Source organism: Pseudomonas sp. NPDC089428, assembly GCF_044749325.1.
GTDB lineage: Bacteria > Pseudomonadota > Gammaproteobacteria > Pseudomonadales > Pseudomonadaceae > Aquipseudomonas.
On sequence record NZ_JBIVHT010000016.1, the window covers coordinates 1 to 115,343 of the forward strand.

General features: G+C 63.3%; 75 protein-coding genes, 1 rRNA gene, 1 other RNA gene and 1 pseudogene (1 of these 78 running past the window's edge). 60 read left to right on the forward strand and 18 right to left on the reverse strand.

Annotation, left to right across the window (positions count from 1 at the left end; translation table 11 throughout):
* The first annotated feature begins 180 nt into the window (after positions 1-180).
* A 5S ribosomal RNA gene (gene rrf / locus ACIPZ5_RS22855) occupies positions 181-296 on the forward strand.
* An 87-nt stretch (positions 297-383) separates the two neighbouring features.
* Here the strand turns inward: rrf and ACIPZ5_RS22860 are convergent.
* A complete protein-coding gene (locus ACIPZ5_RS22860; RefSeq protein ID WP_400810786.1) occupies positions 384-1,073 on the reverse strand; it encodes a GntR family transcriptional regulator in 690 nt (229 codons plus the stop codon).
* A gap of 272 nt (positions 1,074-1,345) precedes the next feature.
* Between ACIPZ5_RS22860 and lapG the strand changes: the two genes are divergently transcribed.
* Positions 1,346-2,038 carry a cysteine protease LapG gene (gene lapG / locus ACIPZ5_RS22865; protein ID WP_400810787.1) on the forward strand — a complete coding sequence of 231 codons (693 nt, stop codon included), beginning with the start codon at positions 1,346-1,348 and terminating at the stop codon, positions 2,036-2,038.
* 10 nt (positions 2,039-2,048) lie between these two features.
* Complete coding sequence (gene lapD / locus ACIPZ5_RS22870) at positions 2,049-3,992, forward strand: cyclic di-GMP receptor LapD (protein ID WP_400810788.1); 1,944 nt, start codon at positions 2,049-2,051, stop codon at positions 3,990-3,992.
* 2 nt (positions 3,993-3,994) lie between these two features.
* On the opposite strand, the gene ACIPZ5_RS22875 is transcribed toward lapD, so the two are convergent.
* Both ACIPZ5_RS22875 and ACIPZ5_RS22880 read right to left on the reverse strand, forming a co-directional pair.
* Positions 3,995-4,336, reverse strand: coding sequence for a tryptophan synthase subunit beta (locus ACIPZ5_RS22875; RefSeq protein ID WP_400810790.1), 342 nt, complete (start codon positions 4,334-4,336; stop codon positions 3,995-3,997).
* Positions 4,337-4,417: 81 nt separating this feature from the next.
* Entirely contained in the window at positions 4,418-28,795 is a 24,378-nt protein-coding gene (locus ACIPZ5_RS22880; protein ID WP_400810791.1) for an immunoglobulin-like domain-containing protein, read from the reverse strand.
* A gap of 514 nt (positions 28,796-29,309) precedes the next feature.
* Between ACIPZ5_RS22880 and ACIPZ5_RS22885 the strand changes: the two genes are divergently transcribed.
* The 17 genes from ACIPZ5_RS22885 to ACIPZ5_RS22965 all read left to right on the forward strand — a co-directional run bounded on the left by ACIPZ5_RS22885 (position 29,310) and on the right by ACIPZ5_RS22965 (position 52,486).
* A complete protein-coding gene (locus ACIPZ5_RS22885) occupies positions 29,310-31,466 on the forward strand; it encodes a type I secretion system permease/ATPase (protein WP_400810793.1) in 2,157 nt (718 codons plus the stop codon).
* On the forward strand, positions 31,456-32,832 hold the full coding sequence (locus tag ACIPZ5_RS22890; protein WP_343599130.1) for an HlyD family type I secretion periplasmic adaptor subunit: 1,377 nt from the start codon (positions 31,456-31,458) through the stop codon (positions 32,830-32,832). Before ACIPZ5_RS22885 ends, ACIPZ5_RS22890 begins: the two co-directional genes overlap by 11 nt.
* Before the next feature lie 238 nt (positions 32,833-33,070).
* Positions 33,071-34,561, forward strand: a complete 1,491-nt coding sequence (bcsE, locus tag ACIPZ5_RS22895) for a cellulose biosynthesis protein BcsE (RefSeq protein WP_400810830.1) — start codon at positions 33,071-33,073, stop codon at positions 34,559-34,561.
* Positions 34,558-34,740: a cellulose biosynthesis protein BcsF gene (gene bcsF / locus ACIPZ5_RS22900; protein ID WP_400810795.1), complete on the forward strand. Its 183-nt coding sequence runs from the start codon at positions 34,558-34,560 to the stop codon at positions 34,738-34,740. The genes bcsE and bcsF overlap by 4 nt, the downstream gene beginning before the upstream one ends.
* On the forward strand, positions 34,737-36,365 hold the full coding sequence (gene bcsG / locus ACIPZ5_RS22905; protein WP_343599126.1) for a cellulose biosynthesis protein BcsG: 1,629 nt from the start codon (positions 34,737-34,739) through the stop codon (positions 36,363-36,365). The genes bcsF and bcsG overlap by 4 nt, the downstream gene beginning before the upstream one ends.
* Positions 36,362-36,580, forward strand: coding sequence for a cellulose biosynthesis protein BcsR (gene bcsR, locus ACIPZ5_RS22910; protein WP_343599124.1), 219 nt, complete (start codon positions 36,362-36,364; stop codon positions 36,578-36,580). The genes bcsG and bcsR overlap by 4 nt, the downstream gene beginning before the upstream one ends.
* Positions 36,577-37,293, forward strand: coding sequence for a cellulose biosynthesis protein BcsQ (gene bcsQ / locus ACIPZ5_RS22915; RefSeq protein ID WP_343599122.1), 717 nt, complete (start codon positions 36,577-36,579; stop codon positions 37,291-37,293). The genes bcsR and bcsQ overlap by 4 nt, the downstream gene beginning before the upstream one ends.
* Entirely contained in the window at positions 37,290-39,899 is a 2,610-nt protein-coding gene (gene bcsA, locus ACIPZ5_RS22920; protein WP_400810797.1) for a UDP-forming cellulose synthase catalytic subunit, read from the forward strand. Before bcsQ ends, bcsA begins: the two co-directional genes overlap by 4 nt.
* On the forward strand, positions 39,896-42,178 hold the full coding sequence (gene bcsB, locus ACIPZ5_RS22925) for a cellulose biosynthesis cyclic di-GMP-binding regulatory protein BcsB (RefSeq protein WP_343599118.1): 2,283 nt from the start codon (positions 39,896-39,898) through the stop codon (positions 42,176-42,178). The genes bcsA and bcsB overlap by 4 nt, the downstream gene beginning before the upstream one ends.
* Before the next feature lie 2 nt (positions 42,179-42,180).
* Complete coding sequence (bcsZ, locus tag ACIPZ5_RS22930; protein ID WP_343599116.1) at positions 42,181-43,293, forward strand: cellulose synthase complex periplasmic endoglucanase BcsZ; 1,113 nt, start codon at positions 42,181-42,183, stop codon at positions 43,291-43,293.
* Positions 43,281-46,802, forward strand: coding sequence for a cellulose synthase complex outer membrane protein BcsC (bcsC, locus tag ACIPZ5_RS22935; protein WP_400810799.1), 3,522 nt, complete (start codon positions 43,281-43,283; stop codon positions 46,800-46,802). The genes bcsZ and bcsC overlap by 13 nt, the downstream gene beginning before the upstream one ends.
* Positions 46,803-47,015: 213 nt before the next feature.
* Positions 47,016-47,915 carry a TauD/TfdA family dioxygenase gene (locus tag ACIPZ5_RS22940; RefSeq protein WP_261942212.1) on the forward strand — a complete coding sequence of 300 codons (900 nt, stop codon included), beginning with the start codon at positions 47,016-47,018 and terminating at the stop codon, positions 47,913-47,915.
* 17 nt (positions 47,916-47,932) lie between these two features.
* Complete coding sequence (locus ACIPZ5_RS22945; protein WP_261942213.1) at positions 47,933-48,952, forward strand: ABC transporter substrate-binding protein; 1,020 nt, start codon at positions 47,933-47,935, stop codon at positions 48,950-48,952.
* Positions 48,953-48,958: 6 nt separating this feature from the next.
* Entirely contained in the window at positions 48,959-49,822 is an 864-nt protein-coding gene (locus ACIPZ5_RS22950; protein ID WP_343599110.1) for an ABC transporter ATP-binding protein, read from the forward strand.
* A gap of 14 nt (positions 49,823-49,836) precedes the next feature.
* Positions 49,837-50,700 (forward strand): ABC transporter permease, encoded by an 864-nt coding sequence (locus tag ACIPZ5_RS22955; RefSeq protein ID WP_400810802.1) that lies wholly within the window; start codon positions 49,837-49,839, stop codon positions 50,698-50,700.
* Between the two features lie 313 nt (positions 50,701-51,013).
* Positions 51,014-51,502, forward strand: a complete 489-nt coding sequence (locus ACIPZ5_RS22960; RefSeq protein WP_400810803.1) for an Hcp family type VI secretion system effector — start codon at positions 51,014-51,016, stop codon at positions 51,500-51,502.
* Between the two features lie 9 nt (positions 51,503-51,511).
* Positions 51,512-52,486 carry a hypothetical protein gene (locus ACIPZ5_RS22965; RefSeq protein ID WP_343599107.1) on the forward strand — a complete coding sequence of 325 codons (975 nt, stop codon included), beginning with the start codon at positions 51,512-51,514 and terminating at the stop codon, positions 52,484-52,486.
* A gap of 625 nt (positions 52,487-53,111) precedes the next feature.
* Here ACIPZ5_RS22965 and ACIPZ5_RS22970 read toward each other — a convergent pair.
* A complete protein-coding gene (locus ACIPZ5_RS22970; RefSeq protein ID WP_400810805.1) occupies positions 53,112-53,669 on the reverse strand; it encodes a WYL domain-containing protein in 558 nt (185 codons plus the stop codon).
* Positions 53,670-53,875: 206 nt separating this feature from the next.
* Here ACIPZ5_RS22970 and ACIPZ5_RS22975 point away from each other — a divergent pair, with 206 nt between their 5' ends.
* The 8 genes from ACIPZ5_RS22975 to ACIPZ5_RS23010 all read left to right on the forward strand — a co-directional run bounded on the left by ACIPZ5_RS22975 (position 53,876) and on the right by ACIPZ5_RS23010 (position 62,885).
* A complete protein-coding gene (locus ACIPZ5_RS22975; RefSeq protein WP_343599103.1) occupies positions 53,876-54,670 on the forward strand; it encodes a tetratricopeptide repeat protein in 795 nt (264 codons plus the stop codon).
* Positions 54,671-54,887: 217 nt separating this feature from the next.
* Positions 54,888-55,340, forward strand: coding sequence for a MarR family winged helix-turn-helix transcriptional regulator (locus tag ACIPZ5_RS22980; protein WP_060486199.1), 453 nt, complete (start codon positions 54,888-54,890; stop codon positions 55,338-55,340).
* Positions 55,337-57,424: an FUSC family protein gene (locus ACIPZ5_RS22985; RefSeq protein ID WP_400810808.1), complete on the forward strand. Its 2,088-nt coding sequence runs from the start codon at positions 55,337-55,339 to the stop codon at positions 57,422-57,424. Before ACIPZ5_RS22980 ends, ACIPZ5_RS22985 begins: the two co-directional genes overlap by 4 nt.
* Complete coding sequence (locus ACIPZ5_RS22990) at positions 57,421-57,633, forward strand: DUF1656 domain-containing protein (protein WP_016392395.1); 213 nt, start codon at positions 57,421-57,423, stop codon at positions 57,631-57,633. Before ACIPZ5_RS22985 ends, ACIPZ5_RS22990 begins: the two co-directional genes overlap by 4 nt.
* A complete protein-coding gene (locus ACIPZ5_RS22995) occupies positions 57,630-58,505 on the forward strand; it encodes an HlyD family secretion protein (protein ID WP_054883917.1) in 876 nt (291 codons plus the stop codon). The genes ACIPZ5_RS22990 and ACIPZ5_RS22995 overlap by 4 nt, the downstream gene beginning before the upstream one ends.
* Complete coding sequence (locus ACIPZ5_RS23000; protein ID WP_400810810.1) at positions 58,502-59,920, forward strand: efflux transporter outer membrane subunit; 1,419 nt, start codon at positions 58,502-58,504, stop codon at positions 59,918-59,920. Before ACIPZ5_RS22995 ends, ACIPZ5_RS23000 begins: the two co-directional genes overlap by 4 nt.
* A gap of 501 nt (positions 59,921-60,421) precedes the next feature.
* The gene (locus ACIPZ5_RS23005) at positions 60,422-62,362 is read left to right on the forward strand and encodes an FTR1 family protein (RefSeq protein WP_343599092.1); all 1,941 of its coding nucleotides are present in this window, start codon (positions 60,422-60,424) and stop codon (positions 62,360-62,362) included.
* A gap of 73 nt (positions 62,363-62,435) precedes the next feature.
* Positions 62,436-62,885, forward strand: coding sequence for a YaiI/YqxD family protein (locus tag ACIPZ5_RS23010; protein WP_060485674.1), 450 nt, complete (start codon positions 62,436-62,438; stop codon positions 62,883-62,885).
* A 122-nt stretch (positions 62,886-63,007) separates the two neighbouring features.
* Here ACIPZ5_RS23010 and elbB read toward each other — a convergent pair whose 3' ends face one another.
* The gene (gene elbB / locus ACIPZ5_RS23015) at positions 63,008-63,676 is read right to left on the reverse strand and encodes an isoprenoid biosynthesis glyoxalase ElbB (protein WP_400810812.1); all 669 of its coding nucleotides are present in this window, start codon (positions 63,674-63,676) and stop codon (positions 63,008-63,010) included.
* 113 nt (positions 63,677-63,789) lie between these two features.
* Here elbB and ACIPZ5_RS23020 point away from each other — a divergent pair.
* Positions 63,790-64,416 (forward strand): annotated as a pseudogene (locus ACIPZ5_RS23020) (sterol desaturase family protein); the annotation flags it as partial.
* A gap of 501 nt (positions 64,417-64,917) precedes the next feature.
* On the opposite strand, the gene ACIPZ5_RS23025 reads toward ACIPZ5_RS23020, so the two are convergent.
* On the reverse strand, positions 64,918-65,562 hold the full coding sequence (locus ACIPZ5_RS23025) for a DedA family protein (protein WP_261942225.1): 645 nt from the start codon (positions 65,560-65,562) through the stop codon (positions 64,918-64,920).
* A 213-nt stretch (positions 65,563-65,775) separates the two neighbouring features.
* On the opposite strand from ACIPZ5_RS23025, the gene ppk1 reads away from it, so the two are divergent.
* Entirely contained in the window at positions 65,776-68,007 is a 2,232-nt protein-coding gene (gene ppk1, locus ACIPZ5_RS23030) for a polyphosphate kinase 1 (protein ID WP_343599087.1), read from the forward strand.
* On the opposite strand, the gene ppx is transcribed toward ppk1, so the two are convergent.
* Complete coding sequence (ppx, locus tag ACIPZ5_RS23035; protein ID WP_400810814.1) at positions 67,994-69,496, reverse strand: exopolyphosphatase; 1,503 nt, start codon at positions 69,494-69,496, stop codon at positions 67,994-67,996. The genes ppk1 and ppx overlap by 14 nt on opposite strands.
* 243 nt (positions 69,497-69,739) lie before the next feature.
* Between ppx and trxA the strand changes: the two genes are divergently transcribed.
* From trxA to ACIPZ5_RS23060, 5 genes are all read left to right on the forward strand, one after another.
* On the forward strand, positions 69,740-70,069 hold the full coding sequence (trxA, locus tag ACIPZ5_RS23040) for a thioredoxin TrxA (protein ID WP_085676410.1): 330 nt from the start codon (positions 69,740-69,742) through the stop codon (positions 70,067-70,069).
* Between the two features lie 231 nt (positions 70,070-70,300).
* Complete coding sequence (gene rho / locus ACIPZ5_RS23045; RefSeq protein WP_003253661.1) at positions 70,301-71,560, forward strand: transcription termination factor Rho; 1,260 nt, start codon at positions 70,301-70,303, stop codon at positions 71,558-71,560.
* 202 nt (positions 71,561-71,762) lie between these two features.
* Positions 71,763-73,229 (forward strand): 4-hydroxy-3-polyprenylbenzoate decarboxylase, encoded by a 1,467-nt coding sequence (gene ubiD / locus ACIPZ5_RS23050; RefSeq protein WP_060513169.1) that lies wholly within the window; start codon positions 71,763-71,765, stop codon positions 73,227-73,229.
* Positions 73,229-74,197 carry a CDP-6-deoxy-delta-3,4-glucoseen reductase gene (locus ACIPZ5_RS23055; RefSeq protein ID WP_261942228.1) on the forward strand — a complete coding sequence of 323 codons (969 nt, stop codon included), beginning with the start codon at positions 73,229-73,231 and terminating at the stop codon, positions 74,195-74,197. The genes ubiD and ACIPZ5_RS23055 overlap by 1 nt, the downstream gene beginning before the upstream one ends.
* A gap of 246 nt (positions 74,198-74,443) precedes the next feature.
* Positions 74,444-75,094 carry a gamma-glutamylcyclotransferase gene (locus ACIPZ5_RS23060; protein WP_343599081.1) on the forward strand — a complete coding sequence of 217 codons (651 nt, stop codon included), beginning with the start codon at positions 74,444-74,446 and terminating at the stop codon, positions 75,092-75,094.
* A gap of 115 nt (positions 75,095-75,209) precedes the next feature.
* On the opposite strand, the gene ACIPZ5_RS23065 is transcribed toward ACIPZ5_RS23060, so the two are convergent.
* Positions 75,210-76,187 (reverse strand): NADPH:quinone oxidoreductase family protein, encoded by a 978-nt coding sequence (locus tag ACIPZ5_RS23065; protein ID WP_400810815.1) that lies wholly within the window; start codon positions 76,185-76,187, stop codon positions 75,210-75,212.
* Between the two features lie 169 nt (positions 76,188-76,356).
* On the opposite strand from ACIPZ5_RS23065, the gene ACIPZ5_RS23070 reads away from it, so the two are divergent.
* Positions 76,357-76,761 carry a flagellar basal body-associated protein FliL gene (locus ACIPZ5_RS23070; RefSeq protein ID WP_060513239.1) on the forward strand — a complete coding sequence of 135 codons (405 nt, stop codon included), beginning with the start codon at positions 76,357-76,359 and terminating at the stop codon, positions 76,759-76,761.
* 171 nt (positions 76,762-76,932) lie between these two features.
* On the opposite strand, the gene ACIPZ5_RS23075 is transcribed toward ACIPZ5_RS23070, so the two are convergent.
* The gene (locus ACIPZ5_RS23075; protein ID WP_261942230.1) at positions 76,933-77,385 is read right to left on the reverse strand and encodes an EVE domain-containing protein; all 453 of its coding nucleotides are present in this window, start codon (positions 77,383-77,385) and stop codon (positions 76,933-76,935) included.
* Positions 77,386-77,563: 178 nt separating this feature from the next.
* On the opposite strand from ACIPZ5_RS23075, the gene ACIPZ5_RS23080 reads away from it, so the two are divergent.
* Positions 77,564-77,713: a hypothetical protein gene (locus ACIPZ5_RS23080; RefSeq protein ID WP_177408540.1), complete on the forward strand. Its 150-nt coding sequence runs from the start codon at positions 77,564-77,566 to the stop codon at positions 77,711-77,713.
* A 20-nt stretch (positions 77,714-77,733) separates the two neighbouring features.
* Here ACIPZ5_RS23080 and ACIPZ5_RS23085 read toward each other — a convergent pair whose 3' ends face one another.
* From ACIPZ5_RS23085 to ACIPZ5_RS23100, 4 genes are all read right to left on the reverse strand, one after another.
* Positions 77,734-78,342: a 5-formyltetrahydrofolate cyclo-ligase gene (locus ACIPZ5_RS23085; RefSeq protein ID WP_261942231.1), complete on the reverse strand. Its 609-nt coding sequence runs from the start codon at positions 78,340-78,342 to the stop codon at positions 77,734-77,736.
* Positions 78,343-78,398: 56 nt separating this feature from the next.
* Positions 78,399-78,578: non-coding RNA, 6S RNA (ssrS, locus tag ACIPZ5_RS23090), on the reverse strand.
* A 17-nt stretch (positions 78,579-78,595) separates the two neighbouring features.
* On the reverse strand, positions 78,596-78,916 hold the full coding sequence (locus ACIPZ5_RS23095) for a cell division protein ZapA (protein ID WP_261942232.1): 321 nt from the start codon (positions 78,914-78,916) through the stop codon (positions 78,596-78,598).
* The gene (locus ACIPZ5_RS23100; protein ID WP_029886233.1) at positions 78,913-79,095 is read right to left on the reverse strand and encodes a TIGR02449 family protein; all 183 of its coding nucleotides are present in this window, start codon (positions 79,093-79,095) and stop codon (positions 78,913-78,915) included. The genes ACIPZ5_RS23095 and ACIPZ5_RS23100 overlap by 4 nt, the downstream gene beginning before the upstream one ends.
* Before the next feature lie 182 nt (positions 79,096-79,277).
* Here ACIPZ5_RS23100 and ACIPZ5_RS23105 point away from each other — a divergent pair, with 182 nt between their 5' ends.
* The 10 genes from ACIPZ5_RS23105 to gcvP all read left to right on the forward strand — a co-directional run bounded on the left by ACIPZ5_RS23105 (position 79,278) and on the right by gcvP (position 91,698).
* Positions 79,278-79,832, forward strand: coding sequence for a YecA family protein (locus tag ACIPZ5_RS23105; RefSeq protein WP_294335667.1), 555 nt, complete (start codon positions 79,278-79,280; stop codon positions 79,830-79,832).
* A gap of 22 nt (positions 79,833-79,854) precedes the next feature.
* A complete protein-coding gene (gene pepP / locus ACIPZ5_RS23110; RefSeq protein ID WP_343599074.1) occupies positions 79,855-81,189 on the forward strand; it encodes a Xaa-Pro aminopeptidase in 1,335 nt (444 codons plus the stop codon).
* Positions 81,186-82,385, forward strand: coding sequence for a 2-octaprenyl-6-methoxyphenyl hydroxylase (ubiH, locus tag ACIPZ5_RS23115; RefSeq protein WP_261942234.1), 1,200 nt, complete (start codon positions 81,186-81,188; stop codon positions 82,383-82,385). Before pepP ends, ubiH begins: the two co-directional genes overlap by 4 nt.
* The gene (locus ACIPZ5_RS23120) at positions 82,382-82,864 is read left to right on the forward strand and encodes a DUF4442 domain-containing protein (RefSeq protein WP_261942235.1); all 483 of its coding nucleotides are present in this window, start codon (positions 82,382-82,384) and stop codon (positions 82,862-82,864) included. Before ubiH ends, ACIPZ5_RS23120 begins: the two co-directional genes overlap by 4 nt.
* A gap of 9 nt (positions 82,865-82,873) precedes the next feature.
* Positions 82,874-84,091: a 2-octaprenyl-3-methyl-6-methoxy-1,4-benzoquinol hydroxylase gene (locus ACIPZ5_RS23125; RefSeq protein WP_343599138.1), complete on the forward strand. Its 1,218-nt coding sequence runs from the start codon at positions 82,874-82,876 to the stop codon at positions 84,089-84,091.
* A 115-nt stretch (positions 84,092-84,206) separates the two neighbouring features.
* A complete protein-coding gene (locus ACIPZ5_RS23130) occupies positions 84,207-85,208 on the forward strand; it encodes an extracellular solute-binding protein (protein WP_261942236.1) in 1,002 nt (333 codons plus the stop codon).
* A gap of 158 nt (positions 85,209-85,366) precedes the next feature.
* Positions 85,367-86,989, forward strand: a complete 1,623-nt coding sequence (locus tag ACIPZ5_RS23135; RefSeq protein WP_400810819.1) for an ABC transporter permease — start codon at positions 85,367-85,369, stop codon at positions 86,987-86,989.
* A 123-nt stretch (positions 86,990-87,112) separates the two neighbouring features.
* On the forward strand, positions 87,113-88,195 hold the full coding sequence (gene gcvT, locus ACIPZ5_RS23140; protein WP_400810820.1) for a glycine cleavage system aminomethyltransferase GcvT: 1,083 nt from the start codon (positions 87,113-87,115) through the stop codon (positions 88,193-88,195).
* Between the two features lie 48 nt (positions 88,196-88,243).
* Positions 88,244-88,627, forward strand: a complete 384-nt coding sequence (gene gcvH / locus ACIPZ5_RS23145) for a glycine cleavage system protein GcvH (RefSeq protein ID WP_343599068.1) — start codon at positions 88,244-88,246, stop codon at positions 88,625-88,627.
* A gap of 197 nt (positions 88,628-88,824) precedes the next feature.
* Positions 88,825-91,698 carry an aminomethyl-transferring glycine dehydrogenase gene (gene gcvP / locus ACIPZ5_RS23150; protein WP_400810822.1) on the forward strand — a complete coding sequence of 958 codons (2,874 nt, stop codon included), beginning with the start codon at positions 88,825-88,827 and terminating at the stop codon, positions 91,696-91,698.
* A gap of 100 nt (positions 91,699-91,798) precedes the next feature.
* Here the strand turns inward: gcvP and ACIPZ5_RS23155 are convergent, their stop codons facing one another.
* From ACIPZ5_RS23155 to ACIPZ5_RS23165, 3 genes are all read right to left on the reverse strand, one after another.
* Positions 91,799-92,113, reverse strand: a complete 315-nt coding sequence (locus tag ACIPZ5_RS23155) for a DUF2388 domain-containing protein (protein WP_110632695.1) — start codon at positions 92,111-92,113, stop codon at positions 91,799-91,801.
* 89 nt (positions 92,114-92,202) lie between these two features.
* The gene (locus ACIPZ5_RS23160) at positions 92,203-93,879 is read right to left on the reverse strand and encodes a GspE/PulE family protein (RefSeq protein WP_400810823.1); all 1,677 of its coding nucleotides are present in this window, start codon (positions 93,877-93,879) and stop codon (positions 92,203-92,205) included.
* A 98-nt stretch (positions 93,880-93,977) separates the two neighbouring features.
* A complete protein-coding gene (locus ACIPZ5_RS23165; RefSeq protein WP_261942242.1) occupies positions 93,978-94,295 on the reverse strand; it encodes a hypothetical protein in 318 nt (105 codons plus the stop codon).
* A gap of 127 nt (positions 94,296-94,422) precedes the next feature.
* Here ACIPZ5_RS23165 and ACIPZ5_RS23170 point away from each other — a divergent pair, with 127 nt between their 5' ends.
* On the forward strand, positions 94,423-94,893 hold the full coding sequence (locus tag ACIPZ5_RS23170; protein ID WP_079230134.1) for an Lrp/AsnC family transcriptional regulator: 471 nt from the start codon (positions 94,423-94,425) through the stop codon (positions 94,891-94,893).
* 101 nt (positions 94,894-94,994) lie between these two features.
* Here the strand turns inward: ACIPZ5_RS23170 and ACIPZ5_RS23175 are convergent, their stop codons facing one another.
* Complete coding sequence (locus tag ACIPZ5_RS23175) at positions 94,995-96,371, reverse strand: CYTH domain-containing protein (protein ID WP_343599062.1); 1,377 nt, start codon at positions 96,369-96,371, stop codon at positions 94,995-94,997.
* A 114-nt stretch (positions 96,372-96,485) separates the two neighbouring features.
* Between ACIPZ5_RS23175 and argE the strand changes: the two genes are divergently transcribed.
* Positions 96,486-97,628, forward strand: coding sequence for an acetylornithine deacetylase (gene argE, locus ACIPZ5_RS23180; RefSeq protein WP_343599060.1), 1,143 nt, complete (start codon positions 96,486-96,488; stop codon positions 97,626-97,628).
* Positions 97,629-97,753: 125 nt separating this feature from the next.
* Positions 97,754-99,052, forward strand: coding sequence for an amino-acid N-acetyltransferase (gene argA / locus ACIPZ5_RS23185; protein ID WP_085676387.1), 1,299 nt, complete (start codon positions 97,754-97,756; stop codon positions 99,050-99,052).
* Between the two features lie 372 nt (positions 99,053-99,424).
* Here the strand turns inward: argA and ACIPZ5_RS23190 are convergent, their stop codons facing one another.
* The gene (locus ACIPZ5_RS23190) at positions 99,425-100,801 is read right to left on the reverse strand and encodes a glutamine synthetase family protein (protein WP_085676386.1); all 1,377 of its coding nucleotides are present in this window, start codon (positions 100,799-100,801) and stop codon (positions 99,425-99,427) included.
* A gap of 574 nt (positions 100,802-101,375) precedes the next feature.
* Between ACIPZ5_RS23190 and ACIPZ5_RS23195 the strand changes: the two genes are divergently transcribed.
* The 10 genes from ACIPZ5_RS23195 to ACIPZ5_RS23240 form a co-directional block, all read left to right on the forward strand.
* Positions 101,376-102,734, forward strand: a complete 1,359-nt coding sequence (locus ACIPZ5_RS23195; RefSeq protein WP_027920892.1) for a glutamine synthetase family protein — start codon at positions 101,376-101,378, stop codon at positions 102,732-102,734.
* Positions 102,735-102,780: 46 nt separating this feature from the next.
* Positions 102,781-104,142 carry an aspartate aminotransferase family protein gene (locus ACIPZ5_RS23200; protein ID WP_343599053.1) on the forward strand — a complete coding sequence of 454 codons (1,362 nt, stop codon included), beginning with the start codon at positions 102,781-102,783 and terminating at the stop codon, positions 104,140-104,142.
* A gap of 170 nt (positions 104,143-104,312) precedes the next feature.
* Positions 104,313-105,410, forward strand: a complete 1,098-nt coding sequence (locus ACIPZ5_RS23205; protein WP_261942246.1) for a polyamine ABC transporter substrate-binding protein — start codon at positions 104,313-104,315, stop codon at positions 105,408-105,410.
* A gap of 175 nt (positions 105,411-105,585) precedes the next feature.
* Positions 105,586-106,680, forward strand: coding sequence for a polyamine ABC transporter substrate-binding protein (locus ACIPZ5_RS23210; RefSeq protein ID WP_261942247.1), 1,095 nt, complete (start codon positions 105,586-105,588; stop codon positions 106,678-106,680).
* Positions 106,681-106,751: 71 nt separating this feature from the next.
* Positions 106,752-107,894 carry an ABC transporter ATP-binding protein gene (locus ACIPZ5_RS23215; RefSeq protein ID WP_261942248.1) on the forward strand — a complete coding sequence of 381 codons (1,143 nt, stop codon included), beginning with the start codon at positions 106,752-106,754 and terminating at the stop codon, positions 107,892-107,894.
* Positions 107,895-107,929: 35 nt separating this feature from the next.
* A complete protein-coding gene (locus ACIPZ5_RS23220; protein ID WP_261944251.1) occupies positions 107,930-108,811 on the forward strand; it encodes an ABC transporter permease subunit in 882 nt (293 codons plus the stop codon).
* Positions 108,808-109,701 (forward strand): ABC transporter permease subunit, encoded by an 894-nt coding sequence (locus ACIPZ5_RS23225; RefSeq protein ID WP_313202467.1) that lies wholly within the window; start codon positions 108,808-108,810, stop codon positions 109,699-109,701. The genes ACIPZ5_RS23220 and ACIPZ5_RS23225 overlap by 4 nt, the downstream gene beginning before the upstream one ends.
* A 430-nt stretch (positions 109,702-110,131) precedes the next feature.
* On the forward strand, positions 110,132-111,220 hold the full coding sequence (locus ACIPZ5_RS23230; protein WP_261942249.1) for an efflux RND transporter periplasmic adaptor subunit: 1,089 nt from the start codon (positions 110,132-110,134) through the stop codon (positions 111,218-111,220).
* Positions 111,217-112,284 (forward strand): efflux RND transporter periplasmic adaptor subunit, encoded by a 1,068-nt coding sequence (locus tag ACIPZ5_RS23235; RefSeq protein ID WP_261942250.1) that lies wholly within the window; start codon positions 111,217-111,219, stop codon positions 112,282-112,284. Before ACIPZ5_RS23230 ends, ACIPZ5_RS23235 begins: the two co-directional genes overlap by 4 nt.
* Positions 112,281-115,343: the 5' portion of an efflux RND transporter permease subunit gene (locus ACIPZ5_RS23240; protein WP_261942251.1), read on the forward strand. 3 nt of this gene lie beyond the right edge of the window; the window shows 3,063 of its 3,066 coding nt (coding positions 1-3,063); it begins with the start codon at positions 112,281-112,283; the stop codon falls past the right edge of the window. The genes ACIPZ5_RS23235 and ACIPZ5_RS23240 overlap by 4 nt, the downstream gene beginning before the upstream one ends.

Consider the following 115,343-nt stretch of genomic DNA (forward strand, 5'->3'; position numbering starts at 1 on the left):
CAGTAGTGAAACGATGCATCGCCGATGGTAGTGTGGGGTTTCCCCATGTGAGAGTAGGTCATCGTCAAGATTCATTTCGCAAAACCCCTATCTGCGCATGCAGGTAGGGGTTTTGTCTTTAAGTAGGAACTACAGAGATTTCGCGGGTTCGTCCTCAGAACGAACCGGCACACAGAATTTCTTGACGACCATAGAGCATTGGAACCACCTGATCCCATCCCGAACTCAGCAGTGAAACGATGCATCGCCGATGGTAGTGTGGGGTTTCCCCATGTGAGAGTAGGTCATCGTCAAGATTCAAACAAAAAGCCCCTGTCTGCAGCGCAGACAGGGGCTTTTTCTTTTCCGGGCTACAAGCAAGCTGCCGTAGCCTTTGTTGGGGGCTAGCGGACGAGTTGTTTGTCCAGGTAGTTCCTGATCACCCGTGCGCCATTGTTCAGGTGCTGCTCCAGCACCCGGACTGCCTCATCGACCAGTTTGTCAGCCGCAGCATCGACCAGGGCGTTATGGTCATCCTGTGTCAGCTTGCCAAGCCCCATGGAAGACAAATGGAAGCGCAGGAAGCGTTCTTCCTCGTTCAGCTCATTCTCGATCAGGCGCAGCAGTTTCTGGTTGGATGCCTTGCCATAGAGCGCCATGTGGAACAGCCTATTAAGGCGGCCGATTTCCGCATGGCTGGTTTCGTTTTCCAGTTGCTGGATGTAGCCACGGGCGCTGGCAATGTCGCTGGCATCGAGCAGCGGGATCGACTGGCGCAACGCTTCGCTCTCCAGGAGCACGCGCAGTTCGTAGGTGTCGACGGCGTCCTCGCCAATCAAGGGTGCGACCACTGCACCCTTGTGCATTTCTACCTTCAGCAGTGATTGCGCCTCCAGCTGGCGTAGTGCTTCGCGCACCGGCATACGGCTGACGCCGTACAAGTCGGCGATTTCCTGTTGGCGCACGGCGGTGCCAGGTGGCAGGCGGCCATCGAGGATGGCGCTGCGCAGGCGTTCTTCTATGACGCCACGGGCCAGGTGTGCCGGCAGCTGTTCGCTGGCCAGCACGTTACTGAGTTTGATTTTCTCGGCCAAGCGAAGTGTGCCTCGACGACAAAGAGTTGGATCCAATGACACTAGTAACAGGCAAGGGGGCTTGTCAAACCTGCGCCCGCGACGGAGCGAGCGGCCCAAGCTCCCAAATATGGTGGATGAGTTTTAGTGGCAAAGGAAGCGACACACACTAAGCGCTAACAATAAAGTTATAGCCAGCCGACCATCGGCTACATGATTTCGCAGTGCCATTGTCTTTTAAGTGGCCAAGCCGCACCATCGCTGCTCTGGACTGATCTGAACAGGGCTTCGCAGTGGCGATATCCTGGTTGCTCAAAACCACCGTGCGCCGCGTCTGCCTTGCGCTGCTGCTTGGCAGCCTGTTGCTTGGCGGCCTGCATGCGGATTGGGATTTCGCCGAGATCAGCCGCAAGTCCCAGGCCCTGTACGGCCCGCTAGGGGCGGGAAAGGCACGCATCGATGCCTGGCAGAACCTGATGGCCACCCAGAGCCAAGGTACCGAGCTGCAGCGCCTGCAGGTGGTCAACCTGTTCATCAATCAGCAGTTGCGTTATGTCGAAGACATCGACCTGTGGCATGAAGTCGACTATTGGGCCACGCCAATCCAGGCCCTGATCAAGGGCGCCGGCGATTGCGAGGACTACGCCATTGCCAAGTACTTCAGCCTGCGCCGCATGGGCATTGCCGCTGAGAAGCTGCGCATCACTTATGTCAAAGCCCTGCGCCAGAACCGTGCGCACATGGTCCTGACCTATTATTCAACTCCACAGGCACAGCCATTGGTGCTCGACAGCTTGATGGACGCAATCAAACCGGCCAGCCAACGCACCGATCTGCTCCCGGTTTACGCCTTCAATGGCGAGGGTTTGTGGCTGACCGGCGCCTCAGGCAACAAGAAGGTTGGCGACACCAAGCGCCTGTCACGCTGGCAGGACGTGTTGAAGAAAATGCAGGCCGAAGGGTTCCCGGCCGAACCGGTCTACTGAAGGAGCGCAGATGTCACTGTTCAAACAACTGCTGTTGGCCATTTGTCTGTTCCTGGTAGTCGCCTTCAGTGGCAGCTTCATGGTCAGCCTGGAAAGCTCGCGCAACCAGTACGTCAACCAGTTGCGCTCACATGCCCAGGACGCTGCCACCGCGTTGGCGTTGTCACTGACCCCTAATATCGATGACCCGGCCATGGTAGAGCTGATGGTCAGCTCGATCTTCGACAGCGGTTACTATGCCAGCATCAAGGTCATCGACCTGGGCTCCAACGCCGTGCTGGTGGAGCGCCACGCCGAGCCCGACCCAGGCGGCGTACCTGCCTGGTTCATCCACCTGATCGGCCTGGAAGCAGCTGGCGGTGATGCCATCGTCAGCCGTGGCTGGCAACAGGCCGCGCGGGTCGAGGTGATCAGCCACCCGATGTTTGCCATCGGCAAGCTCTGGCAGAGCGCACTGGGCAGCCTGGGCTGGCTGCTGTTGTGCGGTGCTGCCAGTGCGGTGCTGGGCGCATTGCTGCTGCGCCGGCAATTGCGCCCGTTGGATGCGATGGTTGAACAGTCCCAGGCCATTGCCCGGCGTGAGTTTCTCAGCCTCCCGGAGCCGCGCACGCCAGAACTGCGCCGGGTAGTGCAGGCAATGAACCAAATGGTCGCAAAGCTCAAGGCGTTGTTCAGCGAGCAGGCCGAGCGCAGTGAGCGGTTGCGAGCTGAGTCTTATCAGGACAGCCTGACCGGGCTGTCGAACCGACGTTACTTCGAGATGCAGCTAAACGCCCGCGTCAGCAATCTGGAAGAGGCCCGTGCTGGTTACCTGCTGTTGCTGCGTGTGCAGGGGCTGGCAGGGCTCAATGCGCGTCTCGGTGGCCAGCGCACTGACCAGCTGCTGCAAGCGGTGGGGGAGCAGCTGCGGCGCACCTGCGCCACCTTCCCGGAAACCAACAATCTGATCTCACGCAGCCGTGGCGGTGAGTTTGCCGTCCTGGCACCCGGTATGGTCCATGAAGACGCTGTGCGACTTGCCCAGGCCCTTGAGGCGGCACTGCAGAGCCTGCACGAAACCGGTGCCAGTGATATCTCCCCGGTCGCCTGCATTGGCCTGGCACCCTTCAACCCAGGTGATGCGCCGCAGGCGCTACTCAAACTGGCCGATGAGGCCCTGGCGCGAGCCGAGAATCAGCCGACACCGGGTTGGGTCTGCCTGGAGCAGGGCGCGGCTGCCGTTGCTGGCGACAGTCAGCACGAGTGGCATATGCGCCTGGACGATGCGTTCGTCAAAGGGCGCTTCGAGCTGTTCTTCCAGCCCGTGGTGCAGGCTCAAGCCACTCAACGGGTACTCCACTACAAGGTGATCTCGCGGCTGCTCGACGAGCAGGGCGAGGCTCTACCCGCGGGCCGCTTCCTGCCTTGGCTGGAACGCTTTGGCTGGATGTCGCGGCTGGACCAGCTGGTACTGGAAAAAGTGCTTGCGCACCTGCGCATTCACGACCAGGTGCTGGCTTTGAACTTGTCCGCCGCGACCCTGGCCGACCCCAAGGCCTTGCAACGGGTCTTTGAATTGCTGAGCCAGAACACGTCGCTAGGGGCGCGGTTGATCTTCGAGATCGGTGAGGAGCAGCTGCCAGAGCAGGCCGTGCTGGAACAGTTGACCCGGCGCCTGCGCGGGTTAGGTTTTGGTCTGGCTTTGCAGCGCTTTGGTGGCCGCTTCAGCATGATCGGCAACCTGGCGCATCTGGGCCTGGCGTATCTGAAGATCGATGGCAGTTACATACGCAACATCGACCAGGAGCAACACAAGCGCCTGTTCATCGAAGCAATCCAGCGAGCAGCGCACAGCATTGACCTGCCCTTGATCGCCGAACGCGTCGAAACCGAAGGCGAGCGGCAGGTGCTGCGGGAAATGGGCATCGAAGGGATCCAGGGCCAGTTGTCTGGTGAGCCTGCGCCCTGGCGCTGACCTCAGATCAAGCCGCCTGCTTCATCATCTTCAATCAGGTTGTTCAGGCTACCCAGCGCCTTGCGCGCCGTCGAGCGGTTGAGCAGCTTGGCCTGGGCTCCGGCAGGCAGGTCGGTGATACTGATCACACCCTTGGTGGTCAGCACCTCGATCAGGTCTTCGAGCACGCGAATCATGTCCAGATCGCTCTGCTTGAGTTGCTTGAGGCTGTTCTCGACGACATCGTCGGCGAACCATTCCTGAATCTCCGCATGGTCGGCGGGCAGGATTTCCGTGTACTCGGCGTAGGGCGCGGCTTCTACCCGCGCCAACTGCCCCTCGCCGTCGCGTTGCACATAGAACATGGCGTCCATCCTCGTCACGTTGAATCCTCAAGGGTCGGCTCTGGCGCAGCATAGGCAACTTTGCCCAGCTGCGCCTGCCCATCAGCTGTTGTTGTTGTCGATCTTGATGGTCGGGTCGGCGCCGCTGATCAACGAGTTGATCGAGGTGTGCGACCAGTCCACCCCCTCCAGCTTGATACTGACATCGGCGTTGGCCAGGCCACCGGCAGCGTTGAGCTTGCCCTCGGTACTGATCTGCAGGGTCGATTCGCCACCCACGGTGGTGATCTTCAGGTAGTTGTCGATGGTCGTGCCGCGTTCACCTTGCAGCAGGTCGGTCAGGTCGAGGCGGTCGCCTTCGCTCAGCTTGAAGTCCTTGATCACGTCTTGGCCGATGTCGCCGGCTTTCCACACGAAGGTATCGGCGCCAGCGCCACCGCTGAGAATGTCGTTGCCCTTGCCGCCGATCAGGGTGTCGTTGCCAGCCCCGCCAAACAGCAGGTCGTTGCCTTCGCCACCGAGCAAGGTGTCGTTGCCGGTGCCGCCGAGCAGGATGTCATTGCCCTTGCCACCGTCGATGTAGTCGTTGCCACCCTGGCCAAAGATGATGTCGTTGCCGCCCCCGCCCATCAGGGTGTCGGCGCCGTCGTTGGTGCGCGACAGGTCGAAGTCGGTGTAATGCTCGGAGATGTACTGGTGCATCACCTTGGCATCCACCAGGCTCGCGTCCACGCCCAGCTTGGTCGCGACGAAGGCCTGCACGGCTTCGATGCCGCTACCGGGTATCGAGTCGAAACTCACCAGGTCGCCGAAGATGATGTCGTGGCCATCGCCGCCGTTGATCGTATCGGCACCGGCAATGGTCTGGTCGGTGTGGCCGAGGATCGCATCGGTGATCTTGGTCGGGTCGACGTTGACCTGCGGTACGCCGTCGCTGTCGAACGGCTTCAGGTCGGTGCTGCTGATGCCCGTGCCGACGCCGACGGCCTCGACCGACGACAGTGCCGAGAGCAGCGCAAAGCTGGAGGTGGCGTTGGTCAGGGTGTCGCTGGTCGTGCTGCTGCCGGTGCCGGCCAGTTTCGACAGCTCGTAGCCGCCGTTGCCTTCGGCGTGGATCAGGCCGGTGGTCACGGCACTCCACTTGTAGCTCAGGCTCAGCAGGTCGAAGCTGCGGGTTTCGGCGGTGAGCTTGCCGGTGGCGTCGATCGACACCCGGTTGCTGGTGTCCAGCTGATAGTTGGTCAGGGTGTCGCCCATCTTGTAGCTGATGTTGCTTAGCAGCGTGTCGAGCTTGACCGAGCTGTTGGCCAGGGCCGGGTTGGTCTGCTCGCCGGTCTGGTAGTAGGTCGGCTGGCCATCGGTGAGGAAGTAAGTCTGGTTGGTGCCGGTGACGCCGGCGTTCTTCAGGCTCTGGAACCAGTTGGCCGTGGTCTTGAAGGCGTCCTCGTAGTTGGTGCCGCCGTCCGCGCTCATGCCGCTCAGGGCATTGAGCAGGGTCTTGAGGCCGGCATCGTTGAGGGTGACCGCCACGGTGCTCTTGACCTGAGTGCCGAAGTCCACCAGCAGCACATTCACCGTGCCGACCCCGGTGGCCTTGGCATCCGCCAGCAACGCCTGGAACGTGGTGGCCAGCGATGCCTTGGTTGCCTCGATGCCGGTGGTGCTCATGCTGCCCGAGGTGTCGACGATGAAGGCGAGGTTGTAGTTGGTGCCGGCGGCCATGTGCAGGCCGGCGGTGTCGGCGATGATGATGTCGTCGCCGTAGGTGCCGGTTGTGCTGTCGTTGGCGGTGGTCAATTGGGAGGTGGTGTAGGTGTCCGGGTACACCGTGACCTTGAGCGTGCCCTCGGTGGTGGCAAAGCTGCCGCCGACCGACTCGGTGGACGTCGAAGTGACCTTCACATCGAACTGGCCGCTGTAATAGGACGGTGTCTTGATCGTCAGGCTGCTCAGGGTCCAGCCGCTGACGTCGACTGCCGTGGTCCCCACGGTAGCGCTATGCCCGGCGCTGTCGCTGATCACCGAGCCCGCCGGGATGCCTCCCAGCTTGACGCTCAGGGCCTCGGAGCCGTCTGTGTCGGTCAGGCTGCTGCTGATGCCCACCAGCTTGACGCTGCCGTTCTCCGGCCCTTCGTTGAGCTTGTAGCCATCGTAGTAGCCCTGGCCGCTGCTGCCATGCAGGTCGGACAGCGTGACACCGGCGTTGGCCAGGGCGGTGACGTTCGGGTACATCGCGATGCTGGTGCTGTTGAAGTCGCCCACCGTACCGCTGCCAACCTTGATATTGACGTCATAGCTGCCAGGGCCCGCCTGGTTGGCGTGGTAGATCTCCAGGGTGTAGTAGCCACTGGTAGTGGGCGTGTAAGTACCTGACACTGTGCCGCCAGCGCCCCAGGTGGCGGTGACCACGTTCTTGCCGCCAATGTTCACCAGCAGGCTGTCATCGGCGCTGCCGCTGAAGGTGTAGGTCTTGCCGGCTTCCAGGAACACCAGGCCGGACGTCTTCGAACCGCTTTGGGCCGCAACGCTGGCGTCGGACTGCACATTGGTGGTGGTCTCGGACTTGGTGGCGGTGCCCGAGTTGGTGAATACCGTCTTCAGCGCATCGCCGGTTATGCCGTTGCCGTTGTTGCCCAGGCCGGTGAGGGTAGTCCAGGTTTCCTTGGTCAGGCCCAGCGAATTGACGTTGTTGCTGCCGATGCTCAGGGTCGGGGCGTCGGCGACCGGCGTGATGTCCACCTTCAGCGTGGTCTCAGTACCCGGGGTCATGCCGTCAGTGGGCTTGAACTTGATCTGCGCATAATCAGCCTGGTTGTTGCCCACGCCAGTGCCGCCATAGCCGTCAATGCCCGACTGATTGGCCAGCGGCACGAACTTGAGCTTGCCGGCAGCGATATCGGCCTGGCTCACGGTCTGGTTGACCGTCACGTTCACCCAGGCGGTGCCGTTGTTGTACTGCAGTGTGCCAAGGGTCGGCAGCTGGGTGATGGTCACGCCCAGGCTCGAGGTGGGGCTGTCGACGTCGGTGACGTTGAAGTTGCTCCAGTTCAGCACCAGTGCGGTGTCCTCGACACCGGTGACGACACCCCCGGTGGATACAGGGGCATCGTTGACCGCCACCACGTTGACCGTGGTGGTCGCGGTATTGGACACATTGACCCCGTCGGTGACCGTGACCGTGATGATCCGCGGCGTGGTGCTTGGGTCTTCGCTGGTGTTGACGAAGGTGATGTTCTTGATCGCCTGCATGTAGTCGGCCAGCGAGGCGTTGCCTGTCAGGGTCAGCACCACCTTGCCGGCGGTCACGCTGGAGGTAATGGTAATGCCGTTGACGCTGCTGCCCAGGTTCAGTGCATCGCCGGCCTGGGCGTTGGTCAGGGTGACTGTGGCGCCGGCCATCTGTGTGCTGTCGAAGTCGGTGATGGAGATATCCAGGTCACTGATCGAGTTGCCGCTGCCGTTTTCGGTGAAGGTCGTCTGGAAATCTGCACCGGTCTTGCCGCTGGAGTCGTTGGCGTCGAGGTCCAGCACCGGGGCAGGTTCGTACAGCTGGGTGGTGATGCTGCCCGCGGTGCTGCTGACCGCCAGCCCCTCGAAGTTGCCGCCGGTGGCCGAATCGATCTTGATGGTGAACTGCTCGGTGCCTTCGGTGACGTTGTCCTTGATGGTCGGGAGGGTGAAGGTTGCCTGGTTGCTGTTGGCCTTGATGGTCACCGTGGCCACGCCGGTGTAGTCGACGCCGTTGGTGGCGGTGCCGCTGTAGCTCAATTTGACCACCACATCGGTCTGCGGTGGATTGCTCAGGGTCAGGGTGTAGGTGGCGTTGTTGCCCTCGGCCACGGTGGCGGAGCCGGTGATGCCGAGGGTGGTGGTGTTCAACGTATCGGTCACGGCGGTGACCGCTGGCGCCGGGTTCACCACCAGGCTTTCGAAGTTGCCGCCGGTGGCGTTGGTGATGGTGGTGCTGACCGTGGTCGCGTCGAGGTAGACGTCATCGGCAGGTGCGGCCACGGTGACGCTGCCGGAAGACTGGTTGGCGCCGATGCTGATGGTCTGGCCGTTGCTCAAGGTCACGGTGACGGCGGTCTGTGCCGGGTTGGTAAGGGTCGCGGTGTAGACGATCTGGCCGCCCTCGGCCACGGTGGGGGTGGCGGTCAGGGTGACAGTGGTGGTGTCCTGCACATCGGTGACATTGGTGCTGAGCACGGCCTTGTTCGCCACCAGGTTCTCGTAGCTGCCACCGGAAACGCTGCTGATGCCGTTGGTGACGGCGGCATGGCCCTGATACACATCATTGGTCACGGCAGCTGTGGCGCTGCCGGAGCTCTGGCCGACCGGAATGGTGATGGTCTGGCCATTGGTCAGGGTCACGATCACCGGGGTCACGGTGACCGCAGCACTGACGGTGGCGGTGTAAACGATGGTGCCACCCTCGGCCACCGATGGCGTGGCGCTCAGGGTCACGGTGGTGGTGTCCTGCACATCGCTGACCGCGGTGCTGACGCTGGCGGTGTTAGCGACCAGGTTTTCGTAGCTGCCGCCGGACACGTTGGTGATGCTGTTGGTGACCGGAGCGTGGCCCAGATAGACGTCGTTGGTCACACTGGCGGTGGCGGTGCCGGAGCTCTGGCCAACTGGAATGGTGATGGTCTGGCCGTTGGCCAGGGTCACTGTCACAGCGCTGCCAGTAACCGGCGCGCCGACGGTTGCCGTGTAGGTGATCGTGCCGGCCTCGGCCACGGATGGCGTGGCCGTCAGGGTGACGGTTGTCGTGTCCTGCACATCGGTGACGCTGGTGCTGACCGGCGTCTGGTTGGCCACCAGGTTTTCGTAGTTGCCACCGCTGACGGCGGTGATGCTGTTGGTGACCGGCGCATGCCCCTGATAGACATCGTTGGTCACGCTGCCCGTTGCGGAGCCTGAGATCTGGCCGACCGGGATGGTGATGGTCTGGCCATTGGCCAAGGTCACCGTCACTGGGCTGCCGGTCACAGCGGCACTGACGGTTGCGGTGTAAACGATGGTGCCGCCCTCGGCCACCGACGGTGTGGCGGTCAGCGTGACGGTCGAAGTGTCGATGGTATCGCTGACATTGGTCACCGCTGGGGTGCTGTTGACCGCCAGATTCTCAAAGTTGCCCCCCGTGGCGTTGGTGATGCGGGTGCTGACCTGGCCGGCATCGAGGTAGGGGTTATCGCCGTGCGTGGCGACGCTGACGCTGCCGGAGGTCTGGTTGGCGCCGATGGTGATGGTCTGGCCGTTGCTCAGGGTGACGGTCACCGGAGACTGCGCGGCGTTGGTCAGGGTCGCGGTGTAAACGATCTGGCCACCTTCGGCCACGCTCGGCGTCGCCGACAGTGAGACCGTCGTGGTGTCCTGAAGGTCGGTGACGCTGGTGCTGACCTGGGACTTGTCGGCGACCAGGTTCTCGTAGTTGCCGCCCGACACGTTGCTGATGCTGTTGGTGACTGGCGCGTGGCCCTGGTAGACATCATTGCTGACTGCGCCGGTGGCGGTTCCTGAACTTTGGCCGACCGGGATGGTGATGGTCTGGCCATTGGTCAGGGTGACTACGACCGGGCTACCGGTGACCGGGGCTCCCAGGGTAGCGGTGTAGGTGATCGTGCCGCCCTCGGCCACGCTTGGCGTGGCGGTCAAGGTTACTGTGGTGGTGTCCTGGACATCCGTGACGCTGGTGCTGACCGTCGTTTTGTCAGCCACCAGGTTTTCGTAATTGCCACCGGACACATTGCTGATGCTGTTGGTGACCGGGGCATGGCCCTGATAGACATCATTGCTGACGGCACCGGTGGCGGTTCCTGAACTTTGGCCGACCGGGATGGTGATGGTCTGGCCATTGGTCAGCGTGACGACCACTGGGCTGCCGGTGACAGGTGCGCTGACGGTTGCGGTGTAAACGATGGTACTGCCCTCGGCGACCGAAGGTGTCGCCGTCAGCGTCACGGTCGATGTGTCGATAGTGTCGGTGACGCTGGTGCTGACCTGGGTTTTATCCGCAACCAGGTTCTCGTAGTTGCCACCACTGACGTTGCTGATGCTATTGGTGACGGCCGCATGGCCCTGATAGACATCGTTGCTCACGGTAGCCGTAGCGGTACCCGAGCTCTGGCCGACCGGAATGGTGATGCTCTGGCCGTTGGCCAGGGTGACTACGACGGCATTACCCGTGACCGGTGCGGTGACCGTGGCGGTGTAGACGATGGTTCCACCTTCAGCCACTGATGGCGTAGCGGTGAGGCTGACAGTCGAGGTGTCGACGGTATCGGTGACATTGGTCACCGCTGGCGTGCTGTTGATCGCCAGGTTTTCGAAGTTACCGCCAGAGGCATTGGTGATGCGGGCGCTGACCTGGCCGGCGTCGAGGTAGGGGTTATCGCCGTGGGTGGCGACGCTGATGCTGCCGGAGGTCTGGTTGGCAGCGATGGTGATGGTCTGGCCGTTGCTCAGGGTAACGGTCACCGGCGACTGCGCGGCGCTGGTCAGGGTGGCGGTGTAAACGATCTGGCCACCTTCAGCCACGCTCGGGGTCGCCGACAGCGAGACCGTGGTGGTGTCCTGCACGTCGGTGACGCTGGTGCTGACCGTCGTCTTGTCAGCCACCAGGTTTTCGTAATTACCACCGGACACATTGCTGATGCTGTTGGTGACCGGGGCATGGCCCTGATAGACATCGTTGCTGACGGCACCGGTGGCCGTGCCGGAGCTCTGGCCGACCGGGATAGTGATGGTCTGGCCATTGGTCAGGCTGACCACCACTGGGCTGCCGGTGACCGGTGCCCCCACGGTGGCCGTGTAGAGAATGGTGCCGCCTTCGGTCACGGATGGCGTGGCCGTCAGGGTGACCGTGGTGGTGTCGGTCACATCGGTGACGCTGGTGCTGACTTGAGACTTGTCGGCCACCAGATTCTCGTAGTTGCCGCCACTGACATTGCTGATGCTATTGGTGACGGCCGCATGGCCCTGATACACATCGTTGCTGACGGCAGCCGTAGCGGTCCCCGAGCTCTGGCCGACCGGGATGGTGATGGTCTGGCCATTGGTCAGGCTGACCACCACTGGGCTGCCGGTGACCGGCGCACCTACGGTGGCGGTGTAGAGGATTGTGCTGCCTTCGGTCACAGACGGCGTGGCCGTCAAGGTTACGGTGGTAGTGTCAGTCACATCGGTGACGCTGGTGCTGACTTGGGACTTGTCGGCCACCAGATTCTCGTAGTTGCCGCCACTGACATTGCTGATGCTATTGGTGACGGCCGCATGGCCCTGATACACATCGTTGCTGACGGCGACCGTTGCAGTCCCCGAGCTCTGCCCGACCGGAATGGTGATGGTCTGGCCGTTGGCCAAGGTGACCACGACGGCAGAACCGGTGACCGGTGCGGTGACCGTGGCGGTGTAGACAATGGTCCCGCCTTCGGCCACCGATGGCGTAGCGGTGAGGCTGACAGTCGAGGTGTCGACGGTATCGGTGACATTGGTCACTGCTGGGGTGCTGTTGACCGCCAAATTCTCAAAGTTGCCCCCCGTGGCGTTGGTGATGCGCGCGCTGACCTGACCGGCATCCAGGTACGGGTTATCGCCATGGGTAGCAACGTTGACGCTGCCAGATGTCTGGTTGGCGCCGATGGTGATGATCTGGCCGTTGCTCAGGGTAACGGTCACTGGAGACTGCGCGGCGTTGGTCAGCGTCGCGGTGTAAACGATCTGGCCACCTTCGGCCACGCTCGGGGTCGCCAACAGCGAGACCGTCGTGGTGTCCTGCACGTCAGTGACGCTGGTGCTGACCTGGGATTTGTCAGCAACCAGATTCTCGTAGTTGCCGCCAGTGACGTTGCTGATGCTGTTGGTGACGGCCGCATGGCCCTGATAGACATCGTTGCTGACGGCACCGGTGGCCGTGCCGCTGCTCTGGCCGACCGGAATGGTGATGGTCTGGCCATTGGTCAGCGTGATCACGACCGGACTGCCGGTGACCGGTGCACCCACGGTGGCCGTGTAGAGGATAGTGCCGCCTTCGGCCACGGATGGCGTAGCCGTCAGGGTGACTGTGGTGGTGTCGGTCACATCGGTGACGCTGGTGCTGACCTGGGATTTGTCGGCGACCAGGTTCTCATAATTGCCGCCTGTCACATTGGTAATGCTGTTGCTGACCGCAGGATGGCCTTGGTAGACGTCGTTGAAGACTGCTGCGGTGGCGGTGCCGGAACTCTGGCCCACCGGAATGGTGATGCTCTGGCCGTTGGCCAAGGTGACCACGACGGCAGAGCCAGTGACCGGTGCACCCACGGTGGCCGTGTAGAGAATGGTGCCGCCTTCGGCCACGGATGGTGTAGCCGTCAGGGTGACTGTGGTGGTGTCGGTCACATCGGTGACGCTGGTGCTGACTTGGGACTTGTCGGCGACCAGGTTCTCGTAGTTGCCATCACTGACGTTGCTGATGCTATTGGTGACGGCTGCATGGCCCTGATACACATCGTTGCTGACGGCAGCCGTAGCGGTCCCCGAGCTCTGGCCGACCGGGATGGTGATGCTCTGGCCGTTGGTGAGGGTGACTACTACCGGGCTGCCGGTAACCGGTGCGCCCACGGTGGCCGTGTAGAGGATGGTGCCGCCTTCGGTCACTGACGGCGTGGCCGTCAACGTTACGGTGGTGGTGTCAGTCACATCGGTGACGCTGGTGCTGACTTGTGACTTGTCGGCGACCAGGTTCTCGTAGTTGCCACCACTGACATTGCTGATGCTATTGGTGACGGCTGCATGGCCCTGATACACATCGTTGCTGACGGCAGCCGTAGCGGTCCCCGAGCTCTGCCCGACCGGAATGGTGATGCTCTGGCCGTTGGCCAGGGTTACTACCACCGCAGAGCCCGTAACCGGTGCGGTCACTGTCGCGGTGTAGACAATGGTCCCGCCTTCGGCCACCGATGGTGTGGCGGTCAGGCTCACGGTCGAGGTGTCGATGGTATCGGTGACACTGGTCACTGCTGGCGTGCTGTTGACCGCCAAATTCTCAAAGTTGCCCCCCGTGGCGTTGGTGATGCGGGTGCTGACCTGGCCGGCATCGAGGTAGGGGTTATCGCCGTGTGTGGCAACGCTGATGCTGCCGGAGGTCTGGTTGGCGGCGATGGTGATGGTCTGGCCGTTGCTCAGGGTGACGGTCACTGGCGACTGCGCGGCATTGGTCAGGGTTGCGGTGTAGACGATGCTGCCGCCCTCGGCCACGGATGGCGTGGCCGTCAGGGTGACGGTGGTGGTGTCAGTCACATCGGTGACGCTGGTGCTGACTTGTGACTTGTCGGCGACCAGGTTCTCGTAGTTGCCACCACTGACATTGCTGATGCTATTGGTGACGGCTGCATGGCCCTGATACACATCGTTGCTGACGGCAGCCGTAGCGGTCCCCGAGCTCTGCCCGACCGGAATGGTGATGCTCTGGCCGTTGGCCAGGGTTACTACCACCGCAGAGCCCGTAACCGGTGCGGTCACTGTCGCGGTGTAGACAATGGTCCCGCCTTCGGCCACCGATGGTGTGGCGGTCAGGCTCACGGTCGAGGTGTCGATGGTATCGGTGACACTGGTCACTGCTGGCGTGCTGTTGACCGCCAAATTCTCAAAGTTGCCCCCCGTGGCGTTGGTGATGCGGGCGCTGACCTGACCGGCATCCAGGTACGGGTTATCGCCATGGGTAGCAACGCTGACGCTGCCGGAAATCTGGTTAGCGGCGATGGTGATGGTCTGGCCGTTGCTCAGGGTGACGGTCACTGGAGACTGCGCGGCGTTGGTCAGAGTCGCGGTGTAAACGATCTGGCCACCTTCAGCCACGCTTGGCGTCGCCGACAGTGAGACCGTCGTGGTGTCCTGAACGTCAGTGACGCTGGTGCTGACCTGGGACTTGTCGGCGACCAGGTTCTCGTAGTTGCCGCCAGTGACGTTGCTGATGCTATTGGTGACGGCCGCATGGCCCTGATACACATCGTTGCTGACGGCGGCCGTTGCGGTCCCTGAACTCTGGCCGACCGGAATGGTGATGCTCTGGCCGTTGGCCAGGGTGACCACCACCGCAGAGCCCGTAACCGGTGCGGTCACCGTGGCCGTGTAGACAATGGTCCCGCCTTCGGCCACCGATGGCGTGGCAGTGAGGCTGACAGTCGAGGTGTCGACGGTATCGGTGATATTGGTCACCGCTGGCGTGCTGTTGACCGCCAGATTCTCAAAGTTGCCGCCCGATGCATTGGTAATACGGGCGCTGACCTGGCCGGCATCGAGGTAGGGGTTATCGCCGTGCGTAGCGACGCTGACGCTGCCGGAGGTCTGGTTAGCGGCGATGGTGATGGTCTGGCCGTTGTTCAGGGTGACGGTCACTGGCGACTGCGCGGCGTTGGTCAGGGTCGCGGTGTAAACGATCTGGCCGCCTTCGGCCACACTCGGGGTCGCCGACAGCGAGACGGTGGTGGTGTCCTGCACGTCGGTGACGCTGGTGCTGACCACTGTTTTGTCAGCCACCAGGTTCTCGTAGTTACCGCCAGACACGTAGCTGATGCTGTTGGTGACTGGCGCGTGGCCCTGGTAGACATCATTGCTGACTGCGCCGGTGGCGGTTCCTGAACTCTGGCCGACCGGGATGGTGATGGTCTGGCCATTGGTCAGGGTGACTACGACCGGGCTACCGGTGACCGGGGCTCCCAGGGTAGCCGTGTAGAGGATGGTGCCGCCTTCGGTCACGGACGGCGTGGCCGTCAACGTTACGGTGGTAGTGTCGGTCACATCCGTGACGCTGGTACTGACCTGGGATTTGTCGGCCACCAGATTCTCATAGTTGCCGCCGCTGACGTTGCTGATGCTATTGCTGACGGCCGCATGGCCCTGATAGACGTCGTTGCTCACCGCGCTAGTTGCGGTGCCTGAGCTTTGGCCGACGGCAATGGTGATGGTCTGGCCATTGGTCAGCGTGACCACCACTGGGCTGCCGGTGACCGGTGCGCCTACGCTGGCCGTGTAGGTGATAGTTCCGCCCTCGGACACGGATGGCGTGGCCGTCAGGGTGACCGTGGTGGTGTCAGTCACATCGGTGACGCTGGTGCTGACCTGGGTCTTGTCTGCGACCAGACTCTCGTAATTGCCGCCGGAAACGTTGCTGATGCTGTTGGTGACCGAGGCATGGCCCTGATAGACATCGTTGCTGACGGCGTCGGTGGCCGTACCGGAGTTTTGGCCAACCGGAATGGTGATGCTCTGGCCGTTGGCCAGCGTTACCACGACCGGGCTGCCGGTGACGGGAGCACCGACGCTGGCCGTGTAGAGGATGGTCCCGCCCTCGGCCACGGACGGCGTGGCTGTCAGCGTCACTGTGGTGGTGTCCTGAACATCGGTGACCGTAGTGCTGACCGTGGCGGTATTGGCGACCAGGTTTTCATAGTTGCCGCCGCTGACGGCGGTGATGTTGTTGGTGACCGGGGCGTGCCCCTGGTAGACATCGTTGCTCACGACTCCGGTGGCGGTGCCGGAACTCTGGCCGATCGGGATGGTGATGGTCTGCCCGTTGGCCAGGCTGACCACCACTGGGCTACCGGTGACCGGAGCACCCACGGTGGCGGTGTAGAGGATGGTCCCGCCTTCGGGCACGGAGGGCGTGGCCGTCAGGGTGACGGTGGTGCTGTCCTGGACATCGGTCACCGTGGTGCTGACTGTCGCCTTGTTCGCCACCAGGTTTTCATAGTTGCCGCCTGACACATTGCTGATGCTGTTGCTGACTGCGGGATGTCCCTGATAGACGTCGTTGGATACTGCCGTCGTTGCACTCCCCGAGCTCTGCCCAACCGGAATGGTGATGCTTTGACCGTTGGCCAGGGTGACCACGACGGCAGAACCCGTAACCGGTGCGGTCACTGTCGCGGTGTAGACGATGGTCCCGCCTTCCGCTACCGATGGCGTCGCGGTCAGGCTCACGGTCGAGGTGTCGACGGTATCGGTGACGCTGGTCACCGCTGGCGAGCTGTTCACCGCCAGGTTTTCGAAGTTGCCTCCCGATGCGTTGGTAATGTGCGCGCTGACCTGGCCTGCGTCGAGGTACGGATTATCGCCATGGGTAGCAACGCTGACGCTGCCAGAGGTCTGATTAGCGGCGATGATGATGGTCTGGCCGTTGCTTAGGGTGACGGTCACCGGAGATTGTGCGGCGTTGCTCAGAGTCGCGGTGTAAACGATCTGGCCACCTTCGGCCACGCTCGGGGTTGCCGACAGCGAGACCGTGGTGGTGTCCTGCACGTCCGTGACGCTGGTGCTGACCTGGGATTTGTCAGCGACCAGATTCTCGTAGTTGCCGCCGCTGACACTTGTAATGCTGTTGGAAACTGCCGCGTGCCCCTGATAGACATCGTTGCTCGCGGCGCCGGTGGCCGTGCCGGAGCTCTGGCCGACCGGGATGGTTATAGTCTGGCCATTGGTCAACGTGACCACCACCGGACTGCCGGTGACCGGAGCACCCACAGTGGCGGTGTAGAGGATGGTGCCGCCTTCGGCCACGGATGGCGTGGCCGTCAGGGTGACTGTGGTGGTGTCCGTCACATCCGTGACGCTGGTACTGACCTGGGACTTGTCGGCCACCAGATTCTCGTAGTTGCCGCCGGAGACGTTATTGATGCTGTTGGTGACCGCGGGTTGGCCCTGATAAACGTCGTTGGATACCACAGCCGTTGCGGTCCCTGAACTCTGGCCGACCGGAATGGTGATGCTCTGGCCGTTGGCCAGGGTTACTACCACCGCAGAGCCCGTAACCGGTGCGGTCACTGTCGCGGTGTAGACAATGGTCCCGCCTTCAGCCACCGATGGCGTAGCGGTCAGGCTGACGGTCGAGGTGTCGACGGTATCGGTGACATTGGTTACCGCTGGCGTGCTGTTGACCGCCAGGTTTTCGAAACTGCCGCCTGATGCGTTGGTGATGCTGGCGCTGACCTGGCCGGAATCCAGGTAGGGGTTATCGCCGTGCGTGGCGACGCTGACGCTTCCGGAAATCTGGTTGGCAGCGATGGTGATGATCTGGCCGTTGCTCAGGGTGACGGTCACCGGAGACTGCGCGGCGTTGGTCAGGGTGGCGGTGTAAACGATCTGGCCACCTTCGGCCACGCTCGGCGTCGCCGACAGTGAGACAGTCGTGGTGTCCTGAAGATCGGTGACGCTGGTGCTGACCTGGGACTTGTCGGCGACCAGGTTCTCGTAGTTGCCACCGCTGATATTGCTGATGCTGTTGGTGACGGCCGCATGGCCCTGATAGACATCGTTGCTCGCGGCGCCGGTGGCAGTCCCCGAGCTCTGGCCGACCGGGATGGTGATGGTCTGGCCATTGGTCAGCGTGACCACCACCGGACTGCCGGTGACCGGAGCGCCAACGGTGGCGGTGTAGAGGATGGTGCCGCCTTCTGCTACGGACGGTGTGGCGGTCAGGGTGACGGTGGTGGCGTCCTGGACATCGGTGACGGTGGTGCTGACCTGGGTCTTGTCTGCGACCAGGTTCTCGTAATTGCCGCCCGACACGTGGTTGATGCTGTTGGTGACCGGAACATGGCCCTGGTAGACGTCATTGCTGACAGCGGCCGTGGCGGTGCCAGAGCTCTGGCCGACCGGAATGGTGATGGTCTGGCCATTGGTCAGGGTTACTACGACCGGGCCGCCGGTGACCGGTGCGCCCACGGTCGCGGTGTAGATGATAGTCCCACCCTCGGCCACGGACGGCGTGGCGGTCAGGGTGACGGTAGTGGTGTCGACGGTATCGGTGACGCTGGTCATCGCTGGCGAACTGTCGACCGCCAGGTTTTCGAAGTTTCCGCCCGACGCGTTGGTAATGTGTGCGCTGACTTGGCCGGCGTCGAGGTACGGGTTATCGCCATGGGTGGCAACGCTGACGCTGCCGGAAATCTGGTTGGCAGCGATGGTGATGGTCTGGCCGTTGCTCAGGGTGACGGTCACCGGCGACTGTGCGGCGTTGGTCAGGGTGGCGGTGTACACAATCTGGCCACCTTCGGCCACGCTCGGGGTTGCCGACAGCGAGACCGTGGTAGTGTCCTGCACGTCGGTGACGCTGGTGCTGACCGTAGTGGTGTTAGCCACCAGGTTCTCGTAATTGCCACCACTGACGGCGGTGATGTTGTTGGTGACCGTGGCATGGCCCTGGTAGACATCGTTGCTCACTGTGCCAGTAGCAGTACCGGAGCTTTGGCCAACGGCAATGGTGATGGTCTGCCCGTTGGCCAGGCTGACCACCACTGGGCTGCCGGTGACCGGCGCACCCACGGTGGCCGTGTAGAGAATGGTGCCGCCTTCGGTCACAGACGGCGTGGCCGTCAGGGTGACGGTGGTGGTGTCGGTCACATCGGTGACGCTGGTGCTGACTTGGGACTTGTCGGCCACCAGATTCTCGTAGCTGCCGCCACTGACATCGCTGATGCTATTGGTGACGGCTGCATGGCCCTGATACACATCGTTGCTGACGGCAGCCGTAGCGGTCCCCGAGCTCTGCCCGACCGGAATGGTGATGGTCTGGCCGTTGGCCAAGGTGACCACGACGGCAGAACCGGTGACCGGTGCGGTGACCGTGGCGGTGTAGACAATGGTCCCGCCTTCGGCCACCGATGGTGTGGCGGTCAGGCTCACGGTCGAGGTGTCGATGGTATCGGTGACACTGGTCACTGCTGGCGTGCTGTTGACCGCCAAATTCTCAAAGTTGCCCCCCGTGGCGTTGGTGATGCGCGCGCTGACCTGACCGGCATCCAGGTACGGGTTATCGCCATGGGTAGCAACGTTGACGCTGCCAGATGTCTGGTTGGCGCCGATGGTGATGATCTGGCCGTTGCTCAGGGTGACGGTCACTGGCGACTGCGCGGCGTTGGTCAGGGTTGCGGTGTAGACGATGCTGCCGCCTTCGGCCACCGATGGCGTAGCGGTCAGGCTCACGGTCGAGGTGTCGACGGTATCGGTGACGCTGGTCACCGCTGGCGAGCTGTTCACCGCCAGGTTTTCGAAGTTGCCACCCGATGCGTTGGTAATGTGCGCGCTGACCTGGCCTGCGTCGAGGTACGGGTTATCGCCGTGGGTGGCAACGCTGACGCTGCCGGAGGTCTGGTTGGTGCCGATGGTGATGGTCTGGCCGTTGCTCAGGGTGATGGTCACCGGCGACTGCGCGGCGTTGGTCAGAGTCGCGGTGTAAACGATCTGGCCACCTTCAGCCACGCTTGGTGTCGCCGACAGTGAGACCGTCGTGGTGTCCTGAACGTCGGTGACGCTGGTGCTGACCGTCGTTTTGTCAGCCACCAGGTTTTCGTAATTACCACCGGACACATTGCTGATGCTGTTGGTGACTGGGGCATCGCCCTGATAGAAATCGTTGCTGACGGCACCGGTAGCCGTGCCGCTGCTCTGGCCGACCGGAATGGTGATGGTCTGGCCGTTGGTGAGGGTAACTACCACCGGGCTGCCGGTGACTGGCGCGTCCACGGTGGCGGTGTAGACGATGGTGCCGCCTTCGATGACCGACGGTGTGGCCGTCAGCGTGACAGAAGTGGTGTCCTGCACATCGGTCACCGTGGTGGTGACCACGGCCTGGTTGGCCACCAGATTTTCGTAGTTGCCGCCGCTGACAGCGGTGATGCTGTTGGTGACCGGCGCATGTCCCTGGTAGACGTCGTTGCTCACGGCGCTGGTGGCTGTGCCAGCGCTCTGGCCGACGGGAATTATGATGCTCTGCCCGTTGGCCAGGGCCACGACCACGGCAGAGCCGGTGACGGGAGCGTTCACCGTGGCGGTGTAGACGATGGTGCCGCCTTCGGCCACGGACGGCGTGGCGGTCAGGGTGACGGCGGTGGTGTCGACGGTATCGGTGACGCTGGTCACCGCTGGCGAACTGTCGACCGCCAGGTTTTCGAAGTTTCCTCCCGATGTGTTGGTGATGTGCGCGCTGACCTGGCCGGCGTCGAGGTACGGGTTATCGCCATGGGTGGCAATGCTGATGCTGCCAGAGGTCTGGTTGGCGCCGATGGTGATGGTCTGGCCGTTGCTCAGGGTGACGGTCACCGGCGACTGCGCGGCGTTGGTCAGAGTCGCGGTGTAAACGATCTGGCCACCTTCAGCCACGTTCGGAGTCGCCGACAGCGAGACCGTGGTGGTGTCCTGAACGTCAGTGACGGTGGTGCTGACTGTCGCGGTGTTAGCCACCAGATTCTCGTAATTGCCACCGGACACATTGCTGATGCTGTTGGTAACGGCTGCATGACCCTGATAGACATCGTTGCTGACTGCACCGGTAGCCGTGCCGGAGCTCTGGCCCACCGGGATGGTGATTGTCTGGCCGTTGGTGAGGGTGACCACCACCGGGCTGCCGGTGACCGGAGCGCCGACGGTGGCGGTGTAGAGGATGGTGCCGCCTTCTGCAACCGATGGCGTGGCGGTCAAGGTCACGGTTGTCGTGTCCTGTACGTCCGTGACAGTCGTACTGACCTGGGACATGTCGGCGACTAGGTTTTCAAAGTTGCCGCCCGTCACATTGCTGATGCTGTTGCTGACCGCCGGGTGGCCCTGGTAGACGTCGTTGGATACGGAAGCAGTTGCGGTGCCGGAGCTCTGGCCGACTGGAATGGTGATGCTTTGCCCGTTGGCCAGGTTCACCACGACTGCGGAACCCGTAACCGGGGCGGTCACTGTCGCGGTGTAGACGATAGTCCCACCCTCGGCCACCGATGGCGTAGCGGTCAGTGTGACGGTCGAAGTGTCGACGGTATCCGTGACATTAGTCACTGCAGGAGTGGAGTTGATCGCCAGGTTTTCGAAGTTGCCACCTGTGGCATTGGTAATTCGCGCACTGACCTGGCCGGCATCAAGGTACGAATCATCGGCTGGCGCAGCCATGGTGATGCTGCCGGAGGTCTGGTTGGCAGCAATGGTGATGGTTTGGCCGTTGCTCAGGGTGACGGTCACCGGAGACTGTGCGGCATTGGCCAGAGTTGCGGTGTAAACGATCTGGCCACCTTCGGCCACGCTCGGGGTCGCCGACAGCGAGACTGTGGTGGTGTCCTGCACGTCGGTGACGCTGGTGCTGACGGGGGCCTGATTGGCGACCAGGTTCTCGAAGTTGCCGCCGCTGACACTGGTGATGCTGTTCGAAACGGCCGCATGCCCCTGGTAGACGTCGTTGCTGACGGCGCCCGTGGTGGTGCCATAGCTTTGGCCGACCGGGATGGTAATGGTTTGCCCATTGGCCAGACTGACCACAACCGGGCTACCGGTAACGGCCGCGTCTACGGTGGCGGTATAGAGGATGGTCCCGCCCTCGGCCACGATTGGCGTGGCCGTGAGTATGACGGTCGTAGTGTCCTGCGTATCGGTGACCGCGGTGCTGACCGGTGTCCGGTCGGCGACCAGCTCTTCGAAGTCGCCGCCCGACACTGATGTGATGCTGTTGGTGACCGGGGCGTGGTCCTGATACACGTCATTGCTCGCGACGCCGGTCGCGGTCCCGGAACTCTGTCCAACTGGGATAGAGATGGACTGCCCGTTGGCCAGGGTGACGACCACCGCAGAACCGGTGACAGGTGCGTTCACCGTGGCGGTGTAGACAATGCTGCCGCCTTCGATGACCGACGGTGTGGCCGTCAGCGTGACAGTAGTGGTGTCCTGCACATCGGTCACCGTGGTGGTGACCACGGCCTGGTTGGCCACCAGGTTTTCGTAGTTGCCGCCGCTGACAGCGGTGATGCTGTTGGTAACTGGCGCATGTCCCTGGTAGACGTCGTTGCTCACGGCGCTGATGGCTGTGCCAGCGCTCTGGCCGACCGGAATGGTGATGGTCTGGCCGTTGGTGAGGGTGACTACCACCGGGCTGCCGGTGACTGGCGCGTTCACCGTGGCGGTGTAGACGATGGTGCCGCCTTCGGCCACGGACGGCGTGGCGGTCAGGGTCACGGTTGTCGTGTCCTGTACGTCCGTGACAGTCGTACTGACCTGGGACTTGTCGGCGACCAGGTTTTCAAAGTTGCCGCCCGTCACATTGCTGATGCTGTTGCTAACCGCCGGGTGGCCCTGGTAGACGTCGTTGGACACGCCAGCAGTGGCGGTGCCGGAGCTCTGGCCGACTGGAATGGTGATGCTTTGCCCGTTGGCCAGGTTCACCACGACTGCGGAACCGGTGACGGGGGCTGTCAGCGTGGCGGTGTAGACGATGGTCCCGCCTTCAGCTACCGATGGCGTCGCGGTGAGGCTGACAGTCGAGGTATCGACGGTGTCGGTGACTTCAGTCACCACTGGCGTGCTGTTGACTGCCAGATTCTCGAAGTTGCCGCCCGATGCATCGGTAATGTGTGCGCTGACCTGACCGGCATCCAGGTAGGGGTTATCGCCGTGCGTGGCGACGTTGATGCTGCCAGAGGTCTGGTTGCCGCCGATGGTGATGGTCTGGCCGTTGCTCAGGGTGACGGTCACCGGAGACTGTGCGGCATTGGTCAGAGTTGCGGTGTAAACGATCTGGCCACCTTCGGCCACGCTCGGGGTCGCCGACAGCGAGACTGTGGTGGTGTCCTGCACGTCGGTGACGCTGGTGCTGACGGGGGCCTGATTGGCGACCAGGTTCTCGAAGTTGCCGCCGCTGACACTGGTGATGCTGTTGGAAACGGCCGAGTGCCCCTGGTAGACGTCGTTGCTGACGGCGCCCGTGGTGGTGCCATAGCTTTGGCCGACCGGGATGGTAATGGTTTGCCCATTGGCCAGACTGACCACAACCGGGCTACCGGTAACGGGCGCGTCTACGGTGGCGGTGTAGAGGATGGTCCCACCCTCGACCACGGACGGCGTTGCCGTCAGCGTGACGGTGGTGGTGTCCTGAATATCGGTCACCGTGGTACTGACCGTGGCGGTATTGGCGACCAGGTTTTCATAGTTGCCGCCGCTGACGCCGGTAATGTTGTTGGTGACTGGCGCATGACCTTGATAGATGTCGTTGCTCACGACGCCGGTGGCAGTCCCCGAGCTCTGGCCGACGGGGATAGTGATGGTCTGGCCGTTGCTGAGGGTGACTACCACCGGGCTGCCGGCAACCGGCGCACCCACGCTGGCCGTGTAGGTGATGGTCCCGCCCTCGGCCACAGACGGCGTTGCGGTCAGGGTGACGGTGGTGGTGTCAGTCACATCGGTGACGCTGGTGCTGACCTGGCTCTGATCGGCGACAAGGCTCTCGTAATTGCCGCCGGAAACGTTGCTGATGCTGTTGGTGACGACCGCATGGCCTTGGTAGGCGTCGTTGCTGACGGTGCCCGTGGTGGTGCCGCTGCTCTGGCCGACCGGGATGGAGATTATCTGGCCATTGGTCAAGGTCACCACGACCGGGCTGCCGGTAACCGGTGCGCCCAAGGTGGCGGTGTAGAGGATGGTGCCCCCTTCGGCCACGGACGGCGTGGCCGTCAGGGTCACTGTTGTAGTGTCCTGCACATCGATGACCGAGGTGTTGACCGTCGCGGTGTTGGCAATCAGGTTCTCGTAATTGCCACCACTTACGGCTGTTATGGCGTTGGTGACAGGTGCGTGCCCCTGATACACATCGTTGCTCACGACATCGGTGGTGGTGCCGGAACTCTGGCCGATCGGTATGGTGATGGTCTGGCCATTGCTGAGGGTCACCACGACCGGGCTGCCGGTAACTGGTGCGCCTATGGTGGCGGTGTAGAGGATGGTGCCACCCTCGGCCACGGACGGCGTGGCAGTCAGGTTGACGGTGGTGGTGTCCTGAACATCGGTCACCGTGGTACTGACCGTGGCGGTATTGGCGACCAGGTTTTCGTAGCTACCACCGGCCACGCTGCCGATGCTGTTGATGACCGGCGCATGGCCCTGATAGGCGTCATTGCTGACGACAGCCGTCGCGGTGCCAGAGCTTTGGCCGACCGCGATGATGATGGCCTGACCATTGGTCAGTGTCACCACGACCGGGCTGCCGGTAACTGGCGCGTCTACGGTGGCGGTGTAGAGGATGGTCCCGCCCTCGGCCACGATTGGTGTGGCCGTGAGTATGACGGTGGCGGTGTCCTGAACATCGGTGACCGTGGTGTTGACCGTGGCGGCATCGGCGATCAGGTTTTCGTAGTTGCCACCGCTGACGGCAGTGATGTTGTTGGTGACCGGGGCGTGACCCTGGTAGACGTCGTTGCTCACGGCCTCGGTAGCGGTGCCCGAGCTCTGGCCAACAGGGATAGTGATGGTCTGACCGTTGGCCAGACTGATCACGACCGGGCTGCCAGTGACCGGGGTCCCTACACTTGCGGTGTAAGTGATGACCCCGCCTTCGGCTACCGATGGCGTGGCGGTCAGGGTCACGGTGGTGGAGTCTTGCACATCGGTGACGGTGGTGCTGACCGTCGCGGCATTGGCTACCAGGTTTTCGTAATTGCCGCCGGACACGCTGCTAATGCTGTTGATGACGGGTGCATGGCCCTGATAGGCGTCATTGCTCACAGCCGCTGTGGCGGTGCCGCTGCTCTGCCCGACGGGAATGGTGATGATCTGGCCGTTGGCGAGAGTGACCACCACGGCGGAGCCGGTCACTGGCGCATTTACCGTAGCGGTATAGACAATGGTGCCGCCCTCGGCGACGCTCGGTGTCGCCGACAGCGAGACCGTCGTAGTGTCCTGCGTATCGGTGACGGCCGTGCTGACCTGGGTCTTGTCGGCGAGCAGATTCTCGTAATTCCCGCCCGTGACGTCTGTGATGCTGTTGGTGACGGAGGCATGGCCTTGGTAAACGTCATTGCTCACGGCGCCGGTGGCGGTGCCGGAGCTCTGGCCAACCGGAATGGTGATGGTCTGGCCGTTAGCCAAGGTCACCACTACAGGGCTGCCGGTAACCGGCGCATCCACCGTCGCGGTGTAGAGGATGATGCCGCCCTCGACGACACTCGGCGTGGCGCTCAGGGTCACATGGGTGGTATCGACCGTATCGGTGACATCCGTCACCGCTGGCGCGCTGTTCACCGCCAGGTTCTCGAAGTTGCCGCCCGTGGCCTGGATAATGTGCGCACTGACCTGTCCGGCATCGACATACGGATCATTGCCAGGGGCCGCGACGCTGATACTCCCCGACATCTGGTTGGCGGCGATGGTGATGGTCTGGCCGTTGCTCAGCGTAACGGTCACTGCCGATTGCGCGGCGCTGGTCAGCGTGGCGGTGTAGAGGATCTGCCCGCCCTCGGCCACGCTCGGCGTCGCCGACAGCGAGACGGTCGTAGTGTCCTGCACGTCGGTGACGCTGGTGCTGACCGTCGTTTTGTCAGCCACCAGGTTTTCGTAATTACCACCGGACACATTGCTGATGCTGTTGGTGACTGGGGCATCGCCCTGATAGAAATCGTTGCTGACGGCACCGGTAGCCGTGCCGCTGCTCTGGCCGACCGGAATGGTGATGGTCTGGCCGTTGGTGAGGGTGACTACCACCGGGCTGCCGGTGACTGGCGCGTCCACGGTGGCGGTGTAAACGATCTGGCCACCTTCAGCCACGCTCGGGGTCGCCGACAGCGAGACTCTGGTGGTGTCCTGCACGTCGGTGACGCTGGTGCTGACCGTCGTTTTGTCAGCCACCAGGTTTTCGTACTTACCACCGGACACATTGCTGATGCTGTTGGTAACGGCTGCATGGCCCTGATAGACATCGTTGCTGACAGCACCGGTAGCCGTGCCGGAGCTCTGGCCGACCGGGATAGTGATGGTCTGCCCGTTGGTGAGGGTGACCACCACCGGGCTACCGGTGACCGGCGCTCCCACGCTTGCGGTATAGAGGATTGTGCCGCCTTCCAGCACGGACGGCGTGGCGGTCAGGGTAACCGTGGTGGTGTCCTGCACATCCGTGACGGTGGTGCTGACTGGCGTCTGATCGGCCAGCAGATTTTCGTAGTTGCCCCCGCTGAAGCCGGTGATGCTGTTTCCGATCGGCGCATGCCCCTGGTAGGCATCGTTATCCACAACCGCAGTGACAGTTCCCGAACTTTGCCCGACCGGGATGGTGACAGTCTGGCCATTGGCAAGGCTGACGACCAGCGGCTCGCCAGTCACTGGTGCATTCACGGTCACGGTGTAGACGATGGTGCCGCCCTCGGCGACGGCGGGGGTCGCCGTTAACGTCAGGGCGAGGCTGTCCGGCACATTGGTCACGCTGGTACTGACCGGTGTCTGGTCCGCCACCAGGTTTTCGAAGTCGCCCCCGCTGATCCCGGCGATGCTGTTACTGATTGCTGCATGCCCCTGATAGGGCTCGTTGCTTACAGTGGCCGTGGCCGAGCCGACGCTTTGCCCGACGGCGATGCTGATGGTCTGGCCATTGCTGAGGGTGACCACCACGGGAGCCCCCGTCACCGGGGCGTCGAGGGTCACGGTGTAGACAATGCTTCCACCCTCGGCCACCGAAGCTGTCGCACTCAGCGTTGCCCGCACGCTGTCCAGCACGTCGGTCACGCTGGTGCTGACCGGCGCGGGGTCGGCCACCAGGCTTTCATAATTGCCGCCACTGACCCCGATGATGCTGTTGGTCACCGGCGCGTGCCCCTGATACACGTCGTTGCTTGCAGTTCCCGTGGCCGTGCCGGCGCTCTGGCCGACCGCAATGGTGATGGTCTGCCCGTTGGCGAGGGTGATGTGCAGCGGTGAGCCGGTGACCGGCGCATTCACGGTGGCGGTGTAGACAATGGTCCCGCCTTCGGCTACCAACGGTGTAGCGCTGAGCGTCACGGTCGAGGTATCGAGGGTGTCGGTGACCGTCGTCAGCGCCGGCGTACTGTTGAACGCCAGGTTCTCGAAGTTGCCGCCGCTGGCCTGGATGATGCGCGCGCTGACCAACCCGCCATCGACGTAGTGGTCGTCGCCCGGTGCGGCCACGCTGATGCTGCCGGACGTCTGGTTGGCCGCGATGGTGATGCTCTGGCCGTTGCTCAGGGTTACGGTTACTGCGGTCTGGCCGGGGTTGCTGAGGGTCGCGGTGTAGATGATCTGGCCACCCTCGGCCACGCTTGGGGTCGCGGTCAGGGTCACCGTGGTGGTGTCCTGTACTTCGTTGATCGTGGTGCTGACTGGCGCTGGGTTGGCGACCAGATTTTCGAAGTTGCCACCGCTGACCGTGCTGATGCTGTTACTGACTTGTCCCTGCCCCTGATACACATCGTTACCCACCGGTACGCTGACCGTGCCGACGCTCTGGCCCACTGCCACGGTGATGGTCTGGCCGTTGGCCAGGGTCACCACCACCGGCGTGCCAGTGACCGGCGCCGAGAGGCTGGCGGTGTAGACGATGGTGCCGTTTTCGCTGGCCGAGGTGCTGGCTGTCAGGGTCACTGTAGTGGTATCGGCCGAATCGCTGATCACGGTCACTACGGGCGCAGGGTTGGCCTCCAGATGCTCAAAGTTGCCACCGGTCACGGATGTGATGCTGGCGTTGAGCGTGCTTGCGCCCTTGTACACATCGTTGGCCACCTGCAACGACACGCTGCCGCTGCTCTGGCCCGCAGCAATACTGATGACCTGGCCATTGGACAGGCTGACCGTGACGGCGGTCTGCGCCGGGTTGCTCAGGGTCACGGTGTAGGTGATCGCACCGCCTTCGGTCACCGTAGGGCTTGCGCTGAGGGTGGCGGTGGTGGTGTCGATGCTATCGACCACGCGGGTGCTGGCCGGGGTATTGTCGATGCTGACGGGCAGTCCGCCACCAGTGGTACCGGCGATGTTCACCGACAGCACCCGGTCATCGACGTACACTGTGTCGTTGGCAGGCAACGCGACATTCACCGAGCCACTGGTCTGCCCGGCGGCAATCACGATTACCGCACCATTGGACAAGGTCACGGTGAGGTCGCTGAGCGGGGCTTGGCCCACTGTTGCGACATAGACGATGGTGCCACCGTTCTCACTGATTGACGGCGTCGCGCTCAGTGTCACGGCCGTCCCCGTGTCCGCAGCCACGGTCGTGTCCACGCCGGCGAACTGCTCGAAACGCAGGCCCTCGCTGAAATTCAGCGGCCCGGTCTGGTAGCCGACCGTCGGGTCGACCCGCCCGGCGGTTTCCTCGAGCATGACGACACTGTGCCCGCCACCGAGGGCGCCACTGCTGCCCGAAGACGTTGGGCCTGCTGCCGTCGCCTCCAGCGCCGTAGTCGGGTCGACGCCCGCCTGGATGGCCTGTTGCAGCTGCTCCACTGACGGCGCCGTCTGTGCTGTGGCCAGGCGCATATCGGTGCTGCTATCAGGGGTACCGGCGCTCCACTGGCTATCGCGACCAAGGTCCAGGTAGCGCCCATCCGGCAGTTGCAGGGTAATGGCCCCCCCTACACCAGTCAGTACCTGCTCGCCCGCATACAGCCGATCGCCTTCGATAAGGACACGGCGGATGCCTTCTGGGGATACCGCGATGACTTGGCCAACAATGCTCTTGACGATGGCGACTACCGTGCTCATGGGGCTCTCCAGATGACTCGATCAGTATCTTCCATGCCCCGCTGACGGGTGTGTGGAGTGGTTAGAAAGTGCTTTTATTCAGGGAATATAGAAAGTTCGAACTTGCAATCTCAGGGCTGCCGTTAAATGACGAAATATTGACTACTCTTGTCCCACTGCGAGTGCTGGGCAATCTAAAGTCATATCGTTAATTAACCGCTTGCCAACTCTCACTTTCGTATTAGTTGTAATGTCTTTTTAGCGAAAGAACGCTTGTGTTCGCTGTCTAGGCCCCATGCTGCTTGGCATTGGCAAATATTCACCCGCCTCTTGGTACAGGCGCTGCGCAGCTTTGACTTGCGCGGGCGAGATCAATCGTTAGTCTTTGATAGTGAGGCTGGAAGGGCGGCTATATTTTCTGAACTGTTCGCTGTGCAGCCGTAATGGAATCTTCGGGTTTTGCTGCCGTCTGCTTGGTAGAACAACAGGCAATTGATGAAGGGGAATCCCCCACTCCTGCAAGGAATAGCACCACGTGGAATCCGACGTCAGAAGAATCCAGCTCAGCCACGATCCGCGAAGTCAGCACGACGATCCCCTGCTGGACTGTCTGCTGACCCTTTGCGTGTTGCATCAGAAACCCGCCAGCCGGGTGATGCTGACCACCGGGCTGCCCCTGCCAGCTCAGCGCCTGAGCCCTGAGTTGCTGCCCCGTGCCGCAGCTCGGGCGGGCCTTCAGGGCCGCCTGTTGCAGCGCAAGCTGGAGCAGATACCCTCTATTGCCATGCCGGCCATGCTGCTGCTCAAGGAGGGCCGCGCTGCCGTCCTGCTCGGCTGGGAAAACCCTGAAACCGCGCGCCTGCTGCTCAGCGAAAGCGACGGTGGCGAAGTGCTGGTCAGCCGGGAAGCCCTGATCAGTGACTACAGCGGCCGGGTATTTTTCGCCCAGCCGCAGCACAAGTACGACGTCAACCACGGCAACCTCATCCCGCGCGCCAAGTCCTGGTTCCGCGACACCTTGTTGCGCAGCAAGTGGCTGTACATCGACGCCATCGCGGCCAGCCTGGTGATCAACCTGATTGCCCTGGCTGCACCGTTGTTCGTCATGAACGTGTACGACCGGGTAGTGCCCAATCAGGCCACCTCGACCCTCTGGGTGCTGGCGGTGGGCATTACCGGGGCCTACATTTTCGACCTGATCCTCAAGGGCCTGCGCAGCCTGTGCCTGGACCTGGCCGGCAAGAAGGCGGACCTGATCATCTCGGCCACGCTGTTCGAGCGCATCGTCGGCATGGCCATGAAGTACCGCCCCGCCAGGGTCGGCAGCTACGCGCAGAACATCCATGAATTCCAGGGCCTGCGCGATTTTCTCGCGTCGCTGACCCTCACCAGCCTGATCGACCTGCCGTTTACCCTGATCATCCTCATGGTCATCGCCATCATCGGCGGCCACCTGGTATGGATTCCGGTGCTCGCCTTCCCGTTGGCCCTCGGCATCGGCTATGCGCTGCAGAAGCCGCTGATGGCGACCATGGAGCGGACTATGGCGCTGGCCTCCGAACGCCAGTCCAGCCTGATCGAAACCCTGGCCGGGCTGGATGCGGTCAAGGTCAACAACGCCGAAAGCGAACGCCAGTACAAGTGGGAGCAGACCCTTGGCACTCTCAGCCGCCTGGAACTGCGGGTAAAGGTGCTGTCGGGCCTGGCCATGAACATCACCTTGCTGATCCAGCAACTGGCAGGCGTGGCAATGATCTGCGTGGGGGTCTACCTGATCATCGATGGCAGCCTGAGCATGGGCGGGCTGGTCGCCTGCTACATGCTCAGCGGCCGCGCCCTCGGCCCGCTTGGCCAGTTGAATGGCCTGCTGGCGCGCTACCAGCAGGCCAAGGTGACCATGGCCGCCACCGACCAGATGATGGAACTGCCCCAGGAGCGCAACTTCGAGGAGCGCCCGCTCAGCCGCCAGGTGTTGCAAGGTGCGATCGAGTTCCGTGGCGTCGATTTCACTTACCCCAACCAGCAAAACCAGGCCCTGAAGAACATCAGCCTGAGCATTCGCCCCGGCGAAAAGGTCGGCATCATCGGTCGCAGCGGCTCGGGCAAAAGCTCCCTGGCCAAGCTGCTGGTCGGCCTGTACGAGGCGGACAACGGCTCGCTGCTGGTCGACGGCGTAGATATCCGCCAGATCGACGTCAGCGAGCTGCGCCACAACATCGGCTACGTGCCCCAGGACATCCAGCTGCTGGCCGGTACCTTGCGCGATAACCTGGTCAGCGGTGCGCGTTACATCGAGGACGAGATGATCCTGCAGGCTGCCGAGTTGTCCGGCGTGCACGAGTTCGCCCGGTTGCACCCGGACGGTTACGAGCTGCAGGTCGGCGAGCGCGGGCAGAACCTGTCCGGCGGCCAGCGACAGAACGTGGCCCTGGGCCGGGCACTGCTGCTCAATCCGCAGATCCTGCTGCTCGACGAACCCACCGCGGCCATGGACAACACCGGTGAAGAGCGCCTCAAGCAGCGCCTGCAGGCGGTGATCGAGAGCAAGACCGTGCTGCTGGTCACCCACCGCGCCTCGCTGTTGACGCTGGTCGACCGGTTGATCGTCATCGACCGTGGCCAGGTAGTTGCCGACGGCCCGAAAACCGCTGTCATGGATGCACTGAAGAAGGGGCAGATCAGTGTTGCATAAGCTTGATATCGGTCAGTTCAAGGAACAGCTGCGCCGCTACTTCAAGGGTTCGGAGTCGCTGCATGGGCAGCCGCTTCCCGAGGTCAACAAGGCGCTTATCGAGGACGCCCCGCGCGTGGTGCGCCTGACCATCTGGGGGGTGATTGCGTTCTTCCTGTTCATGATCGTCTGGGCCAGCTTCGCGCCCATCGACGAAGTCACCCGCGGCGAGGGCAAGGCCATTCCCTCGTCCAAGGTGCAGAAAGTCCAGAACCTTGAGGGCGGCATCGTCGCCGAAATTTTCGCCAAGGAAGGGGAGGTGGTTGAAGTCGGCGAGCCGCTGCTGCGCCTGGACGAAACCCGCTTTGCCTCGAACAAGGGCGAAACCGAGGCCGACCGCGTGGCCATGGCCCTGCGCGTCGAACGCCTGAGCGCCGAGGTCGAAGACGTTGCGCTGAAGATCGAAGACAGCCTGCGCCAGGCGGCGCCCAGCCAGGCCGCCAGTGAAGAGTCGCTGTACCAGAGCCGTCGCCAGCAGTTGCAGGATGAAGTCAGCGGCCTGCAGCAGCAACTGGTGCAAAAGCAACAGGAACTGCGCGAGTTCAACTCCAAGCGGGACCAGTACGCCAACAGCCTGCAGCTGCTGCGACAGGAAATTGGCATGTCCGAGCCACTGGTGGCCAAAGGCGCCGTCTCCCAGGTCGAAATCCTGCGCCTGCGCCGCTCCGAGGTCGAGACCCGTGGCGAGCTGGATGCCACCGCGCTGGCCATTCCGCGAGCTGAAGCGGCAATCAAGGAAGTGCAGAGCAAGATCGAGGAAACCCGTGGCAAGTTCCGCAGTGATGCCCTCACTCAGCTCAACGAGGCCCGTACCGAGCTGAACAAGGCCACGGCTACCAGCAAGGCGCTGGACGACCGGGTCAACCGCACCTTGGTCACTTCGCCCGTACGCGGGATCGTCAAGCAGCTACTGGTCAACACCATCGGCGGGGTCATCCAGCCGGGCAGTGACATCATCGAAATCGTCCCGCTGGATGACACCCTGGTGATCGAGGCGAAGATCCTGCCCAAGGACATTGCATTCCTGCACCCCGGCCAGGAAGCCATGGTCAAGTTCACCGCCTATGACTACACCATCTATGGCGGCCTCGAGGCCAAGCTGGAGCAGATCGGCGCCGATACCATCACTGACGAGGACAAGAAGACCACCTATTACCTGATCCGCCTGCGTACCGAAAAAAGCCACCTGGGCAGCGACGACAAGCCGCTGCTGATCATCCCTGGCATGGTCGCCACAGTGGATATCAAGACCGGCAAGAAAACCATCATGAGCTACCTGCTCAAGCCGATCATCAAGGCCCAGACCGAGGCGTTGCGCGAACGTTGAGCAGCCGTCAAATTGCGCGAGATCACGTTTGGCAAACGTGTGCCTAATTCAAACGAATATCACCTTGACACTATTTTCACAGAGTGCTGTAGAATTGACGGCTTAAACTAAAGCCCCAACTGCAAGCGTCGTATTTTTGACACTTTCGCTCGTCAAAAAGCCGCAACTGCATCCGCGCGGCCTACGTCTTTGAATCAGTTCCGATTTCGAATTCAGAGTCATTGTTTTGACGAAAAGTATTCCGTTGTTGGCTATTCCCGGACTAGGTGCCGAGCATAGTCAGTTCCATGAGCAAGGCCTGTATTGGTTGGCCTGTGACACCACAGAAAACGCCGCTACGCTCTGCCGCCAAGTGATCGAAGCCATGCCTGAACAAGGCCGGGCGGCGTTGCTCGGGGGTGCGCGCGTCATTCAGGATGCCCTCGAAGGCCTGGATCCCGCTTGCGGTCCTGGCGAACTGACGCTGTTCGAGGCCGACACGCGGGCCATCCTGCACCTGAAAAACGACCTGCCGCGTATCGACTTGCCAGGCCGCATGCTGCTGGTCATCGTGCCGTCGGCTGCCTGGGAAGGCGGCCAAGCCGAGCACTGGTGCCAGGCGCTGCGTCAGGCGGCGCTTGCCGCCGGTGCGCTGATTCTGGTGATCAGTGAAGGGCAGAGCGCCTCGCTGGTCGAGCGCCTGCGCGCCTTCAACCAGTCGCTCGACGGGCTCGCCCAGCTTTATCGTGGCCAGGGTGGCACGCGTTACCTGCAGCACTTCTGGAGCAACAGGCTCGGCGTTGCAGGTACCCAGGACCTGGAGCTCGCGCGCCATGCCGGTGGTTTTGCGGTTGCCGGGCAGCCGCTGCCGTTGACTGATGCTGGTGGCGACGAGCTGCTCTGCCTGGCCCAGAGCCAGGTCCTTGAAGGAGCACCGGCATTGTCGGAGCACTGGCAGGTCTTTGACAGCATCAGCGAGGTGGGTGCCAAGGCCAGCCGCGCGGTATCTGCAACCGTGATCTTCGCCATGGACGGTGGCCAGCGCCTCGATGTCCTTGCCCGTCAGTTGCATACCTTGCGGCAGCTGCGCGGCAATGCCCTGAAGCTGGTGGTGCGGGAAATGGCGCCAACCCTGCGTTATCAGGACGAGCAGCTGTTGCTGGCCTGTGGTGCCAGCCAGATCGTGCCGTTTGGTGCCAGCCTTTCGCGCTTCCTGACCATGGTCGACAGCATCCAGGGTTATGTCTGGCGCCGTCACCTGCCAGTGGATTTCGATGCTTTGCTCGCTCGCCTGCGGCCACTGCCGGTCTGCGGCCTGGTGGCGCCACGGGTATTTGCCGAGGCGGTGCAGCAAATGTGGCACGGCCACCGTAACGGTGAAATCGTCCACCAACTGCTGGTGCTGCGCCCCGCTCCGGGCCTGAGCCCGCTGCAGGCCTGCGCGCGCACGGTGTTCCGCCGCGATGGCGATATCGCCTGCGTGGTCGGCGAAGTGTTGTTCCTGTTCTTGTTCGCCTGCCGTTCCGAGGGTGTAGAACAGGCGCTGGACCACATCTTCCAGTTGTCCTGGAAGGAGCTGTTCATCAGCCAGGATCTTCTGGTCAGCCTCGATAGCCTGGACGCTCCGGTGTTTCTCGACGACACCCTGCCGCAGCCGCCGCTGGCCGAGTCGGTGGCACTGCCAGCGGCGCTTAAACGGCCCACCCTGGCACCTCGGCAGATCGCCTTGGGCCACGGAGGGGCAGCATGAATTTTGTGCAAATGCTTCAGGTAATCGGCATCAGTGCACTGGTTACCTTGATCCTGGTCCTGTTCGTGGTGCGCGTACGTGCCATCGTGCAGGGCTGGCTCAACCGCGTTTTGCGACCCCGTTACCTGAAGCCGGTGGGTGTACGCCGCCGTGTAGTGCGTCAGGGCCCTGAAAAATGACCAGTTCGACACTTTCCACCCGGGTACCGCTCCGCTGGCACGGCCTGGGTGCCTGGAACCTTTATTTCCTGGCCAAGTTCCTCTTGGTCGCCGTTGGCATGCTCGACTTCCAGGCGCTGCCCAACCTGCTGTTCGCGGCATTCCTGCTGATCCCGCTGCCGGGGCGCTGGTTGCGCGTCGGGCGCCAGGCCGTGGCCGTGCCGCTGGGTATCGCGCTGTTCTATCACGACACCTGGCTGCCACCATTCCAGCGTTTGCTGGCGCAGCCGGGGGTGCTCGATTTCTCGTGGGATTACCTGTTGGAACTGCTGGCCAGGTTCATCAACTGGAACCTGATGGGCGCCCTGGTGCTGCTGGTGGTGGGCTACCTGTTCCTGCGGCATTGGCTGCGCCTGAGCACCCTGAGCCTGGCCGGCCTGGCCTGGCTGGCGGTCGGCGGGCTGCCGGCACTGAGCATTGGTGGCGGCCAGCCAGCCGCTGCAGGGGCAGCCACTTCGGCCACCACGGCCGCTGCTGCGCCGGCTGCCGCCGTGGCCGACACGGCGACCCTGAATGCCTGGCTGGAGCGCTTCTTCGCCAGTGAGCGTCAACGGGTGACCGCATTCCCTGTCGCGAAGCCGGATGAGCAGACCTTCGACCTGCTGGTGATCAACGTGTGTTCCCTGGCCTGGGACGACCTCTCGGCCGTCGGCATGCACGACAACGCGTTGTTCTCGCGCCTGGACGTGGTCTTCGATCAGTTCAACTCGGCGACGTCCTACAGCGGGCCGGCGGCGATTCGCATGCTCCGCGCCAGCTGCGGCCAGTCGTCCCATGCGGGCCTGTACCAGCAGGCGCCCGAACAGTGCCTGCTGTTCCAGAACCTGGCCAAACTGGGCTTCCAGAGCCAGACACTGCTCAACCACAGTGGGCGCTTCGACAACTTCATCGGCGACATCACCACCCAGCACATGCCTCAGCCAGGCTTCAGCGTTAGTGACTTCCCGCGGGCCCTGGTCAGCTTCGACGGCTCGCCGATCGCTGGCGACCTGGACGTGCTGCATGGTTGGTGGGGCAAGCGCAAAAGCTCTGGCGCCGACCATGTCTCGCTGTTCTACAACACCATCAGCCTGCACGACGGCAACCGCATGGTCACCGCCGACGGTGGCACGCGCCCGGCCGATTACGCCACGCGGGCCAACCGCCTGTTCAACGATCTCGGCAAGTTCCTCGACGAACTTGAAGGCAGTGGCCGTCGTGTCGTGGTCGCCATCGTTCCCGAGCACGGTGCGGCCTTGCACGGTGACCGCATGCAGCTGTCCGGCATGCGTGAGATCCCGACACCGTCGATCACCCATGTGCCGGTCGGCCTCAAGTTCATCGGCATGGGCCAACCGGCGCGCGGCGAGCCGTTGCGGGTCACCGCGCCGACCAGCTTCCTGGCGCTGTCCGAGCTGGTTTCCCGCGTGTATGCCGGGCTGGGGGCGGGGCAGACCCTCGACCTGCCGAGCCTGCTGACCGACTTGCCGACCACCGAGCGTGTGTCGGAAACCTCTGGTGCCCAGGTAGTGGATTACCAGGGCCGTACCTATATGCGCCTGCAAGGCCAGCCGGATTGGCAGCCTGTTCCCAAGGAGAGCCCATGAAGACTGGCAAAGCTGACCCATCCGACCGCAGTGATGATATCGCCCAGTTGCGTCAGTACCTGGGCATGCCTGCCTTGAGCTATCAGGACATTTCCATGATGGTCGGTGTGCAGCAGGCGTTGCAGCGCTGGCCGCTGCTGGGCGAAAGCTGCATGGCTCTGCGGGAAGACGCTGCCCCGGCACGTATAAAGCGGCCTGAGGCCGCGCTGCCATGATCAGCCTGGCCTTGCATGGACTGCGTGGCGGTCTAGGCCGTACCGCGCTGCTGGCGGCGCTGGGTTATGCCTTGCACGAGCTGGGCGAGCGCGTACTGCTGGTCGACATGAGCCCGGACAACCTGCTGGGCCTGCATTTCAACCTGCCGCTCGAGCAACGCGATGGTTGGGCGTGCGCCGAGCTGCAGGGGCGGCCCTACAGCGAGCCCCTGTATGAGGTGCTCGACGGGCTGTGCGTGATGCCCTTTGGTGAAGTAGATCCGCACCGGCTCGATGAACTGAACGGCTATTGGCAGCCTGAAGTGTGGCGAACTCGCCAGGCGGCACTGGCCAAGCATTTCGACTGGCTGCTGTTCGATCTGCCTCACCCTGTAGCGGCCAAGACCACGCGGGGTTTCGTCACCGACATGCGAATCCTGGTGGCCGAGGCCGAGATGACCAGCCACGTCCTGCTTGGCCGTCAGCAGGTCGAGCGTTACGACCTGCTGCTGGTCAACCGTTTCGATCCGGCCAGCAGCCTGCAGAGCGATGTGCTGATGGTGTGGCGTGACCTGTTCCGCAAGCGCCTGCCGATGCAGCTGGTGCACCGTGACGAAGCATTCGTCGAGGCTTTCGCCTGCAAGGCGCCGGTCGGCCATTACGCGCCGCAGTGCCTGGCATCCCGGGATGTGCAAAGCCTCGCGGTACGTTGCCTGGCGAGGCGCGAAGCGTGAACGTGACCCCCTTCACGGCCTACGCCCATTTCACCACGCGCGGCGCACAGCGGGCGGTCGCCCTGTTGTTCACCTTGGGCGTGTGGCTGGCCTTCCTGTTCTTGCGGCTTGAATCACCTGCCTGGCAGGCATTGCTGGCTGAGCGTCAGCGCCTGTTCCCGCAGTTCGTCGGCAAGCGGCCGACACTGGGTGACCCGCTGCGGCTGCTGATCCAGTGCGTCTGGCTGCTGCTGCGGCAAGTGCCTCAGCCGCGTAAACCCGGTCGGCCGTTGCGTGCCTTGTCGTTCGCGGCCGGCTACCTGGGCAAAGCCTGGAAGGTGCTGCGCAACTGGCGTGCCCGGGTGGCCACAACCATGGGCCAGGTGCCGGCACGTTTTCGCGACAGCGACTTGCAGCAAGGTGCCGCCCAGCGCCTGAAAAGGCTGAGTGTGTTCGGCCGGCGCCTGTTCTATACCGTGCTCACCTCGTTCGCCGTGCTGCTGGCCGTGCTCTGCGTGACCGAGCCGTTTGGTTACCTGGCGCAGCTGGTGTTCATTTTCCTGCTGTGGGGCATCGCCATGCTGGTGCGCTACATGCCGGGCCGCTTCCCGACCCTGATGCTGATCGTGCTGTCGACGATCATTTCCTGCCGCTACCTGTGGTGGCGCTACACCTCGACCCTGAACTGGAACGACTCGCTCGACCTGGTCTGTGGCGTGATTCTGCTCGCGGCGGAAACCTACTCCTGGTTCGTGCTGATCCTCGGCTACATCCAGACCTGCTGGCCACTGCAGCGCAAACCGGCGAACCTCCCGGAAGACCCGGCGCGCTGGCCCAAGGTCGATCTGATGATCCCCACCTACAACGAGGACCTTTCGGTGGTGCGTACCACCGTGCTCGCGGCCCTGGGCCTGGACTGGCCGCGCGAATGCCTGCGCATCTACATCCTCGACGACGGCAAGCGTGAGGAATTCCGTGCCTTCGCCGACGAGGTCGGTGTGGGCTACATCGTGCGGCCGAACAACAATCACGCCAAGGCCGGTAACCTCAACCATGCGTTGGGGGTCACCGACGGCGAGCTGATTGCCATCTTCGACTGCGACCATGTGCCGGTGCGTTCCTTCCTGCAGATGACCGTAGGCTGGTTCCTCAAGGACGCGAAGCTGGCGCTGGTGCAGACGCCTCACCACTTCTTCTCGCCCGACCCGTTCGAGCGCAACCTGGGTTCGTTCCGCCGCCGCCCCAACGAAGGTGAGCTGTTCTACGGGCTTATCCAGGACGGCAACGACATGTGGAACGCGGCCTTCTTCTGCGGCTCATGTGCCGTGCTGCGGCGCACCGCACTGGAGGATATTGGTGGCTTTGCCGTGGAAACGGTCACCGAAGATGCCCACACTGCGTTGCGCCTGCACCGCCGGGGCTGGACCTCAGCCTACCTGGGTATTCCCCAGGCTGCGGGCCTGGCCACCGAGAGCCTGTCGGCGCACATTGGTCAGCGTATTCGCTGGGCGCGTGGCATGGTGCAGATCTTCCGCACCGACAACCCCCTGTTCGGCCGCGGCCTGAGCCTGTTCCAGCGGATCTGCTACGCCAACGCCATGTTGCACTTCCTCGCCGGCCTGCCGCGGCTGGTGTTCCTCACCGCGCCGCTGGCGTTCCTGCTGCTGCACGCTTACATCATCTACGCGCCGGCCGTGATGATCCTGCTGTACGTGCTGCCGCACATGATTCACGCCAGCCTCACCAACTCGCGCATGCAGGGCAAGTACAGGCAGACGTTCTGGGGTGAGGTCTACGAGACCGTGCTGGCCTGGTACATCGCCCGTCCGACCACGGTCGCACTGTTTGCGCCGAAGAAGGGCAAGTTCAATGTCACCGCCAAGGGCGGCTTGATGGAGCACGGGCAGTTCGACTGGCGCATCGCCCAGCCGTACCTGTTCCTCGCGGGCCTCAACGTGGTCGGCCTGGGCTTTGCTGTCTGGCGCCTGTTCACCGGCCCGGCTGCGGAAATCGGCACGGTGATCGTCAGTTCGTTGTGGGTGACCTACAACCTGCTGATTCTCGGCGCCGCCTGCGCAGTGGCCGCCGAAGTGCGCCAGGTGCGCCGTGCGCACCGCGTGCAGATGCACCTGCCGGCCGCCCTGCTGCTGGAAAGCGGCCACGCTTTCCCGTGCACCCTGGTCGACTATTCCGATGGCGGCATCGGCCTGCAGCTGGGTGACGGTGTGAAGCCCGCTTCAGGGGAGCGTGTGCGCCTGCTGCTGAGCCGCGGGCAGCGTGAGTTTGCCTTCAACGCGCGGGTCACCCGCATTGTCGGCCGGCATGTGGGCCTGACGTTCGAGGGCCTCAGCCAGCAGCAGCGCATCGACCTGGTGCATTGCACCTTCGCCCGCGCCGATGCCTGGCTGGGCTGGCAGGACAAGCACGAAGTCGACCGCCCGCTGCGCAGCCTGATGGACGTGCTCAAGCTGGGCGGCGTCGGCTACCTGCGCATGATCGAGCACACCCCCATCTGGCTGCGCGGGTGGCTGCTGCCACTGTACGAGCTGCTGCGCTGGCTGGGCAGCTACCTGCCGCAGACACCACGACCTCTTCCCTCCACGAACCTTGCTGACCGAGACGCATGATGACTCGTTATCCCGCGCGCACCTGGGGCCTGGCGATGGCGCTGCTTGCCTCGCTGTTCCAGAACGCTGCTGTCGCCGCTGTAGCCCCCCTTGCCATGCCGGCCGAGCCATCGGTGCCCAACTGGCCCGTCACCCAGACCTTCGAGCAGCTTGGCCGGTCGGCCGACAGCCTGATGCTGGGCGTTCGCAACAGCGAGAACATCGAGTTCGGCCTGCGCCGCGATCGGCTGGCCACCGACGCAGTGCTGCAACTGGACTACACCCCGTCGCCAGCCCTGCTGCCGAACCTGTCGCATCTGCGCGTGTACCTCAACGACGAGCTGATGGGCGTGGTGCCGATCGAGAAGGACCAGCTTGGCCAGCGCGTGCGTCGTCAACTGCAGCTGGATCCGAAACTGATCAGCGACTTCAACCGGGTACGCCTGGAGTTCGTCGGGCACTACACCGATATCTGTGAAGACCCGGCGCACAGCGGCCTGTGGCTGAACGTCAATCGCAAGAGCCAGGTGCAGCTGCACGAGCAGGCGCTGGCGCTGGAAAATGACCTGGCCTACTTCCCGCTGCCGTTCTTCGATGCGCGCGAAACCAACAAGGTCGAGTTGCCGGTGGTCTTTGCCGACGCCCCGACCCTGGGTGAGCAGCGTGCCGCAGCGATCCTGGCGTCGTACTTCGGCAGTAAGGCCGGCTGGCGCAAGGCGACCTTCCCGGTGACGTTCAACAGCCTGCCGGCCAGCGGCGACAAACCGCAGCCAGTCATTGTCTTCGCCACCAACGATCGGCGCCCGGCGTTCCTCGCCGACCTGGAGAAATTCCCGGCGGTCGATGGCCCGGTCGTGCAACTGATCGATCACCCGAACGACCGCTGGAGCAAGCTGCTGCTGGTACTGGGCCGCGATGACCAGGACCTGGTCAAGGCCGCCTCGGCGCTGGCCGTCGGCAGCGACCTGTTCCGCGGTTCGCGGGTCAAGGTCGAGCAGATGACCGCATTGCAGCCACGCAAGCCCTACGACGCGCCGAACTGGACGCGTACCGACCGCCCGGTACGGTTCTCCGAGCTGCTCGACTACCCCGAGCAACTGCAGGTCAGCGGCTTGCAGCCACGGCCGATCACCCTCGACGTGAACCTGCCGCCGGACCTGTTCGTCTGGCGCAACCAGGGCATTCCGCTGCAAACCCTGTATCGCTACACGCCGCCAGCGGTTACCGATGAATCGCGCCTGAGCATCAGCGTCAACGACCAGTACATCACCAGCATGCCGCTGGTGGGCAACGACCGTCGCAGCAGTACCCTGGAACAGATGCGCCTGAACGTGCTGTCCACGGACAGCACCGCCCTGACCGAGCAATCGATGGTCCCGGCCCTGAAAATCGGCGCACGCAACCGTCTGCGTTTCGACTTCAGCTTCGCCAGCACCTTGGGCAGCGCCCAGCGCGATCACTGCCAGACCACGCTGCCGGTAGACGTGCGTGCGGCGATCGACGAGAACTCGACCATCGACCTGTCCGGCTATTACCACTACATGGCCATGCCTGACCTGCGCGCCTTCGTCCGCAGTGGCTTCCCGTACAGCCGCATGGCCGACCTGTCCGAGACCCTGATCGTGGTACCGGCCAAACCCACGGCGATGCAGGTCGGCACCTTGCTTGACGTGATCAGCAGCATCGGCGGGCATGTGGGCTACCCGGCCCTGAATGTGCAGTTGACCGACAACTGGAAACAGGCTGCAGGCGCCGATGCCGACCTGCTGCTGATTGGCAGCCTGCCCGAAGACCTGCGCGAGCAACCGAACCTGGGCCTGCTGCTGAACGCCCAGCGCGACTGGATGGTGCAGGGGCGGGCGGTGGATCAACCTGGCCTGCGCCGCTTCGATGGCGCCCCCGTGATGTCCAACAGCCGCATCGAAGTGAGCGCGCAGGCACCGATTGCCGCGATCACCGGCCTGAAGTCGCCGTTCCACGAACAGCGCAGTGTGGTCGCCTTGCTGGCCAGCTCCGATGCGGCGTACGGCTTGCTGCGTGAAGTGCTGGCCGATTCCGGCAAGCTCGACGCCGTGGCGGGCTCTGTCGCCCTGGTGCGCAGCAGCGGTGTCAGCAGCCAGTTCGTTGGCGAACACTATTACGTCGGCCAGCTACCCTGGTGGCTGCTGCTGTGGTTCCACCTGTCCGATTACCCGACTCTGATCGCGGTGATCGCCGTAATCAGCGTGCTGCTGTTTGCCTTCCTGTTGTGGCGTGCGCTGCGTTGGGCTGGGCGTCGTCGCCTGGGTGGGGCCGATTGACCATGCGTCAGCTGTTGGCCTTGCTGCTGGTGTTGTGCATGCCCACTGTCGCCAGTGCGGCGACGGCTTGCCCTTGGCCGGCCTGGGAGCGTTTCAAGACCGACCTGGTGAGTGCCGATGGCCGGGTGCTCGACCGCAGTGACGAGCGCCTGGTCACCACCTCCGAAGGGCAGAGCTATGCGTTGTTCTTCGCTCTGGTGGGCAACGACCGCCAGGCGTTCGACAGCCTGCTGCGCTGGACCGGCAACAACCTGGCCGAGGGCGACCTTTCCCGCCATTTGCCTGCCTGGCTCTGGGGCCGCGGCAAGCAGCAGCAATGGCAGGTGCTGGACAGCAACAATGCCAGCGATGCCGACTTGTGGATCGCCTACAGCCTGCTCGAAGCGGGGCGGCTGTGGCATGAGCCGACGTACACCCGGTTGGGTACCCAGATGCTCTGGCGCATTGCTGCGCAGACCGTGCGCAAGTTGCCTGGCCTGGGTGTGATGCTGCTGCCGGCGGACTATGGCTTCGACGACCACCGCGGCTGGCGCCTGAACCCCAGCTACCTGCCGCCGCAACTGTTTGACCGCTTTGCCCTGGTGGACCCGCTGTGGGGCGAGATGGCCGGCAATGTCCGCCGCGTCTGGTTGCAGGCATCGCCCAAAGGCTTTGCCCCGGACTGGCTGCTGTGGACGCCGGCAGCAGGCATCGAGCCCGACCCTGAGCACGGCAGTGCCGGGGACTATGACGCCATCCGCGTTTACCTGTGGCTGGGCATGCTGGCTGACGGCGCGCCGCAGCGCGATGAGCTGCTGCGTCACTTTGCACCAATGGTCGCCGCCACCACCGAGGGCGGCCTGCCGCCGGAGAGCGTCGATGCCCGCACGGGCAAACTGAGCGGCCAAGGGCCGGTGGGCTTTTCTGCAGCGCTGCTGCCGTTGCTGACCAGCGCCGCAGACAACCGCGCTGCACTTGAAGCCCAACGCAAAAGGTTGCGCGAGCAGCCGGCCGAGCCTCAGGCCTATTACAACCAGGTCCTTGCCTTGTTTGGCCAAGGTTGGGACCAAGCCCGCTATCGCTTCGACAACCAAGGGCGTCTGCTGCCAGCCTGGAGTGCTCCATGTTCCGAATGATCGGCGTGCTGACGCTGACCGCGTTGTCCTGTGCAGTGGCCGCGCAACCAAAGGACCGCGATGAACAGCGCCAATGGCTGCTGGAGCAGGTGCGTATCGGCGAAGCCCTGCACCGCGACGACCTGATCCACGACGCCCTGGCCCGCTTGCGGCTGCTGGAGCCGCGCAACCCAGATGCCATGCTTGCTGCGTTGAGCCTGGCGCTGCGTGAGCAGAAGCCTGAAGAAGCCGAGCGATTGCGTGCAAGCATCGCTGAAGTGGCACCGGGCAGCCTTCAGGATCGGCAAGCCCGACGCCTGCTGGCGCTTCAGCAGCCGGAGCAGGCGCAGCGCCTGCAGCAAGCACGGCTCATGGCAGTGACCGGGCGCTACGACGAGGCCCTGTTTGCCTATGACCAGCTGTTCGGCGGCGAGCCGCCCAGCCTGGACCTGGCCCTGGACTACTGGCGTGTGCGCGGCAACCTGGACGGTCAGCGGCCAGAAGCGATCCGCCAGTTGCAGCAGCTCGATCGCCAATACCCAGGCAACGCCGGCCTGCGCCAGACCCTGGCCGCCTGGCTGTTCAGCGAAGACCGGGACAGCGAGGCCCTGGCCATCCTCGAGCAGTTGTCGCGCGACCCGACGGCGCGCGATGCCGCCGCGCAGCGCGAGTTCGACTACCTGTCCGAGCAACCGGTGAGTGCCAGTAGCGTCGCTGCCTGGCAGGCATTCGTCCAGCGCTATCCGGCGACGCCGCTGTTGCCGCTGGCCAGCGACAATCTCAAGCAGCAGCGCACCCTGGTGGCCGACCCGGCCTGGCAAGCAGGGCAACGTGGCAAGGCGCTGCTCGATCAGGACCGCAACGTCCAGGCCGAAGCACAACTGCGCCTGGCCCTGCGCCGCTATGCCGACGATGCCAGCCTGCACGGTGCGCTCGGTGTCGCGCTGATGCGTCAGCGCCGCTATGCGGAAGCCAACCTGGCGTTCCATCAGGCCGTCACCATCGAGCAGAACACTCGCCTGATGAGTAAGTGGAAAGACCTCGAAGCCTCCAGCCAGTACTGGGGAATGCTGCAGCGGGCCGACAGCGCGCTGGAGAAGCAGGACTTGCGCACTGCCCGCTCGCTCTACCAGCAGGCGCGCCAGCAACGCCCTGACGACGAGTTCGCGATGCTGGGGCTGGCCGATGTGTCGTTTGCCGAAGGCGACCTGGCCAGTGCCGAGCGGCAATACCTGCAGGTGCAGCGCAAGGTGCCGGGCAACGAAAGTGCGGTGCGTGGCCTGATGCGGATCTATCAAGCTCAGTCGATAGAAAAGGCTGAAGCGTATCTGAGCAGCCTGCCTGCGGCCCAACAGGCCCAGTTCGCCAGCCTGCGCCGCAGCCTGCAACTTGGCCGCCTGCGCGAGCAGGCTGATGCAGCCGTGCAACGGCAGGACTGGGCGACCGCCAGCCGGGTGCTGGGGCAGGCTGCCGAGTTGGCGCCCGATGAACCCTGGTTGGCCTACCAGCTGGCCAACAGCCTGCGCCAACAGGGCCGCAACGCCGAGGCAGACGCTGCGTTCACCGGCGTGTTGCAGCGCCAACCCGCCGACCCCGCCACGCGTTACGCCCATGGCCTGTACCTGGAGTCCACAGACCGTGATGCACAGGCCCAGGACACCCTGCACGCCGTGCCGCAAGGTGCTTGGACCGACGACATGCACACCCTCGACAAGCGCGTGCGCCGGCGCATGACCCTGGCCCAGGCCCAGCGCCTGCAAGACCAGGGCCGCACCGACGAAGCCAGCGCTGTGCTGGAAGCCGGCCTGGCCCATGGCGAGGGTGACCCGGACGACCTGCTGCTGATGGCGGACTGGGCGGCCGAGCGGGGCGATCAGCGCAAGGCGCGGGGGTATTACGAGCGCGTGCTACAGGTTCAGCCGCAGCGCCCGGAGGCCCGCCTGGGCGTGATGGAGAGCTGGATTGCCGAAGGCGACCTGCCCCGTGTGCGCCAGGCACTGGATGCACAACCGCTGCAACTGACCGACGAGCAGGGCGATGCCCAGCGCCGTTATGCTGAAGTGCTGGTGGCACTGGGCGAGAAGGAAAAGGCGGCCCGGCTGCTGGAGCATGTTGCCGCCAGGCAGGCGCTGCCCGACCCGTTGTTGCGCCGCGACGCCGCCCGCCTGGTGGCGGCCAACGACCCACAGCGGGCGCTGGATTTGTATGCCGCGGCGATGGCCGATGCGCAGATGATCAGCCGCTCGCAGGCGTCGCCGCGCGACGACCGTGCAATGACCTTCGCCAGCCGGGCGAAGGACACCGATGACTGGCTGGCACGCAGCCTGCGCAGCGACGTCGATGAGCTGTACCAGCAGCGCAATACCAATGTGACCCTCATGCATGACTACGGTTGGCGCAAGAACGATGGCACGCCCGGTATCTCCCGCTTGAGCACCCAGTCGACCTTGCTGCATGTCGATACCCCGTGGGAGGACGGCAGGGCGTTTGCGCGGGTTGAGCGCATCGGTATGGATGCCGGCTCGTTCGACCTCGACGAAAATGGCAACAACACCGCTGACTTCGGTACCTGCCAGTTTGTCGGCGTCACCCGCAGCGGAGCGCCGCTGCCGACCTGTCAGGCGGGCTCGCAAACAGCCAATGGCGGGGTGCTGGCCATGGGGTGGCAGAACAGCCGCTGGGGCTTCGACCTGGGCACGACCCAGGGCTACGAGGTCAACAACTGGCTGGGCGGCGCCATCGTCAATGGCGACCTGGGGCAGGTGGGTTGGTCGTTGGCGGCCTCGCGCCGGCCAATGAGCAACTCGCTGCTGTCGTTCGCCGGCGCGCGCGACCCGGCCACCAACGTACGCTGGGGCGGGGTCACGGCCAACGGCGCGACCCTGGGCCTGAGCTGGGACCAGGGCGGGGATCACGGCGTCTGGGCCAGCCTTGGTCACCATTGGCTGTACGGCGAGAACGTTGCCGACAACCAGCGCACCCGCGCCATGGCGGGGTACTACTATCGCGCCGTGGAGAAGGCTGACGAGCGCATGCGCGTGGGTCTGACCGTGATGGACTGGCGCTATGACAAGGACCTGGGCGGCTACAGCCTCGGCCAGGGCGGTTACTACAGCCCGCAACGCTACGAGTCGATCGGCGTGCCGGTCAGCTATGCCTGGCGCAACTATGACTGGTCGTTCCTGCTTGAAGGCTCGGTCAGCTGGTCCCACGCCAAGAGCGACAGCAGCCGGCTTTACCCGAACGATCACCTGAACAGCAAGTTGCTGGCGCGCTACGACATCATCGAGTCGAACATCGACGCGACCACCGATGCCAGCAGCAGCACCGGCCTGGGCTACCGCCTGCACGGTGCCTTCGAGCGGCGCTTGAGCGATCACTGGGCGCTCGGTGGGGGTTTCGACTGGCAGCACAGCGATGACTATGCGCCGAGCCATGCCGTGTTCTATGTGCGTTACCTGTTCGAGCCGTGGCGTGGCAACTTGGCCTTGCCGGTCACTTCCCTGGAGCCTTACAGCGAGTGGCGTTGAGGGGCGCCTGGCGCCCCTTTTCAGTGCGTGAGCCGTTTCATATGGTTATGCGCTAACGGTATTTAAATTATTTTTCTTATGCCTTTATAGTCACTTCCACTGCGTACCCGTCGACCAATCGATGCGCCGCACGACTTGAACCCACACGGGTAATCCCCGTGCGTTTCTGATCGTTGCGCGCCATTGAAGTCGCGCACTGCGTGGGAGTGAAACATGCCAGCCGCCTCGAACGCCTTGTCGTCCATCGACAGCGCCCAGCCGCAAACCTTCGAAATCCGTCCGTTCGCCGGTGCCGTCGGTGCCGAACTCATCGGCCTGGACCTGGCCAAACCGGTCACCGCCGAGGATTTCACCCGTATTCATCGCGCCCACCTCGACCACCATGTGCTGGTGTTCCGTGACCAGCGCATCAGCCCGGAACAACAGATCGCCTTCAGCCGCCGCTTCGGCGAATTGCAGATCCATGTGCTCAAGCAGTTCCTGCTCGCAGGCCACCCGGAAATCCTGATCGTCTCCAACATCATCGAGAACGGCCAGAACATCGGCCTGGGTGATGCCGGCAAGTTCTGGCACTCGGACCTGTCGTACAAGGAGCTGCCAAGCCTCGGTTCCATGCTGCATGCCCAGGAGCTGCCCAGCGAGGGTGGCGACACCCTGTTCGCCGACATGCACAAAGCCTGGGACGCCGTGCCCGAGGCCCTGCGCAAGGTGGTCGAGGGCCGCAGTGCCGCGCACTCCTACACCGCCCGCTACGCCGAAACCAAGTTCGAGGGCAACTGGCGCCCGACCCTGACTGCCGAGCAACTGGCGCAGGTCAAGGAAGTCATCCACCCGGTGGTGCGCACCCACCCGGAAAACGGCCGCAAGGCGCTGTTCGTCAGCGAAGGCTTCACCACCCGCATCGTCGGCCTGCCGGACGATGAAAGCCGCGATGTGCTGCAGCAGCTGTACGCGTTGAGCGTGCTCGAGCAGAACATCTATCGCCATCAGTGGCAGCCCCACGACCTGGTGTTCTGGGACAACCGGTCGCTGATCCACCTGGCCACCGGTTGCCCCGCGCACCTGCGCCGCAAACTGTTCCGCACCACCATCCAGGGCGATGCCCCGTTCTGACGACTGAGGAATTCATCATGCGCAAATCCATCAGCCGCCTGGCGGCAAGCATCGGCCTGGGCGCCAGCCTGGTTGTCGGCAGCCTGGCGGCCCCCGCCGTGGCACAAGCCGAAGGCAAGATCCGCATCGCCGAGCAGTTCGGCATCGTCTACCTGCTGCTCAACGTGGTGCGTGACCAGCACCTGATCGAGAAGCACGGCAAGGAGCAGGGCATCGACATCGAAGTGGACTGGGCCCAGCTGTCCGGCGGCTCGGCGATCAACGACGCGCTGCTGTCCGGCTCCGTGGACATCGCCGGGGCCGGGGTTGGGCCGCTGCTGACCGTGTGGGACCGCACCAAAGGCCGGCAGAACGTGAAGGCCGTGGCCTCGTTGGGCAACTTCCCGTACTACCTGGTCAGCAGCAACCCGAAGGTGAAGACCATCGCCGACATTTCCGACAAGGACCGCATCGCAGTGCCTGCGGTGGGTGTGTCGGTGCAATCGCGCTTCCTTCAGTACGCCGCCGCCCAGCAGTGGGGCGACAAGGAATACAACCGCCTCGACAAGTACACCCTGGCCGTGCCGCACCCGGATGCCACCGCCGCGCTGCTGGCCGGTGGCACCGAACTGAACGGGCACTTCTCCAACCCGCCGTTCCAGGACCAGGCGCTGGCCAACAAGGACGTGCACGTTGTGCTCAACAGTTATGACCTGCTCGGCCCCAACTCGCCGACCCTGCTGTTCGCCACCGAGAAATTCCGCAACGACAACCCCAAGACCTACAAGGCCTTCGTCGACGCCCTGGCCGAGGCGGCGGACTTCGCCCAGAAAGACAAGGCCGCTGCAGCGGATACCTATATCCGCGTGACCAAGGCCAAGATCGACCGCGACGCGCTGATCAAGCTGATCGACAACCCGCAGTACGAGTTCACTGTCACGCCGAAGAACACCTACAAGCTGGCCGAGTTCCTGTATCGGGTAGGCGCCATCAAGCACAAGCCGGAGTCGTGGAAGGACTACTTCTTCCAGGATGAACGCCCGCTGCAGGGGAGCTGACCGACCATGACCGCCCCATTGCCAGGCCACACGGCCAGCAACCTGAGCCGTGTCGCTACACCGCCGTTGCTGCAGGTAGACAACCTCAGCCTCGAATACCGCACTGCGCAGCGCGTGGTGCGGGCCACCCACCAGGTCAGCTTCGAAGTCGACCGTGCTGACCGTTTCGTCCTGCTTGGCCCGTCGGGCTGCGGCAAGTCCACCTTGCTCAAGGCCGTGGCCGGTTTCATCACCCCTCGGGAAGGGCAGATCCTGCTGCAGGGCCAGCCGGTCAACGGCCCCGGCCCGGACCGCATCGTGGTGTTCCAGGAGTTCGACCAACTGCCGCCGTGGAAGACGGTGAAAGAGAACGTCATGTTCCCGCTGCTGGTGTCTGGCCAGCTCAAGCGTGCCGAAGCCGAGGAGCGGGCCTTGCATTACCTGGACAAGGTCGGCCTGGCCGCCTTTGCCGATGTCTACCCGCACATGCTGTCGGGCGGGATGAAGGCACGGGTGGCGATCGCCCGGGCGCTCGCCACCCAACCGAAGATCCTGCTGATGGACGAGCCGTTCGCCGCACTCGATGCGCTGACCCGGCGCAAGATGCAGGAAGAACTGCTGCTGCTGTGGGAGGAAGTGCGTTTCACCTTGCTGTTCGTCACCCACTCCATCGAAGAGGCGCTGGTGGTCGGCAACCGCATCCTGCTGCTGTCGCCCCATCCGGGCCGGGTACGGGCCGAGGTGCACAGCCACCAGTACGACCTCGGCAGCCTCGGCGCTGCGGACTTCCAGGCCAGTGCTCGGCGCATCCATCGCTTGCTGTTCGACGAGGCTGAAGCCCCCGAACAAGCTGATGACCTGGGCTTCAACGACATCCGCATCGCCTACTGACAGGAGCTTGAGCCATGACCCCTACACCTGTACGCCAGGAATACGAGGTGCAGCTGGAGCCTTTGCTCAGTGTGCCTGTGGAACGCAACCTGCCGTTGGCCCAGCGCCTGTGGCAGCACGGCTGGCTGCGCAAGGTGGTGATCCTGGTGGTGATCGCCGCCTTGTGGGAAGCGATCGCCCGCTACCAAGGCAACGACTTGCTGCTGCCGACCTTCCTGCAGACCGCCGCCGCACTGTGGGACGGGCTGCTCAGCGGCGAGCTGCCGGCCAAGGTCGGCGTGTCGCTGGTGATCCTGCTCAAGGGCTACCTGCTGGGGATCGTGCTGGCCTTTGGCCTGACCAGCCTGGCGGTGTCGACCCAACTGGGGCGGGATCTGCTGGGCACCCTGACCTCGATGTTCAACCCGCTGCCGGCGATAGCCCTGCTGCCGCTGGCGTTGCTGTGGTTCGGGCTGGGCGACAACAGCCTGATCTTCGTGCTGGTGCATTCGGTGCTGTGGGCGCTGGCGCTGAATACCTATGCGGGCTTTCTTGGGGTGTCGGAAACCTTGCGCATGGCCGGGCGCAATTACGGCCTGAAAGGGCTGCGCCTGGTCCTGCATATCCTGGTGCCGGCGGCGTTGCCGTCGATCCTCTCGGGGCTGAAGATCGGCTGGGCGTTCGCCTGGCGCACGCTGATCGCCGCCGAGCTGGTGTTCGGCGCCAGCAGCGGCAAGGGCGGGCTGGGCTGGTACATCTTCCAGAACCGCAACGAGCTGTACACCGACAAGGTGTTTGCCGGGTTGGCGGTGGTGATACTTATCGGCTTGCTGGTCGAAGGGCTGGTGTTCAACACCCTGGAGCGGTTGACCGTTCGGCGGTGGGGGATGCAGAGGTAGTTTTCCAGTGCCGGCCTCTTCGCGGCGGTTCGACGCCTCGGCACGCCCACTCCCACAGGTACTGCGCAGCATTCAGGGCCTGCGCGATCCTTGTGGGAGCGGGCAAGCCCGCGAAGAGGCCGGCATGGGCGACCAATTCATGTGCTGTGGGTCATGGCCCTTGCTCTGAAAAACTTTCATACATTCACAAGCTAATTTGTCTGAAAAGTTGTAGGAAAATTCTGAGTTTAGTCTCGATCTCCTTAGAACTATTGCGGCCCTCTTTCCTCGCGCCTAGCCTGTTCCGCTCATTCGTTTACAAGGAACAGTAATCATGGCTTTCGACGCTTTCATTCAAATCGCGGAAATTGCTGGCGAATCACAAGACGAGCAATACAAGCATTGGATCGAGATCCTCGGCTACACGTTCGGCACCAGCCAAAGCACCTCTGTTACCGCAAGTTCCGCAGGGGGCGCCACCTCCGGGCGTACCACCCTGAGCAACCTGACCTTCACCAAATACCTGGACAATGCCAGCTGCAAATTGCTTGAAGCCAGTTGCACAGGGCAGCACCTGAAAGAAGTCAGGCTGGTCGTCTGCCGCGCCGGTGGCGACAAGCTGAAGTACTACGAAGTGGTGCTCGAAGAAGTGATCATTGCCGATTTCATACAAGGCGTGCACGCCGGCGTGCCGACTGAAATCGTCCAACTCAACTACGGCCGTATCAAGACCACCTACACCCGGCAGCAGCGCGTCGATGGCGGTGCTGGCGGCAGTGTCACCGGTGGCTGGGACCGCATTGCCAACAAGAAATTTGCGTGAGGAACGACCATGTCCGAGGCACGCAGCTTTATAAATTCCAAGGCACAGAACTACGCGACCCTGAAGAACGGCACACCGATGAACGCCAATCAGCAGGCCAAGTTCGATGTGCTCAATGCGCATATCGTCAACACGGTTGTCCTGGCCGGCGAACTGGTGATTGTGGGTGATCCCAGCACGCCCTCCTGTACCAGCCATGAAGCCTTTCTCATGGGCAAGGCGGCAGGTATCCATCGCGACATCGTCTTCAACGGCGGCGGTGTCGATGGGTTCATGCTGGATAACTTCGAGATGCTGCAGAGCCTGCTGTCCCATGCGTCGATGGGGGCAGGGGCCGCGAGCGATGGCTGGGCCAGGCATTTGGATGCAATCAAGAAGACGCTGGAAGAGATTGAGCAATTGCACCGCGAGCACATGAGTGGTGGTGCGTTCAGGGCGCGGGAAGCGTTCTATGCCAAGCGGGCGGCGCTGTTCAGCACGTTGGATGAACAGTTGGGGAAGACTGCCGCGTACGGCTCTGGCCTACGAAACCAGGGATCGATCAAGCGGATGCTGCAGCTTTCCACTAAGCGCTATCTTAGTAACGGTGAAATTACGGGGTATGCAAAGAAGGTGACGGGAGTGGCGAGGGCTGCGAGTCTGATCAAAAAAGGTGCTTACATTGGGGTTGCATTGGATGTAGCCGCTACTGGGCTGGAAATTAATAAAGCTTGCACTCTAGGGAGAGAGGAGGAATGTGCTAGAGCTAAGTATGTAGAGGGTGGCTCCCTGGCACTAGGTTTAGCCGGAGGTAGTATCGGGGGAGCGTACGGCGGGGCAATCGCCACCGGGGCATGCGCTTTTGTGCTTGGAATTACAACAGGCCCTGGCTCTTTGGTTTGCGGTGTAGTGGGTGGGGCGGTTGGGGGAGCAATCGGCGGCGAGATAGGAGGGGCAGGGGGTGAGATTGCAGGTGATTTTCTATATCGCAAAGTTTCAGAATGAACATGTTTGAGCCTGGTCTTGTTGTCTTGTTGGGTTTTGGCTTTGGGATAATAACTCTATTTGTACTGGTGTATGTTGCTTGTGTGTATATAGATAGAATTGAGTCCTTTCTTGAAGGGTCTAAGTATGTGCAGGGCGTCAAGGAGGCATTTTTCCATGCAGGTATGCCGGGAAAGGTTCTGCGTATATGTAGCATTGCCTGTCTTTTGACACTGCCAGGCCCTTATGTGCGACGCGGGCTAGCGAACGGCGAGGAGATAAAGAAATTTCCGAGATCAATGAGGTGTGTGTTGGTTGGGCTATGGTTAGCGCTGACCTTTGAAGTCTTAGCGATGCTGGCATTTAGGGTCTGGCTTTATATTGTTTGAATTGCTCTGGTAGTCGTGATCTTGGTAAATTTTTAATGATTACCTTAGTGGCGGTAGGTAGGGCGCTAAGGTCTATGTTTGGAGAGATAATGGGTCAGGTCTTATGTGAGGCTGCAAAGTGACGAATATCCAGATAGCCGGTATTTTTCCTGTGCCGGCTTCGCGGGCAAGCCCGCTCCCACAGGATCAGCACAGACTTCAGGTCTATTAAAATCCTGTGGGAGCGGGTTTACCCGCGAAGAGGCCAGCACAGGCGACTAATTCATGTACTGTGCTGCCGCATTGCGCAAGGTCCTGGCGATCTCTTCACGCAGTGCCTGTGGCTCTTCGACCACCACCCCTTCCCCATGGCTCAGCAACCACCAGCGCAATGGCCCGCCATCTTCCACCGTGGCCCGCAGCCGATGCCCCTGGTCCAGCGCAGTCAGCTGCATGTCCACGCTCAACGGCGCCTCGCGCAACTGCCGGGCCAATGGGTCGCTGACCCAGGCCTGCATCTCGATCCCTTCACCCAGCGCCGGCTGCAGCGAATCACCACGTAAATACTCCTGCAAATCGAAATTCCCCCGCAACTCGCCAGCAACGTTCGCCGACCAGTGCCAGCCAAACGGAATGCTCTTGTCATTGCGGTCCAGCGGAAAGATCAGCGACAGCTCGTTGAGGTCGCGCTCCACCGTGCGTTTGCTGACACTGAAGCCCACATCGCGCAGGCGCCACACCAGTTCGGCGCTGGTAATGCCTGGGGAGCGGCTGGGTAACTGGCGCAGCAGCGCCCATTGACGGCTGAGGGTGGCGCGGGTGGTAGCGAACGGCAAAAGGTAACGTCCTTGTCTAGGCTTGCCGCAACAGCATGGCGGCTGGAACAGGTCATGGCAATTAGCCATAACCCGTTCAGATCCAGGAATGCGCAATTGGTTGCCTGACCTCGAATCGTTCGCGACAGGTTTTGTCGTGACGTCGCGCAGAATCACGCCTCATCACAGCCGCGGTCGGGCCTGTGGGTCGTTCAATGAGGATGAACATGTCTGCTGTCAGCAATATCCATTCGCTGCTCGCCCGTCTTCTGCCTGAGCAGGTCATTTGCCCTCCGACACACGCCGGCAGGCGGCAGCGGCTGTTTGCCGGGGTCGGGCTGCCCAGCCAGCGCGCGCTGCTGGTCAACCGCCTGGAAGAGGCCCACGACCTGCAGGCGGTGTACGCCGACCTGCGGCAACAGGCACTGGCGGGCAATGTGGCCGCGCTCAACGACCTGGGCTGGATCTGGCTCAATGGCAAATACTGGCGCGCCGACACCGCGCTGGCCGGGCACCTGCTGCGCATGGCGGCGCTGCAGGGCAATGCGGCGGCGTGGTTCAACCTGGGGCAGCAGCACTACTTCGGCAAGGGTGTGGAAACCTCCTATGTGCAGGCCGAGGAATGTTATCGCCAGGCCTTCGAGCGCGGCCTGCTGCATGCCGCTGCCGCGCTGGGCGACCTGTACGAAGAAGAAGTCTGCGATGCTGCGCTGGGCTGGCAGGTCGACCCCGGTCAGGCCTACCAATGGTTCTTGCGCGGCGCCGAGCGGGGCGAGGCGCGTTGCCGGTTTGAAGTGGGCTACCGCTTGTTGCATGGCCTGTACGTGAACGCGGACATCAAGGCCGCGCTGTATTGGCTGGAGCTGGCGGCGGCAACTGGCGTGATGCAGGCGGCCGAGGAGTTGGCGGTGCATTTCAGCAGCCGGGATGACGCGCGTTACCAGGGCTGGCGTGACCGGGCAGTTCAGATGGGCAGCACCTTGGCCCTGACCATGAAGCTGGAAGACCAGATTCAGCCCTGAGCATTGTGCTGCATTCTTTGCGGGCAACCCCGCAGCCACAGAGATTACACGGCATTCAAGCTTTGGGAGATCCCTGTGGGAGCAGGCTTGCCCGCGAAGAGGCCGTTGCAAGCGAGCAAAAAATTCATCTTGGCCCCCCGTCGCCCGCAGTTGACGACAGGGGGAGGCACAGGCGTATATTGATAGTTAGCAAACTATGAATATCCTTGGTTCCCCAATGTCCATTGACTCCCTGCGCCTGCAAGTCAGCAGCGGCATGGTGGTTGCCGCTCGCCACTGGCGGCGCATCTGCCACAACGCCCTGATCGGCTACGGTATCTCCGAGGCCTGCGCCGCACCGTTGCTGATGATCGTGCGCCTGGGCGATGGCGTGCACCAGGTGGCTGTGGCCCAGGCTGCAGGCCTGGAAAGCCCGTCGCTGGTACGCCTGCTCGACCAGCTGTGCAAGGCTGGCCTGGTCTGCCGCAGCGAAGACCCGCTGGACCGCCGCGCCAAGGCCCTGAGCCTGACCGCCGAAGGCCGTCGCCTGGCCGAAGCCATCGAAGCCGAACTGGTGCGCGTGCGCCATGACGTACTGCAGGGCATCGACGAGGCCGACCTGCAGGCCGCGCTGCGCGTGTTGCGTGCCTTCGAGGCCGCTGGCCTGGGTACTGCGGGCGGGGTGGCATGAACGGTTTCTTTAGCTCGGTACCGCCGGCCCGCGACTGGTTCTACGGCGTGCGCACCTTTGCCGCGTCGATGATCGCCCTGTACATCGCCCTGCTGTTGCAATTGCCGCGACCGTACTGGGCGATGGCCACGGTGTACATCGTCTCCAGCCCGTTCGTCGGCCCTACCAGCTCCAAGGCGCTGTATCGCGCCGTGGGTACGCTGCTCGGTGCTGCCGGGGCAATCTTCTTCGTGCCGCCGCTGGTGCAGTCACCGTTGCTTTTGAGCATCGCTATCGCCCTGTGGACCGGCACCTTGCTGTTCCTTTCGCTGAACCTGCGCACGGCCAACAACTACGTACTGATGCTGGCGGGCTACACCTTGCCGATGATTGCCCTGGCGGTGGTCGACAACCCGCTGGCGGTGTTCGACGTGGCGTCTTCACGGGCCCAGGAAATCTGCCTGGGGATCGTCTGCGCGGCGGTGGTCGGTGCGATCTTCTGGCCGCGCCGGCTGGCTCCGGTGGTGGTGGGGGCCACCGGCAACTGGTTCGCCGAAGCGATCCGCTACAGCGACACCTACCTCGCCCGCGAAGCCAGCGCCGACAAGGTCGGCGGCATGCGCGGGGCGATGGTCACCACTTTCAACTCCTTGGAGCTGATGATCGGTCAGCTCGGCCATGAAGGTGCCGGCCCGCATACCCTGAAGAACGCCCGCGAGCTGCGCGGGCGGATGATTCACCTGCTGCCGGTGATCGACGCCCTCGACGATGCGCTGATCGCCCTCGAAGGCCGCGCCCCGGCCCATTACGCGCAGCTCCAGCCGGTGCTAAATGCCGCCCGAGAGTGGCTCAAAGGCACCGCCGACAGCGCCTCCATCGCCCGCTGGACGGCCCTGCACGAGCAGATCGAGCGCCTGCAGCCCGGCGCCGCCGCCCTCGACCAGCGTGCCGAGCTGCTGCTGTCCAACGCCCTCTACCGCCTGACCGAGTGGGCCGACCTGTGGCAGGACTGCTGCTCCCTGCAGCACGCCCTGCGCAGCGACGATCCCAAGCCCTGGCGCGCGGTTTACCGCCACTGGCGCCTGGGCCGGCTGACGGCGTTCTTCGACCGTGGCCTGATGCTCTACTCGGTGGTTTCCACGGTGCTGGCGATTGTCGTCGCCTGCGGCCTGTGGATCGGCCTGGGCTGGAACGACGGCGCCAGCGCAGTGATCCTCGCCGCCGTGTCGTGCAGCTTCTTTGCCGCCATGGACGACCCGGCGCCACAGATCTACCGGTTCTTCTTCTGGACCTTGATGTCGGTGATCTTCTCCAGCCTGTACCTGTTCCTGGTATTGCCCAACCTGCACGACTTCCCGATGCTGGTGCTGGCCTTCGCCGTCCCGTTCATCTGCGTCGGCACCCTGACCGTGCAGCCACGCTTCTACCTCGGTACCTTGCTGACCATCGTCAACACCTCGACGTTCATCAGTATCCAGGGAGCCTACGACGCCGACTTCCTGACCTTCCTCAACTCCAACCTGGCTGGCCCGGCGGGCCTGCTGTTCGCCTTCATCTGGACCCTGGTGATGCGCCCGTTCGGCGTGGAACTGGCGGCCAAGCGCATGACCCGCTTCGCCTGGCGCGACATCGTCGAAATGACCGAGCCGGCCACCCTGGCCGAGCATCGTCAGGTCGGCGTGCAGATGCTCGACCGCCTGATGCAGCACCTGCCGCGTCTGTCGCAGACCGGCCAGGACAGCGGCGTGGCCCTGCGTGACCTGCGCGTGGGGCTTAACCTGCTCGACCTGCTGGCGTACCTGCCGCGCGCCGGCCAGCAGGCCCGCGAGCGCCTTAGCACGGTGATCGAGGAAGTCGGCGCGCACTATGCCGCCTGCCTGCGCGCCGGTGAGCGCCTGCACGCGCCAGCCGCGTTGCTGCGCAACATGGAACGTGCGCGCCTGGCGCTGAACCTGGATGAACTGTACGAACGCGGCGATGCCCGTACCCACCTGCTGCATGCCCTGAGCGGCCTGCGCCTGGCACTGCTGCCGGGTGTCGAGGTGATGCTCGAGCCTGCCGAACAACCGCAACTGCCCCCCGGGCTCGACGGAGCGCCCCTGTGATCGGTGAACTGGATATCAGTGGGGTGTTCCTGCCCACGCTGCTGGTGATGATGTTTGGCACCTACCTGCTGTTCCTGGGGGTGCACGCGGTGCTGGTGCGCCTGCATTTCTACCGCCTGGTCTGGCACCGGGCGCTGTTCAACGTTGCCCTGTATGCCGTGCTGCTTGGCGCGGTGGACCATTTTTGCCGAAGCCTGATGCTGCCATGAAAAAACCTTTGCTGACCCTGGGCCGTGTGGTCCTGACCTTGCTGGTAGTGACCTTCGCCGCCGTGCTCGTGTGGCAGATGGTGGTGTACTACATGTTCGCCCCCTGGACCCGCGACGGCCATATCCGCGCCGACGTGATCCAGATCGCCCCGGACGTGTCCGGGCTGATCCAGAAGGTCGAGGTGCGTGACAACCAGACCGTCAAGCGCGGTGACGTGCTGTTCACCATCGACCAGGACCGCTTCACCCTGGCCCTGCGCCAGGCCAAGGCGACCCTCGGCGAGCGCCAGGAAACCCTGGCCCAGGCGTCCCGCGAAGCCCAGCGTAACCGCAAGCTCGGCAATCTGGTGGCGGCCGAACAGCTGGAAGAGAGCCAGTCCCGTGAGGCCCGTGCCCGCTCGGCGGTCAGTGAAGCCCAGGTGGCGGTCGACACAGCCCAGCTCAACCTTGACCGCTCGGTGGTGCGCAGTCCGGTGGACGGCTACCTCAACGACCGCGCCCCGCGCGACCACGAATTCGTCAGTGCCGGCCGCCCGGTGCTGTCGGTGGTCGACAGTGCTTCGTACCACGTTGATGGCTACTTCGAGGAAACCAAGCTCGGTGGCATCCACATCGGCGACGCCGTGGACATCCGCGTGATGGGCGACAACACCCGCCTGCGCGGCCATGTGCAGAGCTTCGCCGCCGGTATCGAAGACCGCGACCGCAGCAGCGGCGCCAACCTGCTGCCCAACGTCAACCCGGCGTTCAGCTGGGTGCGCCTGGCCCAGCGCATTCCGGTGCGCATCGCCTTCGACGAAGTGCCGGAAGACTTCCGCATGATCGCCGGGCGAACAGCCACCGTGTCGATCCTCGAGGGCCAGCGCCCATGAAACAGCTGATCCTGGCGGGGTTCTGCCTGTCCCTGGGGGCCTGCATGATGGTCGGCCCCGATTACCAAGTGCCGAAGGATGCGGCGGTGCAACGCAGCGACCTCAACGGCCCGCTGCGCCAGGATGCCGACAGCGTGGTGTCGGCACCGGTACCCGAGGACTGGTGGCAGCTGTATCAGGATCAACGCCTCAACGAGCTGGTGCGCCAGGCGCTGAGCGCCAATACCGAACTGCGCGTGGCCGCGGCCAACATCGCCAAGGCCCGTGCCCAGGTCGAAGTGGCCGAGTCGCAAGGTGGCTTCAATGGCGGCATCAAGGCGGGTGCCCAGCGCCTGCAGGAGTCCGGCCAAGCCTTCCTGCTACCTGAGAAGGTGCCGGTGGCCAACATCGGTGAGGCCATCATCAGCGCCTCGTACCAGTTCGACCTGTGGGGCACCTTCAAGCGCGGCACCGAGGCCGCCAAGGCCAACGCCGACGCGGTGCAGGCCGCCGCCGACACTGCGCGTATCACCCTGGTGGCCGACGTGGTCAAGGCCTACACCCAAGTGTGTTCGGCCAACGAGGAATACCACATCGCCCGCGAGTCGCTGGACCTGCAGGAGCAGAGCGTGAAGCTCAACCAGCGCCTGCGCGACGCCGGCCGTGGCGACGAAACCCAGGTCACCCGCTCGCAGACCCAGTTCAAGTCGTTGCGCGCCGAACTGCCGCGCTTCAAGGCCGAACGCGAAACGGGCATGTACACCTTGGCGGCGCTGCTGGCCAAGCCTGTGGATAAGTTGCCTGCCGGCACCGCAGATTGCGCCGAGTTGCCACAGCTGAACCAGCTGGTCCCGGTGGGTGACGGCGCGGCCCTGCTCAAACGCCGCCCCGACGTGCGCCAGGCCGAACGCCAGTTGGCAGCCGCCACCGCCGAAATCGGTGTGGCGACCGGTGCGCTGTATCCGGACATCAGCATCGGTGCCCAGGTCGGCACCATCGGTATCCTCGAAGACCTCGGTGATCCGTCGACCAACCGCTGGGGCTTTGGCCCACAGATCAGCTGGAGCATCCCGACCAACGGCACCCGCGCCCGCATCCGCATGGCTGAAGCCTCGACCCAGGCGGCCCTGGCGCACTTCGACGGGGTGGTGTTGAACGCCATCCGCGAGACCCAGACCCGCCTGGCGCAGTACAGCGCGCTGCTGGACCGGCGTGATGCGCTGGCCGAGGCGGAGAAGTCGGCGAAGGAAGCGGCGGATCAGACACACCGGTATTACCAGGCCGGGCGTGAGTCGTTCCTGGCGGATTTGCAGGCGACGCGGACCTATACCGATATGCGCTCGCAGCTGGCGGCGGCCAATAGCCAGGTGGCGTTGGGGCAGATTGGTGTGTTCCTGGCGTTGGGTGGGGGGTGGAAGGAGGCTGGGAAGCAGTGAGGGTGCAAGGGGGGGGTGGAAGGCTGATAGGTGCCTGCCTTTGCATTTTCGGCGCCTATGAGATCGAGCGCCGCCCGCGCGGCGCTTCGCGGGGCAAGCCCGCTCCCACAGTCTGTTTCGGGCCAATTTCTCCTATGCAAGTACTGGCGCCTGCCTTGGTGCATGACTGAAGATCAATAAAAAAGCAGTTGCGCCCACCTCAAAATACTGAAGGGGACAAACAAGGCGGGCAGTGGAGACCTCACAGAAGTGACTGGCCCGAAACAGACTGTGGGAGCGGGCTTGCCCCGCGAAGCGCCGCGCGGGCGGCGCTCGATCTCACAGGCGCTGAAAAAGCCAAGGCAGGCCCCTGTCAGCCCCCACCCAATCTCCCGCCAGGCACCTCAAGAATCCACTGCATTCCCCAGCCGCCATCCCTTTCCCTCACTTCATCAGATTTGTCTCAAGATTTTTCATGAAATCCCGCCACAACCCTTGAGAGAAGCAAAGTGGAAGTGAACAATGTTCTCTTTCGCATTCCCACCGAGACTGGCCATGAAAACCCGTTCCCGTCTGCTCGCCTGGTTGCCGGCTGTACTGCTTGGCCCGGTGCTGGCGCTGTGCAGCACCCTGGCGCAGGCCGAAGCGCCCGCCGAGGCTGCCAAAGCCCTGCATTTGCTGGACTACATTGGGGCCGACTACCCGCCGACCGTGGACAACGGCAAGGTGATCGACGACGGTGAATACCGTGAGCAGCAGGAATTCAGCGGCGTACTGGCCGACCTGGTCCAAGGCCTGCCGGCCAACGCCGAGCAAGCCGGTCTGCAGCAAGGTGTACAAGCACTGCGTCAGGCCATCGACCAGCGTCAGGACGGCGCAGCGGTAGCCAGGCAGGCCCGCCAGCTGGGCGCGCGCCTGGCGGTGGCCTATGAGGTCAGCCAGGCCCCGGTGATCACGCCGGACCCGGCCCGTGGCGCCTCGCTCTATGCGCAGAACTGCTCGATCTGCCACGGCGACACCGGCGCAGGCGACGGCCCGGCGGGCGTGGGCCTGGAGCCAGCACCGGCCAACCTGCGTGACACCGCACGCCTCGACCAGTTGAGCTTGTTCGACCTCTACAACACCCTGGCGCTGGGCATAGACGGTACCGAGATGCCGTCGTTCGCCGACCAGCTGGATGAGCGCCAGCGTTGGGATGTGGCTGCCTACATCGCCAGCTTCACTGCCAAGCCAGAAGCCGCCAAAGGCGACAAGACTTGGAACATCGCTGACCTGGCTCGTCAGACCCCGGCCGAAGTCGCCGCCAATGAAGGTGACGCTGTGGTCGAGGCGTTCCGCGCCCAGCGCGCCCAACCGCCGCTGGTCAAGCGCGGCCCGTCGCAGTTGCTCGAATACACTGCCAGCACCCTGGACAAAAGCCTGGCGGCCTACCGTGCAGGCGACCGTGACCAGGCCTACGACCTGTCCGTAGCGGCCTATCTGGAAGGCTTCGAGCTGGTCGAAAGCTCACTGGACAACATCGACACGCAAGCGCGCAAGAGCACCGAAAAGGCCCTGATGGCCTACCGTCAGTCCCTGCAGGACGGCCTGCCAGTCGCCCAGGCCGAACAGCGTCTTGCCGATGCCAAAACCAAGCTCGGCCAGGCGGCCAAGCTGCTGGGCAGCGATGGCCTGAGCTGGTCGCTGAGCTTCATTTCCGGCCTGCTGATCCTGTTGCGTGAGGGCCTGGAGGCGATCCTGGTACTGGCCGCTGTGCTGGCGTTTCTGCGCAACACTGGCCAGCAAACGGCCATTCGCAGCGTCAATATCGGCTGGGGCCTGGCGCTGGTCGCCGGCTTTGCCACCTGGGCCGTGGCGGCCTATGTGATCGACGTCGGCGGTGCACAGCGTGAGCTTCTCGAGGGCAGCACGGCCTTGTTCGCCAGCGTCATGGTGCTGTGGCTGGGGGTGTGGATGCACGACCGCCGCCATGCTGCCGCCTGGCAGGACTACATCAAGAGCAGCCTGGTCAGTGGCGGCGGGCGCTTCGGTTTTGCCGTGCTGGCGTTCTTCTCGGTGTACCGCGAGCTGTTCGAAGTGATTCTGTTCTACGAAACCCTGTGGCTGCAGGCTGGCCCAGCTGGTCACCAGGCGGTGCTGGCCGGCGGCGCAACGGCGTTGGTGCTGCTGGTGGGCCTGGCCTGGGTGATCCTGCGTGGGTCGGCGAAGTTGCCGCTGTCGCTGTTCTTTAGCATCAACGCCGGGCTGTTGTGCGCGCTGTCGGTGGTGTTCGCCGGGCATGGCGTGAAGGCGCTGCAGGAGGCGGGCGTGCTGGGCACGCGGCCGGTGGCGTTCTTCGAATTTGACTGGTTGGGGATTCACCCCGATGTGTACTCGCTGAGTGCACAGGCGGTGGCGCTGCTGGCCATTCTGGTGTTGTATGGGCGTAGTCGCCTGGCCGAGAAGCGGCGGGCTACCGTTTGAAGGTTGATGCTGCTGGCCTCTTCGCGGGCTTGCCCGCGAAGAGGCCAGTGCAGGAATGAAGAGATCTGACTGAATGCGCATCTGGATCGACGCCGACGCCTGCCCCAAGGCAGCCAAGGACCTGATCGTCAAATTCGCCCTCAAGCGCCAGCTCGAGGTGGTGATGGTCGCCGGCCAGGCCGTGGCCAAGCCGGCCTTCGCGATTGTGCGCCTGATCGTGGTGCCCAGCGGCATGGACGCAGCCGACGATTACCTGGTCGAGCACGCCGTGCCTGGCGAGCTGGTGATCTGCAGCGACGTGCCGCTGGCCGACCGCCTGATCAAGAAGGGCGTGGCAGCCCTGGACCCGCGTGGCCGCGAGTTCGACGAACGCAACATGGGCGAGCGCCTGGCGGTGCGCAACCTGTTCACCGAGCTGCGCGAGCAGGGCCAGGTCGGGGGAGGGCAGGCGCCCTATGGCGAACGCGAGAAACAGGCGTTTGCCAATGCCCTGGACCGCATCCTGACCCGCTTGACCAAGTAGTGGCCTGGGGCTGCTTTGCAGCCCATCGCCGGCAAGCGCGGCTCCCACACCGACCGTATTCTGCTCTAGTCATGCGCAATCCCTGGACTGCGCTTGGCGGCGATGGCCAGCGCAGCAGGCCCTTACTGCTCCCCTTCGTGGGTCAGTTCCAGCACCCGGTCGACCAGCTTGTAGATGCCACCGGCGGCTTCGCTGATCGATTTGGCAACCATGTAGGCTGGGGTGGTGACCAGTTTGCGCTGGCTGTCTTCGACGATGTCATGTACATCGCATTCTTCATGCTTGCCGCCCATTTTCTCCACGGCCGACGCGGTGCCCGCGTCATTGCCGATGGTGCAGATCACCCCCGGGCCATAGATCTTCGCCGCCAGTGCCGGCGAGATGCAGATCAGGCCGACCGGCTTGCAGGCTTCGGCAAAGGCTTCGGCCAGTGTCAGTACATCCGGGTTCACCGTGCATTCGCTGCCAGCCACGGCAAAGTTGGACAGGTTCTTCGCTGCACCGAAGCCACCCGGCACGATCAGCGCGTCGAAATCCTCGGCCTTGGCTTCGCGGATATCCTTCACCTCGCCGCGGGCGATGCGCGCCGACTCGGTCAGCACATTGCGTGATTCGGGCATTTCCTGACCGGTCAGGTGGTCGATCACGTGCATCTGCGCGATGTTCGGCGCAAAGCACTGCACCTGTGCGCCACGCTGGTCGAGGCGCAGCAGGGTGATCACACTTTCGTGGATTTCGGCACCGTCGTACACACCACAGCCGGAAAGAATCACCGCTACTTTCTTGGTCATGCTCATTACTCCATTTTCGAGGCGCTAAATGTCCTCTAGTTTGGCAGATGTGGCCATAGGGATTACGGCGGGCGCATCCTAATCTCTGTGGATAACCATCGAGAGCGTTGCCCATGGACCTGATTCTGCTGGCCGTGCCGTTCTTCTTCGTGCTGATCGCGGTGGAGCTGGTCGCCGACCGCGTGCGTGGCCAGCGCAACTTCACCCTGGCCGATTCGATCAACAGCCTCAGCACCGGTGCGCTGTCCACCAGCACCGGCCTGTTGACCAAAGGGGTAGGGCTGCTGACCTATGCGCTGGCCTGGGAGCACCTGGCGCTGCTGCGCCTGCCGCAGAACGCCCTGTGGGTCTGGCTGCTGGCCTTCGTGCTGTACGACCTGTGCTACTACTGGCTGCACCGCCTGGGCCATGAGCGCAACGTGCTGTGGGCGGCGCATTCGGTGCATCACCAGAGCGAGGAGTACAACCTCACCACCGCCCTTCGCCAGACCAGCAGCGGTTTCATCTTCTCGTGGATCTTCTACTTGCCGCTGGCGCTGGTCGGCGTGCCGCCCGTGGTGTTCATCACTGTGGCGTCGCTGAACCTGCTGTACCAGTTCTGGGTGCACACCCGGCACATCCCCAAGCTGGGTTGGCTCGAGTGGGTGCTGATCACGCCGTCCAACCATCGCGTCCACCATGCGCAGAATCCTGCTTACTTGGATCGCAACTACGGTGGTGTGTTCATTGTCTGGGATCGCCTGTTCGGCACGTTCAAGGAAGAGGACCCGGCCGAGCCCGTTGTGTTCGGCGTGACCACGCCCTTGGCCAGCTGGAACCCGTTGTGGGCCAACCTGCAGTTCTATGCCCAGCTGTGCAGCGATGCCCGCCGCACCCGCCGCTGGCAGGACAAGCTGCGCATCTGGTTCATGCCCACCGGCTGGCGCCCGGCCGATGTCGCGGCGGCTTATCCACAGGCGAAGCAGAACCTGGCGTTGTTCCGCAAGTTCGAGATTGCCCTCGGCCGGGCGTGGCAGGTGTACGTGGCGGCGCAGTTCGTCGTCTACATCGCATTGGGCAGCTACCTGATGGACGTGGCCGAGCGTGTGCCGAGCGCCGCCCTGGTGCTCGGTTGGTCGCTGATGGCATTTGGCTTGTTCGTCTTGGGTGCGGCCCTGGAAAACCGGCCGTGGGCGGTGCGCCTGGAGCTGGCGCGCCTGCTGACGCTGGTGCCGGCGCTGTACCTGGCCGGCACGCTGGGCTTAGCGGTGGTCGTGCCCGTGTTCTGGCTGCTTCTCGGTGTTTACCTGCTGCTCAGTGCTGGCGGGCTGTTCCTCTGCCGCCGCGCGGCGCTCGGCGCGGATGGTGCGAAAGCGCCGGCGCAGCCACAGCAGGCCACCCAGCAGCAACAGGCCGCCGAGCACCCATAGCTCGTACTTCTTGATACTGCCCAGCATGCCTTCGAGGATGGCGCCGAAGTGGTAGGCCGCCAGGCCCAGCGCCAGGGCCCATACGGCGGCGCCGATGCCGTTGAGCAGCAAGTAGCGGCGCGGCGGGTAGCCGGACAGACCGATGGCCACCGGCATCACCGTGCGCAGGCCATAGACGAAGCGGAAGCTCAGCACCCAGATGTCCGGGTGGCGGCGGATATGCTCCAGTGCCCGGTCACCCATGGCCTGCCAGCGCGGCTTGCGCGCGAGGATCTTGCGCCCGTGCCGCCGGCCCATGAAGTACCACAGCTGGTCGCCGGCGTAGCTGCCACAGAAGGCCACCAGGACCACCAGCTTGATGTCCATGTATTCGCGGAACGCAAGGAATCCCGCAAGTACCAGAATGGTCTCGCCTTCGAAGAAGGTGCCTAGAAAAAGGGCAAAGTAGCCGAAATCCTGCAGGAATTGTTGGAGCATTTTCTGAGGTGCTGGCGAAATGAACGCGCAGCCTACCCCTTCGCGCGCATTCGTGAAAGTGTCCAAATGTGTCTCGACGTGAACAATTCCTACACGGACAATACCGGCAGCCTCAAGCCGCGCCTTGCGCGAAGCTGTAACACAGCCGTCATAATGGACGCTTATCTTGCCGCTCAATTGATCATAGGGCGTTAACGTCCTCAGGAACGTCAGATGAATAATGAAGTGCTAACCCCTGTCGCGATCAAGGATGCCCAGGCAGTCCCCGAAGAGATGGTACAGACCCCGCCGGACCTGCCCGAGGTTGCCGAGCCGGTGGTCGAAGCCCCCGCCCCGGCCCCCACGCCGGCGCCGGCCATCGCCGTCCCGAGCCTGGACGACAGCAGCCTGTACATTCATCGCGAACTTTCGCAGCTGCAATTCAACATCCGCGTGCTGGAGCAGGCGCTGGACGAATCGTATCCGCTGCTCGAACGCCTCAAATTCCTGCTGATCTTTTCCAGCAACCTCGACGAGTTCTTCGAGATCCGCGTCGCCGGCCTGAAGAAGCAGATCAACTTCGCCCGCGAACTTGCCGGCGCCGACGGCCTGCAGCCGCACCAGGCACTGGCGCGCATCAGCGAGCTGGTGCACATCGAGGTGGAGCGCCAGTACGCCATCCTCAACGACGTGCTGCTGCCTGAGCTGGAAAAGCACGCCATCCGCTTCATTCGTCGCCGTTACTGGACGCCGAAGCTCAAGACCTGGGTGCGCCGCTATTTCCGCGACGAGATCGCGCCGATCATCACCCCGATCGGTCTCGACCCGACCCACCCGTTCCCGTTGCTGGTCAACAAGAGCCTGAACTTCATCGTCGAGCTCGAAGGCGTCGACGCCTTTGGCCGCGATTCCGGTTTGGCGATCATCCCGGCACCCCGCCTGCTGCCGCGCGTCATTCGCGTGCCGGAAGACGTCGGTGGCCCAGGCGACAATTACGTGTTCCTGTCGTCGATGATCCACGCCCACGCCGATGACCTGTTCCAGGGCATGAAGGTCAAGGGTTGCTACCAGTTCCGCCTGACCCGTAACGCCGACCTGGCGCTGGATTCCGAAGAAGTCGACGACCTCGCCCGGGCCCTGCGCGGTGAACTGTTCTCGCGCCGCTACGGCGATGCCGTGCGCCTGGAAGTGGCCGACACCTGCCCGAAACACCTGTCGGATTACCTGCTCAAGCAGTTCAGCCTGAGCGAGAGCGAGCTCTACCAGGTCAACGGCCCGGTCAACCTGACCCGCCTGTTCAGCATCACCGGCCTCGACAGCCATCCGGAGCTGCAGTACACGCCGTTCACCCCGGCCATCCCCAAGCTGCTGCAGAACGCCGACAACATCTTCAGCGTGATCGGCAAGCAGGACATCCTGCTGATGCACCCGTTCGAGTCCTTCACCCCGGTGATCGACCTGCTGCGCCAGGCCGCCAAGGACCCGCACGTGCTCGCCGTGCGCCAGACCTTGTACCGCTCCGGGGCCAACTCGGAGATCGTCGACGCGTTGGTGGATGCGGCGCGTAACGGCAAGGAGGTCACCGCGGTGATCGAGCTGCGCGCGCGCTTCGACGAAGAGTCCAACCTGCAGATGGCCAGCCGCCTGCAGGCCGCCGGTGCGGTGGTGATCTACGGTGTGGTCGGTTTCAAGACCCACGCCAAGATGATGCTGATCCTGCGCCGCGAGCAGGGCGAGATCGTGCGTTACGCACACCTGGGTACCGGCAACTACCACGCCGGCAACGCCCGGCTGTACACCGACTATAGCCTGCTGACCTCCGACGACGCCCTTACCGAGGACGTCGGCAAGCTGTTCAGCCAACTGATCGGCATGGGCAAGACCCTGCGCATGAAGAAGCTGCTGCACGCGCCGTTTACCTTGAAGAAGGGCATGCTCGACATGATCGCCCGGGAGACCCAGTTCGCCCTGGAAGGCAAGCCCGCGCACATCATTGCCAAGTTCAACTCGCTGACCGACGCCAAGGTCATCAAGGCGCTGTACAAGGCCAGCCAGTCGGGCGTGAAGATCGACCTGGTGGTGCGCGGCATGTGCTGCCTGCGCCCAGGTATTCCGGGGGTTTCGCACAACATCCAGGTGCGCTCGATCATCGGCCGCTTCCTCGAGCACACGCGGGTGTTCTACTTCCTCAACGGCGGCGAAGAGCAGATCTACCTGTCCAGCGCCGACTGGATGGAGCGCAACCTCGACAAGCGCGTCGAGACGTGCTTCCCGGTAGAGGGCAAGAAGCTGCTGCTGCGGGTGAAGAAGGAGCTCGAAGGCTACCTGACCGACAACACCCACGCCTGGACCCTGCAGCCTGACGGGCGCTACGTACGCAGCACCCCGACTGGCAACCAGAACCCGCGCAGTGCCCAGGCGACCCTGCTGGAGCGCCTGAGCAACCCGGTCCTCAACGTACGCTGAGGACGAAGCCGACCCGGGTCAGCCACTCCGCCTCGTTGGCGAAGTCGGCCTGGGTCAGCTGGTTCTGCTCCAGCCAGCCTTCCGGGAATACCACTTCAAGGCTGTTTTCGCCGGCCCGCAGCTCTACCTTGGGCATCTGCTGGTTGCCCCGGATGTGGTGGAACAGGATGGCGAAGCGCAGCAGCACGCACAGGCGAATCAGTTGCACGGCGTCGTCGCCGAATTCTGTGAACTTGTCCTTGGGGATGTTGCGGCGATGGCCGCGTACCAGCAGGGCCATCATCTGCTGCTCGTCGCGAGAGAACCCGGCCAGGTCGGAGTGCTCGATCAGGTAGGCACCGTGCTTGTGGTAGTGGTAGTGGGCGATATCCAGGCCGATTTCGTGGATTTTCGCCGCCCAACCCAGCAGATCGCGCCAGTTTCCTTCCTCAAGCTGCCAGGCCTCGGCCACCTGGTCGAAGGCATTCAGGGCCTTGCGCTCGACGCGCGCGGCCTGCCCCTGGTCGACGTGATAACGCTCCATCAGCGAGTTGAGGGTGCGCTCGCGCACATCCTCGTGATGATGGCGGCCAAGCAGGTCGAACAGCACGCCTTCGCGCAGGGCACCGTCGCAGTGTTCCATGCGCTGCAGCTCCAGGGCGTCGAAGATCGCCTCGAGAATCGCCAGGCCGGCCGGGAAGATGGTGCGCCGGTCGGGTTTGATGCCTTCGAAGTCGATCTTGTCGACCTCGCCCAGCTTGAACAGCTTGCGCTTGACCCAGGCCAGGCCTTCGGCATTGACCTCGCCGTTGCCCAGGCCGCCGGCCTTGATCGCGGCGCCGATGGCGCGGATGGTGCCGGACGAGCCAATGGCCTCGTCCCAGGTCAGGCGATGCAGGGCGTTTTCGATGCTCATCAGCTCCAGGCGTGCGGCGGTGTAGGCCTGGGCATAGCGCGCCGGGGTGATCTTGCCGTCACGGAAGTAACGCTGGGTAAAGCTCACGCAGCCCATCTGCAGGCTTTCGCGCAGCAGCGGTTCGAAGCGCTGGCCGATGATGAACTCGGTACTGCCGCCGCCGATGTCGGCGACCAGGCGCTTGCCGGGGGTGTCGGCCAGGGTGTGCGACACGCCGAGGTAGATCAGGCGCGCCTCTTCACGGCCGGAGATGACCTCCACCGGGTGGCCGAGGATGGCTTCGGCACGCTGGATGAATTCGTTGCGGTTGCGCGCTTCGCGCAGGGCGTTGGTGCCGACGATGCGCACCGAGCCTGCCGGCATGCCGTTGATCAGCTGGGCAAAACGCTTGAGGCATTCCAGGCCTCGCTCCATGGCTTCTTCGCTGAGCCTGCGCTCATCGTCGATGCCGGCGGCCAGCTGAACCTTCTCGCCGAGCCGCTCGAGAATGCGGATCTCGGTGTGGTGTGCCTTGGCCACGACCATGTGGAAGCTGTTGGAGCCCAGGTCGATGGCGGCGATCAGGGACAGGTTCTTCGCGGAAGTATGCGGCATTCTGTGTGTTCTCGGTCGGTAACCCGGCAATCGTGCCACGATCCTTGGCTGACGCCAACGCGCACCACACCGGGCCTTGATGCAAGGCAATGTGCCATTCCAATGCTATGACACTTGTGTGACAGTTTCGATTCGCGGCGTCTTGCACAACTATAGTTACACTCAATCGTCCGTGACTTCCTGTAGGGCCTGGGTACGGCTATCATGGGCCACGTTTTTTTGCTTACGACCCTGGAGATATCCATGAGCAGCGATCTGATCAAACACGTCACCGACGCCACCTTCGATGCCGAAGTCCTGCAGGCTCAAGGCCCGGTGCTGGTCGACTACTGGGCTGAATGGTGCGGTCCATGCAAGATGATCGCTCCGGTTCTGGACGACATCGCCGCTACCTACGAGGGCAAACTGACTGTCGCCAAGCTGAACATCGACGACAACCAGGAAACCCCAGCCAAGCACGGCGTGCGTGGTATCCCGACCCTGATGCTGTTCAAGAACGGCAACGTCGAAGCCACCAAGGTCGGCGCCCTGTCCAAATCGCAGCTGGCCGCGTTCCTCGACGCCCACCTGTGAGGTGATGTGAAAAAGCCCCGCAAATGCGGGGTTTTTCTTTTTCAGAGCACTAGACGCAGAAAAAAGCAAGTGTTACATTCGGCCTCGCACTGCTTCTCCAGTGCCCTCTGCACGCCGTCGCCGAAGCATCCCTAATTCGAATCAGTACGCGATCCTGTCGCCATCTAGCGGCGCGGCTTCATTAAGCCAAAGCTTAATTCTCCCTTCTTACATGATTACGTCATTCCCCTTATGAACCTGACTGAACTCAAGCAAAAGCCGATTACCGATCTTTTGGAAATGGCCGAACAGATGGGCATCGAAAACATGGCCCGTTCGCGCAAACAGGACGTGATTTTCGCCCTGCTGAAGAAGCATGCGAAAAGCGGCGAAGAGATCTCGGGTGACGGCGTGCTGGAGATTCTCCAGGATGGTTTCGGTTTCCTGCGTTCGGCTGATGCGTCCTACCTGGCCGGCCCCGACGACATCTACGTCTCGCCAAGCCAGATCCGCCGCTTCAACCTGCGTACCGGCGACACCATCGTCGGCAAGATCCGCCCACCGAAGGAAGGGGAGCGTTACTTCGCCCTGCTGAAGGTCGACACCATCAACTTCGACCGCCCGGAAAACGCGAAGAACAAGATCCTGTTCGAAAACCTGACGCCGCTGTTCCCGAACAAGCGCCTGAAGATGGAAGCCGGTAACGGCTCCACCGAAGACCTCACCGGTCGCGTCATCGACCTGTGCGCCCCGATCGGCAAAGGCCAGCGTGGCCTGATCGTCGCTCCGCCGAAAGCCGGTAAGACGATCATGCTGCAGAACATCGCGGCGAACATCACCCGTAACAACCCCGAGTGCCACCTGATCGTCCTGCTGATCGACGAGCGCCCGGAAGAAGTGACCGAAATGCAGCGCACCGTGCGCGGCGAAGTGGTTGCCTCGACCTTCGACGAGCCGCCAACCCGCCACGTGCAGGTTGCCGAAATGGTCATCGAGAAGGCCAAGCGCCTGGTCGAGCACAAGAAGGACGTGGTCATCCTGCTGGACTCCATCACGCGTCTGGCACGTGCCTACAACACCGTGATCCCGAGCTCTGGCAAGGTGCTGACCGGTGGTGTCGACGCCCACGCCCTGGAGAAGCCGAAGCGCTTCTTTGGCGCCGCGCGTAACATCGAGGAAGGCGGTTCGCTGACCATCATCGCCACTGCGCTGGTCGAAACCGGCTCGAAGATGGACGAAGTGATCTACGAAGAGTTCAAGGGTACCGGCAACATGGAGCTGCCCCTGGACCGTCGTATCGCCGAGAAGCGCGTCTTCCCGGCCATCAACATCAACCGTTCCGGCACCCGCCGCGAAGAGCTGCTGACTGCCGACGACGAACTGCAGCGCATGTGGATCCTGCGCAAGCTGCTGCACCCGATGGACGAGATCGCCGCCATCGAGTTCCTGGTCGACAAGCTCAAGCAGACCAAGACCAACGACGAGTTCTTCCTGTCGATGAAGCGCAAGTAAGCACTTCAAGCCGGAATTGATTGGGGCTGCTTCGCACCCCTTCGCGGGCAAGCCCGCTTCCACAGGTTCAATGCGATCCTTGTGGTAGCGGGCTTGCCCGCGAAGGGGCGCGAAGCGGCCCCAACGCATTTTTGGCCCAAATAAAGCCCGAACGGCGCTACACTCTGCACCCCGACCGATACGGCCAAAACGAGGCTCATGCATGCAGTATCGCGATTTGCGCGACTTCATCCGTGGCCTGGAGCAGCGCGGTGAACTCAAGCGCATCCAGGTTCCGATTTCCCCAGTCCTGGAAATGACCGAGGTCTGCGACCGCACCCTGCGCGCCAAGGGCCCGGCGTTGCTGTTCGAAAAGCCCACGGGCTTCGACATCCCGGTGCTGGGCAACCTGTTCGGCACGCCCGAACGCGTGGCCATGGGCATGGGCGCCGAGTCGGTCGACGAACTGCGCGAGATCGGCAAGCTGCTGGCCTTCCTCAAGGAGCCTGAGCCGCCAAAAGGCCTGAAAGACGCCTGGTCCAAGCTGCCGATCTTCAAGAAGGTCGTGTCGATGGCGCCGAAGGTGGTCAAGGACGCGGTGTGCCAGGAAGTGGTCGTCGAGGGCGATGATGTCGACCTCGGCCAGCTGCCGATCCAGCACTGCTGGCCGGGCGACGTGGCGCCGCTGATCACCTGGGGCCTGACCGTGACCCGCGGCCCGAACAAGGACCGCCAGAACCTGGGTATCTACCGCCAACAGGTGATCGGCCGCAACAAGGTGATCATGCGTTGGCTGAGCCACCGTGGCGGCGCCCTGGATTATCGCGAGTGGTGTGAGAAGAACCCGGGCCAGCCGTTCCCGGTCGCCGTGGCCCTGGGCGCTGACCCGGCCACCATCCTTGGCGCCGTGACGCCAGTGCCGGACACCCTTTCCGAGTATGCCTTCGCCGGCCTGCTGCGCGGCAACCGTACCGAGCTGGTCAAGTGCCGTGGCAGCAACCTGCAGGTGCCGGCCACCGCCGAGATCATCCTCGAAGGTGTGATCCACCCGGGCGAAATGGCCCCGGAAGGCCCGTATGGCGACCATACCGGTTACTACAATGAAGTGGACAGCTTCCCGGTGTTCACCGTCGAGCGCATCACCCACCGGCAGAAGCCGATCTACCACAGCACCTACACCGGCCGGCCGCCGGATGAGCCGGCGATCCTCGGTGTGGCGCTGAATGAAGTGTTCGTGCCGATCCTGCAGAAGCAGTTCCCGGAAATCGTCGACTTCTACCTGCCGCCGGAAGGCTGCTCGTACCGCATGGCGGTGGTGACCATGAAAAAGCAGTACCCAGGCCACGCCAAGCGCGTGATGCTGGGTGTGTGGTCGTTCCTGCGACAGTTCATGTACACCAAGTTCGTTATTGTCACCGACGACGATATCAACGCCCGCGACTGGAACGATGTGATCTGGGCCATCACCACGCGCATGGACCCCAAGCGTGATACGGTGATGATCGACAACACGCCGATCGATTACCTGGACTTCGCGTCGCCGGTATCGGGGCTGGGGTCGAAGATGGGCCTGGACGCCACGCACAAGTGGCCGGGCGAGACTACACGCGAATGGGGCCGGGTCATCGTCAAGGACGAGGCCGTCACCCGCCGTATCGATGAGCTGTGGGATCAGTTGGGAATAGATTGATGCAGGTAACGTTGCAGCCGTCCGGGGCGGTGCTGGCGCTCGAACCCGGGGAACGGATCCTGGATGGAGCGCGGCGGCTGGGCTATGACTGCCCGAACAGCTGCCGCAATGGCAATTGCCATGTCTGCGCCGCGTTGTTGGTCGAAGGAAGCGTGCGTCAGGACGGTGAAGTCCGTGACCATGGCGAGTTGTTCACCTGCATTGCCGAACCACTGGAGGACTGTGTGTTGCTCTGGGATGGCGTGCTCGCCCTGGGTGAGCTGCCAGTGCGCAAGCTGGCGTGCAGCGTGAGCGAATGCGTCGAGGTCGGTGGCGACGTCTGGCGCGTGCGCTTGCGCGCGCCGGCCGGCAAGCCGCCGCGTTACCATGCCGGGCAGTACTTGATGATCGAGCGCGAGGGCGGCAAGCAGGCGGCCTTCTCGCTGGCCTCTGCGCCGCATTCCGGGCGAGATCTGGAGCTGCATGTGCTGGTCCGAGAGGCCAGTGCCCAGCAACTGCTGGCACAGCTGCAACGCGACCGCGTGGCGCGCATCGAAATGCCGTTTGGCGATACCCACCTGGCCGAGTTGCCTGACGGGCCACTGGTGCTGATTGCCGCCGGTACCGGCATGGGGCAAATGCACAGCCTGGTCGAACATTGCCGTGCCCAAGGCTTCAAGCATCCGGTGCACCTGTACTGGGGCGTGCGTCGTCCGGAAGACTTCTACACAATCGAGCATTGGGCCGAATGGCAGCGCTTGCCCAACCTGTTCCTGCACAAGGTGGTCAGTGACCTGTGTGGCTGGGAAGGGCGCTGCGGCATGCTGCACGAAGCGGTGTGCGAGGACGTGAAAGACCTCAATAGCGTGCATGTGTATGCCAGCGGCTCGCCGAACATGGTCTACGCCACCCTCGACGCCCTGGTCGAGGCTGGCATGGATGCGCACCGCATGCGTGCCGATGTGTTTGCCTACGCACCACGCGGTTAATAACCGAAGTTTCAAGTAGCGGGTATAAGGCGGTAATTATTACCGCCTGAGCCACTAACTTTCACCGCTTTCGGAATAATAATTCCCAGTCGTCGGAACTGTGCGTGAAACTTGCTCGCCAGGGCTTGAGCATTCTCCTGTTTCTATCCTATGGTTAATGCAGGCGCCCTTGGCGCGGCGGCGCAGGCCGCATGGCACACGACTCTCGCTACGTCTGTAGTACACGGGGAATAATGGCGGCAGCTTATGTCGGCACTTGAAAGTTTGTCCTGGGAAGTTGCTTATCCTCCGACGCTCGACTTCGGTCAGCAACTGACCCGTGAGCAATTGCTCAACTCCATGCAAACCACCATGTCTCGCCATGAAGGTGGCCCCGTCTGGTTGTTTGCCTATGGTTCGTTGATCTGGCGGCCGGAATGCAATTCTGTGGAGCGCCAGCGGGCGCGAGTACATGGTTATCACCGCGGCTTGTACCTGTGGTCGCACGAGCACCGGGGCACGCCGGAAACGCCAGGCCTGGTGTTCGGCCTTGATCGCGGCGGCTCCTGCAGCGGTTTTGCCTACCGCCTGGATGAAAGCAACCTGGACGATTCGCTGATGGCCCTGTGGCAGCGGGAGATGCCTTATCCGGCCTATCGGCCGCACTGGCTCAGTTGCCGGCTGGGTGATGGCAGCAAGGTGCAGGCGCTGGGGTTTGTGCTGGAGCGGCACTTGCCATGCTATGCAGGCAATTTGCCGGATACCTTGCTCAGCCAGATCCTGGCCAGTGCCAAGGGGCGTTACGGCTCGACACGGGATTATGTCGAGCAGACCTTGCATGCGCTGCGCAGCCACCAGATGCCGGATCGCAACCTCGAGGCTCGGTTCAGGCGTTGCCATAACCTGCGCGAACTTTGATTGGGCGACTGGCCCTTTCGCGGGGCAAGCCCGCTCCCACAGGTACTTCACAAACGTCCAGGATTGTAAGGGACCTGTGGGAGTGGGCTTGCCCCGCGAAAGGGCCGGGCCTTCCCTAATTGGCCAGCACCACCAACTTACCCACAGCCCGCCGCTGCCCAAGCGCTTCAATTGCAGCCCCGGCTTCAGCCAGTGGATAAGTCCTCGACACCAATGGCTTCAGCTTGCCTTCGGCATGCCAGGCAAACAACTGCCGGAAGTTGGCGGCATTGTCCTCTGGCTGGCGCTGGGCAAACGCGCCCCAGAACACCCCAAGCACCGCCGCCCCCTTGAGCAGCACCAGGTTCGCCGCCATCTGCGGTATGGTCCCGCTGGCAAACCCCACCACCAGCAGCCGGCCCTGCCATGCCAGGCCGCGCACGGCTTGGTCGAACAGCTCACCGCCCACTGGGTCGTAGATCACATCGACGCCCTGGCCGCCGGTCAAGCGCTTGATTTCTTCCTTGAGGCTGGCCTGGCTGTAGTCGATCAACTCGTCAGCCCCGGCAGCCTTGGCTACGGCAAGTTTCTCGGCGCTACTGGCTGCGGCGATCACTTTTGCGCCCATGGCCTTGCCGACTTCCACCGCTGCCAGGCCAACACCACCCGATGCGCCGAGCACCAGCAGGGTTTCGCCGGGTTGCAGCTGGCCGCGCTGCTTGAGCGCATGCATCGAGGTGCCATAAGTCATGCCGAACGCGGCGGCAGTGGCAAAATCCATGTGCTCGGGAATCGGCATCACGTTGTAGAACGGTACCGCCACCTGCTCGGCGAACGCCCCCCAGCCGGTCAGGGCCATCACCCGGTCGCCCACCTTGAAGGTGCCGGCCCGTTCGCCGACCGCGGCAACCACACCTGCAGCCTCGCCGCCCGGGGAGAACGGCAGGGGTGGCTGGAACTGGTATTTGCCTTCGATGATCAGCGTGTCGGGGAAGTTGACCCCGGCAGCCTGCACGTCGAGCAGGATCTCGTTCTTCTTCGGTACAGGGCTGGCCACGTCCTCCAGTACCAGGTCGCGAGCCGGGCCCAGGGTTTTGCACAACACAGCTTTCATCGGGGCTATTCCTTTGCGTGTAGTGGCCGATAAGTGTAGGAGGGTCGCCTGCCGGGTCAACGAGCATGGCCGGCCCTGATGTGCGGGTATAAGTGCTGGCATAAGCCCGGGCTTGGGTTTGAGCGGCATGCTGGGTAAGCTGGCGCCAACTGTTTCTAGGAGCGAATTCGTGAAAGCGTGGATCTTGATGGTGCTGGCGCTGATGCTGCCAGCGGCGGCCATGGCCGAGGAAGCCAAGGAAGGGGAACCGAAGGTTTCCTATATCACCCTGAGCCCGCCCTTCGTCGGCAATTACGCCCTCGATGGCAGCCCCAAGCTGCGCGTGTACAAGGCCGATGTGGCCCTGCGTGTGACCGGCGACGCCGCAGCAACTGCGGTCAAGCATCAGGAACCGCTGATCCGCAACCAGCTGGTGGCACTGTTCACCCAGCAGACTGTTGAGACCATGAGCAACGTCGACGCCAAGGAAAAGCTGCGTCAGGAAGCGTTGAAGCAGGTGCAGCAGGTGATGGAAGCGGAAGAGGGCAAGCCGATTGTCGAGGATCTGCTGTTCAATAACCTGATTGTGCAGTGAGTCGAACCTCACGGGCCCCTCGGGGATGTGGTCGAAACGCTGAAGCTAGCGCGATCACTGTGGGAGCGGGTTTACCCGCGAAGAATCCAGCGCAGTTTATGGCACCGGCTCCGCCGGTGTTCGCGGGTAAACCCGCTCCCACAGGAAATGCGTCGGGGCCGGCGAGTGCGTTCAGCGCGCCAGGGCGATGATCGCCGCCCACTGCTCTTCAGTCACCGGCATCACCGACAACCGTGTGCCTTTCTGCACCAGCGGCAACTCTGCCAGCGCACTCTGCTGCTTGAGCAAGCCCAGCCCCAGCACCTGCCGGAATGTCTTCACGTGGGCTACGTCCACCGCGCTCCACGGGTTCTTCTCGGCATTGGCCTTGGGGTCGAAGTAGTGGCTTTCCGGGTCCAGCGCCGTGGGATCGGGGTAGGCCGCCGCCGTGATCCGGGCGATGCCGGCAATGCCAGGCTGTGGGCAGCTGGAGTGGTAAAAGAAAAACTCGTCGCCCTCGCTCATGGCCCGCATGAAATTGCGCGCCTGGTAGTTGCGTACGCCATCCCAGCGCGCCTCGCCCAGGCGACCCAGGCCTTCGATCGAGAGCTCGTCGGGCTCGGACTTCATCAGCCAATAGGCCATGGATACTGCTCCTGAAAAGGTTTGAAATAACCTGTTGCACGAAACCGACAGCCGGTTGGCGTCAACGTTTGCGTGGCGACTCAGGTTGTCGGAAAATGCGCCGATTTTAAAGCTAGACGCTCCGGCGGCACCTAGAAGGTCGCCGAGCCTGAACGTATGCCTAGGGGGGCATTCTTCGATGAATCAACGCAAACCGGATCTACTGTGGATCCTGGTCTTCATCTTTGGACTGGGTGTGGTCACCACCGGTTATGCCCAGGGCATCTGGGAGAAAAAGCTGGATACCGCCTATCAGACTCCGGTCGACGCCAATCCGCAGCAACGTTGATGCCCCCTCGCTGACGCCGCTCAGTTCGGCGCCAGGTACCAGGCTCGGTCGCTTACCGTGCCCTGCAGTGGTACATCCCAACTGGCTTGTGCCAGTCGTTCTACCTTCTGGCATTCATGTGCCAGCCCCAGCAGCAGCGGTTTCTTCCAGGTCTTGCGGCGCGCCTGGTAGGCCAGGCTGCGGTCGTAGAACCCCCCGCCCATGCCCAGTCGCCCGCCGACTTCATCGAAACCGACCAACGGCAACAGGATCAGGTCCAGCGACCAGATCGGGCGCTGGCGCCTGCGATCGGTCAATGGTTCTGGAATACGGAAGCGGTTGCGCTTGAGTTTTTCGCCCTGTTCGAAACGCTGGAACACCATGCGCGTGCGCGGCCAGGCATGCAGCACTGGCAGGTAGGTGCGTTTGCCCCGGCGCTGGGCCTCGCGCAGCAGCAGGCGCGGGTCGATTTCACCGTCGTTGGGCAGGTACAGGGCGATATGCCGGGCGCGGCGGAACAAAGGGTGCTGCGCCAACTGGCGGTACAGGCCGCGTGAGGCCTGGTGTTGCTGGGCGGGTGTAAGGGCGCGGCGGGCGTTGCGTAGCAGGCGACGAAGCTGGGGGCGGGTGAGCGGCGCAGTTTCGGTCATGGCACTGGCTATCCCAGGTGTCGGTTTGCCCAGCTGAGCGCTGGGCAGGAAGAATCAGGCTCCCCGATAAGACCGCTATCGGTGTAGCCCTTGAACCCGAAAGTTCAAGGTGGAGATTGCAGGGGGCGTTAAGGCTTTCCGTCGGGCGGACATGCACACCGGCCCCAGCGTGCAACCCCCGTGGTTGTGCGTATCGGCTCAGGGACATAACCGACTGGCGCATCCCCCAGGGAGTGGCGCCAGTATACCAATCTCAGGGGTTTTTGGTACCCGCATCGTCGGACAAAGCCTGATCGACCCGCTCCAGCAGGTCGCGTACCTGTTCACGGCTGGTGCCACTCACCGGCGCGTCGCTGCGGTCTTCCTGGCGGTGCAGCATTTCGTGAGTGATGTTCAACGCCGCCATGACCGCAATGCGGTCGGCCCCGATCACCTTGCCGCTGCTGCGGATCTCGCGCATCTTGCCATCCAGGTAGCGCGCCGCGCTGACCAGGTTGTTGCGCTCTTCCGGCGGGCAGATGATCGAATACTCCTTGTCGAGGATCTGCACGGTGACGCTATTGCTTGAACTCATGAGTCTTGCTCCAGGGCCTTCAGGCGTAAAATCATCGACTCGACCTTGCGCTTGGCGATCTCGTTCTTTTCGATGAGGTGGGCGCGCTCCTCGCGCCAGGATTTTTCCTGAGCTACTAGGAGTGCATTTTGCCGTTTTAGTTGCTCGACGCGTTCGATCAGCAACTCGAATCGGCTCATCAGCGCTTGCAGGTCGTTCTCTTGCGTGGGTTGCACTCGATTCGCTCCGTCGTTGAATCACCCTGCGATGATGCCTCTCCCCGCGTAGCGGCGGCCAGTGCCGATGGTCTTGGCGCGCCTGCCGGTGCTAGGATACAAGGTCTTCATTCTAGTCAAATGCGCCGTCTGGCGCCTAGCCGACCATGCCTAATACTCAATCGCCTTACGTTGCCTTCGCCATGCTGCTCTCCAGCAATGGCCACCCTGTAACCCCTGCCGAGCTGCATGGCCTGTTGATCGGGCGCAGCTGTGCCGGTGCAGGCTTCGATGCCGAGGCCTGGCTGGCCGATGCCGCCCAACTGCTGGAAACCGAACCCGGCGACACCGTGCGCAACGCCCTGATCGGCCTGCAAGAGATGGTCAAGGGCGAGCTGAACAGCGAAGACATGGCCATCGTCCTGCTGCTGCCTAGCGACGATGCCGCACTGGCTGACCGCGCCGAGGCACTGGGCCAGTGGTGCCAGGGCTTCATCACCGGTTTTGGCCTGAACGCAGGTGGCAAGGACCTGTCTACCGAAGCCAAGGAAGTGCTGCAGGACCTGGTGGCGATTTCCCAGGTCCAGGAAGCACTCGAAGAATCCGAAGACGGCGAGAGCGACTACATGGAGGTCATGGAGTACCTGCGCGTCGCACCGCTGCTGCTGTACACGGAGCTGGCCGCGCCTGCCGCACCCGCGTCAAAACCTTCGCTGCACTGATCAACCGGGGGTAGTTCTGCCCATGAGCCACATACCCAAGGCCGAGTATGCCCGTCGGCGCAAGGCGCTGATGGCGCAGATGGTCCCCAACAGCATCGCCATCCTGCCCGCCGCCGCCGTTGCCATCCGCAACCGCGACGTCGAGCACGTGTACCGCCAGGACAGCGATTTCCAGTACCTCAGCGGCTTCCCCGAGCCCGAGGCGGTGATTGCCCTGATCCCTGGTCGCGAGCATGGCGAGTACGTGTTGTTCTGCCGCGAGCGCAACCCGGAGCGCGAGCAATGGGACGGGCTGCGTGCCGGCCAGGAAGGCGCAGTCCGTGACTTTGGCGCGGACGATGCGTTCCCGATCACCGATATCGACGAGATCCTGCCGGGCCTGATCGAAGGCCGCGAACGGGTCTACAGCGCCATGGGCAGCAATGCGGAGTTCGACCGCCGGCTGATGGACTGGATCAACGTGATCCGCTCCAAGGCACGCCTCGGCGCCCAGCCGCCGAACGAGTTCGTTGCGCTGGATCATCTGCTGCACGACATGCGCCTGTATAAATCGGCAGCGGAAGTGAAGGTGATGCGTACCGCCGCAGAGATCTCCGCGCGCGCCCATGTGCGGGCCATGCAGGCCTGCCGCGCAGGGCTGCACGAATACAGCCTGGAAGCCGAGCTGGACTATGAGTTCCGCAAGGGCGGGGCAAAGATGCCGGCCTACGGTTCGATCGTCGCCGCCGGGCGCAATGGCTGCATCCTGCATTACCAGCAGAACGATGCCCCGCTCAAGGACGGCGACCTGGTGCTGATCGATGCCGGTTGCGAGATCGACTGCTACGCCAGCGACATCACCCGTACCTTCCCGGTCAGCGGGCGTTTTTCGCCCGAGCAGAAGGCCATCTACGAGCTGGTGCTCAAGGCCCAGGCCGCTGCCTTTGCCGAGATTGCCCCAGGCAAGCACTGGAACCACGCCCACGAGGCGACCGTGCGGGTCATCACCGAAGGCCTGGTGGATCTCGGCTTGCTCAAGGGGCAAGTGCAGGCGCTGATCGACAGCGAGGCCTACCGGGCGTTCTACATGCACCGCGCCGGGCACTGGCTCGGCATGGATGTGCACGACGTCGGCGAATACAAGGTCGGTGGCGAGTGGCGGGTGCTGGAGCCCGGCATGGCGCTGACTGTCGAGCCAGGCATCTACATTGCCGCCGACAACCAGGAAGTCGCGAAGAAATGGCGCGGCATCGGCATCAGGATCGAGGATGACGTGGTAGTGACCAAGCAAGGTTGTGAAATCCTGACGTCGGGTGTACCCCGCACGGTCGCCGAGATCGAGGCGCTGATGCAGGCTGCACGTAAGGACGCGGCATGAGCCGGGTCAACCTGGCGATCATCGGCGGCGGGCTGGTCGGTGCGAGCCTGGCCCTGGCCCTGCAGGCCGGCGCCAAGGCGCGCGGCTGGAAGATCCTGCTGATCGAGCCGTTCGCCCCCGGCGACAGCTTCCAGCCCAGCTACGATGCGCGTTCTTCGGCGCTGTCGTTTGGCACCCGGCAGATTTACCAGCACCTTGGCCTGTGGCAAACCATCAGCGCGCGCGCCGAGCCGATCCGGCAAATTCAGGTTTCCGACCGTGGCCGCTTCGGCGCCACCCGCCTGGACGCCATGGAAGAAGGCGTGCCGGCCCTGGGTTACGTGGTGGAAAACGCCTGGCTCGGGCAATGCCTGTGGCAGGGGCTGGACAGTGAGGTGGTGAGCTGGCGCTGCCCGGCCGAAGTGAAGGCGATGCAGGCCATCGAGGGTGGCTATCGCCTGCTGCTGGATGACGACACCAGCCTTGAATGCGACCTCGCCGTGCTGGCCGATGGCGGCCGCTCCGGTCTGCGCGAGCAGTTGGGCATTCATGTGCGCCGTACCCCCTACGAACAGAGCGCACTGATCGCCAACATCACCCCTGGCGAGGCCCACTGTGGCCAAGCCTTCGAGCGCTTCACCGAGCAAGGCCCGATGGCCTTGCTGCCATTGCCGGAAAACCGCTGCGCGCTGGTCTGGACACGGCAAGGGATGGATGCCCGGCGCCTGGCCGAGATCGACGAGCGCAGCTTCCTGCGCGAGTTGCAGGATGCCTTTGGCTACCGCCTCGGTGCCCTGCGCCAGGTCGGTGCGCGGCATCTCTATCCGCTGGCGCTGATCGAGGCCGAAGAGCAGGTGCGGCCACACCTGGTGGTGTTGGGCAACGCGGCGCACAGCCTGCACCCGATCGCCGGCCAAGGCTTCAACCTGTCGCTGCGTGACGTGCAGTCGCTGGCCGATGCCCTGTTGGCGGGCCCACAGCATCCAGGCGACCTGGCCAGCCTGCAGGCCTATCGCCAGCGTCAACGTCTCGACCAGGCGCTGACCATCGGCTTCTCCGACCAGGTCACTCGCCTGTTCGGCAGCAATCAGCCGCTGTTGGCGGCCGGGCGCAATCTCGGCCTGCTCGGGCTCGACCTGCTGCCACCGGCAAAAAGCTGGTTCGCCCGGCAGGCCATGGGCCTGGGTACCCGCCCAGACCCGCGGGGCCAGGCATGAGCAACCCACGCAGGCTGGCGCGCCGGGCGCGCATGTTGCGCTGGCTGCTGAACTTCTACCCGCCCTACATCGGTGCCGGTATCCGCATCCAGCACATCAGCCCGGACATGCGCAGCGTCAAGGTACGCATGAAGCTGACCCGCTGGAACCGCAACTACGTCGGCACCCAGTTTGGCGGCAGCCTGTACTCGATGGTCGACCCGTTCTACATGCTGCTGCTTATCGAGCAGCTGGGCCGCGAATACATCGTCTGGGACAAGGCCGCCAGCATTGACTTCATCGCCCCAGGCAAGAGCACGGTTTACGCCGAATTCCACGTCGATGATGCGCTGCTGGATGAGATTCGCCAGCAGACCGCCGGCGGCAAGAAATACCTGCCCCGTGTGCAGGTCGATATCCGTGACGAAGCCGGCGAGCTGGTGGCACGGGTCGATAAAACCCTATACGTGCGGCTCAAGCCGCAAGCGAGGCAGGCGTAAGGCATGGAAATGCGCGCAGATCTGTTGATTGTCGGTGCCGGTATGGTCGGCAGCGCCCTGGCCCTGGCGCTTCGCCACAGCGGCCTGGAAATTCTCCTGCTGGATGGCGGCCCGCTGTCGGTCAAACCGTTCGACGGCGCCGCACCGTTCGAACCACGGGTGAGTGCCTTGTCGGCGGCCAGCCAGCGCATCCTTGAGCGCCTGGGTGCCTGGGAAGGCATCGCCAGTCGGCGCGTGTCGCCGTATTCCGACATGCATGTATGGGATGGCAGCGGTACCGGTCAGATTCATTTCTCGGCAGCCAGCGTGCATGCCCAGGTGCTCGGCCATATCGTCGAGAACCGGGTGGTACAGGACGGTCTGCTCGAGCGCCTGCACGACAGCGACATCGGCCTGTTGCCCAATGCCCGTCTGGAGCAGCTGCGCCGCTCCGGTGACGAATGGCTGCTGACCCTTGCCGATGGCCGCCAGCTGCGCACACCGTTGGTGGTAGCCGCCGACGGCGCCAACTCGGCGGTGCGCCGACTGGCCGGTTGCCAGACCCGCGAATGGGATTATCTGCATCACGCGATCGTCACCAGCGTGCGCTGCAGTGCCGCACACCAGGCCACCGCCTGGCAGCGGTTCACCGATGAGGGGCCCCTGGCGTTCCTGCCGTTGTCGCGTGACGGAAAGCAGGACTGGTGCTCGATCGTCTGGTCGACGACGCCAGAGCAGGCCGAGCAGGTCATGGCGCTGGATGAACAGGCCTTCCTCAAAGCCCTGGAGCGTGCCTTCGAGGGGCGTCTGGGCGATGTGCTGGAAGCCGACCCGCGCGTCTGCGTGCCGTTGCGCCAGCGCCACGCCAAGCGCTACGTGGACGAAGGGCTGGTGCTGATCGGCGATGCCGCGCACACCATTCACCCGTTGGCCGGGCAGGGTGTCAACCTGGGCTTCCTCGATGCTGCCGTGCTGGCCGAGGTGCTGGAGAATGCCTGCGCGCGTGGTGAGCGGTTGGCGGATGTGAAGGTGCTCAGCCGTTATGAGCGCCGGCGCATGCCGCACAACCTGGCGTTGATGGCGGCGATGGAGGGTTTTGAGCGGTTGTTCCAGGCCAACCCGCTGCCGTTGCGCTGGTTGCGTAACAGCGGGTTGAAGCTGGTGGAGCAGATGCCGGAAGCCAAGGCGATGTTCGTGCGCCAGGCCCTGGGGTTGACCGGGGACCTCCCGGAGCTGGCCAAGGCTTGAGCTGGTGGGGCCGCAAAGCGGCCCCTTGCAACATTCGGTAACTGCTCGGTAGATGAGCTGGAAAATGGGATTCACTACCATTTGCACCTCTCATACGATCCGAGGAGTGCTTTCCATGTTGCCACGCAAGCCCCTATTGGCCGCCCTGGCCCTGACCCTGTTCGGCGGCACAGCCCAGGCGGCGGACGAAGTGGTGGTGTACTCCTCGCGCATCGACGAGCTGATCAAACCGGTATTCGACGCCTACACTGCCAAGACCGGGGTCAAGGTCAAGTTCATCACCGACAAGGAAGCCCCACTGATGCAGCGCATCAAGGCCGAGGGCGAGAACGGTGTGGCCGACCTGCTGCTCACGGTCGATGCCGGCAACCTTTGGCAGGCCGAGCAGATGGGCATCCTGCAACCGATCAAGTCGGACATCATCGACCAGAACATCCCACCGCAGTACCGCGCTTCCTCCCATGACTGGACCGGCCTGAGCCTGCGCGCGCGGACCATCATCTACTCCACCGAGCGGGTAAAGCCGGCCGAGCTGACCACCTACGAAGCCCTCGCCGACAAACAATGGGAAGGGCGTCTGTGCCTGCGTACGGCGAAGAAGGTGTACAACCAGTCGCTGACCGCCACGCTGATCGAGAACCACGGCGAGGCCAAGGCCGAACAGATCGTCAAAGGCTGGGTCAGCAACCTGTCCACCGATGTGTTCTCCGACGACAACGCCGTGATCCAGGCCATCGAAGCCGGCCAGTGCGATGTGGGCGTGGTCAACACCTACTACTACGGCCGCCTGCACGCCCAGAACCCGAAACTGCCGGTGAAGATCTTCTGGCCCAACCAGGGTGACCGTGGCGTACACGTCAACCTGTCGGGCATCGGCCTGACCAAGCATGCGCCACACCCGGAAGCCGCCAAGAAGCTGGTCGAGTGGATGACCGGCGAGGAGGCGCAGAAGCTGTTCGCCGACATCAACCAGGAGTTCCCGGCCAACCCGAAGGTCAAGCCGTCGGATGAAGTAGCGGCCTGGGGCAGCTTCAAGGCCGACAGCATTCCTGTGGAAGTGGCCGGCCAGCGCCAGGCCGAGGCCATCCGCCTGATGGACCGGGCTGGCTGGCGTTAAGCACCAGGCTTTACTCTTCCGGGGCCTGACAGGGCCCTTTCGCGGGTAAACCCGCTCCCACAGCTTGCGCCATCCTGAAGGGCGATGGTGTTGCTGTGGGAGCGGGTTTACCCGCGAACGACCGCGCAGCGGTCGCTATCGCAACCGAGAATTCAACCTTGCCGCACACCCCACAACGCCGCTGGTACCTCCCGGTCACCCTGACCGCTGCCCTGGTCCTCTTGCCCCTGAGCGTCCTGCTGCTGTCCTGGCAGTCGGTCGACCTGCAGATCTGGTCACACCTGCTCGACACCCAGATGGGCCGCCTGCTGGGCAATACCGCGACGCTGGTGGTAGGCGTCGGTATCGGCGTCACCCTGCTCGGCGTCAGCCTGGCCTGGCTCACCAGCCTCTGTGAGTTCCCTGGCCGGCGCTGGCTCGATTGGGCACTGATGTTGCCGTTCGCCATCCCGGCCTACGTGCTGGCCTTCGTCTTCGTCGGCCTGCTCGACTTTGCCGGCCCGGTGCAGAGCGCCCTGCGCGAGGTGTTCGGGCCCATGCGCCTGCCACGGGTGCGTTCCACCGGTGGAGTGATCATCGTCCTGGTGCTGGTGTTCTATCCCTATGTCTACCTGCTGGCGCGCACGGCGTTCCTGGCCCAGGGCAAGGGCTTGATGGAGGCTGCGCGGGTGCTTGGCCTGTCACCGCTGCAAGCCTTCTGGCGGGTAGCCCTGCCGATGGCGCGGCCAGCGATTGGTGCCGGCATCGCCCTGGCGCTGATGGAGACCCTGGCCGATTTCGGCGCCGTGGCGGTGTTCAATTTCGATACCCTCACCACGGCCATCTACAAGACCTGGTACGGCTTCTTCAGCCTGTCCAGCGCGGCCCAGCTGGCCAGCCTGCTGCTGTTGGCGGTGATGCTGGTGTTGTACGGCGAGCGCCGCGCCCGTGGCGCTACCCGCAGCGGCAACGAGCGCCCGCGCGGGCAGGCGCTTTACCACTTGCGCGGGGTCAAGGCGCTGCTGGCCAGCGGCTGGTGCCTGCTGGTGTTCGCCTGCGCTTTCGTCATTCCACTTCTGCAGTTGCTGGCGTGGTTCTGGCAGCGCGGTCGGCATGACCTGGACGAGCGGTATATCGGCCTGGTGCTGCACACCTTGTACCTGGGCGGCATGGCCGCTCTGATCACCGTTTGCGTGGCCCTGCTGCTGGCCTTCGCCCGCCGTCAGGCACCGACCGGCGGCATCCGCGCAGGCGTCGGCCTGGCCAACCTGGGCTATGCCTTGCCCGGCTCGGTGCTGGCAGTGTCGATCATGCTGGCCTTCAGTTACCTGGACAATCAGTTGGTCATTCCGCTGTCGAGCTGGTTGGGTGGCGCGGGCAAGCCATTGTTGCTGGGCAGCCTGGCCGCTTTGCTGCTGGCCTACCTGGTGCGCTTCATCGCCGTGGCCTATGGCCCGTTGGAGAGCAGCCTGGAACGTATCCGCCCATCATTGCCGGAGGCCTCGCGTAGCCTCGGTGTCGGTGGCGTGGGTTTATTTTTCAAGGTGTATCTGCCGCTGCTGGTTCCTGGGGCCCTGAGTGCCGCGTTGCTGGTATTTGTCGATGTGCTCAAGGAAATGCCCGCCACCTTGCTGATGCGCCCGTTCGGCTGGGACACCTTGGCGGTCAGGGTGTTCGAGATGACCAGCGAAGGCGAATGGGCGCGTGCCTCGCTACCGGCGCTGACCTTGGTGCTGGTAGGGCTGTTGCCGGTCATCGGGCTGATCCGCCGTTCCGCTCGGCGTACGGGTCACAGTCACTGAGGATGCCAGCTTGCGCCCTTGCGGCTACAATGCGCGGCATTCGCGCGGCGGGTCCTACAAGAAGAGCTGACGATTAAACGTCATCGACCGCCGCCGCTTCGCCACGCCCGGAAGGAGAAACCCATGGGACAGCGCACGCTTTTGTACGACTTGCACCTGGCGCTCGGCGCCAAGACGGTCGATTTCGGTGGCTGGGACATGCCGCTGCACTATGGCTCGCAGGTCGAGGAGCACCATCAGGTGCGCAGCGACTGCGGTGTCTTCGATGTTTCCCACATGACGGTCATCGACATTGCTGGTGACGACGCCACACCCTGGCTGCAACGTCTGCTGGCCAACGACGTGGCCCGTCTCGACGTCACCGGCAAGGCGCTGTACAGCCCGCTGCTCAACGATGAAGGCGGGGTTATCGACGACCTGATCGTCTATCGCACCCAAGGCGGTTACCGCCTGGTCACCAACGCGGCCACGCGGGCGAAGGTCATCGCTTGGCTGCAGCTTCAGAGCGCCGGTTTCAGCGTCTCGTTCGACGTGCGTCCGGACCTGGCCATCCTCGCCATCCAGGGGCCCCATGCCCGCGAGAAAGTCGCCGCGCTGCTGAGCCCAGCTCGTGCCGCGCTGATCCGTGAGCTGCGCCCGTTCGAAGGTGTTGCCGAAGGTGACTGGTTCATCGCCCGCACTGGCTACACCGGTGAAGACGGCCTGGAAATCATCCTGCCGGGCGACCAGGCTGTAGCCTTCTTCAACGACCTGGTCGGCGCCGGCATCGCGCCGAGCGGCCTGGGCGCGCGCGACACCCTGCGTCTGGAAGCTGGCATGAACCTGTACGGCCAGGATATCGACGAGAACCACACCCCGCTGACCTCCAACCTGGGTTGGTGCATCGCCTGGGAGCCAGCCGAACGCAACTTCGTCGGCCGTACCGGCCTGCTGGCGGAAATCGAGCGCGGTGTGCAGGAAAAACTGGTTGGCCTGGTGCTCGAAGAGCGTGGTGTGCTGCGCGCCCACCAGGTGGTTCGTGTAGCCGGGATTGGCGAAGGGGAGATCACCAGTGGTAGTTTCTCGCCTACGCTGAGCAAGTCCATTGCCCTGGCACGTGTGCCCATGGCTACGGGTGACCGTGCCGAGGTCGAGATCCGCGGCAAATGGTACCCGGTACGGGTGGTCAAGCCGACCTTCGTGCGCCAAGGCAAGATTCTGATCTGAACATTCAACGGCGGGCCGAACCGCTGACCCAAACGAGGAATTCAAGACATGAGCAATATCCCCGCCGATCTGCGTTTCGCCGAAAGCCACGAGTGGGCGCGCCTGGAAGCTGACGGCAGCGTAACCGTAGGCATCAGCGACCACGCCCAGGAAGCGCTGGGTGACGTGGTGTTCGTCGAGCTGGCCGAAGTCGGCAAGGTGTTCGCTGCTGGCGACGCTGCAGGCGTGGTCGAATCGGTCAAGGCCGCGTCCGACATCTATGCGCCGGTTTCCGGTGAAGTGATCGCGGTCAACGAAGAACTGGCCGACAGCCCGGAACTGCTCAACGAAGAACCGTACGGATCGTGGATCTTCAAGCTCAAGCCAAGCAACCCGGCCGAGCTCGACAAGCTGCTGGATGCCGCTGGCTACAAAGCCGCCATCGGCGAGTGATACCGCAGCGCCTGTTTCGCGGCTAAAGCCGCTCCTACAGGTATGGCGCCGCGCTCGAGGCCTGTGCGCACCTCTGTAGGAGCGGCTTTAGCCGCGAAGAGGCCGAGCCTGCAGAAACAAGTTTTCCCGCAGTATCGGCGATCCCTTCCTAGACTTATAAGTCTCCATGAGACCTGGTCTAGGAAGAGAGCGTCGACATGTCCCAGTCGCCATCCCTGCATCAACTGCAAGAGCTCAACCCTTTCCTGCGCCGCCACCTGGGGCCCGATGCCTCGGAGCAGCAGGCAATGCTCAGCGCCCTCGGCCTCAGCAGCCGTAGCGAGCTGATCGAGCAGACCGTGCCGCCAGGCATCCGCTTCAACCGCGCCCTCGACCTGCCACCGGCCCTGGATGAACAGGCTGCGTTGGCCAAGCTCGCAGGCTTCGCCGAGCAGAACCAGGTGTGGACCAGCCTCATCGGCATGGGCTACCACGGCACCGTCACGCCCAATGTCATCTTGCGCAACGTGCTGGAAAACCCCGGCTGGTACACCGCCTATACGCCCTATCAGCCCGAAATCGCCCAGGGCCGGCTGGAGGCGCTGCTCAATTTCCAGCAGATGGTCATCGACCTCACCGGGCTGGCGCTGGCCAATGCGTCATTGCTCGACGAAGCCACGGCGGCTGCCGAAGCCATGGCCCTGGCCAAGCGGGTGGCGCGCAACAAGAGCAACGCGTTCTTTGCCGACGAGCATTGCCATCCACAGACCTTGTCGGTGCTGAAAACCCGCGCGGAAGGGTTTGGTTTCCAACTGATCGTCGACGCTGTGGATAACCTTTCAAGGCACCAGGTTTTCGGCGCTTTGCTGCAATACCCGGACACCCATGGCGAGGTGCGCGACCTGCGCCCGTTCATCGACCAGTTGCACAGCCAGCAGGCCCTGGCCTGCGTGGCCGCCGACCTGCTCAGCCTGGTGGTGTTGACGCCCCCCGGCGAACTCGGCGCCGATGTGGTGCTGGGTTCGACCCAGCGCTTTGGCGTACCCATGGGTTACGGCGGCCCACACGCCGCCTATTTTGCTTGCCGTGACGACTACAAGCGGGCGATGCCCGGGCGCATCATTGGCGTGTCCCGTGATGCCCGTGGCAATACTGCGCTGCGCATGGCCCTGCAGACCCGCGAGCAGCATATCCGCCGCGAAAAGGCCAACTCCAACATCTGCACGGCCCAGGTGCTGTTGGCCAACATCGCCGGTTTCTATGCGGTGTATCACGGCCCTGAAGGCCTGCAGCGCATTGCCCAGCGCGTGCACCGGCTGACCTTCGTGCTGGCAGCAGGCCTTGAGGCCAAAGGCATCAAGCGCCTCAACCAGCACTTTTTCGACACCTTGACCCTGGACGTCGGTGGCGCCCAGGCCGCGATCATCGAGAGCGCCGAAGCCGCTCGCATCAACCTGCGCATTCTAGGCCGCGGCCATCTGGGGGTGAGCCTGGACGAAACCTGTAGCGAAGCCACCGTGCTGCGGCTGCTGGATATTTTCCTGGGCGTGGATCACGGCCTGGATATCGCCACGCTCGACCAGCACGCGCTGCCCGAAGGCATCCCCGCAGCGCTGGTGCGACGTACGCCGTTCCTCAGCCACCCGGTCTTCAACCTGCACCACAGCGAAACCGAGATGCTGCGCTACCTCAAGCAGCTGGAAAACAAGGACCTGGCGCTGAACCAGTCGATGATCCCGCTTGGCTCCTGCACCATGAAGCTCAATGCCACCAGTGAGATGATCCCCATTACCTGGCCCGCTTTCGCCCAGCTTCACCCCTTTGCACCCGCGGCACAGACGACGGGCTACAAGGCGATGATCGACGAGCTGGAAAGCTGGTTGTGCGCCATTACCGGCTTCGATGCCATCTGCATGCAACCCAACTCCGGCGCCCAGGGCGAATACGCCGGGCTCATGGCCATCACTCGTTATCACCGCAGCCGTCATCAGCCGCAGCGCACGCTGTGCCTGATCCCGTCGTCGGCCCACGGCACCAACCCGGCGTCGGCGCAGATGGCTGGCATGGAGGTGGTGATCGTCGATTGTGACGATGCTGGCAACGTCGATCTCGAAGACCTCAAGGCCAAGGCCCATGCCGCCGGCGACAAGTTGTCATGCCTGATGGTCACTTATCCCTCGACCCATGGCGTGTACGAAGAGGGCATCCGCGAGATCTGCGAGGTGGTCCACCAGCACGGCGGCCAGGTGTACATGGACGGCGCCAACCTCAACGCCCAGGTCGGCCTGGCGCGGCCGGCGGATATCGGCGCCGATGTTTCGCACATGAACCTGCACAAGACCTTCTGCATTCCCCATGGCGGCGGTGGCCCGGGCATGGGGCCGATCGGCATCCGTGCTCACCTGAAACCGTTCGTCGCCAGCCACCCGGTGGTGCCGGTGCCGGGGCTGGAGCCGAACAACACAGCGGTCAGTGCCGCGCCCTGGGGCAGTGCCAGCATCCTGCCGATCAGCTGGATGTACATCGCCATGATGGGCCCGCAGCTTGCTGACGCGAGTGAAGTGGCGATCCTTTCGGCCAACTACCTGGCCAGCCAGCTTGGCGGTGCGTTCCCGGTGTTGTACCGCGGGCGCAACCAGCGCGTGGCGCATGAGTGCATCCTCGACCTACGGCCGCTCAAGGCGCAAACCGGCATCACTGAAGAGGACGTTGCCAAGCGCTTGATGGACTATGGCTTCCACGCCCCGACCATGTCGTTCCCGGTGCCGGGCACCCTGATGGTCGAGCCGACTGAAAGTGAGTCCAAGGCCGAGCTGGACCGTTTCGTCGAAGCGATGCTGGCGATACGGGCGGAAATTGCCGAGGTGCAGGAGGGACGCTGGCCGGCGGAGGACAACCCGCTCAAACATGCGCCGCATACCTTGGCTGATGTGCTGGCGCCGTGGGCCCGGCCTTACAGCCTGGAACAGGCGATTGCACCCAGTGCCCATGTGCGGCTGCACAAGTACTGGCCAGCGGTGAACCGGGTCGACAATGTGTATGGGGACAGAAATCTGTTCTGTGCTTGCGTGCCGGTGGAGGCTTACCGGTAGGGCATTGGATCGGCACAGGCTTCTTCGCGGGTATTGCGCAGCACGTGAGAGCGATGCGGCCCTTGTGGGAGCGGGTTTACCCGCGAAGAAGGTGGCGCGGTTACTCGGCTACCGCGTTCTTGGCCAGGATGGCATTGGCCAGTTCCATGTCCGAAGCTTGCATCCCTGGGTTCTCGGCACGCACCTGCTGCAGCGCCTGCTCAAGGAACGGCCCGCGAATCGCCCCCTCACTGGCGACGAAGCTGCCGGCGTCATCCTGCGCCGCGAGTACCAGCTTGTGGTCGTGCGAAGTGATATAGCTCGACGCCGTGGTCGCGCCCGAGGTCATTACGTTACGCCAGAAGGTATCGGCCATGGCGGAGCCAACAGGCAGCGAAAGCAGGGCAGCCGCTGCAATGGCGGTTTTGAGACGCATGATGAAACACCTCGAAGGGTGAGGGTTGGAGATGGCCGCTTTGATCCAGAAAAAGGGCCGCAAGTTCCTTGAATACAAGGGTTTTTTGCTCAGGAACAGACCCGCAGCACCTCCTCGGGACGGGTCAGTCCAAGGGCCACTTTCGCCTCCCCGCAGCTACGCAAATCCTGCAACCCTTCAGCTAGAGCCTGCCGTTGCAGTTCGGCCAGATCGGTGCTGGCGCCTATCCGTGCACGCAGGCTCTCGCTCGGTATCAGCAATTCGAACAGACCCGTGCGGCCGCGGTAGCCGGTGCCCCGGCAAACCTGGCAAGGATCGTTCGATGGGCGGCCCAGGCATGCGTGGCAGAGCAAGCGGACCAGGCGTTGGGCCATGACGCCGCCGAGGGTCGCCCGGATCAGGTAATCGGCCACACCCAGCTCCAGCAGGCGGGTAATGGCGCTGCAGGTGTCATTGGTGTGCAGGGTCGAAAGCACCAGGTGCCCGGTGAGCGCCGCTTGAACCGCTACCAGCGCGGTCTCGCGGTCGCGGATCTCGCCGATCATGATGATGTCCGGGTCCTGGCGCAGCAGGGCGCGCACGCCATCGGCAAATCCCAGGCCCAGGGCAGGCTGCACCTGCAACTGGTTGAACGCTGGCTCCAGGCGCTCGATCGGGTCTTCGATGGTGCACAGGTTGACCTGCGGCGTGGCCAGCAGCTTGAGGCTGGCGTAGAGCGTGCTGGTCTTGCCGGAGCCGGTAGGTCCGGTGACCAGCAGGATGCCCTGGCGGCGCTGCAACAGCATTTGCCACTGGAGCAGCTGCTCGCCTTCCAGGCCCAACTGGTCGAAGTCTTCCTGCAGCTGGCGCGGGTCGAACAAGCGCAGCACCAGTTTTTCACCAAAGGGCGTCGGCAGCGTCGAGAGGCGCAGCTCCACCTCGCTGCCGCCTGGCAGGCTGCTCTTGACCCGGCCGTCCTGCGGGCGGCGTTTTTCCGCTACATCCATGCGCCCCAGGTGTTTCAGGCGGCTGACCACGGCCAGGGTGACACTGGCGGGGAAGGCATAGACCGTGTGCAGCAGGCCGTCGATGCGGTAGCGCAGGTGGCCTTGTTCGCGGCGCGGCTCCAGGTGGATATCGCTGGCGCGTTGCTCGATCGCATACTGCAGCAGCCAGTCGACGATATGCACGATGTGCGCATCGTCGGCGGTGTCCTGTGCCTGGCGCTTGCCCAACTCGAGCAAGTGTTCGAGCTCGCCCAGGCTGGTCGCTTGCTGATGCTGCGCACCTTGTACCGAGTGAGCCAGGCGAAACAGTGACTGGCCCAGCTGGCGGATCTGCAGCGGGCTGGCCAGCACGCGGCGGATCGGCTTGCCCAGGCTGCGTGCCAGGTCGGCTTGCCACAGTTGTTGATAGGGCTCGGCGCTGGCCACGGTGATGGCGTTGGCATCGTTGGCCACGATCAGGATGCCGTGGCGCTGTGCGAAGGCAGGGGAGATCAGGCCATTGACCTGGGCCAGGTCGAGTTGCATGGGGTCGATGCGCAGGTAAGGTTGGCCGACCTTTTGCGCCAGCCATCGGCAGAGGGTGTCCAGGTTCAGCTGCTGGCCTGGCTGGCTGCGATCTTCCAGGCCCAACGCCGCGATGGTTTCAAGCGGGTGCTGAGCGCTGTATTGGGATGCTTGTTCGCGAACCAGGCATGAATCGTTGGCGGTCAGGTGCTGGTCGGCTTGCAAGGCGTCCAGCAGGCTTTTGAGGTCGAGGGGTTGCTCGTCGGAAGTGAACATCGGCGGCGTCCGTGCCTTGAGAGAGTCATTGATCAAGGCTAGCCGTGCCTGGCTCAGCTAGGCACGGGAAAGAATTACGGAATTTTGCGCCCCGGGCTTCAGCCCACCGCCAGCTCCAGGCGGGCCAGGTTTTCCAGGCTCACCTCCCCGACACACACCAGGTTGCGCAGTTTTTGCTCGATCACTTGCGCCCGATGCCAGCTCAAGCCGCCGATACCGACCTCAATGGCGAGCCAGTCTTCCTGCTGGCTGACCTGCACACTGTGGGGCGTGAGGAACTGTAGGGCAAACAGGTTGAGCACACGGCACAGGGTATCCGGCTCGGCTTCGGCCTGCAGGCGATAGCGCACGGTGCTGTGGCTGGTGTTGGCGGCCCAGGCATCGCTGCGGGGCAGGGGGCGTTCGAGTGCGTTCATGCTGGGTCTCCGCGAATGTGGGAGAAATTCTTGCACGTCCAGGCCGGTATTTTTTCGCTATGATTCCAACGATTAGCTGCTGCTGCAGATAGATCAATTCGAATATTTGTGTTTTGGGGAATTATTTATGCAAGGCGAGCTGGATGCCTACGACCGACGCATTCTCGAGTTGCTGCAAGAGGACGCGTCGCTATCCAGCGCGCAGATCGCCGAGCGTGTGGGGCTGTCGCAATCGCCCTGCTGGCGCAGGATTCAGCGCCTGAAAGAGGAAGGAGTGATTCGTGGGCAGGTGACCCTGCTGGACCGCAAGAAGGTCGGCCTGAACACGCAGATCTTCGCCGAGGTGAAACTCAACGCCCACGGCCGTTCCAACTTCACCGAGTTTACCGAGGCGATCCGCGGCTTTCCGGAAGTGCTGGAGTGCTATGTGCTGATGGGGGCGGTTGACTTCCTGCTGCGCATCGTCACCTCGGATATCGAGGCATATGAGCGCTTTTTCTTCGAAAAGCTGTCGAACGTGCCAGGGATTCAGGAAGTGAACTCGATTGTGGCGCTGTCGGAGATCAAGTCCACCACCAGCCTGCCACTGTCGAGGTAGAGCCATTCGCGGGCAAGCCCGCTCCCACATGACCTTCCACAGGCCTCAGGCCTGTTTTCATCTATGGGAGCGGGCTTGCCCGCGAAGAAGCAGACGCGCTATCAAGCCTTGAGCAGGTGCTTCCAGCCACGGCTCTGATCAACCGCCCGAGCCTGCTCGATACGCGCTTCCAGCAGTTCGCCAGGCTCTTCGCCCAACGGCAGTTCTGCCAGTTCATGCAGCTTCTTCAGGTCGCCGTACAGGCGGTCCATCTGCGGTGCCTCGAGTACCTGACGCGCATGGTGCAGCCAGGCCAGCAACTGTTCGATACGCGGCAGTTGTTCGGCCAGGTCTTCCGGGCGCTGGGTGTACAGCGGCAGCTTCAGCGCGCGGCCTTCCTCACCCAGCAGGTGCGCCAGCCAGCTGGCCAGCTGCGCCTTGCCCTGGCGCTCACCCCGGCCTTTGCGTTCCACGGTCCAGGCACGGGCCAGCAGCCAGCGCGAGGTTTCCAGGGAGAACTGGCCCCAGCGCACGTCCTCGAGCTCTTCGATGAACTGTTCAGGCGCGGCACGGCGGATGTCTTCGTCGTCATTGCCGGCCTGCACCAGCGGGCGCCAGTCTTCCAGCAGCGCATCGAGGCTGGCGCGCAGCTCGCGGGTGGTCGCGCGTGGAGCGGCCTGGCCCAGGCTGGCAACCAGTGCGCGCAGTTCGGCCAGGCACTGCACCCAATCCTGCAGCAGGCGCCAGTGGCCATTGTGGCGGTACTGTTCGGCCAGGCGCTGGCTGCTGCCCAGCAACTGCCAGGCGAGGGCGGTGAAGGCGTCGTCCACGGCCGTTTCCGCGTCCAGCTCGGTGGTTGGCAGGCCCAGCTCGTAGCTGTCCGGCTCCAGCAGGCGGTAGCCGCGCTCGGCCTTGCTGATGTCGCACGGCATCAGCGGCAGGCTGGCGGCCAGCTCGGCGGCCAGTTCCAGCAGCGCTTCAGGGGCGCCTTCGCGCAGCTCCAGTTCGAGCTCGCAGATCTCTTCCTTTTGCTTGCCGGCGATCACGAAGCCCTGGTCCAGCGCGGCCTCGATCACCACCTTGCTCTTGCCACGGCCCCAGGCGATTTCGGCGAACTCGCGGGTGAAGTCGGTGGTGAACAGCGGCTTGATGGTTTTCTTGTCCAGCTCGGCCAGTTGCTCCGGCCAGCAGCTGGCGTCGAGCTTTTTCAGGTCGAGCTTGACCTTGTCCAGGTGCCATTCGTATTCGTTGCGCTCGGACAGCCCGGCGACGCTCTGGCCGCGGCACTTCAGGGTCTGGATGATCTGTTCGCCGTCGCGGCGCAGGCGCAGGGCGACACGGGCAGCGGAGAGCTCGCGCGCAGGGGTGTCGAAGTACTGGTTGAGCAGCTCGCGGGTCTGCCAGCCGGACTTGTTGCGCTTTTTCAGCAGGGGGTGCTCGCGCAGGGCTGCCAGGGTCTCGCGACTGGCGCGGAGCTTGAGTTCGGTTTCTTTGTGCATCGCAGGCTCGAAGGAGGGCGTGATAGCCGTGCAGTCTACAGGACTGGGCCGGCAACGGTTTATTCCTTGCGCCGGATGGCCCTATGATGGGCAACGCTTCCGAGGAGTACGCGCATGCCGTTGCCAACGCTCAAAGACCAGTTTGCCGCCTTGATCGCCGCGCCCTCGGTCAGTTGCACCCAGCCAGCCCTGGACCAGTCGAATCGCCAGGTCATCGACTTGCTGGCCGGCTGGCTGGGCGATCTGGGCTTCAGTTGCGACATCCGCCAGGTCACCCCCGGCAAGTTCAACCTGCTGGCCAGCCGTGGCAGCGGCCCCGGCGGCCTGGTGCTGGCTGGCCATAGCGACACCGTGCCCTACGACGAACAGCTGTGGTCCAGCGACCCGCTCAAGCTGACCGAGGCCGATGGCCGTTGGGTCGGCCTGGGCAGCTGCGACATGAAAGGCTTTTTCGCCTTGATCATCGAAGCGGTGATTCCGCTGCTTGAGCACGATTTCAAGCAACCACTGCTGATCCTTGCTACTTGCGATGAAGAAAGCTCCATGTCCGGCGCCCGCGCCCTGGCTGCCGCCGGCCAGCCGCTCGGTCGCGCCGCAGTGATCGGCGAGCCCACTGGCCTGCGGCCGATCCGCATGCACAAGGGCATCCTCATGGACCGCATCGACATCCTCGGGCGTAGCGGCCATTCGTCCGACCCGAGCCTGGGCCACAGCGCCATGGAGGCCATGCACGAGGTGATGGGTGAGCTGATGGGCCTGCGCCGGCAGTGGCAGGAAACCTTCCGCAACCCGCAATTTACCGTGCCCACGCCCACCATGAACTTTGGCTGCATCCATGGTGGTGACAACCCCAATCGCATTTGTGGCCAGTGCGCGCTGGAGTTCGACCTGCGGCCGCTGCCGGGCATGGATGTCGAACAGCTGCGCGCTGCCATTCGCGGCAAGCTGAAACCGGTGGCCGAGCGCCATGAGGTGCGGATCGACTACGCACCGCTGTTCCCTGAGGTGCCGCCTTTCGAGCAGGCTGCCGATGCCGAACTGGTACAAGTGGCCGAGCGCCTCACCGGCCATCGCGCCGAAGCGGTGGCGTTCGGTACCGAAGCGCCTTATCTTCAGCAACTGGGTTGCCAGACCATCGTGCTGGGCCCCGGCGACATCGCCTGCGCCCACCAGCCTGGCGAATACCTTGAAATGTCACGAATCGAGCCTACCGTGCGTCTATTGCGTGACCTGATCCGGCACTACTGCCTGAATTAAACGTCCACCCTGTTGATTCGTTCTTGCCTAGAGGAGACCGCGCGTGACCGCAAGCCTGTTCCGACGATGATCCTGAACGCCGTGTGATTCACCGTTCTCCGTCCACTTTATCCACAGGCCCTGTCATGCCCGAATACGTCAACTGGCTACGTCATGCCTCCCCGTACATCAATGCCCATCGCGACTGCACCTTCGTGGTCATGCTCCCTGGCGATGGGGTTGAACACCCGAATTTCGGCAATATCGTCCACGACCTGGTCTTGCTGCACAGCCTGGGTGTGCGCCTGGTGCTGGTGCATGGCTCGCGCCCACAGATCGAAAGCCGCCTGGCTGATCGCGGCCTGACGCCGCACTACCACCGGGGCATGCGCATCACCGATGCCGCCACCCTGGACTGCGTGATCGACGCCGTCGGCGCCCTGCGCCTGGCCATCGAGGCGCGCCTGTCGATGGACATCGCCGCCTCGCCGATGCAGGGTTCGCGCCTGCGTGTGGCTTCCGGCAACCTGGTCACCGCACGGCCGATCGGCGTGCTGGAAGGGGTGGACTACCACCACACCGGCGAAGTGCGCCGGGTCGACCGCAAGGGCATCAGCCGCCTGCTCGACGAGCGCTCCATCGTGCTGCTGTCGCCGCTGGGCTACTCGCCCACCGGTGAAATCTTCAACCTGGCCTGCGAAGACGTCGCCACCCGCGCGGCCATCGAACTGGGTGCCGACAAGCTGCTGCTGTTCGGTGCCGAGCCTGGCCTGCTGGATGAAAGCGGCAAGCTGGTGCGTGAACTGCGCCCGCAACAGATCGCCCCGCACCTGGCGCGCCTGGGTAGCGATTATCAGGCCGAGCTGCTCGATGCCGCTGCGGAGGCCTGCAAAGGCGGTGTAGCGCGTAGCCATATCGTCAGTTATGCCGAAGACGGTGCGCTGCTGACCGAGCTGTTCACCCGCGAAGGTGGCGGTACGCTGGTGTCGCAGGAGCAGTTCGAGGTGGTACGCGAAGCGACCATCGAGGATGTCGGTGGCTTGCTGGAGCTGATCAGCCCGCTGGAAGAACAGGGCATTCTGGTACGTCGTTCGCGCGAGGTGCTGGAGCGGGAGATCGAGCAGTTCAGCGTGGTCGAGCGTGAAGGGATGATCATTGCCTGTGCGGCGTTGTACCCGATTGCCGATTCGCAGGCGGGTGAACTGGCGTGTCTGGCGGTGAACCCCGAGTACCGCCATGGCGGTCGCGGGGATGAGCTGCTGGAGCGGATCGAAGGGCGGGCGCGGCAGATGGGGTTGAATACCTTGTTCGTGCTTACCACGCGTACGGCGCACTGGTTCCGGGAGCGCGGGTTTGCGCCTAGCGGCGTCGAGCGGCTGCCAGCGGCGCGGGCTTCGCTGTACAACTACCAGCGCAATTCGAAGATTTTCGAGAAGTCCCTGTAAATCTGTAGCGGCCTCTTCGCGGCGGTTCGACGCCTCGATAAACCCGCTCTCACAGGTAATGCTCAAGGCTCAGGCCCTGTGAAGATCCTGTGGAAGCAACTGTCTCGCCTAATTGCTTAAAGCTGGCGCGACCCTGTGGGAGCCGCGCTTGCCGGCGATGGGCCGCGAAGCGGCCCCTGTATACGTGTGATCGCTATCGACCCATGTCAAACGCAAGAATGTTGGGGCCGCTGCGCGGCCCATCGCCGGCAAGCGCGGCTCCCACAAGTACAGCGCACGCCTGGAAGCTGGTGATAATCGTGTGGGCTTGCCCGCGAAGCAGGTGACGCGGTCCCGAATGAAAAACGCCGCCCTTGTGGGCGGCGTTTTCGTTTACACGGTATGCAGGTACCAGTTGTACTCGAGGTCGGAGATCGAGTGCTCGAACTCCTCCAGCTCGCTCTCCTTGCACGCGACGAAGATGTCGATGTACTTCGGGTCGATGTACTTGTTCAGGATCTCGCTGTCGTCCAGCTCGCGCAGGGCATCGCGCAGGTTGTTCGGCAGGCTCTGCTCCAGCTGCTCGTACGAGTTGCCTTCAATGGGTGTGCCTGGCTCGATTTTGTTGGTCAGGCCGTGGTGCACGCCCGCCAGCACGGCAGCCATCATCAGGTACGGGTTGGCGTCGGCGCCAGCCACGCGGTGCTCGATGCGCACGGCATCTGCAGAACCGGTCGGCACGCGCAGGGCCACGGTACGGTTGTCCAGGCCCCAGCTCGGCGCGTTCGGTACGTAGAACTGCGCGCCAAAGCGGCGGTACGAGTTGACGTTCGGGCAGAGGAACGCCATGGACGCAGGCAGGGTCTCGAGCACACCGCCGACAGCGTGACGTAGCGCGGCGTTCTGCTCGGGATCCTCGCTGGTGAAGATGTTGTTACCATCTTTGTCCAGCACGGAGATGTGTACATGCAGGCCGTTGCCAGCCTGGCCCGGGTAGGGCTTGGCCATGAAGGTGGTGTCCATTTCATGGTCGTAGGCGATGTTCTTGATCAACCGCTTGAGCAGTACCGCGTAGTCGCAGGCCTTGAGCGGGTCGGCAACGTGGTGCAGGTTGACTTCGAACTGCGCCGGGGCGCTTTCCTTGACGATGGCGTCAGCCGGGATGCCTTGCTCTTTCGCGCCTTCGAGGATGTCCTGCAGGCAGTCGGCATATTCGTCGAGGTCGTCGATCAGGTACACCTGGGTCGACTGTGGGCGTTTGCCCGAGATGGGCGAGCGTGGTGGCTGTGGACGGCCGTTCACGTTCTCCTGGTCGATCAGGTAGAACTCCAGCTCGAACGCGGCGCAGATGGTCAGGCCCATTTCGGTGAACTTGCTCACCACCTGACGCAGCACTTCGCGCGGGTCGGCGAAGAACGGCTCGCCTTCCAGTTCGTGCATGGTCATCAGCAGCTGCGCAGTCGGGCGCTTTTGCCATGGTTCATTACAGAGTGTGTCGGGGATTGGATAGCAGATGCGGTCAGCATCGCCGATATCCAGGCCCAGCCCAGTGCTTTCGACGGTGGATCCGTTGATGTCCAGGGCGAAGAGGGAGGCAGGCAGGTTGATGCCTTTCTCGTAAACCTTGTGGAGGCTGGTGCGCTCAATGCGCTTGCCACGCACCACACCATTCATATCTGCAATCAGAAGGTCAACGTAGAGAACCTCAGGATGTTCCTTAAGGAACGCGTTCGCTTCGTTAAGCTGAACGGCACGCGGGGGTACCGACATGATGCAACACCTTTGTTGTTAAAAATATCAATCAAGGGGGGCTTGCAGGACCAGTCAATCGAAAAGACAAACTGATGTCAAGCCAACCCCATGATGCCCTGAAATGGCACATCGACGGCAGATTTGCTGCATATCGGGGCGTACCATTATCCGCTATTTCCCTCGCAAAGGGCTATCTCCGACATGCCGTGTTTTATTTTTTACGGAGGTGTTGTGTAAAAAAATTAACAAGGCTAAGCTCGGACTCAACCCAGAACACAATAATACGAGGGTCACATGGTCCGCTTGTCGCGACCTGAACGCGCTGCCTGCGCAGTGCAGTCGGGTATCCCTGCCGTTCCCGCACGCATCAGTCGAGCTGTGGTCTGCATGGCCGCAATAATTGACGCTTTGCGCACCTGGACCACACCTCGTAACGCTTTTTCGTTGCTCTTCTCGTATTCCTGCCCTTTGATCCCGCTGCGGACACGCTTGATTTCAGTGTATCCACAGTGCGCCTGCGCGTGGGTTTTTGCTTTAGCAATCTACTCCATCCAGAATCAGGGCGCGGACCACCTTACCTCCTGAGGTATTTATGAGTAACAACCTCGACCAGCTCACCGATTGGTTGAAAGAGCACAAGATCACCGAAGTCGAATGCCTGATCAGCGACCTGACCGGCATCACCCGCGGCAAGATCTCGCCGACCAACAAATTCATCGCCGAAAAAGGCATGCGCCTGCCCGAAAGCGTGCTGCTGCAGACTGTGACTGGCGACTATGTCGACGATGACATCTATTACGACCTGCTCGACCCGGCCGATATCGACATGATCTGCCGCCCCGACCAGGACGCTGTGTTCCTGGTGCCTTGGGCCATCGAGCCGACCGCCCAGGTGATCCACGACACCTACGACAAGAAGGGCAACCCGGTCGAGCTGTCGCCGCGCAACGTGCTGAAGAAAGTCCTCAAGCTCTACGCCGACAAGGGTTGGCAGCCGATCGTCGCGCCGGAGATGGAGTTCTACCTGACCAAGCGCAGCGAAGACCCGGACTTCCCGCTGCAGCCGCCGGTCGGTCGCTCTGGCCGCCCGGAAACCGGCCGCCAGTCGTTCTCGATCGAGGCCGCGAACGAATTCGACCCGCTGTTCGAAGACGTCTATGACTGGTGCGAACTGCAGCGCCTGGACCTCGACACGCTGATCCACGAAGACGGCACGGCGCAGATGGAAATCAACTTCCGTCACGGCGACGCCTTGCACCTGGCCGACCAGATTCTGGTGTTCAAGCGCACCATGCGCGAGGCTGCGCTCAAGCACAACGTGGCCGCCACCTTCATGGCCAAGCCGATGACCGGCGAGCCGGGCAGCGCCATGCACCTGCACCAGAGCGTGGTCGACGTGGCCACCGGCAAGAACATCTTCAGCAACGAAGACGGCAGCATGAGCGAGCTGTTCCTGCACCACATCGGTGGCCTGCAGAAGTTCATCCCCGAAGCGCTGCCGCTGTTCGCCCCCAACGTCAACTCGTTCCGCCGTTTCCTGCCCGACACCTCGGCGCCGGTGAACGTCGAGTGGGGCGAGGAAAACCGCACCGTCGGCCTGCGCGTACCGGATGCCGGCCCGCAGAACCGTCGTGTCGAGAACCGCCTGCCCGGTGCCGATGCCAACCCATACCTGGCCATCGCCGCCAGCCTGTTGTGTGGCTATATCGGCATGGTCGAGGGCATCGAAGCCAGCGCGCCGGTCCAGGGCCGTGGCTATGAACGCCGCAACCTGCGCCTGCCGCTGACCATCGAGGACGCCCTCGAACGCATGGAAATCAGCCGTGCACTGGTGCAGTACCTGGGCAAGAAGTTCATCACTGGCTACGTCGCCACCAAGCGCGCCGAGCACGAGAACTTCAAGCGCGTCATCAGCTCCTGGGAACGTGAGTTCCTGCTGTTCGCTGTCTGATCAACCCTGAGGCCGCTGGTGCGGCCGCCGGAAAATGGAGAGGCACATGAGCGTCAACAACCCGCAAACCCGTGAATGGCAAACCCTGAGCGGCGAGCACCACCTTGCACCCTTTTCTGACTACAAGCAGCTGAAGGAGAAGGGGCCGCGCATCATCACCAAGGCGCAGGGTGTGCATTTGTGGGACAGCGAGGGGCACAAGATCCTCGACGGCATGGCCGGCCTGTGGTGCGTGGCAGTTGGCTATGGCCGTGAAGAACTGGTGCAGGCGGCAGAAAAGCAGATGCGTGAACTGCCGTACTACAACCTGTTCTTCCAGACTGCTCACCCGCCAGCCCTGGAGCTGGCCAAGGCGATCACCGACGTGGCGCCCGAGGGCATGACCCATGTGTTCTTCACCGGCTCCGGCTCCGAAGGCAACGACACCGTGCTGCGCATGGTTCGCCACTACTGGGCGCTGAAGGGCAAACCCCACAAGCAGACCATCATCGGCCGCATCAACGGCTACCACGGCTCCACCTTCGCGGGTGCGTGCCTGGGCGGCATGAGCGGCATGCATGAGCAGGGCGGCCTGCCGATCCCGGGCATCGTGCACATTCCGCAGCCGTACTGGTTCGGTGAGGGCGGCGACATGAGCCCCGACGACTTCGGCGTGTGGGCTGCCGAACAGCTGGAGAAAAAGATTCTGGAAGTCGGCGAAGACAACGTCGCCGCCTTTATCGCCGAGCCGATCCAGGGTGCCGGCGGGGTGATCATTCCGCCGCAAACCTACTGGCCAAAGGTCAAGGAAATCCTGGCGAAGTACGACATCCTGTTCGTCGCGGACGAAGTGATCTGTGGCTTCGGCCGCACCGGCGAGTGGTTTGGCTCCGACTACTACGACCTCAAGCCCGACCTGATGACCATCGCCAAGGGCCTTACTTCCGGTTACATCCCCATGGGCGGTGTGATCGTGCGTGACAAGGTGGCCAAGGTCATCAGCGAAGGTGGCGACTTCAACCACGGTTTCACCTATTCCGGCCACCCGGTGGCGGCCGCAGTGGGCCTGGAGAACCTGCGCATCCTGCGTGACGAGAAGATTGTCGAGAAGGCGCGCACGGAAGTGGCACCCTACTTGCAAAAACGTCTGCGCGAGCTGCAGGACCATCCGCTGGTGGGCGAGGTGCGCGGCCTGGGCATGCTCGGCGCGATCGAGCTGGTCAAGGACAAGGCCACCCGCAGCCGTTACGAAGGCAAAGGCGTGGGCATGGTGTGCCGCAACTTCTGCTTTGAAAACGGCCTGATCATGCGCGCGGTGGGCGACACCATGATTATCGCGCCACCTTTGGTGATCAGCCGCGAGGAGGTCGACGAGCTCGTGGAAAAGGCGCGCAAGTGCCTCGACCTGACCCTCGAAGCGATCCGTTGAGCGTTTGCTAGGCTAGCGATGTGACATTAAGTGGTTACAAGGGGCTGGTTTCCTTGAAACAGCGCCTTGTAACTTGCCAGACTAGCGACTGTTTCAGTCGCTGCGACGCGTGTAGCGCGGGGCCTGGCTGCTGAACGGATGGCTAATCAAAAAAATCTGGAGCATGACGCATGAAGAAAATGGGCAAGACGTTGCTGGCCGCCGCCCTGATGGGTGCCATGGCCACTGCTGCACAGGCTGAGGACAAGGTACTTAACGTCTACAACTGGTCGGACTACATCGCTCCGGACACCATCGCCAAGTTCGAGAAGCAGACCGGTATCAAGGTCAAGTACGACGTCTTCGACAGCAACGAAACCCTGGAAGCCAAGCTGCTGGCGGGCAAGTCGGGCTACGACATCGTCGTGCCGTCCAACAACTTCCTGGCCAAGCAGATCAAGGCAGGCGTCTACGAGGAGCTGGACCGCTCCAAGCTGACCAACTGGAAGAACCTCGACGAAGACCTGCTCAAGGCCGTTGGCGATGCCAGCGACCAGGGCAACAAGCACGCTTTCCCGTACATGTGGGGTTCGATCGGTATCGGCTACAACCCGGAGAAGGTCAAGGCTGCGCTGGGCGTGGACAAGATCGACTCGTGGGACGTGGTGTTCAAGCCTGAGAACATCGCCAAGCTCAAGAGCTGCGGCGTGAGCTTCCTGGATGCCCCGACCGAGATGATCCCGGCCGCACTGCACTACCTGGGCAAGCCGACCAATAGCACCAGCAAGGAAGACCTGAAGGCCGCCGAGGAGCTGTTCCTCAAGATCCGTCCTTCGATCACCTACTTCCACTCGTCCAAGTACATTGGCGACATGGCCAACGGCAACATCTGCGTGGCCGTCGGCTATTCGGGTGACCTGGAGCAGTCCAAGGCACGTGCCCACGAAGCCGGCGACAAGGTCAAGGTGGACTACGTGATTCCAAAAGAAGGTGCCGGCACCTTCTACGACATGGTCGCCATCCCGAAAGATGCCGAGCATAAAGACGCCGCCTACCAGTTCATGAACTTCCTGCTGCAGCCGGAAATCATGGCCGAAATCACCAACGCTGTGCGCTTCCCGAATGGCAACGCCGCTGCTACCCAGTTCGTGGACAAGGCAATCACCAGCGATCCAAGCATCTATCCACCGGCTGAAGTGAAGAAACAGCTGTATGCCATCGCGGCACCTGATGCCAAGGTCCAGCGTGACATCACTCGTAGCTGGACCAAGATCAAGTCGGGCAAATAACCCCGATGCGTGACCTCTGGGCCGGGGTTTTCCGGCCCAGAGCCAGTGAAGGGCAATTGATGATTGCGGCATCGAAGCTGCGCAGGTAAGTTGCGCGCCGGTTTTGAGTGTGCGGCAGCACTTGTACCCAAGTAAGTACGCCGTCACCAAGGCACTGATTGTGAGGACCACCCACTTGTCTATTTCTGTATTACGCAAGGCCTTGATGGCTGGAGCGGGCCTGACGCTGGCATGCAGCGTCCAAGCGGCGCCTACGGTGCACTTCTACAACTGGTCGGACTATATCGGCCCGAACACCCTCGCGGACTTCGAGAAAGAAACGGGCATCAAACCCGTGCAGGACGTTTTTGATTCCAACGAAACCCTGGAAGGCAAGCTGCTGGCCGGCAACACCGGCTATGACGTGGTGGTGCCGTCCAACCATTTCCTCGGCAAGCAGATCAAGGCGGGCGCGTTCCAGAAGCTCGACAAGAGCCTGCTGCCCAACTACTCCAACCTGGACCCGGCGTTGATGAAGCGCCTGGAAAAGAACGACCCGGGCAACCAGTACGCCGTGCCTTACCTGTGGGGCACCAACGGCATCGGTTACAACGTCGACAAGGTCAAGGCCGCGCTGGGCGTGGACACCATCGACTCCTGGGCTGTGCTGTTCGAACCCGAAAACATGAAGAAGCTCTCCAAGTGCGGTGTGGCCTTCCTCGACTCGGCGGACGAAATGCTCCCGGCGGTGCTCAACTACATGGGGCTCAGCCCCAACAGCACCGATGCCAAGGATTACGCCAAGGCCGAACAGAAGCTGCTGGCCGTACGCCCGTACGTGACCTACTTCCACTCGTCCAAGTACATCACCGACCTGGCCAACGGCGACATCTGCGTCGCGGCAGGTTTTTCGGGTGATGTGTTCCAGGCCAAGGCCCGCGCTGAGGAAGCGAAGAAGGGTGTGAACCTGGCCTACGCCATTCCCAAGGAAGGCGGCAACCTCTGGTTCGACGTGCTGGCGATCCCCAAGGACGCCAAGAACGTGAAAGAGGCGCACGCCTTCATCAACTATTTGCTGAAACCTGAGGTTATCGCCCAGGTCAGTGATTACGTCGGTTACGCCAACCCGAACCCCAAGGCTGGCGACCTGATGGACCAGGCCGTGAGGACTGACGCTGCGGTTTACCCACCGCAGGAAGTGCTGGACAAGATGTTCGTGAACTCAGAGTTGCCGCCCAAGGTGCAGCGTCTGATGACCCGTAGCTGGACCAAGGTCAAGTCGGGCAAGTAATTATCCAGACCCGTTGCGGTACCTGGAACACAGGCCGCGCGGGCACAAAAATCTTGTTGGGAGTTTCACTCATGGCAGTTGCCTCCGGTGCCTATAAGAAAGCCCTCGAGGGTGGCCAGCAACCCAAGCAGGTGCTGGTCAAGATCGACCGGGTTACAAAAAAATTCGACGAAACGGTCGCCGTGGACGATGTGTCCCTGGAAATCCGCAAAGGCGAGATCTTCGCCCTGCTGGGTGGCTCCGGTTCCGGCAAATCGACCTTGCTGCGTATGCTGGCCGGCTTCGAACGCCCGACTGAAGGGCGGATTTTCCTCGATGGCGTCGACATTACCGATATGCCGCCGTACGAGCGGCCGATCAACATGATGTTCCAGTCCTACGCGCTGTTCCCGCACATGACCGTGGCGCAGAACATCGCCTTCGGCCTGCAGCAGGACAAGATGCCCAAGGCCGAGATCGACGCCCGCGTGGCCGAGATGCTCAAGCTGGTGCACATGACCCAGTACGCCAAGCGCAAGCCACACCAGCTCTCCGGTGGCCAGCGCCAGCGGGTGGCCCTGGCCCGCTCCCTGGCCAAGCGCCCCAAGCTGCTGCTGCTCGATGAGCCGATGGGCGCGCTGGACAAGAAACTGCGTTCGCAGATGCAGCTGGAACTGGTGGAAATCATCGAGCGCGTGGGCGTGACCTGCGTGATGGTGACCCACGACCAGGAAGAGGCCATGACCATGGCCCAGCGCATCGCCATCATGCACCTGGGCTGGATCGCCCAGATCGGTTCGCCGGTGGATATCTACGAGACCCCGACCAGCCGCCTGGTGTGCGAATTCATCGGTAACGTCAACCTGTTCGACGGTGAAGTGGTCGACGACGCCGAAGGCCACGCGATCATTGCCAGCCCGGAGCTGGAGCGCAAGATCTACGTCGGTCACGGCATCACCACGTCGGTGGAAGACAAGCACATTACCTACGCCCTGCGCCCGGAAAAGCTGCTGGTCACCACCAGCCAGCCGGACTTCGAGCACAACTGGTCGCGCGGCAAGGTCCACGACATTGCCTACCTGGGTGGCCACTCGGTGTTCTACGTCGAGCTGCCGAGCGGCAAGATCGTCCAGTCGTTCGTCGCCAACACTGAACGCCAGGGCGCCCGCCCGACCTGGGGCGATGAAGTGTATGTGTGGTGGGAAGACGACAGCGGCGTGGTACTGCGGTCATGAAACCACGCAAGCTCAAGCGAGCCTTCCAGCGTTTGATCCCGGAGGGGCGGCACGTGGTGATCGGGATTCCGTTCATCTGGCTGTTCCTGTTCTTCATGCTGCCGTTCTTCATCGTGTTGAAGATCAGCTTCGCCGAAGCCGACGTGGCGATCCCGCCGTATACCGAGATCTACAGCTACGTCGAAGACAAGATCCAGGTGGTGCTCAACATGGCCAACTACGGCCTGTTGACCGAGGATGAGCTGTACATCTCGGCCTACCTGGGCTCATTGAAGATGGCCTTCTTCAGCACCTTGCTGTGCCTGCTGATCGGCTACCCGATGGCCTACGCCATCGCCAACGCCAAGAAGGAGACCCAGACGGTCCTGCTGCTGCTGATCATGATGCCGACCTGGACCGCGATCCTGATCCGCGTCTATGCCTGGATGGGCATCCTCAGCAACAACGGGCTGCTCAACGGCTTCCTGCTGTGGACCGGGTTGATCGATCAGCCGTTGCAGATCCTCAACACCAACCTGGCGGTGTACATCGGCGTGGTCTATTCGTACCTGCCGTTCATGATCCTGCCGCTGTTCGCCAACCTGGTGAAGCACGACCCGAGCCTGCTCGAAGCCGCTTCGGACCTGGGTTCGAGCACCTTCAACAGCTTCTGGAAGATCACCGTGCCGCTGTCGAAGAACGGCATCATCGCCGGCTGCATGCTGGTGTTCATCCCGGTGGTGGGCGAGTTCGTCATTCCTGAGCTGCTGGGCGGCCCGGAAACCCTGATGATCGGTAAAGTGCTGTGGCAGGAATTCTTCAACAACCGTGACTGGCCGGTGGCATCCGCCCTGGCGGTGGTGATGCTGGCGATCCTGATCGTGCCGATCCTGATGTTCAACCGTAGCCAGGCCAAAGAAATGGAGGGCAGAGCATGAAGCGCTTCAGTTTTTCCAAGCTGATGCTGGTGCTCGGCTTGCTGTTCATCTACCTGCCGATGCTGATCCTGGTGATCTACTCGTTCAACGCCTCCAAACTGGTGACGGTGTGGGGCGGCTGGTCGGTGAAGTGGTACGTCGGCCTGCTCGACAACACCCAGCTGATGGGTTCGGTGATGCGCTCGCTGGAAATCGCCTGCTACACGGCGGTGGCGGCAGTGGCGCTGGGTACCCTGGCGGCCTTCGTGCTGACCCGGGTCACCCGCTTCAAGGGCCGCACGCTGTTCGGTGGCCTGGTTACCGCGCCGCTGGTGATGCCTGAGGTGATCACCGGTCTGTCGCTGTTGCTGCTGTTCGTGGCCATGGCGCAGATGATCGGCTGGCCGCAGGAGCGTGGCATCGTCACCATCTGGATTGCCCACACCACGTTCTGTGCGGCGTATGTGGCGGTGGTGGTGTCGGCACGCCTGCGTGAGCTGGACCTGTCGATCGAGGAAGCGGCGATGGACCTGGGTGCCAAGCCGTGGAAGGTGTTCTTCCTGATCACCATCCCGATGATCGCGCCATCGCTGGCGGCGGGCGGCATGATGTCGTTCGCGCTGTCGCTGGATGACCTGGTACTGGCCAGCTTCGTGTCCGGCCCGGGTTCGACCACCCTGCCGATGGAAGTGTTCTCGGCGGTGCGTCTGGGCGTGAAGCCGGAGATCAACGCCGTGGCCAGCCTGATCCTGCTCTCGGTGTCGCTGGTGACCTTCTTTGTCTGGTACTTCAGCCGCCAGGCCGAAGAGCGTCGTCGCAAGGCGATCCAGCAGGCGATCGAGGAAGGCGCGGCGGCCAACGCCTCGCAGCCACAGGTCAAGCGCCCGACTCAAGTGGCCGCTTCGGCTTGATCTTGAGGGCACCCTGCAGGGCTTTGGCTCTGTGGGGTGTCTGGTGCCCGCCACAACATTTTCAGCGCCTGTTGAACCGAGCGCCGCCCGTGCGGCGCATCGCGGATAAATCCGCTCCTACATTTGTTGCAACGTGCCGAACCTGTTACGCCATGGTCGCCTGCCTTGGTGTATGTCTTGAGTCTTGCAAACCGGCTGACAACCATGGCCTCACAGGCATGGCCACGTTGCAACAAATGTAGGAGCGAATTTATTCGCGATGCGCCGCGCGGGCGGCGCTCGATCTCATAAGCGCTGAAGATGGTGTGGCAAGCACCTCGATGCCATAACCCCTTCTCATACCTGGCACCAGTCAGTGCCGTTTATCCAACCCTGAACTACGCTGACAGTCGCATCTCACGAATCATTTGCGCGCAAGCAAGGAGCCTGCATGACGTTGATGCGTCCGCTGTCGGTCGTTTGCCTGGGGCTGCTGTACATGCTCACCGGCTGTAGCAAGGAAGAGGTACCCGAGACACTGCCACGTGTAGGTGTGCAGCAGGTCCAGCCCACCGATTTCGCTGCCAGGGTAACCCTGACCGGCGACGTGCAGGCGCGGGTGCAGACCGATCTGTCGTTCCGCGTCGGCGGCAAGATCATTTCGCGCAGCGTGGATGTTGGTGAGCACGTGAAAGCCAACCAGGTATTGGCCCGGCTCGACCCGAAAGACCTGCAGAACAACGTCGACTCGGCCAAGGCCGAGGTGTTCGCCGCCCAGGCCCGGGTCACCCAAACCAGCGCCGCCTTCGTGCGCCAGCAGAAACTGCTGCCCAAGGGCTACACCAGCCAGAGCGAATACGACTCTGCCGAAGCCGCGCTGCGCAGCAACCAGAGCGCGCTCAAGGCTGCTCAGGCACAGCTGGCCAACGCCAATGAGCAACTGAGCTACACCGCGCTGGTGTCCGAAGCCGATGGTGTGATCACCCAGCGCCAGGCCGAGGTCGGCCAGGTGGTGCAGGCGACCATGCCGATCTTCAGCCTGGCCCGTGACGGCGACCGCGATGCCGTGTTCAACGTGTATGAATCCCTGCTGGTGGCGCCACCCAGCGACGCCGGCGTGATCGTCAGCCTGCTGGATGACCCCAAGGTCCAGGCCCATGGCTTTGTCCGTGAAATCACCCCCACCGTGTCGGCGCAAAGCGGCACGGTGCAGGTCAAGGTGGCGCTGAAGGACATACCGCCGGGCATGCAGCTGGGCGCACCGGTCACTGCCAGCACCAATGCGGTGGGGCGGCCGAGCATCGAACTGCCGTGGTCGGCGTTGACCAAGGGGCTGCATGAACCGGCAGTCTGGGTGGTGGGCGAGGGCGACAAGGTGGAACTGCGCAAAGTCGAACTCAGCCGCTACCTGACCGGCAAGATCGTGGTCGCCAGCGGCCTGAAGGCTGGCGAGACCGTGGTGGTCAACGGCAGCCAGTTGCTGCACCCCGGCATGCAGGTAGAAAAGGTCGATGCCAAGGCCCAAGGGGGTGAGCTATGACGCGCCTGCTGCTGATACTGTCAGCCGGCGTGCTGCTGGCCGCCTGCGGCAATGAGGAAGAAGCACCCGAGCCGATCCGGCCGGTGCTGTCGGTCAAGGTGGAGCCGCAGGTGCAGTCGCAGCTGGGGCGCTTCGCCGGCCTGATCGAGGCGCGCTTCGAAAGCACCTTGGGCTTTCGGGTTGGCGGGCGCATTGCCCGGCGTTGGCTGGATGTGGGCGCCCAGGTCAAACCGGGGGACACGTTGGCCACGCTCGACCCCACCGACCAGCAGAACCAGTTGCGTGCCGCCGAAGGCGACCTGGCAAAGGTCCAGGCACAGTGGATCAATGCCCAGGCCGATGCCCGCCGTCAGCAGCAGCTGTACGATCGCGGCGTCGGTGCCCAGGCGCAGCTGGATATCGCCCAGACCAACCTGAAAACTACCAGCGCCGCGCTGGAGCAGGCGCGCTCGGCGCTCAGCCAGGCCCGTGACCAGCTCGACTACAGCACCCTGCGCACCGACCACGCGGCAGTAATTACCGCCTGGCAGGCCGAAGCCGGGCAGACCGTCACGGCGGGGCAGGCCGTGGTGACCCTGGCGCGCCCCGATGTGAAGGAAGCGGTAATCGACCTGCCTATCGGCTTGGCCGAGCAACTGAACAAGGACCTGACCTTCACCGTCGCGTCGCAGCTCGACCCGACCATCAACACCACCGCCACCCTGCGCGAACTGGAGCCGCAGGCCGATGCGACGACCCGGACCCGTCGCGCGCGCCTTACCTTGGCAAGCACCCCGGCGGCCTTCCACCTGGGCACGGCAGTAAGCGTGACCCTGAGCTCGGAAGTGAGCCCGCGCAGCGAGCTGCCCCTGAGTGCCTTGCTCGAACGTGACGGCAAGACTCAGGTCTGGGTGATCGATACCCAGCAGAAAACCGTGGGTACTCGCGACGTCACCCTGATCGACCGTACTGCCGACAGCATCGTTCTGGCCGCAGGGGTGCAGCCCGGCGAGCGCGTGGTGACGGCGGGCGTGAACAGCCTCAAGCCTGGCCAGAAGGTCACCTTCGACGAGGATGCGCAATGAAAGGAAGCTTCAACCTGTCCGAATGGGCGCTCAAGCATCAATCGTTCGTTTGGTACCTGATGTTCGTCGGCCTGCTGATGGGCATTTTTTCGTACTTCAACCTCGGCCGTGAGGAAGACCCTTCGTTCACCATCAAGACCATGGTGATCCAGACCCGCTGGCCCGGCGCGACCCAGGACGAAACCCTCTACCAGGTCACCGACCGCATCGAGAAGAAGCTCGAGGAACTCGACTCCCTCGACTACACCAAGAGCTACACCCGGCCGGGCGAATCCACGGTGTACGTGTACCTGCGCGACACCACCAAGGCCAAGGACATCCCGGAAATCTGGTACCAGGTGCGCAAGAAGATCCAGGACATCCGGGGCCAGTTCCCTGCCGGTATCCAGGGGCCGGGGTTCAACGATGAGTTCGGCGACGTGTTCGGCTCGATCTATGCCTTTACCGCCGACGGCCTGACCCTGCGCCAGCTGCGTGACTACGTGGAACAGGCGCGTGCCGAGGTGCGCGACGTACCCAACATCGGCAAGATCGAGCTGATCGGCACCCAGGATGAAGTGCTGTACCTGAATTTCTCGACCCGCAAGCTGGCCGCCCTGGGCATTGACCAGCGCCAGGTCATGCAGGCCCTGCAATCACAGAACGCAGTGACCCCGGCCGGGGTGATCGAGGCTGGCCCAGAGCGCATTTCGGTGCGTACCACCGGGCAGTTCGCCTCGGAAAAGGACCTGCAGACCGTCAACCTGCGGATCAATGACCGCTTCTTCCGCCTGGCCGATATCGCCGATATCCAGCGCGGCTACGTCGATCCGCCGTCACCGATGTTCCGCTATAACGGCCAGACCGCCATCGGCCTGGCCATCGGCATGAAGGCCGGCGGCAACATGCAGGTATTTGGCGCGGCGCTGAAAAAGCGCATGGACCGGGTGGTCGAAGACCTGCCGATAGGCGTCGGCGTGCACACCGTGTCTGACCAGGCCGTAGTGGTCAAGCAGGCGGTCGGCGGCTTCACCAGCGCGCTGTTCGAAGCGGTGGTGATCGTACTGGCGGTGAGCTTCGTCAGCCTCGGCATGCGCGCCGGCCTGGTGGTGGCCTGCTCGATCCCGCTGGTGCTGGCGATGGTGTTCGTGTTCATGGAATACAGCGGCATCACCATGCAGCGGATTTCGCTGGGTGCGCTGATCATCGCGCTCGGCCTGCTGGTGGATGACGCGATGATCACGGTCGAAGTGATGGTCACGCGCCTGGAAATGGGCGAGAGCAAGGAGCAGGCGGCCACGTTCGCCTATACCTCGACGGCGTTCCCCATGCTGACCGGTACCTTGGTGACGGTGGCAGGCTTCGTGCCGATCGGCCTCAACGCCAGTTCCGCGGGTGAGTACACCTACACACTGTTCGCAGTGATCGCGGTGGCGCTGATGGTGTCGTGGGTGGTGGCGGTGTTCTTCGCCCCGGTGCTGGGTGTGCATATCCTCAGCAGCTCCAAGCTCAAGGCCCATGAAGCAGAGCCAGGGCGGGTCGGCCGCGCCTTTGAGCATGGCCTGCTGTGGTGCATGCGCAACCGTTGGCTGACCATCATCGGCACGGTGCTGCTGTTTGCCCTGGCGATCTTCTGCGAGCGCTTCGTGCAGAACCAGTTCTTCCCGTCTTCGGACCGCCCGGAAATCCTCGTCGACCTCAACCTGCCGCAGAACGCCTCGATCGAGGAAACCCGCAAGGTGGTGGACCGCTTCGAGGCGCGGATCAAGGACGACCCGGACCTGGTGCACTGGAGCACCTACATCGGCCAAGGTGCGATCCGTTTCTACCTGCCCCTCGACCAGCAACTGCAGAACCCGTACTACGCGCAGCTGGTGATCGTCAGCAAAGGGTTCGAGGAACGCCAGGCCATGATGGAGCGCCTGCAGAAGATCCTGCATGAAGAGTTCGTCGGCATCGGCGTCAACGTGCAATCGCTGGAGATGGGCCCGCCGGTGGGCCGGCCGATCCAGTACCGGGTCAGCGGCGCCAATATCGATGAGGTGCGCAAGCACGCCATCGACCTGGCCACCTTGCTCGACCAGAACGAGCACATCGGCGAGATGATCTACGACTGGAACGAGCCGGGTAAGGTGCTGCGCGTGGAAATCGCCCAGGACAAGGCGCGACAGCTGGGGTTGTCGTCGGAGGACGTGGCCAATGTGATGAACAGCATCGTCAGCGGCGTGCAGATTACCCAGGTCAACGACAACATCTACCTGGTCAATGTGGTCGCCCGCGCCGAGGACAGCGAGCGCGGTTCACCCGATACCTTGCAGAACTTGCAGATTCTCACGCCCAACGGCACCTCGATCCCGCTGCTGTCGTTCGCCACCGTGCGCTACGAACTGGAGCAGCCGCTGGTGTGGCGCCGCGACCGCAAGCCGACCATCACCATCAAGGCCTCGGTCAACGGCGATATCCAGCCCACCGACCTGGTGGCCCAGCTGAAACCGAAGATCGACGAGTTCGCCAGCAAGCTGCCAGTGGGCTTCGAAGTGGCCACGGGCGGTACCGTGGAGGAGAGCGCCAAGGCCCAGGGGCCGATCCGCAAGGTCATTCCGTTGATGCTGTTCCTCATGGCGACATTCCTGATGATCCAGCTGCACAGCGTACAGAAGCTGTTCCTGGTGGTCAGCGTCGCGCCGCTGGGGTTGATCGGGGTGGTGCTGGCGCTGGTGCCCACGGGCACGCCGATGGGCTTTGTGGCGATCCTCGGCATCCTTGCGCTGGCGGGCATCATCATTCGTAACTCGGTGATCCTGGTGACCCAGATCGACGAGTTCGAGGCCCAGGGCTTCTCGCCGTGGGATGCGGTGGTGGAGGCCACCAACCACCGGCGCCGGCCGATCCTGCTGACGGCAGCGGCAGCGAGCCTTGGCATGATCCCTATTGCCCGTGAGGTGTTCTGGGGGCCGATGGCCTACGCGATGATTGGCGGGATCATCGTCGCGACCCTGCTGACGTTGCTGTTCCTGCCGGCGCTGTACGTGGCCTGGTACAAAATCCGCGAGCCTGAGCACAAGGCCAGGCCCCAACAC

What these genes read in the sequence shown, in the direction of transcription:
- lapD (WP_400810788.1), top strand. Translation starts at nt 2,049, where the DNA reads ATGTCACTGTTCAAACAACTGCTGTTGGCCATTTGTCTGTTCCTGGTA.
- ACIPZ5_RS22875 (WP_400810790.1), bottom strand. Translation starts at nt 4,336, where the DNA reads ATGTTCTATGTGCAACGCGACGGCGAGGGGCAGTTGGCGCGGGTAGAA.
- ACIPZ5_RS22880 (WP_400810791.1), bottom strand. Translation starts at nt 28,795, where the DNA reads ATGAGCACGGTAGTCGCCATCGTCAAGAGCATTGTTGGCCAAGTCATC.
- bcsF (WP_400810795.1), top strand. Translation starts at nt 34,558, where the DNA reads ATGAATTTTGTGCAAATGCTTCAGGTAATCGGCATCAGTGCACTGGTT.
- bcsG (WP_343599126.1), top strand. Translation starts at nt 34,737, where the DNA reads ATGACCAGTTCGACACTTTCCACCCGGGTACCGCTCCGCTGGCACGGC.
- bcsR (WP_343599124.1), top strand. Translation starts at nt 36,362, where the DNA reads ATGAAGACTGGCAAAGCTGACCCATCCGACCGCAGTGATGATATCGCC.
- bcsQ (WP_343599122.1), top strand. Translation starts at nt 36,577, where the DNA reads ATGATCAGCCTGGCCTTGCATGGACTGCGTGGCGGTCTAGGCCGTACC.
- bcsB (WP_343599118.1), top strand. Translation starts at nt 39,896, where the DNA reads ATGATGACTCGTTATCCCGCGCGCACCTGGGGCCTGGCGATGGCGCTG.
- bcsZ (WP_343599116.1), top strand. Translation starts at nt 42,181, where the DNA reads ATGCGTCAGCTGTTGGCCTTGCTGCTGGTGTTGTGCATGCCCACTGTC.
- bcsC (WP_400810799.1), top strand. Translation starts at nt 43,281, where the DNA reads ATGTTCCGAATGATCGGCGTGCTGACGCTGACCGCGTTGTCCTGTGCA.
- ACIPZ5_RS22940 (WP_261942212.1), top strand. Translation starts at nt 47,016, where the DNA reads ATGCCAGCCGCCTCGAACGCCTTGTCGTCCATCGACAGCGCCCAGCCG.
- ACIPZ5_RS22945 (WP_261942213.1), top strand. Translation starts at nt 47,933, where the DNA reads ATGCGCAAATCCATCAGCCGCCTGGCGGCAAGCATCGGCCTGGGCGCC.
- ACIPZ5_RS22950 (WP_343599110.1), top strand. Translation starts at nt 48,959, where the DNA reads ATGACCGCCCCATTGCCAGGCCACACGGCCAGCAACCTGAGCCGTGTC.
- ACIPZ5_RS22955 (WP_400810802.1), top strand. Translation starts at nt 49,837, where the DNA reads ATGACCCCTACACCTGTACGCCAGGAATACGAGGTGCAGCTGGAGCCT.
- ACIPZ5_RS22960 (WP_400810803.1), top strand. Translation starts at nt 51,014, where the DNA reads ATGGCTTTCGACGCTTTCATTCAAATCGCGGAAATTGCTGGCGAATCA.
- ACIPZ5_RS22965 (WP_343599107.1), top strand. Translation starts at nt 51,512, where the DNA reads ATGTCCGAGGCACGCAGCTTTATAAATTCCAAGGCACAGAACTACGCG.
- ACIPZ5_RS22975 (WP_343599103.1), top strand. Translation starts at nt 53,876, where the DNA reads ATGTCTGCTGTCAGCAATATCCATTCGCTGCTCGCCCGTCTTCTGCCT.
- ACIPZ5_RS22980 (WP_060486199.1), top strand. Translation starts at nt 54,888, where the DNA reads ATGTCCATTGACTCCCTGCGCCTGCAAGTCAGCAGCGGCATGGTGGTT.
- ACIPZ5_RS22985 (WP_400810808.1), top strand. Translation starts at nt 55,337, where the DNA reads ATGAACGGTTTCTTTAGCTCGGTACCGCCGGCCCGCGACTGGTTCTAC.
- ACIPZ5_RS22995 (WP_054883917.1), top strand. Translation starts at nt 57,630, where the DNA reads ATGAAAAAACCTTTGCTGACCCTGGGCCGTGTGGTCCTGACCTTGCTG.
- ACIPZ5_RS23000 (WP_400810810.1), top strand. Translation starts at nt 58,502, where the DNA reads ATGAAACAGCTGATCCTGGCGGGGTTCTGCCTGTCCCTGGGGGCCTGC.
- ACIPZ5_RS23005 (WP_343599092.1), top strand. Translation starts at nt 60,422, where the DNA reads ATGTTCTCTTTCGCATTCCCACCGAGACTGGCCATGAAAACCCGTTCC.
- ACIPZ5_RS23010 (WP_060485674.1), top strand. Translation starts at nt 62,436, where the DNA reads ATGCGCATCTGGATCGACGCCGACGCCTGCCCCAAGGCAGCCAAGGAC.
- elbB (WP_400810812.1), bottom strand. Translation starts at nt 63,676, where the DNA reads ATGACCAAGAAAGTAGCGGTGATTCTTTCCGGCTGTGGTGTGTACGAC.
- ACIPZ5_RS23025 (WP_261942225.1), bottom strand. Translation starts at nt 65,562, where the DNA reads ATGCTCCAACAATTCCTGCAGGATTTCGGCTACTTTGCCCTTTTTCTA.
- ppk1 (WP_343599087.1), top strand. Translation starts at nt 65,776, where the DNA reads ATGAATAATGAAGTGCTAACCCCTGTCGCGATCAAGGATGCCCAGGCA.
- ppx (WP_400810814.1), bottom strand. Translation starts at nt 69,496, where the DNA reads ATGCCGCATACTTCCGCGAAGAACCTGTCCCTGATCGCCGCCATCGAC.
- trxA (WP_085676410.1), top strand. Translation starts at nt 69,740, where the DNA reads ATGAGCAGCGATCTGATCAAACACGTCACCGACGCCACCTTCGATGCC.
- rho (WP_003253661.1), top strand. Translation starts at nt 70,301, where the DNA reads ATGAACCTGACTGAACTCAAGCAAAAGCCGATTACCGATCTTTTGGAA.
- ubiD (WP_060513169.1), top strand. Translation starts at nt 71,763, where the DNA reads ATGCAGTATCGCGATTTGCGCGACTTCATCCGTGGCCTGGAGCAGCGC.
- ACIPZ5_RS23055 (WP_261942228.1), top strand. Translation starts at nt 73,229, where the DNA reads ATGCAGGTAACGTTGCAGCCGTCCGGGGCGGTGCTGGCGCTCGAACCC.
- ACIPZ5_RS23060 (WP_343599081.1), top strand. Translation starts at nt 74,444, where the DNA reads ATGTCGGCACTTGAAAGTTTGTCCTGGGAAGTTGCTTATCCTCCGACG.
- ACIPZ5_RS23065 (WP_400810815.1), bottom strand. Translation starts at nt 76,187, where the DNA reads ATGAAAGCTGTGTTGTGCAAAACCCTGGGCCCGGCTCGCGACCTGGTA.
- ACIPZ5_RS23075 (WP_261942230.1), bottom strand. Translation starts at nt 77,385, where the DNA reads ATGGCCTATTGGCTGATGAAGTCCGAGCCCGACGAGCTCTCGATCGAA.
- ACIPZ5_RS23080 (WP_177408540.1), top strand. Translation starts at nt 77,564, where the DNA reads ATGAATCAACGCAAACCGGATCTACTGTGGATCCTGGTCTTCATCTTT.
- ACIPZ5_RS23085 (WP_261942231.1), bottom strand. Translation starts at nt 78,342, where the DNA reads ATGACCGAAACTGCGCCGCTCACCCGCCCCCAGCTTCGTCGCCTGCTA.
- ACIPZ5_RS23095 (WP_261942232.1), bottom strand. Translation starts at nt 78,916, where the DNA reads ATGAGTTCAAGCAATAGCGTCACCGTGCAGATCCTCGACAAGGAGTAT.
- ACIPZ5_RS23100 (WP_029886233.1), bottom strand. Translation starts at nt 79,095, where the DNA reads ATGAGCCGATTCGAGTTGCTGATCGAACGCGTCGAGCAACTAAAACGG.
- ACIPZ5_RS23105 (WP_294335667.1), top strand. Translation starts at nt 79,278, where the DNA reads ATGCCTAATACTCAATCGCCTTACGTTGCCTTCGCCATGCTGCTCTCC.
- pepP (WP_343599074.1), top strand. Translation starts at nt 79,855, where the DNA reads ATGAGCCACATACCCAAGGCCGAGTATGCCCGTCGGCGCAAGGCGCTG.
- ubiH (WP_261942234.1), top strand. Translation starts at nt 81,186, where the DNA reads ATGAGCCGGGTCAACCTGGCGATCATCGGCGGCGGGCTGGTCGGTGCG.
- ACIPZ5_RS23120 (WP_261942235.1), top strand. Translation starts at nt 82,382, where the DNA reads ATGAGCAACCCACGCAGGCTGGCGCGCCGGGCGCGCATGTTGCGCTGG.
- ACIPZ5_RS23125 (WP_343599138.1), top strand. Translation starts at nt 82,874, where the DNA reads ATGCGCGCAGATCTGTTGATTGTCGGTGCCGGTATGGTCGGCAGCGCC.
- ACIPZ5_RS23130 (WP_261942236.1), top strand. Translation starts at nt 84,207, where the DNA reads ATGTTGCCACGCAAGCCCCTATTGGCCGCCCTGGCCCTGACCCTGTTC.
- gcvT (WP_400810820.1), top strand. Translation starts at nt 87,113, where the DNA reads ATGGGACAGCGCACGCTTTTGTACGACTTGCACCTGGCGCTCGGCGCC.
- gcvH (WP_343599068.1), top strand. Translation starts at nt 88,244, where the DNA reads ATGAGCAATATCCCCGCCGATCTGCGTTTCGCCGAAAGCCACGAGTGG.
- gcvP (WP_400810822.1), top strand. Translation starts at nt 88,825, where the DNA reads ATGTCCCAGTCGCCATCCCTGCATCAACTGCAAGAGCTCAACCCTTTC.
- ACIPZ5_RS23155 (WP_110632695.1), bottom strand. Translation starts at nt 92,113, where the DNA reads ATGCGTCTCAAAACCGCCATTGCAGCGGCTGCCCTGCTTTCGCTGCCT.
- ACIPZ5_RS23160 (WP_400810823.1), bottom strand. Translation starts at nt 93,879, where the DNA reads ATGTTCACTTCCGACGAGCAACCCCTCGACCTCAAAAGCCTGCTGGAC.
- ACIPZ5_RS23165 (WP_261942242.1), bottom strand. Translation starts at nt 94,295, where the DNA reads ATGAACGCACTCGAACGCCCCCTGCCCCGCAGCGATGCCTGGGCCGCC.
- ACIPZ5_RS23170 (WP_079230134.1), top strand. Translation starts at nt 94,423, where the DNA reads ATGCAAGGCGAGCTGGATGCCTACGACCGACGCATTCTCGAGTTGCTG.
- ACIPZ5_RS23175 (WP_343599062.1), bottom strand. Translation starts at nt 96,371, where the DNA reads ATGCACAAAGAAACCGAACTCAAGCTCCGCGCCAGTCGCGAGACCCTG.
- argE (WP_343599060.1), top strand. Translation starts at nt 96,486, where the DNA reads ATGCCGTTGCCAACGCTCAAAGACCAGTTTGCCGCCTTGATCGCCGCG.
- argA (WP_085676387.1), top strand. Translation starts at nt 97,754, where the DNA reads ATGCCCGAATACGTCAACTGGCTACGTCATGCCTCCCCGTACATCAAT.
- ACIPZ5_RS23190 (WP_085676386.1), bottom strand. Translation starts at nt 100,801, where the DNA reads ATGTCGGTACCCCCGCGTGCCGTTCAGCTTAACGAAGCGAACGCGTTC.
- ACIPZ5_RS23195 (WP_027920892.1), top strand. Translation starts at nt 101,376, where the DNA reads ATGAGTAACAACCTCGACCAGCTCACCGATTGGTTGAAAGAGCACAAG.
- ACIPZ5_RS23200 (WP_343599053.1), top strand. Translation starts at nt 102,781, where the DNA reads ATGAGCGTCAACAACCCGCAAACCCGTGAATGGCAAACCCTGAGCGGC.
- ACIPZ5_RS23205 (WP_261942246.1), top strand. Translation starts at nt 104,313, where the DNA reads ATGAAGAAAATGGGCAAGACGTTGCTGGCCGCCGCCCTGATGGGTGCC.
- ACIPZ5_RS23215 (WP_261942248.1), top strand. Translation starts at nt 106,752, where the DNA reads ATGGCAGTTGCCTCCGGTGCCTATAAGAAAGCCCTCGAGGGTGGCCAG.
- ACIPZ5_RS23225 (WP_313202467.1), top strand. Translation starts at nt 108,808, where the DNA reads ATGAAGCGCTTCAGTTTTTCCAAGCTGATGCTGGTGCTCGGCTTGCTG.
- ACIPZ5_RS23230 (WP_261942249.1), top strand. Translation starts at nt 110,132, where the DNA reads ATGACGTTGATGCGTCCGCTGTCGGTCGTTTGCCTGGGGCTGCTGTAC.
- ACIPZ5_RS23235 (WP_261942250.1), top strand. Translation starts at nt 111,217, where the DNA reads ATGACGCGCCTGCTGCTGATACTGTCAGCCGGCGTGCTGCTGGCCGCC.